The 115343-nt window shown below is 42.5% G+C and carries 95 protein-coding genes, 2 tRNA genes, 2 pseudogenes and 1 other annotated feature (2 of these 100 cut by a window edge); of the genes and pseudogenes, 37 read left to right on the top strand and 62 right to left on the bottom strand.

Going from position 1 to position 115343, the window contains the following annotated elements:
• From H0262_RS07295 to H0262_RS07275, 5 genes are all read left to right on the top strand, one after another.
• Positions 1 to 1207, top strand: the 3' portion of a protein-coding gene (locus H0262_RS07295; RefSeq protein WP_181210270.1) for an FAD-binding oxidoreductase. 47 nt of this gene lie to the left of the window's left edge; the window shows 1207 of its 1254 coding nt (coding positions 48–1254); its start codon lies beyond the left edge, outside the window; it ends in the stop codon at positions 1205 to 1207.
• A 266-nt stretch (positions 1208 to 1473) separates the two neighbouring features.
• Entirely contained in the window at positions 1474 to 2526 is a 1053-nt protein-coding gene (locus H0262_RS07290) for a DUF1852 domain-containing protein (protein ID WP_181210269.1), read from the top strand.
• 54 nt (positions 2527 to 2580) lie between these two features.
• A complete protein-coding gene (locus H0262_RS07285) occupies positions 2581 to 3627 on the top strand; it encodes a methionine synthase (RefSeq protein WP_181210268.1) in 1047 nt (348 codons plus the stop codon).
• 148 nt (positions 3628 to 3775) lie between these two features.
• A complete protein-coding gene (locus H0262_RS07280; RefSeq protein WP_181210361.1) occupies positions 3776 to 4279 on the top strand; it encodes a flavin reductase in 504 nt (167 codons plus the stop codon).
• A gap of 217 nt (positions 4280 to 4496) precedes the next feature.
• Complete coding sequence (locus H0262_RS07275) at positions 4497 to 5321, top strand: sulfite exporter TauE/SafE family protein (protein ID WP_181210267.1); 825 nt, start codon at positions 4497 to 4499, stop codon at positions 5319 to 5321.
• A gap of 132 nt (positions 5322 to 5453) precedes the next feature.
• On the opposite strand, the gene H0262_RS07270 is transcribed toward H0262_RS07275, so the two are convergent.
• The 3 genes from H0262_RS07270 to H0262_RS07260 form a co-directional block, all read right to left on the bottom strand.
• The gene (locus tag H0262_RS07270; RefSeq protein WP_181210266.1) at positions 5454 to 5867 is read right to left on the bottom strand and encodes a PaaI family thioesterase; all 414 of its coding nucleotides are present in this window, start codon (positions 5865 to 5867) and stop codon (positions 5454 to 5456) included.
• Positions 5868 to 6052: 185 nt separating this feature from the next.
• Positions 6053 to 6952, bottom strand: a complete 900-nt coding sequence (locus tag H0262_RS07265) for an SMP-30/gluconolactonase/LRE family protein (protein ID WP_181210265.1) — start codon at positions 6950 to 6952, stop codon at positions 6053 to 6055.
• A gap of 51 nt (positions 6953 to 7003) precedes the next feature.
• Complete coding sequence (locus H0262_RS07260) at positions 7004 to 8167, bottom strand: iron-containing alcohol dehydrogenase (RefSeq protein WP_181210264.1); 1164 nt, start codon at positions 8165 to 8167, stop codon at positions 7004 to 7006.
• Positions 8168 to 8566: 399 nt separating this feature from the next.
• Here H0262_RS07260 and rluF point away from each other — a divergent pair, with 399 nt between their 5' ends.
• Positions 8567 to 9571, top strand: a complete 1005-nt coding sequence (gene rluF / locus H0262_RS07255) for a 23S rRNA pseudouridine(2604) synthase RluF (protein WP_181210263.1) — start codon at positions 8567 to 8569, stop codon at positions 9569 to 9571.
• Between the two features lie 81 nt (positions 9572 to 9652).
• Positions 9653 to 10096 carry an SRPBCC family protein gene (locus H0262_RS07250; RefSeq protein ID WP_181210262.1) on the top strand — a complete coding sequence of 148 codons (444 nt, stop codon included), beginning with the start codon at positions 9653 to 9655 and terminating at the stop codon, positions 10094 to 10096.
• 101 nt (positions 10097 to 10197) lie between these two features.
• On the opposite strand, the gene H0262_RS07245 is transcribed toward H0262_RS07250, so the two are convergent.
• Positions 10198 to 10521, bottom strand: coding sequence for a DUF1244 domain-containing protein (locus H0262_RS07245; protein ID WP_181210261.1), 324 nt, complete (start codon positions 10519 to 10521; stop codon positions 10198 to 10200).
• Positions 10522 to 10703: 182 nt separating this feature from the next.
• Positions 10704 to 11923 (bottom strand): IS3 family transposase gene (locus tag H0262_RS07240; RefSeq protein ID WP_409033822.1). Its coding sequence is split into 2 segments (ribosomal slippage): positions 10704 to 11647 and positions 11647 to 11923, totalling 1221 coding nucleotides; the frame shifts between segments, so codons are not numbered across the junction.
• Positions 11532 to 11648, bottom strand: a sequence feature (AL1L pseudoknot). (Overlaps the previous gene by 117 nt.)
• A gap of 388 nt (positions 11924 to 12311) precedes the next feature.
• Between H0262_RS07240 and H0262_RS07235 the strand changes: the two genes are divergently transcribed.
• The gene (locus H0262_RS07235) at positions 12312 to 15092 is read left to right on the top strand and encodes a LuxR C-terminal-related transcriptional regulator (protein ID WP_181210259.1); all 2781 of its coding nucleotides are present in this window, start codon (positions 12312 to 12314) and stop codon (positions 15090 to 15092) included.
• Between the two features lie 51 nt (positions 15093 to 15143).
• Here the strand turns inward: H0262_RS07235 and H0262_RS07230 are convergent, their stop codons facing one another.
• A complete protein-coding gene (locus H0262_RS07230) occupies positions 15144 to 15887 on the bottom strand; it encodes an SDR family NAD(P)-dependent oxidoreductase (protein WP_181210258.1) in 744 nt (247 codons plus the stop codon).
• Positions 15888 to 16204: 317 nt separating this feature from the next.
• Here H0262_RS07230 and H0262_RS07225 point away from each other — a divergent pair, with 317 nt between their 5' ends.
• The 6 genes and pseudogenes from H0262_RS07225 to H0262_RS07200 form a co-directional block, all read left to right on the top strand.
• Positions 16205 to 16714 carry a 2,4'-dihydroxyacetophenone dioxygenase family protein gene (locus H0262_RS07225; protein WP_181210257.1) on the top strand — a complete coding sequence of 170 codons (510 nt, stop codon included), beginning with the start codon at positions 16205 to 16207 and terminating at the stop codon, positions 16712 to 16714.
• A 186-nt stretch (positions 16715 to 16900) separates the two neighbouring features.
• Complete coding sequence (locus H0262_RS07220; RefSeq protein WP_181210256.1) at positions 16901 to 18529, top strand: long-chain fatty acid--CoA ligase; 1629 nt, start codon at positions 16901 to 16903, stop codon at positions 18527 to 18529.
• 45 nt (positions 18530 to 18574) lie between these two features.
• Positions 18575 to 19444 carry an SDR family NAD(P)-dependent oxidoreductase gene (locus H0262_RS07215; RefSeq protein ID WP_181210255.1) on the top strand — a complete coding sequence of 290 codons (870 nt, stop codon included), beginning with the start codon at positions 18575 to 18577 and terminating at the stop codon, positions 19442 to 19444.
• Positions 19445 to 19595: 151 nt separating this feature from the next.
• Positions 19596 to 20849, top strand: a complete 1254-nt coding sequence (locus H0262_RS07210; protein ID WP_181210254.1) for an anaerobic sulfatase maturase — start codon at positions 19596 to 19598, stop codon at positions 20847 to 20849.
• A gap of 152 nt (positions 20850 to 21001) precedes the next feature.
• Entirely contained in the window at positions 21002 to 22627 is a 1626-nt protein-coding gene (locus tag H0262_RS07205) for an arylsulfatase (RefSeq protein ID WP_201531574.1), read from the top strand.
• Between the two features lie 230 nt (positions 22628 to 22857).
• A pseudogene (locus H0262_RS07200) lies at positions 22858 to 23022 on the top strand (IS1595 family transposase); the annotation flags it as partial.
• Between the two features lie 19 nt (positions 23023 to 23041).
• Here H0262_RS07200 and H0262_RS07195 read toward each other — a convergent pair.
• The 3 genes from H0262_RS07195 to H0262_RS07185 all read right to left on the bottom strand — a co-directional run bounded on the left by H0262_RS07195 (position 23042) and on the right by H0262_RS07185 (position 27726).
• On the bottom strand, positions 23042 to 23743 hold the full coding sequence (locus tag H0262_RS07195; RefSeq protein WP_181210253.1) for a hypothetical protein: 702 nt from the start codon (positions 23741 to 23743) through the stop codon (positions 23042 to 23044).
• Positions 23744 to 24200: 457 nt separating this feature from the next.
• Positions 24201 to 25205 (bottom strand): TerC family protein, encoded by a 1005-nt coding sequence (locus tag H0262_RS07190; RefSeq protein ID WP_181210252.1) that lies wholly within the window; start codon positions 25203 to 25205, stop codon positions 24201 to 24203.
• A gap of 466 nt (positions 25206 to 25671) precedes the next feature.
• A complete protein-coding gene (locus H0262_RS07185; protein ID WP_181210251.1) occupies positions 25672 to 27726 on the bottom strand; it encodes an alkyl/aryl-sulfatase in 2055 nt (684 codons plus the stop codon).
• A 158-nt stretch (positions 27727 to 27884) separates the two neighbouring features.
• Between H0262_RS07185 and H0262_RS07180 the strand changes: the two genes are divergently transcribed.
• A complete protein-coding gene (locus H0262_RS07180; RefSeq protein WP_181210250.1) occupies positions 27885 to 28952 on the top strand; it encodes a helix-turn-helix transcriptional regulator in 1068 nt (355 codons plus the stop codon).
• Between the two features lie 18 nt (positions 28953 to 28970).
• Here the strand turns inward: H0262_RS07180 and H0262_RS07175 are convergent, their stop codons facing one another.
• Positions 28971 to 30329 (bottom strand): hypothetical protein, encoded by a 1359-nt coding sequence (locus H0262_RS07175; protein ID WP_181210249.1) that lies wholly within the window; start codon positions 30327 to 30329, stop codon positions 28971 to 28973.
• 288 nt (positions 30330 to 30617) lie between these two features.
• Here H0262_RS07175 and H0262_RS13140 point away from each other — a divergent pair.
• A pseudogene (locus H0262_RS13140) lies at positions 30618 to 30892 on the top strand (IS3 family transposase); the annotation flags it as partial.
• 210 nt (positions 30893 to 31102) lie between these two features.
• Here the strand turns inward: H0262_RS13140 and H0262_RS07165 are convergent.
• A tRNA-Gly gene (locus tag H0262_RS07165) sits at positions 31103 to 31177 on the bottom strand.
• Positions 31178 to 31429: 252 nt separating this feature from the next.
• Between H0262_RS07165 and H0262_RS07160 the strand changes: the two genes are divergently transcribed.
• From H0262_RS07160 to H0262_RS07150, 3 genes are all read left to right on the top strand, one after another.
• Positions 31430 to 33100: an alpha-keto acid decarboxylase family protein gene (locus tag H0262_RS07160; protein WP_181210247.1), complete on the top strand. Its 1671-nt coding sequence runs from the start codon at positions 31430 to 31432 to the stop codon at positions 33098 to 33100.
• 185 nt (positions 33101 to 33285) lie between these two features.
• Positions 33286 to 33621 (top strand): GlpM family protein, encoded by a 336-nt coding sequence (locus H0262_RS07155; RefSeq protein ID WP_181210246.1) that lies wholly within the window; start codon positions 33286 to 33288, stop codon positions 33619 to 33621.
• Positions 33622 to 33836: 215 nt separating this feature from the next.
• Positions 33837 to 35627: a potassium/proton antiporter gene (locus H0262_RS07150; protein ID WP_181210245.1), complete on the top strand. Its 1791-nt coding sequence runs from the start codon at positions 33837 to 33839 to the stop codon at positions 35625 to 35627.
• Positions 35628 to 35728: 101 nt separating this feature from the next.
• On the opposite strand, the gene H0262_RS07145 is transcribed toward H0262_RS07150, so the two are convergent.
• Complete coding sequence (locus tag H0262_RS07145; RefSeq protein ID WP_181210244.1) at positions 35729 to 36262, bottom strand: DUF2058 domain-containing protein; 534 nt, start codon at positions 36260 to 36262, stop codon at positions 35729 to 35731.
• 186 nt (positions 36263 to 36448) lie between these two features.
• Positions 36449 to 37144, bottom strand: a complete 696-nt coding sequence (locus H0262_RS07140; RefSeq protein ID WP_181210243.1) for a haloacid dehalogenase type II — start codon at positions 37142 to 37144, stop codon at positions 36449 to 36451.
• A 326-nt stretch (positions 37145 to 37470) separates the two neighbouring features.
• Between H0262_RS07140 and H0262_RS07135 the strand changes: the two genes are divergently transcribed.
• Complete coding sequence (locus H0262_RS07135; RefSeq protein ID WP_181210242.1) at positions 37471 to 38079, top strand: TetR/AcrR family transcriptional regulator; 609 nt, start codon at positions 37471 to 37473, stop codon at positions 38077 to 38079.
• Positions 38080 to 38295: 216 nt separating this feature from the next.
• On the opposite strand, the gene H0262_RS07130 is transcribed toward H0262_RS07135, so the two are convergent.
• From H0262_RS07130 to bhcA, 12 genes are all read right to left on the bottom strand, one after another.
• A complete protein-coding gene (locus tag H0262_RS07130) occupies positions 38296 to 38949 on the bottom strand; it encodes a DsbA family protein (RefSeq protein ID WP_181210241.1) in 654 nt (217 codons plus the stop codon).
• A gap of 151 nt (positions 38950 to 39100) precedes the next feature.
• Positions 39101 to 39655: a carboxymuconolactone decarboxylase family protein gene (locus H0262_RS07125; protein ID WP_181210240.1), complete on the bottom strand. Its 555-nt coding sequence runs from the start codon at positions 39653 to 39655 to the stop codon at positions 39101 to 39103.
• Between the two features lie 275 nt (positions 39656 to 39930).
• Positions 39931 to 40749, bottom strand: a complete 819-nt coding sequence (locus H0262_RS07120) for a sterol desaturase family protein (protein ID WP_181210239.1) — start codon at positions 40747 to 40749, stop codon at positions 39931 to 39933.
• Positions 40739 to 41398, bottom strand: coding sequence for a CDP-alcohol phosphatidyltransferase family protein (locus H0262_RS07115; RefSeq protein ID WP_181210238.1), 660 nt, complete (start codon positions 41396 to 41398; stop codon positions 40739 to 40741). The genes H0262_RS07120 and H0262_RS07115 overlap by 11 nt, the downstream gene beginning before the upstream one ends.
• A gap of 137 nt (positions 41399 to 41535) precedes the next feature.
• On the bottom strand, positions 41536 to 42162 hold the full coding sequence (locus tag H0262_RS07110) for an ATP-binding cassette domain-containing protein (RefSeq protein ID WP_181210237.1): 627 nt from the start codon (positions 42160 to 42162) through the stop codon (positions 41536 to 41538).
• A gap of 93 nt (positions 42163 to 42255) precedes the next feature.
• Positions 42256 to 44082 (bottom strand): ABC transporter permease, encoded by a 1827-nt coding sequence (locus tag H0262_RS07105; RefSeq protein WP_220432396.1) that lies wholly within the window; start codon positions 44080 to 44082, stop codon positions 42256 to 42258.
• Positions 44079 to 45386, bottom strand: coding sequence for an ABC transporter substrate-binding protein (locus H0262_RS07100; RefSeq protein WP_181210236.1), 1308 nt, complete (start codon positions 45384 to 45386; stop codon positions 44079 to 44081). Before H0262_RS07100 ends, H0262_RS07105 begins: the two co-directional genes overlap by 4 nt.
• Before the next feature lie 3 nt (positions 45387 to 45389).
• The gene (locus H0262_RS07095) at positions 45390 to 47558 is read right to left on the bottom strand and encodes an FAD-dependent oxidoreductase (RefSeq protein ID WP_181210235.1); all 2169 of its coding nucleotides are present in this window, start codon (positions 47556 to 47558) and stop codon (positions 45390 to 45392) included.
• 345 nt (positions 47559 to 47903) lie between these two features.
• Positions 47904 to 48905: an iminosuccinate reductase BhcD gene (gene bhcD, locus H0262_RS07090; RefSeq protein ID WP_181210234.1), complete on the bottom strand. Its 1002-nt coding sequence runs from the start codon at positions 48903 to 48905 to the stop codon at positions 47904 to 47906.
• A gap of 145 nt (positions 48906 to 49050) precedes the next feature.
• On the bottom strand, positions 49051 to 50205 hold the full coding sequence (gene bhcC, locus H0262_RS07085) for a 3-hydroxy-D-aspartate aldolase BhcC (RefSeq protein ID WP_181210233.1): 1155 nt from the start codon (positions 50203 to 50205) through the stop codon (positions 49051 to 49053).
• Positions 50206 to 50334: 129 nt separating this feature from the next.
• Positions 50335 to 51315, bottom strand: a complete 981-nt coding sequence (gene bhcB, locus H0262_RS07080) for a beta-hydroxyaspartate dehydratase BhcB (protein WP_181210232.1) — start codon at positions 51313 to 51315, stop codon at positions 50335 to 50337.
• Positions 51316 to 51377: 62 nt separating this feature from the next.
• The gene (gene bhcA / locus H0262_RS07075; RefSeq protein ID WP_181210231.1) at positions 51378 to 52553 is read right to left on the bottom strand and encodes an L-aspartate--glyoxylate aminotransferase BhcA; all 1176 of its coding nucleotides are present in this window, start codon (positions 52551 to 52553) and stop codon (positions 51378 to 51380) included.
• Positions 52554 to 53502: 949 nt separating this feature from the next.
• Here bhcA and H0262_RS07070 point away from each other — a divergent pair.
• Positions 53503 to 55185 carry an NAD-dependent malic enzyme gene (locus tag H0262_RS07070; protein ID WP_181210230.1) on the top strand — a complete coding sequence of 561 codons (1683 nt, stop codon included), beginning with the start codon at positions 53503 to 53505 and terminating at the stop codon, positions 55183 to 55185.
• 340 nt (positions 55186 to 55525) lie between these two features.
• Here H0262_RS07070 and ureG read toward each other — a convergent pair whose 3' ends face one another.
• The 11 genes from ureG to urtA form a co-directional block, all read right to left on the bottom strand.
• Positions 55526 to 56179, bottom strand: coding sequence for an urease accessory protein UreG (ureG, locus tag H0262_RS07065; RefSeq protein WP_181210229.1), 654 nt, complete (start codon positions 56177 to 56179; stop codon positions 55526 to 55528).
• Positions 56180 to 56217: 38 nt separating this feature from the next.
• Positions 56218 to 57033, bottom strand: coding sequence for an urease accessory protein UreF (locus H0262_RS07060; protein WP_181210228.1), 816 nt, complete (start codon positions 57031 to 57033; stop codon positions 56218 to 56220).
• A complete protein-coding gene (gene ureE / locus H0262_RS07055) occupies positions 57026 to 57592 on the bottom strand; it encodes an urease accessory protein UreE (RefSeq protein WP_181210227.1) in 567 nt (188 codons plus the stop codon). Before ureE ends, H0262_RS07060 begins: the two co-directional genes overlap by 8 nt.
• 74 nt (positions 57593 to 57666) lie before the next feature.
• Entirely contained in the window at positions 57667 to 59799 is a 2133-nt protein-coding gene (gene ureC, locus H0262_RS07050; RefSeq protein WP_181210226.1) for an urease subunit alpha, read from the bottom strand.
• Between the two features lie 74 nt (positions 59800 to 59873).
• Positions 59874 to 60176 (bottom strand): urease subunit gamma, encoded by a 303-nt coding sequence (gene ureA / locus H0262_RS07045; RefSeq protein WP_010200554.1) that lies wholly within the window; start codon positions 60174 to 60176, stop codon positions 59874 to 59876.
• A gap of 150 nt (positions 60177 to 60326) precedes the next feature.
• Complete coding sequence (locus H0262_RS07040) at positions 60327 to 61316, bottom strand: urease accessory protein UreD (RefSeq protein ID WP_181210225.1); 990 nt, start codon at positions 61314 to 61316, stop codon at positions 60327 to 60329.
• 29 nt (positions 61317 to 61345) lie between these two features.
• Positions 61346 to 62044, bottom strand: coding sequence for an urea ABC transporter ATP-binding subunit UrtE (gene urtE / locus H0262_RS07035; RefSeq protein WP_181210224.1), 699 nt, complete (start codon positions 62042 to 62044; stop codon positions 61346 to 61348).
• Between the two features lie 47 nt (positions 62045 to 62091).
• Positions 62092 to 63063 (bottom strand): urea ABC transporter ATP-binding protein UrtD, encoded by a 972-nt coding sequence (urtD, locus tag H0262_RS07030; RefSeq protein ID WP_181210223.1) that lies wholly within the window; start codon positions 63061 to 63063, stop codon positions 62092 to 62094.
• Positions 63063 to 64133, bottom strand: a complete 1071-nt coding sequence (gene urtC / locus H0262_RS07025; protein WP_181210222.1) for an urea ABC transporter permease subunit UrtC — start codon at positions 64131 to 64133, stop codon at positions 63063 to 63065. The genes urtD and urtC overlap by 1 nt, the downstream gene beginning before the upstream one ends.
• Positions 64134 to 64143: 10 nt before the next feature.
• Positions 64144 to 65943, bottom strand: a complete 1800-nt coding sequence (gene urtB, locus H0262_RS07020; RefSeq protein ID WP_181210221.1) for an urea ABC transporter permease subunit UrtB — start codon at positions 65941 to 65943, stop codon at positions 64144 to 64146.
• 144 nt (positions 65944 to 66087) lie between these two features.
• Positions 66088 to 67398, bottom strand: a complete 1311-nt coding sequence (urtA, locus tag H0262_RS07015) for an urea ABC transporter substrate-binding protein (protein WP_181210358.1) — start codon at positions 67396 to 67398, stop codon at positions 66088 to 66090.
• A gap of 464 nt (positions 67399 to 67862) precedes the next feature.
• Between urtA and H0262_RS07010 the strand changes: the two genes are divergently transcribed.
• Positions 67863 to 68069, top strand: a complete 207-nt coding sequence (locus tag H0262_RS07010; RefSeq protein ID WP_181210220.1) for a transposase — start codon at positions 67863 to 67865, stop codon at positions 68067 to 68069.
• 3 nt (positions 68070 to 68072) lie between these two features.
• Here H0262_RS07010 and H0262_RS07005 read toward each other — a convergent pair.
• The 7 genes from H0262_RS07005 to H0262_RS06975 form a co-directional block, all read right to left on the bottom strand.
• Positions 68073 to 68149 (bottom strand) — tRNA-Ile (locus H0262_RS07005).
• A gap of 82 nt (positions 68150 to 68231) precedes the next feature.
• The gene (locus H0262_RS07000; protein ID WP_259275426.1) at positions 68232 to 69035 is read right to left on the bottom strand and encodes a pteridine reductase; all 804 of its coding nucleotides are present in this window, start codon (positions 69033 to 69035) and stop codon (positions 68232 to 68234) included.
• A gap of 59 nt (positions 69036 to 69094) precedes the next feature.
• On the bottom strand, positions 69095 to 70267 hold the full coding sequence (locus H0262_RS06995; RefSeq protein WP_181210219.1) for a tRNA nucleotidyltransferase: 1173 nt from the start codon (positions 70265 to 70267) through the stop codon (positions 69095 to 69097).
• Between the two features lie 153 nt (positions 70268 to 70420).
• The gene (locus H0262_RS06990) at positions 70421 to 72742 is read right to left on the bottom strand and encodes an NADP-dependent malic enzyme (protein WP_020443216.1); all 2322 of its coding nucleotides are present in this window, start codon (positions 72740 to 72742) and stop codon (positions 70421 to 70423) included.
• Between the two features lie 329 nt (positions 72743 to 73071).
• The gene (locus H0262_RS06985; RefSeq protein ID WP_181210218.1) at positions 73072 to 74532 is read right to left on the bottom strand and encodes a YdiU family protein; all 1461 of its coding nucleotides are present in this window, start codon (positions 74530 to 74532) and stop codon (positions 73072 to 73074) included.
• Between the two features lie 273 nt (positions 74533 to 74805).
• Positions 74806 to 75984 (bottom strand): fatty acid desaturase, encoded by a 1179-nt coding sequence (locus tag H0262_RS06980; RefSeq protein WP_181210356.1) that lies wholly within the window; start codon positions 75982 to 75984, stop codon positions 74806 to 74808.
• Between the two features lie 449 nt (positions 75985 to 76433).
• A complete protein-coding gene (locus H0262_RS06975) occupies positions 76434 to 77162 on the bottom strand; it encodes a glycerophosphodiester phosphodiesterase (RefSeq protein WP_181210217.1) in 729 nt (242 codons plus the stop codon).
• Between the two features lie 396 nt (positions 77163 to 77558).
• Here H0262_RS06975 and H0262_RS06970 point away from each other — a divergent pair, with 396 nt between their 5' ends.
• Positions 77559 to 78536, top strand: coding sequence for a hypothetical protein (locus tag H0262_RS06970; RefSeq protein WP_011513341.1), 978 nt, complete (start codon positions 77559 to 77561; stop codon positions 78534 to 78536).
• Between the two features lie 103 nt (positions 78537 to 78639).
• On the opposite strand, the gene H0262_RS06965 is transcribed toward H0262_RS06970, so the two are convergent.
• On the bottom strand, positions 78640 to 79284 hold the full coding sequence (locus H0262_RS06965) for a cob(I)yrinic acid a,c-diamide adenosyltransferase (protein ID WP_181210216.1): 645 nt from the start codon (positions 79282 to 79284) through the stop codon (positions 78640 to 78642).
• Positions 79285 to 79509: 225 nt separating this feature from the next.
• Here H0262_RS06965 and cysS point away from each other — a divergent pair, with 225 nt between their 5' ends.
• The 5 genes from cysS to pdxH all read left to right on the top strand — a co-directional run bounded on the left by cysS (position 79510) and on the right by pdxH (position 87229).
• A complete protein-coding gene (gene cysS, locus H0262_RS06960; protein ID WP_181210215.1) occupies positions 79510 to 80976 on the top strand; it encodes a cysteine--tRNA ligase in 1467 nt (488 codons plus the stop codon).
• 123 nt (positions 80977 to 81099) lie between these two features.
• Entirely contained in the window at positions 81100 to 83046 is a 1947-nt protein-coding gene (locus H0262_RS06955) for a mechanosensitive ion channel family protein (protein WP_259275425.1), read from the top strand.
• A 400-nt stretch (positions 83047 to 83446) separates the two neighbouring features.
• On the top strand, positions 83447 to 84919 hold the full coding sequence (guaB, locus tag H0262_RS06950) for an IMP dehydrogenase (protein ID WP_011280629.1): 1473 nt from the start codon (positions 83447 to 83449) through the stop codon (positions 84917 to 84919).
• A 245-nt stretch (positions 84920 to 85164) separates the two neighbouring features.
• Positions 85165 to 86532, top strand: a complete 1368-nt coding sequence (gene glmM / locus H0262_RS06945) for a phosphoglucosamine mutase (RefSeq protein ID WP_181210214.1) — start codon at positions 85165 to 85167, stop codon at positions 86530 to 86532.
• A 46-nt stretch (positions 86533 to 86578) separates the two neighbouring features.
• Positions 86579 to 87229 (top strand): pyridoxamine 5'-phosphate oxidase, encoded by a 651-nt coding sequence (gene pdxH, locus H0262_RS06940; protein ID WP_181210213.1) that lies wholly within the window; start codon positions 86579 to 86581, stop codon positions 87227 to 87229.
• Positions 87230 to 87349: 120 nt separating this feature from the next.
• Here the strand turns inward: pdxH and H0262_RS06935 are convergent, their stop codons facing one another.
• The 7 genes from H0262_RS06935 to H0262_RS06905 form a co-directional block, all read right to left on the bottom strand.
• Positions 87350 to 88741 carry an HlyD family secretion protein gene (locus H0262_RS06935; RefSeq protein ID WP_181210212.1) on the bottom strand — a complete coding sequence of 464 codons (1392 nt, stop codon included), beginning with the start codon at positions 88739 to 88741 and terminating at the stop codon, positions 87350 to 87352.
• A gap of 101 nt (positions 88742 to 88842) precedes the next feature.
• Positions 88843 to 90459, bottom strand: coding sequence for an MFS transporter (locus tag H0262_RS06930; RefSeq protein WP_181210211.1), 1617 nt, complete (start codon positions 90457 to 90459; stop codon positions 88843 to 88845).
• A 295-nt stretch (positions 90460 to 90754) separates the two neighbouring features.
• Positions 90755 to 91390, bottom strand: coding sequence for a glutathione S-transferase family protein (locus H0262_RS06925; protein WP_011513349.1), 636 nt, complete (start codon positions 91388 to 91390; stop codon positions 90755 to 90757).
• A 33-nt stretch (positions 91391 to 91423) separates the two neighbouring features.
• Positions 91424 to 92101, bottom strand: coding sequence for a type 1 glutamine amidotransferase domain-containing protein (locus H0262_RS06920; RefSeq protein WP_011513350.1), 678 nt, complete (start codon positions 92099 to 92101; stop codon positions 91424 to 91426).
• A gap of 166 nt (positions 92102 to 92267) precedes the next feature.
• A complete protein-coding gene (locus H0262_RS06915; protein WP_181210210.1) occupies positions 92268 to 93317 on the bottom strand; it encodes an NADP-dependent oxidoreductase in 1050 nt (349 codons plus the stop codon).
• Positions 93318 to 93429: 112 nt separating this feature from the next.
• Positions 93430 to 94650 (bottom strand): iron-containing alcohol dehydrogenase, encoded by a 1221-nt coding sequence (locus H0262_RS06910; protein WP_181210209.1) that lies wholly within the window; start codon positions 94648 to 94650, stop codon positions 93430 to 93432.
• A 350-nt stretch (positions 94651 to 95000) separates the two neighbouring features.
• Positions 95001 to 95639 carry a TetR/AcrR family transcriptional regulator gene (locus tag H0262_RS06905; RefSeq protein ID WP_020443230.1) on the bottom strand — a complete coding sequence of 213 codons (639 nt, stop codon included), beginning with the start codon at positions 95637 to 95639 and terminating at the stop codon, positions 95001 to 95003.
• Between the two features lie 276 nt (positions 95640 to 95915).
• Here H0262_RS06905 and H0262_RS06900 point away from each other — a divergent pair, with 276 nt between their 5' ends.
• Positions 95916 to 97406, top strand: coding sequence for an aldehyde dehydrogenase family protein (locus H0262_RS06900; RefSeq protein ID WP_181210208.1), 1491 nt, complete (start codon positions 95916 to 95918; stop codon positions 97404 to 97406).
• Between the two features lie 92 nt (positions 97407 to 97498).
• Here H0262_RS06900 and H0262_RS06895 read toward each other — a convergent pair whose 3' ends face one another.
• A complete protein-coding gene (locus H0262_RS06895) occupies positions 97499 to 97738 on the bottom strand; it encodes a hypothetical protein (protein WP_011513355.1) in 240 nt (79 codons plus the stop codon).
• Between the two features lie 203 nt (positions 97739 to 97941).
• Between H0262_RS06895 and H0262_RS06890 the strand changes: the two genes are divergently transcribed.
• The 4 genes from H0262_RS06890 (at position 97942) to H0262_RS06875 (ending at position 102577) form a co-directional block, all read left to right on the top strand.
• On the top strand, positions 97942 to 100131 hold the full coding sequence (locus H0262_RS06890) for an ATP-dependent helicase (protein ID WP_181210207.1): 2190 nt from the start codon (positions 97942 to 97944) through the stop codon (positions 100129 to 100131).
• A 237-nt stretch (positions 100132 to 100368) separates the two neighbouring features.
• The gene (locus H0262_RS06885; RefSeq protein WP_181210206.1) at positions 100369 to 101616 is read left to right on the top strand and encodes an FAD-binding oxidoreductase; all 1248 of its coding nucleotides are present in this window, start codon (positions 100369 to 100371) and stop codon (positions 101614 to 101616) included.
• A gap of 42 nt (positions 101617 to 101658) precedes the next feature.
• Positions 101659 to 101997, top strand: coding sequence for a RidA family protein (locus H0262_RS06880; protein ID WP_181210205.1), 339 nt, complete (start codon positions 101659 to 101661; stop codon positions 101995 to 101997).
• A 157-nt stretch (positions 101998 to 102154) separates the two neighbouring features.
• On the top strand, positions 102155 to 102577 hold the full coding sequence (locus H0262_RS06875; RefSeq protein ID WP_181210204.1) for a tetratricopeptide repeat protein: 423 nt from the start codon (positions 102155 to 102157) through the stop codon (positions 102575 to 102577).
• Positions 102578 to 102684: 107 nt separating this feature from the next.
• Here the strand turns inward: H0262_RS06875 and H0262_RS06870 are convergent, their stop codons facing one another.
• Positions 102685 to 103509 (bottom strand): enoyl-CoA hydratase, encoded by an 825-nt coding sequence (locus tag H0262_RS06870; RefSeq protein ID WP_181210203.1) that lies wholly within the window; start codon positions 103507 to 103509, stop codon positions 102685 to 102687.
• Between the two features lie 211 nt (positions 103510 to 103720).
• Entirely contained in the window at positions 103721 to 104221 is a 501-nt protein-coding gene (locus H0262_RS06865) for a lactoylglutathione lyase family protein (RefSeq protein ID WP_181210202.1), read from the bottom strand.
• 92 nt (positions 104222 to 104313) lie between these two features.
• Between H0262_RS06865 and H0262_RS06860 the strand changes: the two genes are divergently transcribed.
• Positions 104314 to 105183, top strand: a complete 870-nt coding sequence (locus H0262_RS06860) for a LysR family transcriptional regulator (RefSeq protein ID WP_181210201.1) — start codon at positions 104314 to 104316, stop codon at positions 105181 to 105183.
• 38 nt (positions 105184 to 105221) lie between these two features.
• Here H0262_RS06860 and H0262_RS06855 read toward each other — a convergent pair whose 3' ends face one another.
• Positions 105222 to 106358 (bottom strand): glycerate kinase, encoded by a 1137-nt coding sequence (locus tag H0262_RS06855; protein ID WP_181210200.1) that lies wholly within the window; start codon positions 106356 to 106358, stop codon positions 105222 to 105224.
• A gap of 20 nt (positions 106359 to 106378) precedes the next feature.
• Positions 106379 to 107737 (bottom strand): GntP family permease, encoded by a 1359-nt coding sequence (locus tag H0262_RS06850; RefSeq protein ID WP_201551474.1) that lies wholly within the window; start codon positions 107735 to 107737, stop codon positions 106379 to 106381.
• 231 nt (positions 107738 to 107968) lie between these two features.
• On the opposite strand from H0262_RS06850, the gene cobT reads away from it, so the two are divergent.
• From cobT to H0262_RS06835, 3 genes are read left to right on the top strand one after another with little or no spacing between them, the layout of a single operon-like run.
• Complete coding sequence (gene cobT / locus H0262_RS06845) at positions 107969 to 109027, top strand: nicotinate-nucleotide--dimethylbenzimidazole phosphoribosyltransferase (RefSeq protein WP_181210198.1); 1059 nt, start codon at positions 107969 to 107971, stop codon at positions 109025 to 109027.
• A complete protein-coding gene (locus H0262_RS06840; RefSeq protein WP_181210197.1) occupies positions 109027 to 109860 on the top strand; it encodes an adenosylcobinamide-GDP ribazoletransferase in 834 nt (277 codons plus the stop codon). Before cobT ends, H0262_RS06840 begins: the two co-directional genes overlap by 1 nt.
• Before the next feature lie 43 nt (positions 109861 to 109903).
• Entirely contained in the window at positions 109904 to 110455 is a 552-nt protein-coding gene (locus H0262_RS06835; RefSeq protein WP_181210196.1) for a histidine phosphatase family protein, read from the top strand.
• Positions 110456 to 110521: 66 nt separating this feature from the next.
• Here the strand turns inward: H0262_RS06835 and H0262_RS06830 are convergent, their stop codons facing one another.
• The 6 genes from H0262_RS06830 to ppsA all read right to left on the bottom strand — a co-directional run.
• Positions 110522 to 110767: a hypothetical protein gene (locus H0262_RS06830; protein ID WP_181210195.1), complete on the bottom strand. Its 246-nt coding sequence runs from the start codon at positions 110765 to 110767 to the stop codon at positions 110522 to 110524.
• Between the two features lie 221 nt (positions 110768 to 110988).
• The gene (gene rplI, locus H0262_RS06825; RefSeq protein WP_011513369.1) at positions 110989 to 111501 is read right to left on the bottom strand and encodes a 50S ribosomal protein L9; all 513 of its coding nucleotides are present in this window, start codon (positions 111499 to 111501) and stop codon (positions 110989 to 110991) included.
• A gap of 20 nt (positions 111502 to 111521) precedes the next feature.
• A complete protein-coding gene (gene rpsR, locus H0262_RS06820; RefSeq protein ID WP_010198808.1) occupies positions 111522 to 111752 on the bottom strand; it encodes a 30S ribosomal protein S18 in 231 nt (76 codons plus the stop codon).
• 16 nt (positions 111753 to 111768) lie between these two features.
• Positions 111769 to 112164, bottom strand: a complete 396-nt coding sequence (gene rpsF, locus H0262_RS06815) for a 30S ribosomal protein S6 (protein WP_011513370.1) — start codon at positions 112162 to 112164, stop codon at positions 111769 to 111771.
• 290 nt (positions 112165 to 112454) lie between these two features.
• On the bottom strand, positions 112455 to 113441 hold the full coding sequence (locus H0262_RS06810; protein ID WP_259275424.1) for an RDD family protein: 987 nt from the start codon (positions 113439 to 113441) through the stop codon (positions 112455 to 112457).
• Between the two features lie 167 nt (positions 113442 to 113608).
• A protein-coding gene (ppsA, locus tag H0262_RS06805) for a phosphoenolpyruvate synthase (RefSeq protein WP_181210194.1) crosses the window boundary here: on the bottom strand, positions 113609 to 115343 show its 3' portion. It continues 650 nt past the right edge of the window; only the last 1735 of its 2385 coding nucleotides appear in the window; the start codon falls outside the window, past its right edge; the stop codon is at positions 113609 to 113611.

Here is a 115343-nt window from a genome sequence, read left to right as displayed (position 1 = left end):
TATTGCTTGGCATCTACAGAAAAATAATGCTCAAGTTCTCTTGCTAGATAAAAAATGCCCAGGAGAAGAAACTTCCTATGGTAATGCCGGTATCATTACAAGAGAGGCGGTAAATACAAAACCGTTCCCTAGAAGTTTTAAAGAAATATCCAGAGTATTGCCCAATAAAAGTGCTGATATTCGATACCGTTGGTCTGCAATATATCGTCTTCAGCGCCCGTTATTACAGTATTGGATTCACTCAAGTCCAAAAAACGTTAAAAAGATCGATGACGAGTGGGCTACGCTCATTCAGCATTGCACAGACGAGCATGAGCCTATGATTAGAGCGTCAGGCGCTGATGAACTGGTCAGTAAAATAGGTTGGATTGAGCTTCATCGTAAATTAAGTAGTTTTGAGAAATCAATTAATAAAGCGGTAAAAGCGGCGGATAAAGGCGTGGAGTATCAGGTTCTATCGCTAGCAGAGCTCCAAGCGCTAGAGTCAAATGTGAACTTTACAGATTATGTCGGTGGTATACACTGGAAAAACTCTTGGCAGATAAAAAATCCCGGCAGTCTTGTGAAAGCATATGCTAAAAATTTTGAAGCAATGGCAGGAGAGATAAAACAATCCACTGTAAAAAATATGATACAGACAGAAGAGGGCTGGCAGGTCATTACCGATAGCGAAACCTATTTATGTCAGAATTTGGTCATTGCTGCCGGTCCTTGGTCAGCTGATCTCATTAAGCCGTTGGGTTATGAAATCCCTCTATTTCCTATGCGTGGTTATCATCAACACTTTAAAAGCACCGACCAAAACGCATTTTCTCACAGCTTGTTTGATGTAGATAAAGGGTTTGTGATGGGCACAATGGATCAAGGCGTGAGAATCACGACTGGCGCTGAAATGGCATTGTTAGATGATCCAAAAGACTTTAATCAGTTAGAGACTGTACTGACTTTTGCAAAAAAAGTGTTGCCGCTTGATGCTGCTGTTGAATCTGAAGCATGGTGTGGGACAAGACCATGCATGCCAGACATGAAGCCAGTTATTGGGCCTGCATCAAAACACGATAATTTATGGTTTGCTTTTGGTCATGCTCATCAAGGTCTGACACTTGGACCGGTGACAGGACGTCTCATTGAAGAGATGATTCATGGTAAGCCATTATTTATTGATGCTCAGCCGTTTAGTAGTAAACGCTTTGATTCGAATCTTTAATAAACATAGATCTTAATAAACGTATCTTTTAACCCCGCTAGACCACATCTTTAACGCCCTTTACAGGCTTAATATTTATTAATTCTGTCGTCAAAACATCCGCTACTCCCTCCTTTTTCTACTATAAAACTAGCAACATGAATTTTACTCATCTTTAATTTAAATAGTATCATTTTTATTCATGTTTTGGTTCGGGTATGATTCATCTCATACACAAATTCGGTTTTATCTCAAATAATGAGATTAGATTAAGGTAGCGGATTATCATGAGTAAACAATTTATATATTCCATCTCGAGCATTCGTTTTGATGAAAATTATCAGCCAGCAGACAGCACGCGTCTGACGACTAACTTTGCGAATTTGGCTCGTGGCGAGAGTCGTCAAGAGAACTTACGCAAAACGCTGACTATGATAAATAATCGTTTTAATGATTTAGCACATTGGGATAATCCGACAGCCGACCGTTATTCTGTTGAAGTTGATATCATTTCTGCAGACTTGGATATTGAAGGCAATGGTTATACCTTCCCAGTCATTGAGACTCTAAAGACAACGATTATTGATCATAAAGAGAACAAGCGTATTGACGGTATGATTGGCAACAGCTTCTCATCCTATGTGCGCGATTATGATTTTAGCATCGTATTGCCAGCCCATTTCGATAACCATCCTGCATCGCCACCATCAGCCGATTTTGGCGATTTGCACGGTAAACTGTTTCAACATTTATTAAATTCAGATGCCTATAAAGCCAATTTTAATAAACAACCGGTGATTTGCCTAAGCGTTTCAAGTAGTAAAACCTATCATCGTACGGGCAATCAGCATCCTGTATTAGGGATTGAATATAGACAAGATGGCTGCGCTTTGAACAAGGGGTCATTGACCGATGAGTACTTTTCCAAAATGGGCTTGACGGTGCGCTATTTTATGCCTGCCAACAGTGCTGCACCTTTAGCATTTTATTTTTCTGGTGACTTGCTGACGGATTACACCGATCTTGAGCTAATCAGTGCGATCAGTACCATGGAAACTTTCCAAAAGATTTATCGACCTGAAATTTACAATGCCAATTCCACCGCCGCTCAAATATATCAACCCAGTTTGAAGTACCAAGATTATTCACTAACGCAAATTATGTATGATCGCGCGGAGCGCAGCCAGATGGCAGTGACGCAAGGTAAATTTACGGAAGACGAGTTCATTAATCCTTACCAAGACATTCTTGAAGAATGGGCGGCAAGCTATGATGTTGCAAGCGAGACTGCTCAAAAAGAATCGGTCAAAGAAAAAGCTGTTAAAAAACAGGCAGCCTAAGCAATCTAACTCTAGCCAAAATATAAAATACGAATGAATAAGAAGATGAATCTCATGACAATATTATTACCGACACAAAAATTATTACCAACATCGACAGCGGGTAGCTTACCAAAACCTTCTTGGCTTGCCGAACCTGAGAAAATCTGGTCACCTTGGGCATTAGAAGGGGAGCAATTGTTTGAAGCCAAACAAGATGCGCTACGTTTAACATTGCAAGAGCAGCGACATGCAGGAATTGATATTGTCAGTGATGGCGAGCAGACCCGTCAGCACTTTGTCACTACCTTTATTGAACATCTTGATGGCGTCGATTTTGAGAAGCGTGAGACTGTTCGCATTCGTGATCGTTATGAGGCAAGTGTGCCGTCAGTCGTTGGGGCGGTGAGCCGTCAAAAGCCTGTTTTTGTTGAAGATGCGAAGTTTTTACGGGCGCAAACCGGTCAGCCAATCAAATGGGCGCTGCCTGGTCCGATGACGATGATTGATACCTTATATGATGGTCATTATAAAAGCCGTGAAAAATTGGCGTGGGAATTTGCTAAAATATTGAATCAAGAAGCCAGAGAATTAGAAGCGGCGGGTGTAGATATCATTCAATTTGATGAGCCTGCTTTTAATGTGTTCTTTGATGACGTCAACGACTGGGGCATCGCTACTTTAGAGCGCGCCATAGAAGGTCTAAAGTGTGATACGGCGGTGCATATATGCTACGGCTACGGCATCAAAGCCAATACCGATTGGAAAAAGACACTGGGTTCAGAGTGGCGTCAATATGAGCAAGCCTTTCCAAAATTGCAGCAGTCTAATATCGATATTGTCTCTTTAGAGTGTCAAAACTCACATGTACCGATGGATTTGATTGAATTGATTCGCGGTAAAAAAGTGATGATTGGTGCCATTGATGTGGCAACCAATAGCATTGAAACGCCTGAAGAGGTTGCTGATACACTACGCAAAGCCCTGCAATTTGTCGATGCGGACAAGCTTTATCCTTCGACCAACTGCGGCATGGCACCGTTGTCGCGCCAAGTTGCCCGCGGTAAATTGAACGCGTTAAGCGCAGGCGCGGCAATCGTGCGTCAAGAGCTAATGGCTTAGGATTTACCGACTAAACTTATGCAAAATTTAGCTTTTATAGGTTGGGTCTTTAACTCCGCCTATAAAAGCTTGTTTAAACTCATGAGTGACCTCAGTTATCAATGTACTTACCGATTTCAAATTTAGGATTGCAGCAATGAGTAAAGATGTGATTGAAGCAACCGACTTTAGAGATGCCATGTCTTTGTTGACGACTGCCGTCAATGTAGTCACCACCAAAGGGCAATCTGGTCTGCATGGATTTACCGCATCGGCGGTATGTAGCGTCACCGATACACCGCCAACCTTGCTGGTCTGTATGAATCAAACGTCTCGCTCACATGCTCATTTTCTTGAAAATAAAACCTTAAGTGTCAATGTGTTGGGCGCACAGCATGAGCCTATATCTAATGCCTTTGCTTCTAAATTATGCTCAGAAGAGCGCTTTGGGCACGGTGCTTGGACGACATTAGCAACAGGCGCTCCTATTTTAGAAGATGCATTGGTCAGTTTTGACTGTGAGATTGAGGATATTCAGCAAGTTGGCACGCACAGTGTATTCATGTGCCGAGTTGTCGCCATCAAACAAGGCTATCAACAAAGCAGTGCTGATGAAAGCTTGGTATATTTTAACCGCGCTTACCATCAAGTAGGTCAGGTAGAAATCGTTTAAGCTGACTTTCTAACATTGATTATCTAATTATTATCTAACTATAGTCAGCTCAATATCAAGAAGATACAGTGAAACTGGAATGAATTTCTTGTAGCCTCTGTCGGCGTAGGTACAGCAAGCTAGAAAAATTCGTACCAGTTTCACCTTGTCAGATAATGTATTCATATTATTCAGCATCGACTATAAAACTATCATTTAACCGAGAAGTAACTATCCTGTGGAACTAATCATTTTTTTAATAATAGGCGCTCTAGCAGGATTTGCTGCGGGGCTTTTTGGTGTGGGCGGCGGCACGATTATCGTACCACTGTTATTTATCGTCTTTACCCAAATGGATTACAGTCCTGACAGTATCATGCATTTGGCGTTAGGTACGTCGCTGGCAACTATTATTGTCACCTCTATCAGCTCGCTCATGGCGCACAATAAAAAGGGCGCCGTCATGTGGCCTGTTTTTAAAAACCTAGCACCCGGTTTAGCGATTGGCTGTTTTTTAGGGGCAGGGATTGCAGGACAGATATCTGGGCTGTATCTTCAGCTTATCGTTGGGGTGTTTTTGCTGTGGGTCGCTTATAAGATGTTTTTCGGTGGTAAAAAGCAGGTCGTTAGTCATGCTGATGATGTCAATGGCGCTAATACGGAACTGCCTTCAAAACCTAAGCAGCTAGCAGCAGGCGGAGTTATTGGTATTGCTTCTGCCATTTTTGGTATTGGCGGCGGCAGCTTAACGGTGCCTTATTTAACTCGTTACGGTGTGGTCATGCAAAAAGCCGTTGGCACATCAGCAGCGTGTGGCTTGCCCATTGCCATCGCTGGAGCGTTAGGCTTTATGTTCTTTGGCATGCAGCAACAAGTTGATGTGCCCAATACCATTGGCTTTGTCCACATTTATGCCTTTTTAGGGATTAGTATCATGAGCTTTTTCACTGCGAAGCTAGGTGCAAAAGTCGCCCATATACTATCACCAGAGCTTTTAAAGAAATGCTTTGCGGTATTATTAACCGTGGTTGGGTGTTATTTCCTTTTTAAAGGGCTGATTTAGGTATTCATAGTCGTTCCTCTAAAAGGCAAAGCTTGCGAACTGAGCTACCCAAAAAGCACATAGTGAAATGCATTATCGTGATCTAAATAACTCAAAGCATGACAATCTAGAAAACAATGTTGAGAAAGTAGCTTAGTCGTGCTTGGGCGGTACAGAATATGTGCCAACAACATGCGCGACCAAGTCGCTAGAGCCTTCTGAGTACAAGGAAACCTCACCTACAATGAGCGTACGCCCTACCTTTAGCAAGGTGCACTCAGCAATGATACGCGCTTCTGCTGATGGTTTACGCAGAAAATTGATGGTAAGGCTCGTTGTTACTGTTAACGCTACAATGCCAATCTTACCAAGTATCGCCACATAGAGTGCAACATCAGCAATGCTCATTAATACAGGGCCAGAGACCGTACCACCAGGACGTAGCTCATCTATACCGATATCATGTGATAAGGTTGAGCGATTATCGCCTACGGCTTCTACTTTGCACTTGGTTTGTGGAAACTCTAATGCCATAAAGGCCGCTATTTCTTCTTTGGTCGCAGACATATATACTCCTATGGTTTAATTATTCTTGTTATTAACTATCTTTTCTTCGCATTCAAGTTCATTGGTTCGATTAACACAACTAGAATCGATAAAATTGGTATCGATTCTAGTTTCTTACTATAAATGGGTAGTAGATAGATATATTTTTGATACTTACTCAATATTTTTAGTGGCGTATTCTTAAACTAAGGCGTACCAGCATGAACAACTTTAACTAGTGTAGATAGCATACGCCCTTTAGTTTCAGCGGTGCGTGATCCTTCATTCCAGTCAGGTGCTGCACACATAAACAATGTTTTGCCATCTTGTCCGCCAAGAGCGACCGCAAAAATGCCGTCAGGTGCCGTATCCACGGTTTCTAGGATTTCGCCCCCTTCTTTAATACGAACAGCACGTTGGTTCAAGGTATCTGCAATCCAAACAGCGCCCTCGCTATCTAAGGCAAGACCATCAGGTAAGATGCTGGCGTTCTCTATACGTACCCCTAAATTTGGCTCGTCTCCTAACTCTCCAAAGTTAGCAAAGTCACGTTTTTCTCCTAAAGTGCCGTCTTTATTAATATCGAACTGTGAGACTTTATTACCAAATAGCTCATTAACGATTAATGTCTTTTCATCCGCAGAAATGACCATGCCATTTGGAAAGGCCAAACCTTCTGCCACAACCTGAGAGGTACCATCAGGTCTCACCAATACAAGACCAGTGTGTTTATGATCAGCACCACCCATTAGATCAAAACCGAAGTTTCCAACATAAGCGTTGCCATTAGGCGCAACGACCATATCGTTAGCATGCCCCTCACAATGCTTCCAGATATCAGCGTGAACAACTAATTCGCCATTGTCCTCTAAACGTAACACTTTACGATCTTTCATAGAGACAATGAGCATACGACCGTCAGGAAGCCAGCCTAAGCCAGATGGCTGCTGTTCTACATGGACAATCTTTTCTGCAACGCCTTCATCATTAACACGATAAACGCCTTTGGTATAAAAATCGACAAACCATAAAGCGTTTTTGTACCAACGCGGTCCTTCTAGGTAATGGAATCCATCAACCACCACGTCTAACTCATATTTTGACATAACTATCTTCCTTGATTTATAGACAAAATTATTTAAGAAATTTGCTGCTTATTAGAGTATTTCTTTGTAGATCATTTTTACTTCCTCTAAAGACATATCCATTGGATTGGTTTCAATGAGACGAGCATAGGTATTAATGACCATATCAGCTAACGCGGGGATATCCTGTGCCGTTATATCTAGCTCATTTAAGCGATATTTTAGACCACTTGTTTTCAAGAAGTCTTTTAGTTGATTAATAAATTGATGGGCAGCCTCTATGTCAGTCATGCCCGAAGTGTCGATAGGCATCACCGCACGAGCGAGTTCTGCATAAAGAGGGGCTGCTACTGGTAAGTTGAAAGTAAATACACTGCACATCACGAGCGCATTAGCATGTCCATGCGGTATATGGAAGTTAATGCTAAGTGGGTAGGAGAGTCCATGTACAGCTGCTACGGAAGCATTGACAAAAGCGATACCAGCTAGCGTTGAACCCAATAACATATCAGCACGAGCATCAATATCATCGCCGTGATGGAGCACTGTATAAAAGTTACTCCATAGCATTTGCAAACCTTTAACAGCCAACGCATCTGAAATGGGGTTCTTTTTGGTGCGACTCGTGTAAGCTTCGATGCAGTGAACCATCGCATCTAGGGCAGTGGCAGCAGTAATATGGCGAGGAAGCTTGAGAGTTAGCGTCGCATCTAAAATCGCGACATCAGGTAGGATTTTAGGCGTGTATATGGCTTTCTTGCTGCCATCCTTTGCTGTGATTACAGATACGAAAGTAGCCTCTGCGCCAGTACCTGCAGTGGTGGGGATCGCAAACAACGGCATTTTTTTAAAACCACTAATATCTGCCTCTAAGAGCTCATTAACCGACTGAAAGTCATTGGGATATAGCGCGACAATTTTCGCAGTATCGATAGGGCTGCCACCTCCTAAACCGATGACCATATTACACTGGTTCGCTCTGGCAAGTTCAATAGCTTCTTCGACGACTTCAATAGGCGGATCAGCAACAACCCTGTCGAAAATAACAACATTAATACCAGCCTGCTCTAAAGACTCTTGTGCGATATCGACGTAGCCTAAATCAGAGATGCCAGTATCTGTAATAATAATGGCAGATGTCGCGTCGTACTGTTTTGCTAAATCCCCTAGCTTCTGGCGCATACTGTCAGCTTCGCTAACAATGTGTCCATTAGTATAAAAATCCATCCCTGTCATTCTATTCTTCCTTGTGTAGATGAGCGATTATTTTTGTGTATTTATAGCCTTTAGATAAATCGCGTGTATAAAGTCTTAGTATTAACTCAATCACGCTACAGTGTATATCTATTAATTGGCACTTTTTGTAAGAATATTTCTTTATTAAAAGCATTAAATTCTATCGAGATATTACTCGCTATTCCTTTAGCTTTTTGAACCTTTGACATCATTAATAAGCTTTATCGAAGCTATCGCAATCTATAGGACTCTGGATATATTTCTAGGTTTCTTCCCATCTCTACTGAAATGGGCACTGAATTTCCTATATAATACGAGCCATCTCGTTATTGATGATCCATTCAATTTAGGCTTTTTTCTGAATAAGAAAGGCTTTTTATTAGGTAAAAACGGTGCTTTATGTTTAACGCTTCCTCGACTCGTTTAAATAAATACATCAGTGAAAGCGGTATTTGCTCCAGGCGAGACGCTGACCGCTTTATTGAACAAGGTAATGTATACCTCAATGGCAAGCGTGCTGCAGTAGGCGCGCAAGTGGTTGCTGGAGATACGGTGAAAGTCAACGGGCAGCTCATTGAGCCGAAAGAAGCTGATGACTTTGTTTTTATTGTCTTGAATAAGCCAGTCGGCATTGTGAGCACCACGGAAAGCTCCGAGAAAAACAACATTGTTGATTTTGTGAGACATAGCGTACGTATTTTCCCGATTGGCCGTTTGGATAAAGACTCTCAGGGCTTAATCTTCTTGACCAGTAATGGCGATCTGGTGAACAAGGTATTGCGTGCTGGTAATAACCATGAAAAAGAGTATCTGGTCACGGTCAATAAGCCGTTAACCGATAGTGTTATCGAGGGTTTGGCGGGCGGTGTGCCCATGCTTGGCAAAATGACGAAAAAATGCCCAGTGACTAAAGTAGCGCCCAACGTATTTAACATTACGCTAGTTCAAGGTCTAAACCGTCAAATTCGCCGCATGTGTGAGCATTTTGGCTATGAAGTCGTCAAGCTTGAGCGTACGCGGATTATGAATGTAAGTCTCAAGGGTACGCCCGTTGGAGACTGGCGAGACCTGACTCCAAAAGAGTTGTCTGTTTTGCTTAAGTCTGTAGAAGATTCTTCTTCGCAAGACAGTAAACCGGCTAAGAAATCTCGTAATGCACCACGAAAAAATCCTCGTACTGATGACTCGTCAAAAGCAAAGTCGTCTTCAAAACCAGCGGATGCGGCAAAGGGAAATAAAAAACACTCCAAGGGTGATGCTAGAAAACCAGCGGGTTCTAAAGGTAGAGATGGGCGTCCTGCTGGTCGTGGTAAGCCGTCAGGGGGTAATGGTAAGTCTGGAGGCAATGGCAAACCTGCTACAAATGGCAAACGCCCTTCAAAAGGTCGTGGTTCTTCGCGATAGTAAGTTTTCACAGTGTGACTGCTTTGTTTATTTCTGAAATGGCAGTAAGCTAAAGAACTTTAGTCTTAACGGGATAATATTATGTTTAAAATAAAAGTAGAACGCATTGTCAAAAAACCAATTGATGAGGTATTTGAAGCACTGAGCGACCATGCCAGTTATGGCTCATTTAAAGCGGTCGGTGTAGCTAAGTTGGTGAATGAAGGTGACGAGGAGCGCAATGGCGTTGGGGCTTTACGTACCATTAAAACGGGACCTGTTAAGTTTTGGGAGCGAATTACGGCATTTGAGCGTCCTACTCATATGCAATACCAGATTGAAAAATCTAAACCTATAAAAATGCAACATGATAAAGGCGTCATTGATTTAAAAGACTTGGGCGATGGCACTACACACGTGACTTGGGTATCTGAGGGTCGATTGACTGTACCATTGCCATTACTCGGTCGCCTATTTGACCGTCAAATGCAGAAACAAGGAACCATAGGGTTTAGTAGCATACTCAAATCTATAGAAAGCCGCTAATCTAGTGGCAATTTTTGGTTTTATCTTGGGTTTTTGTCGTGTTTGTTATGGTTTGCTCTGAGCGTCGCTGACTGAGTTCGAGCAACCTTTGCTACTATTAATCAGTCTTTTCCTTTATCAATCTCGTTCTTAGCTGCTTCAATCTCGTTAAAGCGTGCTAATTGCTCTGGTGTTGCTTTTTGTTGATGCTTCTCTTTCCACTCAGCATAAGGCATACCATAAACAAGCTCGCGCGCATCTTCGTATTCGATTTCAATACCACGCTCTTCACCAGCCGCTTTATACCATTTGGATAAGCAGTTACGGCAAAAGTCGGCAAGGTTCATTAGCTCAATATTTTGTACATCTTTACGCTCGTCTAAATGAGCTAATAAGCGACGAAATGCCGCTGCTTCTAATTCGATGTTTGATTCTAATTTTGCCATAAGGTTTTTCCTAATTGTAATTGAATCGTTTCAAAACTGAGATGATACTAACGATATAAATATTGCGCAACCTGTGTTGATCTATATTAAAAAAGTCTATTAGTAAACTTGGCAAACTCATCATAGTAGAGGTTCACCAATTTAGAACGTCTTAAGCATAATCGAAGGCTGATCTACTTGAGTCAGGCAGCAATGCCTGACAGGATTAAATTATCATAATACCGCTTTTCAAACTCAAAGGGTAACACATATCCAATCGTGCCATGTAAACGGGTTTTATTAAACCAATCCACCCACTCAAGGGTTGCCAGTTCAACATCGTTCACACCAGTCCAGTTCTGCTTTAAATAGTCAATTACCTCAGATTTATAGAGTCCATTGACTGTTTCAGCCAGTGCATTATCGTATGAATCGCCTGTTGTACCAACAGAAGCAATCACGCCAGAGTCCGTCATCTTATCGGTATAGCGAATAGATAAGTACTGAACCCCTCGATCACTATGATGAATCACGTCTTTGGGATTGTTTCTGTCTGCTATTGCTTGATTTAATGCTGCCATTACCATATCAGTGTTCATACGCTTTGATACTTTCCAGCCGACAATAGCGCGAGCAAATACATCGATGATAAAAGCGGTATAGACCCAGCCGCTCAATGTCTTGATATAAGTAAAATCTGCAACCCACAGCTGATTAGGACGATGGGCATTAAAGTTACGATTGACCAAGTCATCAGCACGCTTTTGGTCGTCACGGCTGTTGGTGGTAATCTTACCCTTACCGCGCCAGACACCTTGTAGGCCATGCTGGCTCATTAAACGCTCTACGGTACACCGAGCAACCTTTAACCCGTCAGCTTTCATCTGCTGCCAGACTTTGCGAGCGCCGTAGCGGCACTTGCTATTCTGCCAAATACGTCTAATCTCGCTGAGATAGTAGTCGTCATGCTGACTGCGCAGTGAACGCTTTTCAGGGCAGCACTCTAGGTCTTTAGCACGGTGATAGGTTGACGGGGCAATCGGTAGTACTCTACAAATCAGCTCGATCCCATAACTACCTCTATAGTCATCAATAAACTGAACCATTATCTGGGTGGACGGTCGAGCTCCGCCTGGGCGAAAAAAGCAGCAGCCTTACGTATAATCTCATTGGCTTGCTTGAGTTCTCTATTCTCTCGTTCAAGTTCTTTGATACGCTCTTTGTCACTTTGAGCCTGCACTGAGGCGGGAATAGTTTGGTCTATGTGCTTTTTATGCCAGGATCGCAGTGTCTCAGGCGTACAGCCAATCTTTGACGCTATGGCCTGAATGGCTGACCATGTAGAAGGATAGTCGCTCGACGCTTCAATCAGCATGCGAATGGCGCGTTCTTTAATCTCAGGAGTGTAGGTTTGTCTTTTCATTGTCGTATTCTCTCAGAATGTTGAGTCTCCGACAATACCGGGGCGGTTCACTTTCAGCGTAGCTCAATTTCAGCATAGCTCAGAACGGTAAATTCCTTCTCATAAGCAACTATCGTTTCATACTGCTAAACTAGTCACCAAATTCAAGCGTCGTAATTATTTTATTAGTACACTCATTATACGGCCATATTATCAAATCATACTAAAAATCAGTGCCAATAGCGATTGAAGCCATATTTTAAGTATTTACATACATTATAGCTGTTTGGCACTATCATTTACTTTAGCAATAAATTCTTTTAAAAATGAGACACGGATGCTGATTTTAAAGACGAAAACTAATCGACCACAATTACAGCAGGTTAGATTGCTAAAGCGGTCTAGATTGTTGAATCAGTTATCTAATAAACTTACCAGCCGTTTGGTGTTGATACAAGCGGCGGCAGGGTATGGAAAAACAACTGTGATGGTACAGCTGAGCGAACAGTTAGAAGAAAATAACTGTGCTGTTGGTTGGCTGACCTTGGATAACGATGATAATGATCCTGTACGTTTATATCAGTACTTATGGTCAGTATTAACGCAATTTCCTGATTCACATTCGTTAACCGAAGGTAGGGTAACTAAAAACCATATTCATCATCTGCTTTCTCAGCTTGATACTACAACTACATACACTTTATTTATTGATGAGCTAGAAGCAGTAACCAATCCTACTAGCTTAAACCTAATATGGTGGCTGTATCTTTTTTTACCTACTAATTACCATTTGGTCATTGCCTCACGCATACAGCCAAATTGGCCACTTGCAAAAGAGGAGCTGCAGGGATTGGTGAGGATTGTTAGAGCGAATGAATTAAGACTGTCATTACCGGATACTTACGAATTACAGCAATATTTGCAAAGTAACTTGACACACAATATCGCTCTCACACCTTATATGGCAGCTAATCAGTCATTGTCAGAGCTATCGGTATCTTCAACTAATAATATCACTTTGATTGATGACAAACTCGTCTCTATGCTTATTGAAAAAACTGAAGGCTGGTTAACAGGCATTCAGCTCATCAATTTGTACTGTAAAAATGAAGCAGATCTATACCAACTTGTCCACCAAGTCAGTGGTGCTCAGCGTCAAATAGCTGAGTTTTTAGCGGAGCAAGTGTTTTTACAGTGTGATGAATATATTCAAGATTTTTTACTAAATATTAGTGTGTTAAGAAAAATAAATGCGAGCTTATGCCATGATTTAACAGAGGCAACTGATGCGCAGTTCTTGCTTGAGAACCTGAGTCAACAAGGCCTTTTTATTCAAGCGATAGATGATCAGTATCAGTGGTTTCGTATACATGAATTAATGAGACAGTTTTTACAAACAAGGCTCCAAAACCAAGATAAAAAAAGATATTGGATAGCGCATACTCAAGCAGCTGAATGGCATCAAGAACATAGGATGCCTTTAGAAGCCATTTACCATGCACAAGTTATCGGTGACAATGATTTGGTTTTATCTGCTTTAAAATCGGTTAGTCATGATTTGATACTTGGCGGACGTCTTTACAGCTTTTTGGAGCTAACAAAATCTTTATCTGACATACAATTATGTCAGCATCCAGCTTTACTGTACGATTTGACTTGGGGTTTAGTGCTTTCGCGTCGACATCATGAAGCTGGGCATTATATAAAAGTTCTTGAGCAAGAAAAACTATATCTATCAGACATAGATGCCCACACAGCTATGAGCTACAAAGACAAGCAATTAGGCTTGTCAGCAATGATAGTATTTATTGCTGATGATTTGCCTAAAGCGTATCAACTGGCAAAAACCGGCCTTCAGCAGCTGACTTCAGATGCCTATTTTTTTAGAGCACCGTTAGTAGGTATGTGCGCTTTATATCAGCTTTGTCGCGGAAACATAGAAGAGGCTCGCTCACTAATTCTGCAGTCCAGATTACTCTATATCAAAGGTAATAATCCTTATGGTCTAGCGTATGTAGATAGCATTGATGCGACCTGTGATAGATTGTTAGGCGATGTTCCCTCAGCTATCAAAAAGTTCCAGTGCATAGGTATTAGCCCAGAATACGCTCAGTTAGGTACTAATGACAGTAATCAAGATATGATGCTGGGGGTAGCAAGCAGTTTAAAAGCAGATTTTTACTATGAATTGAATCGTATAGAAGATGCAAAGCAGGCTCTAATAGATTTTGACCATGGTGAAAACATGGCTATTGCAGATATGGTTATTTTAGGGTTTTTAACAGAGCTGAAACTAGGGGTTTTAACGAAAAAAAATAATAAACATTACTATGTGTTAAATGCTAATAGTAAGGCTGATGAGTGGTCGCTTCCACGCTTAATTGAAGATGTGCGGCAGTGGGAAAACGAACAAGCGCTTAAGCAAAAAATGCCTATAGCTTTTGTTACTGATCAGGGTAAAGATTATAATATACAGCCTTCTAACTTAGAGACTGAGAAAAGTCAGCCTCATTTTTTAACTTTGACCGAGTTATTGACGGGGTTAGATTTACTGCCATATCGTACGACTATCTTTTTAGGTAATAGCCAGCAGATAGCAGAAGCAACAGCAAGCCTAAATCAACTTTTAAAGGCCAACTTGCCATTTGTACTGCGTAATGCACGCATCAAATTATTGCTGGCAATGGCTTACCATATTTTAGGTCAGCAGATCGATTCTTATACTGTATTAATAGAGGCACTTAAGCTATTTCGTCTGACACAATCGCATCGTATTATTCTTGATGAACATCCATTGCTCTATTCAATACTTATAGATTTGTTCAGCTATCAGGGGAATGAGATAGTTATACTGCCTGATATCAAAGAATATATTGAATCACTATTAAAAATTAGCGGCTATAAGAGTGAAGAAAAGGAAGATTTGTTACCGGATACCGATCAAGAGAGTACAGGGCTATTGACTCAAAAAAATGATGAGAAGCAAAATAATAAGTTTATCTTATCGGAGCGAGAGGTTGAAATTCTATTATTGGTTGAACAAGGACTAAGTGATGGTCAGATAGCTGATAAGGTTTTTTTATCTATACATACCGTTAAATGGCATTTGCGTAATATTTATCATAAGCTGCAAGTGCGCTCCCGAACTCAAGCAGTAGCGGAAGCGCGCCAACAACAGATTTTAGACTAGGCTAAAAGCTAATAAGCTAATAAGCTAATAAGCTAATAAGCTCCTAATTTATCAGATGGTAGAGTAGCCACCATCAATTGTAATGGTAGTACCATTAATCCAACTTGCGGCTTTGGAAGCTAAGAACAATACCACAGCTGCCACTTCATCTGGATCTCCAAAGCGTGCTAATGGCGTGCGCGCCATGACAAAATCAGTAAATCCTTCCATCTGTTTTAGTGGTTCAATTAAAGGCGTGTCAATCCATCCAGGTACAACGGCATTAACACGCACCTTATCTTTAGCAAGATAAATCGCATGAGATTTAGTAAGCTGATCAATTGCGCCTTTAGATGATGAATATGCAGGAGTCATTCCTGATCCAAAGATGGCGTATAGCGAAGACACATTGATAATCGAGCCATTATCTGACTTAGCTAAGAGCGGCGCGGCACATTCGCTAATATGAAAAACTGCCGTTAGGTTAACATCAATGACTTTTTTGAAGGTTGGTAACTCGTGTTCTGTTGTAGAGCCCATGCCCGCACCATTAAATAGCACGTCTAGTTGATCTAAATTATTGAAAAAATCCGCTATTTTATTCTCATCTGTTACATCCATTTCTACCGTTTCAATATCCAACCCTTTAGGATATTTTGCCTCGGCACTGTTTAATCCTAACGCCAATACTTTAGCGCCTTTTTTTGCAAAGGCAATAGCCACGGATTGTCCAATTCCTGACGTTCCTCCAGTGACAACTGCAACTTTATTATTAAATAAGTCATCCGAAAATGTATTAAGTGCTTGCGTATCCATACAACCTGTCCTTTTTTTGAAACGTAAATGAAAACAACAGAATGATTCTGTTGAGGCATAACCTTTTTCACACCGTTTAAAATTAGCATAACTAGGGAGTCTAAAAGACGGGTTTTATTAAAAAATAAGTGGGTCTCAAAACCATTCTTTTGAGTGGTTGGCAGAATGTCTGTGGTCGATATACTAATAAACATCAGCAAGTGAGCAGTAGATCAGTAGCAAGCGAGTTACAGGTTTACCCCTTACTTTCTTATGACCAGCCAGCATATGAAAGATATTGATGCTGACTTTAACCGTAAATCAAAAGGAATTGTAATATGTCTATCGGCAACCCTCAAGACTATCTATTGACACTCAATATCAATAAAGAAGGCGAAGTGAAAAACGCTTTACCAGGCGTTCATGTGACCCCTTGTTATTTGAATCCTGAAGCTGGCGTATGGGTAATCTATGCTCGTTTTGATGCAGACACCTTATTACCTCGCCATTACCACACAGGAGTGGTGCATTTTTATACCACAGCTGGATCTTGGAATTATCTAGAGTATCCTGACGATGTTCAAACAACAGGCAGCTATTTGTTTGAGCCAGGTGGTTCTACGCACACTTTTAGCAGTAAAGAAGGTACAGAAGGCTTTATGGTGGTAGAAGGCGCTAATATAAACTTCAATGAAGATGGTTCGCTGATGTTTATCATGGATGCAAATTGGATTGAACAAGCCTTACATGCCGTAGCCAAACAAACAGGGCAAACAGTGCCACGTTATATCAAGCCTAATGCTAATAACGACTTCAGTGATAAAGCAACAAATAACCCTAACGTATAATTATCCTATTATCATGAGCAAATGAGACAAGCAGCTCAGCTTGTCTCATCTGACTGTTTAGATATTGCTTTAGCATGACTAACACTTCATACGCTATAAAAATTATATAACGCATACTGCTGATTGCACCTATACGTAGAGTGTACCTAGGGATGCGCACAATAAAATAAATATAAGGATATTCAAATGCTAGGGAAAATGATGTATCAGCCATTGCTAATTAGTAGTTTGATTGAGCATGCAGCTAAATATCATGGTGATACCACTATCTTATCGAAAGAGGTGGATGGACAAATTACGATTAGTGATTGGCTGACGGTTTCAAACAACTCAAAACGTTTAGCGAATGCACTAAAAGGACTGGGCCTAAAACCCTCAGAACGAATTGCAACACTGGCATGGAATAATCGACGTCATCTAGAGGCTTGGTACGCGATTTCAGGTAGTGGCATGATTTGCCATACCATCAATCCTCGTCTATTTCCTGAACAGCTAAGTTACATTATTAATGATGCTAATGACCAAGTACTGTTTTTTGATGTTACCTTCCTACCATTAATTATGGCGATTAAAGAGCAAATTACAGGCATTAAGCATTTTATTTGCTTGGGTAGCCATGATGATAAGGTAGTAGCGCAATTACCTGGCGTATTATTCTTTGATGAGTTGTTAGCAGAGAATTCTCCTGACTTTGAATGGCCACAATTCGATGAGGCGATTGCCAGCTCTTTATGCTACACCTCAGGAACAACAGGTAATCCTAAAGGGATTTTATACACCCATCGCTCCTCGGTGCTTCATGCGATGGCGCTATCTATGGCTGATATCTCAGCCCTATCTGCAAAAGACGTATTGTTACCGGTAGTGCCGATGTTTCATGTCAATGCATGGGGAACTCCTTATGCTGCAGCCTTGATTGGTTGCTCTTTAATACTGCCTGGACCGAATCTTGATGGTGACAGCTTAGTGTCTTTAATCGATGATTATCACGTGACTGTTGCTTTAGGTGTTCCAACGATTTGGCAAAGCCTGTTGACCGCTGCCAAAAAACGAGGAAGCAAGCTTGATAGTATGACCCGTACTATTGTCGGTGGAGCGGCTTGCCCACCATCTGTAATCAAAACTTTTAGAGAAGATTTCAATTGTGACGCGATACATGGTTGGGGGATGACAGAGACCAGTCCGCTTGGCACCATGAACCAAATAAAAGCTAAGCATAAATCGCTAAGTAAAGATGAGATAAATGAGTTGCGTAAATCTCAAGGTCGACCCCCTTACGGCGTTGAGATACGTCTTATGAACACCGATCAGCCTCTTGAAGCGGTAGCTGAAGATGGCGTATCGCAAGGACGCTTACAAATTCGAGGTCACTGGATCATTAACGATTATTACACTCATAACCCTGATGCCATCACTGAAGACGGTTGGTTTGATACTGGGGATATTGCCACCGTTGATGCCGATGGTTATATGAATATTCGCGATCGCTCAAAGGACTTAATTAAATCCGGTGGTGAGTGGATTTCTTCAGTTGAACTTGAAAATATTGCAGCCGCGCATCCACAAATAAAAATGGCGGCTGCGATTGCTGCAACCCATAAGAAGTGGGGCGAGCGTCCAGTGTTGATCGTGGTCAAAGAGCAAGATTCAGCACTCAGTGAGTCACAAGTGATTGATTTTTATGATGACAAAATTGCCAACTGGCAAATACCTGACAAAGTCATCTTTGTAGATAATATTGTACTGAATGGTGCTGGCAAGATGGTGAAAAAAGATTTGCGGGATGAGTATGGAGATGTGCTGTTAAGTTCATAGTACCAAATTAAGTCATATCACATTAAAAAACAAGGAGCGTTAGTCATGATATTCAATAAATCAGACAAGCAGGTTAGATGGATTATTGGTGGAAGTAGTGGCATTGGCTATGAGCTAGCAAAGCGCTACTTGCAAGCCGGCGACAAGGTTTGTATTTTTGCCCATGATCAAATTGATGAAGCGGTTGCAACGCTGAATGAATTCGCAAAAGAGTCTAAAAAAGGCGCGAAACACAATGAAAATAGCGACTCTATAAAGGGCTATGAAGTTGATGTAACAGATACTAAGCAATTAGCAGCGGTGTTCAATGACGCGGAACAAGCTTTTTCTGCACCTGATACTGTTATAAATAGTGCTGGTATCGCCATTGCAAAATCCTTTGAAGAGATGACTGAGGAAGAGTTTAAACGGCAAATAGATATCAATCTAGTCGGTAGCCGTAACGTAGCTTATTGCGCTTTGCCTCATCTAAAAGCCGCGCGCAGTAATAGCAAACAGCGCCCTAAATTGGTACTGATCTCATCGATGGCTGGCTTAGTGGCTTGCTATGGCTATGCGGGTTATTGTGCTTCTAAGTTTGGCATTATTGGCTTGGCTGATGTGTTAAGGATGGAGCTGAGTAAGCCAGAGGGCATCGATATTGCTGTCGTCTGTCCGCCTGAGGTTGAGACGCCTTTAGTATTTGAAGAACGAAAATCTGGATCACCCATTACCACTCAGCTTAAGCAATTAGGGGGTAGTTTACCTATTGAAGTGGCCGTTGATGAGATATTAGCAGGCATCCGCGCTAACGACTTCTTCATTATACCTGGTAAGCAAGCTCGCAAGCTTTATCATCTAACGCGCTTATTGCCAATGACTGTTCGTGGCCAAGTAGATAAAAAGTTGGCAAAAATCCTTAAGAATTCTGCTTAATAGCTTATCTGTCCTAAGAAAATGGTTTAAGTCATCTAAAAGTTAGATCTATTTTTAAAATCGTCATTAGTCAAACAGCCTGTCAAAGGCTGTTTGTAGGATAACTCATACCAAAAAAAGACGGATAGTGACATACAAGGGAGTGTATACCATGGCAAATATCAATCAAAGCCGGATAACGGTGTCTGAAATACTGACCCAGCCTCAGCATCATCTGCCAGATTTACCTCATAATGAGTCTTATCAGTTTCATAGCATGATAAAACCTAGTGGCTCGCAATGTAATATCGACTGCCAATATTGCTTTTATCTGCACAAAGAGCAACTGCTTGAGCAGCCAAAAACGCCTCGCATGTCTGATGATTTATTAGAGCAGCATATTAGACAATATATAGAGGCGCAAACTGGCTCTGAGGTGGTATTTAGCTGGCAAGGTGGCGAGCCGATGCTAATGGGGTTGGACTTTTATCAGCGGGTAGTTGAGCTGCAAGCTAAGTATAAAAAGGCTGATCAAACCATCTATAACGACCTGCAAACCAACGGTATATTAATCGATGAAAAATGGTGCGAGTTTTTAAAGAAACATCAGTTTTTGGTTGGCTTATCGATAGATGGTTCTGCCAAGTTTCATAACGAGTATCGACGTACTAATAATGATAAACCCACCCATCATTTAGTGATGAGGGCAGTGGCCTTATTACGTCAATACGATATCGAATTTAATGCGCTATGTGTAGTCAATGCCTATAACAGTCAACATCCCTTAGAGGTCTATCGGTTCTTACGCGATGACGTGGCACCAAAAATGATCCAATTTAGTGCTTGTGTTGAACCTGTAGATTTCAAAACCTCTGGCCCTAACTATCTAAAAGATCAAGCGACTCAACAGGCTGATAATCAAGTCACGCATTGGTCAGTCACTAGCCAAGGCTGGGGCAATTTTTTAGCCGACATTTGGGATGAGTGGTTGGCATACGACTATGGTGAAGTGTTCGTTGATCAGTTTGAAAATACTGTCTCCCAAATCTTTGGATACGGCGCGCAAAAATGTACCACCGCGCAAATCTGTGGCAAGGCCCTAGCAATTGAGCATAATGGCGATGTTTATTCCTGTGATCATTTTGTCTATCCAGAATTTAAGCTTGGCAATATTAGCGACATTCACGAAGGTGACTTAGCCTTTAGTAAGGAGCAAGAGCAGTTTGCCTTTGCGAAGTATCAACAGCTCACTAAGTATTGTCAGCAGTGTCCTTATTTACAACTATGTTGGGGTGAGTGTCCGAAAAACAGATTTATCAGTAGCCCTGATGGTGAAAAGGGTTTGAACTATTTATGTCAAGGCCTAAAGATTTTTTATCAAAAAGCAGTGTCTGATTATCCGGTATTGAGTGCACGCCTACAATAATAGGCAAAGCAATATTTACTTATAAAAAGGCCAAGATTTAGAGCTAAGGCTAATAGATTAGGGAGGTGTAAACGCCATACAACGCTGTACATTGTCATAGCATTTTTTATATTTAACGCATTTAAATCCCTATTGTGATCAAGGAGGATACCGTGGGTATCAAAAAATCGTCATTATCTTTGGCCGTCAGTTTATTACTACTGTCAGGCATCAGCGTCAGTCACGCTAGTACTGAAACTCCAGTAGCCCCTACCAATACTATTGGCGGAGATCCCTTTTTAAAGGCAGTGGTTGTCTCTGATAGCATGGAGCCTGCCATACCTCATCCTGAACAGGACAAGATAGCAGAACAAAAGCTGCGCGCTCTAAAGCAGAAAACAGGCAAGGCTCCTAACGTCCTTATCTTCTTAGTAGATGATATGGGCTGGGGCGACTTAGGCGTTTATGGCGGCGGTGAGGCAGTAGGCGCACCGACTCCAAATATTGATAAGCTGGCGCAGCAAGGATTGCGTTTTACTTCATTCTATGCCCAGCCTTTTAGCACGCCTTCAAGAGCCGCTATGATGACTGGACGCATGCCAAATCGTACAGGACTGACTAGACCGATACTCACAGGAGAAAAGATTACACAGAACCCATGGGCAGGTGAAAAAACTGCCGCTGGTATTCTAAGCGATTCAGGTTATCAAACCGCCTTGTCAGGAAAATGGCATCTAGGTGAGAGCGATGGCACTTATCCTCATCAAAATGGCTATGATGAATATTATGGCATCCTACCTGTGGTCTCCAACATGACTGAGATGTTAGATGAACGTATCTATCCAAACTTAGTCAACAATCCTGAACTAAATGCGAAATTAAAAGCTATTCAGCCTCCTGAGATTACCAGCGGTGTCGAAGGTGGACCTTTAAAGATAGAGCAAAAGCTTAAAAACTTAGATGACATCAGAGAGCTCGATCAACAGTTCGCTGATTATTCAGATAGTTTTATCCGTCAAAACAAAGATAAGCCTTTTTATTTAGTGCATTCATTCTCACGACTACACAATGACAATTACCCTGCCGAGGGTTATAAAGGTAAAAGCCCCGCCAAGTTCCCGTATAAAGATGGGGTTATAGAGGTCGATGATATCGTCGGTCGCTTAATGAAAACTTTAAAAGATACTGGACAGCTTGAAAATACTCTAGTGTTCTTTACCTCAGATAATGGCGCGAATGAAGACGTCTGGCCAGATTCAGGCTTCCATCCTTGGAAAGGTGGTAAAGGTACCACATGGGAAGGGGGTATACGCGTACCTGGTATTGCTTATTGGCCAGGGATGATAAAACCAGGACGGGTGAGCGATGGAATTATCGATATTTTAGATCTGTTCAATACCTCAGTTGCTGTTGCAGGACAGAGTAATAAGATTCCTAAAGATCGTTATATAGATGGCATTGATCAAACTGGCTTTTTGTTAGCTGATAATGGTGAGTCAAATCGCGAAACGGCATATTTTTATGCCTTCAATCAATTTACAGCGCTGCGCTGGAATGAATACAAAGTTCATTTTAAAGTAATGCAAACCTCAGCGACTAGAAAGAATATCGATCAAACGACGATACAGACTGCCTCTCCAGCACCTTGGGTTTATAATCTGTACATGGATCCAAAAGAGCAACAAGCTAGTCATATTGGCTTTGAGTGGGGTTATCCACGGGTAGTCGGTCTAGCCAAATATCATGCAGGCACTTATAAAAAGTATCCACCTAAAGATATTGGACTTAATGTTCCTTAAGTATAAAGTGTATGTTTTATAGATTAGTATTGAATGTTGATTTAGTTTATTGAAAATCTGAAGTATCTTGATCGCTTCTAGTTGAGTGATTAAGCCCCAATATTTATCATATTAGCTGAGTAAAAATTAAACATAAAAAGGTCACCAATACTCTATTATTTAGAGCGTTGGCGACCTTTTTTACTATTATCCATACTTACTCATAGCGCACATTAACTCATAATATCGATAATGGTATTGAAGAATTTTGGAATCAGTCTAAACGAACACTCAGAAAATATAATGGGTTCGATAAAAAGCACTTCCTTTTATTCTTAAAAGATTGCGAGTTTAGGTTCAACTATGGGTTACCCTCTAATCAGCTCAAAACTTTGAGAAAATGGTGTGATATTTAATCCTTATCTATTAAAGTCCCTACATTTTTTTAGCTGTGAAGTAGTTACCGTTCTCGTTCCAAAACTCTAAATCACCTTTTCCGTTTACAACGAAATACTCATTGAAGCCTTTTTCACCTTCAATTTGAAGTTTTACGCCTTTATCAATTTGGGTAAGTTTGTACTCTTCATCTGAACTCTTCGTATCATACGTTGTCTGCATATAAGCTTTGCCATCTTTTATATAGGCAACCATTCTATAATCTATTCCGTTAGCTACCATCCAACTTCCTAGTATCACGCCTTCTGGAAAAGGTATATTTTTTAATCGTTCATAATCCGCAGCATTCTTTCCCATAATGTGCACTTTAAGATCTGGATCGTAGTCCGTTTTCGCCCAGAAAGCTTGGTCTGTGCCTTCGCCTGCAATACGGTAGCCTATAAAGGTTCGCTCAACTTTTTTATTTGAAAGAGCATATATCTCTTCTGCTATTGTCTTAAGAGTATTCTCATCTGTTCGTGAGGATAACTGCACCTCTACAGTACGCTTGATATTGCCTTTGACCTCATCTTCTGTAATCTTATATGACGGCACGTTAGTAGCAGCGTTATTTGATCCACTAGCATCAGTAACTGTACTTTCTGATGCAACCGCATCAGGAGTATCTACAGCACTATCAGAACAGGCTGTAAGTATTAAGAGAGCTGTCACAGCAGCTACAATCGTTAATTTTTCAAACATGCTTTACCCCGAAAATCACAACAACAGCATTGTAATGCAAAAATGCAACAAAGGTAATTAAAGATACATTACAATAATATAAAGAAATATGCTTATGTATTCTATTTATCTTCATAGTCTTTTCTAGCAATCGCAGCTAACATATCAAGTAGCATTGAATTAATGGCTTATAAGATCCTGCTCATAAACTTTGTGCTATTCTCACTTTGCAAAGCAATATAAGAGGCGGGCAGCTCTTTTGAGACTATAGCCAACTTCTTTTCTGATAGCATTCTTTTGAGAGTATCCCAATCAGCTTGGTTTATAGTGGTTCCTTTATATCGATCTACTTTAAGTGGTCTACTAATAGGTTTAGAGAGTGAAGTAGCTGGTTCCGCTGGGATATACCTCAGGGAACCAGTAATACGTCCAGTACCAACTCAATATTAAGTACTTATCGAGTTATTCCCATATTTACTTATATCTGCGCCTGCGGATTATTTTTAGCATAACGCCATGACATCAATGCAGTAATAACGAGCACTATTGCAATAAAGCCTAAAGACGCTGCAATTGGAACATGATAGACCTCAAGTAGAAGCATTTTTATACCAATAAAGGTCATGATTACACCTAGCCCATATGGTAAGTAGTGCATTGTGGCTGCTGCGCCTGCTAATAGGAAGAACATAGCACGCAGACCTAGAATAGCGAATAAGTTGGCGCTTAATACAATGAATGGGTCGGTGGTAATAGCAAAAATAGCCGGAATAGAATCAACCGCAAAAATAACATCAGAGATTTCAACTAAAATCAACACTACCAACATGGGTGTCGCCCACAATAGACCGTTTTCACGCACTAAAAACTTTTCGCCTCGCATCGTGGGCGTAATGCGCATATGGCGACGTAGCCATTTTAATAGCTTCATTTCTTCAAGGTCGACAGGTTCGTCATGGCCACCTTTTAAAAACTTATAGCCGGTATAAACCAAAAACGCACCAAAGATATAAAGTATCCATGAAAACTCTTGAATTAGCCATGCGCCTGCAAGAATAAAAATAGTGCGTAAAACAATAGCGCCTATCACGCCATATAATAGGATACGACGCTGCAAAGCAGGTGGAACAGCAAACGCGCCAAAAATCATGAGCCAGACGAACACGTTATCAATCGCTAGTGATTTTTCGATTAAATAACCAGTCACAAACTCTAAGGTTTTTTGGTTAGCAACTGCCGTACCCAAATTTGTATTTAAATACCACCATAATCCGCCTGCAAATATTGCAGATACACTGACCCAAGCGATACTCCATAGTGCAGCCAACTTGATAGATACAGGTTGGTGCTCATTTTGTACTGCGTTTACGTCGGAATTCTCTGGGAGATCTTTGTGTTTAAAGCCTAAAAAGTCGATCAATAACATGACTGCGACTATTACAAAAAAAATGGCATATAGCCAAGGTGTGCCGATGGTTTCCACAATATTCCTCAAGTATAGACAACAGGGATCACTATTCTATTTAGTTCCAATTGGTATGTCCTCATACTAGCGACAGAGCCCTAAAAAGAAACTTTAATATACACATTTTACTTATTTTTACCTACATTAATTATGAACCCTGCCGTCAAATCCTTACAAACAAACTTGAGTTATGTTGATCAGGCGGCTTAATAATGTCCGTTGTTTCCATAACAGCGCTTATGGCAAATAAAAATAATGATCCAAAAGCTCACTGCGTATACACAACGAAGTACACTAAAACTATCTCAGGGACTAAAATCGTTGCTATCATTCGCCTACAGCCTAATGTTCAAGTCCTCACTAGGGGACCGCCTATTTTTCCTGTAAGAGTGATTATTGTAAATATGTCGTATATTCTGTTATTAAGCTGGATAAATGAAAAATTAGTCATTATCAGTTTGTTCATTAGTTTGTATAAGGCTTTCTAATCTGGCAATACCACACCAAAAGAGGTTGGTGGCTTCTCAAACAGACTTAGGAATCGCAATAAGTCTATCTTACTGCCATCAATAGTTAACTCATCGGATAACAGTATTTTTTTGATACCCGCTTCACCAATTAGCATATCAATAAATAAAGGATGAGGCAGGCTTAGTGTGGCGTTAACCTCTTGTTTTAATGGTATCTTATTATCTAACAACCTATGATGAAGAACAGCGTTTTCAACCCACAGTAGATAGCTTTCATCTAAATCGGTAAAGTTGATCTTAATGCGCCAGTCTTTATCGGCTGCGTCCTCAGCTTTTAGTCGGACAGACATGGTATCGAAAAAGTTTGATACTGGCGTTTGCAAAAACACATCTTTTAAAGAGGCCATATCAATGCCTGCATTCGGTGTGCCTTGGCGTAATTCTAATGCTGCTGTCAAATAAACATCGCGCCATGGACCGGATTCAGCTTGATACCCTAACTGATCATAGGTGCTGGCTAGCAATTTTCGCGCAGCAGTGTTACTAGGTTCAGCAAATACCAAATGATTTAGTAGCTCAGCACTCCAGCGATAATCGCCTTTATCAAACGCCGTTTGCGACTGTGACAGCATCTTCTCACTACCAACCATGGCAACATAAGCAGTTGCACGTTGCGCATCAGGTAAGGGATCTAAATGGGCGGGATTGGCATCATACCAACCTAAATAGTTCTGATAAACAGCTCGGGCATTGTGCTTAACCGTGCCGTAGTATTCACGATTGGAGAATACTTTAGATAAACTGGGCGGCAACTTGATGTCTTCTGCAATTTCGCCCGGCGTCATGCCTTTATTCATCCGACGTACACTTTGGTCATGAATAAACTTATAAGTATCACGCTGTTGAGTTAAAAAGGTCTGAATTCTCTCTTGACCCCACATAGGCCAATGATGACTAGCAAAATAAATATCGGCATCAGCAAATAAGTTACGTGCCTCTTCAATATAGCTACTCCATTTCAGCGCATCACGAACTTTTGCGCCACGTAAGGTATAGAGGTTATGCATATTACGTGAGACCAACTCTGCACCACCAAAAGCCTTGTACTTTGGTAAATAAAAGGTCAGTTCTGCTGGAGCTTCAGACTCTGGGGTATATTGAAATTCGAAATCTATACCATCTATCTTTAAGTCAGTTGGGGTAGCGCTGACTAACTGCGTCGGCTTAGCAATACTGAATTGGCCAAAGGCTGGACCCTTACCTAAACCCGTATCAACATGACCGAATTCATCACGTGCTAAATCCTTACCGTACATATAAACGGCACGACGGCTCATCGCCGTACCCGCAAGAATATTTTCACTGGTTGCTTCTTCCATGAAGCCACCAGGAGCAATGATTGGAATATTTTTCTTGGCAATCTCTTCCTGACTGACAATGCCTAAAACCCCACCAAAGTGGTCAATGTGACTGTGAGTAAAGATAATAGCACTGATGTTGGTGGTATTCGGATAACGCTTAGCCAAATGCTTCATAGCAAAATCAAAAGCGTAACGGGCGGTTTCTTTTGAGGTCATCGCATCAACGACAATCCAGCCACTATCGGCTTTAATTAGCGTCATGTTAGATAAATCAAAACCACGTAGCTGATAGATGCCAGGTGTAACTTCAAACAGGCCTTGAATGTTATTAAGCTTAGCCTGACGCCACAGGCTAGGATTGACAGTGTCGGGAGCCTCACCTTGAATAAAATCATAGGCGACCATGTCCCAAACATTTTTGGTGGGATCCGTTGCAGAAGGTATCTGTAGATATTTTACACTGGCAATCAGGCCGCGACGCGCATCTTCAAAGTCCTGTTGGTCGGCCAAGTTCAGCTCACTAGCAACCTGACGGTTGAATTCTATCGTGCTGGCAGTTGCCGCACGTTCACCATCACTAACCGCTATTTTTGTCGTTGGTGCATTATTGTTGCAGGCCACCAGTAATAAACTGCTGCATAATAGTAGGAGACGGCTTGAGCTCAATATACTAGTGTGAGCTGTGCTTGAGAAGGTATTACTTACCATTATAAATTCCTTTTTTTGATAAATGACACAGAGGTACATTGACCTCATTAAACTCATCAGTTGATACATGACCAATAGCACTATTCAGTTATCTTTGTTAGATTGACGTTTAGTGGCACAATAAATCAGCCCGACCAAAAATTTTTCAGAGAACCAATATGAAAGACAATCAATTCAGTGTTCATAAAAGTATGGTTCTCTCTAACAGAAAAGCATTGGCTTTATATTTATTTAAAATCAACCGTTTTCACGATATACCTGAAATTATGTTACAAGCCCTTGATTTAGATAAATTCGATGGCGACAGAGTCCCTCTTGAGGTCGTAACCAAAGAGATCAATTTGGCTGCACATACTTTGCAGGAGGATTATTTGGGCTTAAAGGTCATGGATCTGGTCGATATAAAGTCTTTACCTTTATACCAAGGTATAAAACTGTGCATTAATCCTTTATTAAACGCTGATATACAGATTCCATTTATTGTACTTTGCCGTTTGGTTGCTCGATATTTTAAGGTAATTACTGAGTCCATACAGGTATGCTTAATTGAGGAGAGAAACCTCTTACGCTTAGATTTTAAGCCAAGTATGCCAGAGCAGTTTAGTCATCATCAGATTGACGGCGTGATGCTTGCTGTGCATAAAATATTAGCTAGCTTTAGCCCAGTAAAGCCTACAAAATTAACGCTATTCTATCGTCGATCCTCGCATGATATAGAGCTTTATAAAAAACTATTAGGAGTATCTGCCGAACTATTTGGCGCAACGAATAGTTTATATTACACTCTAAAAACCAATTCCCCATCTAACGCCATATTGGTTACCCAGTCTGGAAAAATATTAGAAAACACTTTTTTTATTGGTCCGTTGCACAACATGTTAGATAAAGAGTTTCCTAACTTAAGTTATACAGAACGTTGCCAACATATATTAACCACTATTATGGGATTGAACGAACCTACTCGTGAACAAGTTGCACAAGTATTGAATATGAGCGTCAGTAGCCTGCAGAGGCGTTTACGAGAAGAAGATATGTCGTTTCAACAGATACTATTAGCTACTCGCAAAACAATGGCTGATAAATACTTGCTAGAGCAGCATCTATCAGTCACCGAGGTTGCTTTTTTATTAGGCTATCAATCTAGTAGTCAATTTTTTAAAGCATTTAAGCAGTGGTATGCAATGACCCCGATGGCTTATCAAAAACTCCATCGGAGTGATTCCTAAATCAATAAGCTAAGTCAATTACTGAGGCAATGAGGCATAAGCATCACAACCTAATGCTTCGAACTCTGCTTTGGTAAAATACTGGATAGCTGGCATGAACTCTCCTAACACTTCTGCTTCGTCTCCAGTCACAGAGGTATTTTGAATAGCATTCTCAAAATCAGCAGCGGGCAGCATATGTCTCATCAGTAATAGACCGTCCGTTTTATGATCTTGTCTACCAGGAATAATAGAGAAGCCATCGCCTTTTTCAGACCAAGGTAAAAAGCCTACGCCGCATTCATCAGTGGCGTTAACAGGGCGATCAGAAGGTAAGCTAGTAACCATCGTATAGTAACCATCAGGATTTATATCGACTTGTTCATCGTATAAACAAGCCGTTACTTTTTGAGAGTAATACTCATTTTGGCACATAGACCAATAGCGTAGCTGAGACTCGCTTTCATCGAATATCTCATTACCATTTAATGTTGAGGTTATTTTTGGAATTTTACCGCGTATGACGACAACAGGTTTAATGTCTCTATCTATATAAGTGCCAACGTATTGATTGTCCAAATTAGCGAACCAACCAACTTGTCTTGGTGGATTGCCATCACACTGTCCCAAAAATCCACATCTGAGACTAAACTGAACGCTATAAAGTGCACGCCAGATAGGGTTCTCTTTCGCAGGATTATTTTGGCGAAGCTGAGCGTAAGTTTGTTCGGGAATTACGGGATTCCTCATTGGCTCTTGATCAGATTTAAGGGTGTCGCACACCGCTTGACCTTTTAACACTTCACCATTGCTTAAAGTAAGTTCTGGAGTGGGTAAGCCTACGCCACCAGTAGCATCGTTTCCTTTATCTGGCACGTAAACGCGATACAATAATAGTGATTCACCATTTTCGTGAGTGTAGTCGTATAGAGTATTATCTAGCGGTATTATCGGTGCTTCGCCAGCAGCCAGTTCAATTTGATAACTGCGCTTATCGCCATTACGCTGAGCGCCTTGAATGAACGGATTGGTTGATCCGATATTCGACTTTATTTGCTGGTCTCTCAAGGCGAATGCAGGAGTATCGTCTTGTCGATAACTGTTGAAAGACATATAACGGGCGAAAGGAAATTCGCCACTGAGTTTTAAACTTGATCCTTCAGGCAGACTGTATTTCGCGTGCCAATATGTTGCACCTGAGTCAAGATAGGCGAAGCTAGTATCTGGGTTGTCGATACTATATGGTCCACCCCAGAAACAACCTTTAACATCCTCTTCAGGTAAATTAGGATCTGGAATAATAGTGGTAATAGTTCCATTATCGTCACCACAGGCAGCCAATAATCCCATACTGAAGATCATGGCAGTGGTTAAAGTAAGCTTTGTTAGATTAAGCATAAATACTCCTGTTTATCATTATTACGTCCCTGTTCAGCCTTTTACTGGCTAACATAATAAATTTAACATGAGGGGTATTTATCCAGTAGATGTATTCGGGTCAACTATTATGTTCACTGTGTCAATTCGGGTCATACTACTTATTAATATATAGAAAACTAATTTAGAAGTTCAAAATTTAGATAGTTAATAAACCGCCTCGGGATTGTCGGAGACTCAACATTCTGAGAGAATACGACAACAAAAAGACAAACCTACACTCCTGAGATTAAAGAACGTGCAGTTCGCATGCTGATTGAAGCGTCGAGCGACTATCCCTACACATGGTCAGCCATTCAAGCCATAGCGTCAAAGATTGGCTGTACGCTTGAGACCCTGCGCTTATGGCATAAAAAGCATATCGAGCAAACTATTCCTGCCTCGGTACAAGCTCAAAGCCAAGATCAATGCATAAAGTAGCTTGAACACGAATGCAGAGAGCTCAAGCAAGCCAATGAGATTGTACGTAAGGCTGCTGGGATTGAAGCCCAGGCGGAGCTCGACCGTCTACTCAAGTAATGGTTCAGTTATGTATGTGAGGTTTTAGGGCAGGGCACGGTTTGGGCACCAAATGGGCACCACACCGAAAATGAGCTTTTTAATTGAGTAGCTAAACTTAACTGGATTAGAAAAGATATTTCGAAATATCTTCTACAAGCCTCGAAAATTGGACAAAAAAAAGCCTCACTTCCTATTTAAGGAGTGAGGCTTTTAGTACTTTTTCAAGCCATATTTGGAGCGGGAAAAGAGATTCGAACTCTCGACCCCAACCTTGGCAAGGTTATGCTCTACCACTGAGCTATTCCCGCTAATTATCAATTAACTATCGTCAGTTGATGATGGCGTATTATACGCAGTTTTCTGAGCGTGTCAACAGCTAGTATGAAAAAAAGCAAAAGATAGTAGATTGGCATATTATCGCATCGTCTATCTATGTTATAACAGATTGTTATAATCTATATTCCAAAAGCTTTGCTTTCTATAAATAGGCTGGAATGCAGTTTTATAATTACTTTTATCATATTTATGATTAATAAACATAACACTTAAGGATAAGTAGTATGAGTCAACAATATACCATCGCTGATTATTTGTTTGATCGTGTCGCAGAAGCAGGTGCGTCAGAGGTATTTGGCGTACCTGGTGATTTTAATCTCACGTTTTTAGATAATGTACTTGCCTCAGATAAATTACGCTGGGTAGGTAATACCAATGAGTTAAATGCTGGTTACGCAGCAGATGGCTATGCACGTGAGCGTGGGTTTGCGGCGATGGTGACGACCTTTGGAGTGGGTGAGCTGTCCGCTATCAATGCCACCGCAGGCTCGTTTGCTGAGTATGCGCCAGTGCTTCATATCGTAGGCGCGCCAAGTACAGCATTACAAGATTCAAAGCGTCGCATCCATCACTCACTTGGTGATGGCGTGTTCAATCATTTTATTAAAATGGTAGAACCGGTTACGGTAGCACGGGCGCAAATTACGCCTGAAAATGCTGCCTCAGAGATTGACCGCGTGATTCGCTTGATTCTCAAAAAGCATCGCCCAGGCTATTTATTACTATCACCAGATGTAGCAAAAACGCCAATTTATCCACCGACGACTAAACTTATCGATAGTGAGGAAGATATTACTAGCCAAGCGGCGTTAGCAGACTTTAAACAAGCGCTGATAGAATTTTTACCCAATAAAACCACGACGCTCATGGCAGATTTGATGGTGCATCGTTTGGGTCTGCAAAATCAGCTTAAGGCTTTGATTGCCGATACTGACATTCCTTATACAACGTTATCGTGGGGCAAAACTTTGCTTGATGAAAATAGTGAGCGTTGGGCAGGCACCTATGCAGGCGTGGCATCGCGTCCTGTCGTTAAGGATATGGTCGAAAACTGTGAGTGTTTGATAAAAATTGGTGTGCAATATACTGATACTACTACTGCAGGTTTTAGCCAAGATATTGATGAAAACGTGGTGGTTGACCTGCATTATGAGCGTGCGAGTATCGCAGGCAAAAACTTTGCGCCCATTGCCCTAAAAGATGCTCTAAAAACACTGCATGAGGTAATGACTTCAGATATTAATATTGTACCGAAGCAGTTCTGTGAAGAAGTGAAGCCGCATGAGCAACATGGCAAGGATGATGAGGCTATCCGTCAAGATGATTTGTGGCATATCATTGCCGATGCGCTCGATGATAAAAACTTGGTATTTTCAGAACAAGGTACTGCCTATTTTGGTATCAGTGATGTGCGTCTGCCAGAAGGCGTGACGTCTTATGGTCAGCCGATGTGGGGTTCTATTGGTTATACTTTGCCTGCAAGTTTAGGTGGCGCCATTGCTTCACCGCATAAGCGTAGTATTTTACTCATTGGTGATGGTTCTGCTTTATTAACCATTCAAGAAATTGCGGTAATGATTCAAGAACGTATCAACCCGGTGATTGTACTGATTAACAATGATGGCTATACCGTTGAGCGCGCGATTCATGGTGAAAACCAGTACTATAACGACATTCCTAAATGTGACTGGCAGTTGATGCCAAAAGCGTTTGGTGCCAATGATGATAATAGTCTGCTACTAAAAGCAGAGACAGCAGGCGAGTTAAAAGATGCTCTCAAGCAAGCGGCGGCTGCAAAAGACAAGCTGGTTATGTTGGAAGTCATCGCTGGCAAGCATGATATCCCGCCACTATTAGCCGATATCAGTGCCGCGCTTAAGCCAAAAGCCAATTAAGTCTATTTAATAAGTTTTAATCAAAACAAGCTCGTTGAGTCACTAAACTCAATGGGCTTTTTTGAGGATTTTTTTCGATATCGACCAACTAACTAGAGATACTGCTTATGTCGATTTGCATACTTTAGTATCATGGTAGGTTGGGCTGTATTCGGTCCTTAACACTTAAAAGGACATACCTTATTATGATTTGGCTGAAAATGCTTATTGGCGCTTTAATGGTACTGGCGATTCAATTATTCGCGCAAACCAGATTTTTCTATTTGGCTGCACTTGCCCCACTTTTCCCCACTTTTACGTTGATTAGTCACTTTATTGTAGGGACAGAGCGTAGCCCTGCTGATTTAAAGGTTGCACTAATATTTAGTATGCTCGGCGTCATCCCGCATCTTATTTATACCTGCGTGGTCTTTTTTAGCATCAGCTATGTCAGCTTATATAAAGCACTTTTATTGGGTACCATCGCTTGGACGGTGGCAGCGGCCATTTTAGTGATTACGTGGCAATACATTCATGCTTAGTAGTCACTAAACAAGCAGCTTAAACGATACAAAAGCGCGGTTTATCAACTGAATATATAGGCTAAGGTGACTATTTCTAAAGATAATTTTTATAGATTCCGTTGTAGATGTTATGCTTAAGGACGATTTTATTGTGTTACCTGCAACAAACTCATAACCAGACTATATCGATAACTCCATTCGTCATCACTGATAAATATAGGGCTTAAAAAAAGATGGATACCTTAAATATCCTATACCTTGTAGGGGCATTGTTAATTTTCGCCAGTATCATGGCAAGCACGTTATCAGCACGTTTGGGCGTTCCTTTATTACTGCTGTTTTTAATAGTAGGAATGCTGGCTGGTGAAGAGGGTATCTTAGGTATCGAGTTTTCCCAATATGCTATTGCTAATTTTGTTGGGCAAGCCGCTTTGGCTTGTATCTTGTTAGATGGTGGTCTACGTACCTCTTTTAAGTCCTTTCGCGTTGGTCTTAAGCCTGCCGTTACACTCGCTACTTGGGGTGTCCTCGCTACTGTCATGATACTGGGCGTATTCGTGACTTGGCTACTCGATGTCGATTGGCGTTTTGGTCTATTGATGGCGGCGATCGTTGGTTCAACTGATGCAGCAGCGGTCTTTTCATTGCTGCGTAATGGCGGCGTCAAGCTTAACGATCGTGTACAAGCTACATTGGAGCTAGAGTCAGGCGCCAACGATCCTTTGGCTATTTTATTGGTTACGGGTCTTATCGCTCTAAATGTCGATCCCGCTGGGCAAACAGTACTGGGCTTCTTAGGGTTGCTATTACAGCAGCTTAGCTTCGGTTTGGGCATGGGTTTGTTGTTTGGTTATTTATTGGCAAGACTATTACCCAAAATACACTTGGCAGAAGGTATGTATGCCATTTTGATCATGTCTGCTGGCTTGGCAGTCTTTGCCGCGACCAATCTTATTGGCGGTAGTGGGTTTTTGGCAATTTACCTCACTGGTGTGCTGATTGGCAATCATAAAGTACGCTCAACCGAGCATGTTATGCGGGTGATGGATAGCTTTGCTTGGTTATCACAAGCGGTGCTTTTTGTGGTGCTAGGTTTACTCGTGACGCCATCGAACGTTATCGATGTTTGGTATTATTCAGTGGCGATTGCCGCCTTTATGATTTTGATTGCTCGTCCTATCGCGGTCTATACGAGTGTCAAACCTTTTAAATTCAAAGACAGAGAAATCGGTTTTATCTCTTGGGTTGGCTTACGTGGTGCGGTCCCTATTACCCTTGCGATATTGCCAGTCATGGCAGGGATAGATGGTGCCTTTATGCTATTCGATATTGCCTTTGGTGTGGTGGTCTTGTCTTTGATTTTGCAAGGCACGACCATTCCTATTATGGCAAATTTGTTTAAAGTACGTATTCCGAATAATAAAGACCCAGAAGAAGAACATGAAGTTTGGGTATCTGATAAAGCGAGCATTACCTTATATGAATTTGAAGTAAAGTCTGGTGCATTTGCGATTGACCGTCATCCGATGGGCATCTCTAACCGTGTCAGCCCTGATGAGATTAGTATCTTTGCTTTGGTACGTCGGCAACACATTGTGATGGTTGAAGAAACGACCAAGCTCAAATGTGGGGATAGAGTCTGGTATGCGATGAGAGGTAATCATGCCAGTCAAATTGCCAAGATTTTCAATGATACGACACTCGATCGTAAAGCCATTGATGACTTTTATGGCGATTGGTTATTGTCACCCAGTGTGAAGCTTGGAGATTTGCCTTTTTTTACCGACATCATGGCGTCTGAGTCTCTTGTAGATAAGCTAAAGGCAAAACCTGAAAATACTTCAAAAATTATGTGGGAGCAGACGGTCGCTGAGTATGTCATAGACAATTTGGATATGAAGCCAGTATCAGGCGATATGGTTGCTATCAGTGATGAGTGGTCATTGGTCATCAAAGAAGTGGACGATAAAGGTAGGCTGAGAACGATTGGTTTAAAGCATCAAGAGTTTGCTAAGGCGATTTGATTTTTTGCTATATATAAATATCAGCTAAGATACCTGTGCAAGAAAAAGCCCTATTAATATGATTAATAGGGCTTTTTTAAAAGCATAACTTATAGTAATGACTACCACATCAAATCATCTGGAATCACATAAGCGGCATATGGATCGTCTTCTGCCAGCTCATCTTCTGCAGTATCGTTTGATACCACCATAAAGCCTGTCATCTTTGAATCGATACGATCGGCAAGTGGGCGTGGTAGTAGGGCATAGCTGTCATCTAAGCGAGCAATGACCACGTGACCTGCTACAATTTGATCGTATAGCTTTTGAGTAATAAAAAGTTTTTTAACTTTAGAGTTATCGACAAACTGATAGCTGATATCGCCATTTGTCTCAGTCAGTTGATGCTGCTTAATCATTTGAATGATGTTGGCTTTTAGCATCTTCTCTTCTAAGATGCGCTGCTTTTCTTGATTGAGCTTTTGGTCTTTTTCTAGCTTCTTAGCTTGAGCATCTGCCAAGGCTTTTTTAGCTTCGATATTCGATGCATCGCCAGTGCGCTTAGCGTGTTGCGTCTGTTTGCTTATCTTGTTGGCTTTCTTACTATCAACCAAGCCTGCTTTTAGAAGTTGAGCCTGTAGGGCGTTTTTTGCCATATCTGCATTACCTAAATGAAACTAACTAAGTGAAATGATCTAAATTGTCTTCAGTCATGGTAACAAATTCTGTCAAGAGATGTCATCAAATACGGCAATCCCAAAGTTTTTATTGAAAAATCGTTTGTCAGATAATTGAGTCACATACCTTTTTAGAATAATTGCCGTAGATTCTTGTTCACTCGCTTAAAAGCTTTGATGGTTAATAATGTGTTCAGCGAGGGTGATGAGGTCTGAAGCGATAAAGTCGGGTTTTGGTACATTGGGTGCCGAAAGTAGCGCGTTATAAGGTCGAGTGATAAAAGCCCCTTGGCAGCCAGCAGCTTGAGCACCGATAACATCCCAGAGGTGACAGGCGACAAGACATAGCTCTGAGGTCTCAACGGACAGCTCGCGAGCGACCATCTGATATGTCGCCGGTGCAGGTTTAAATTGGCTGACGTTTGCAACACTAAAATTCCGCTCAAAGAATTCACTCAGTCCTGCTTTTTCAAGCGGTGTCGGAGAAGCGCTAGGTGCTGAGTTGGTCAAAGTCACCAATCTAAATCCTGCATCACGTAGTTTGGTCAAAGCAGGGATAGCATCAGGGTGAGCTGGCATCTGACTCATACGCTGCTTAAATTCCTGTACATCTTCTTCGGTTAGCGTAACGGCATGAATATCTGCGGTCATTTGTAAAGCACCGACGCCAAGCTCGCCAAAAGGTGTGTAGAGACCAGATAAAGTCATGGTTTGCGAATAAAGTACCAATTGCGCGAACCACTCTCTGAGTCTGTTATTATCCCCAAATAAACGCGTGAATAAGGGCGTGAGCGTATCGATATCGAGTAAGGTTTCGTTGACATCGAATACGATAATCGGAGCTGAGTAGATATAGGACATAAAAGTTCCTTTTGCAATCAAAGTAAGCCTTACTATAGCTAATCCACTTTTAAAAGGGTACAGAGCTACTGGGGTTAATTATTCGCAGCCTCTGTCTGCGTAGGCACAGCAAGCAAGAAAAAGTAACCCCAGTAGTACCTTATAACATTTGCATTTCTTTTATTTAGGACCGGCTATAGTGAGGTTTGATAATATAATAAAGACATTCGGCAAACTTACTTTAGCTGGACTTGAGTAATCATTCAAGATAAAATTGAGTAGTCACTCAAATTGTATAACCATGTTTACTTTATTGTCTAAAATCATGGGACAAAAATTGGAATATTATGTCACGTACCACACTATATAATCGTCATGAAGCATTAGAGCGGGCCATACAGCTGTTTTGGCAAAAAGGCTTTCATGCAACCTCTTTAAAGGATATCGAGCAAGCGCTTGATATGCGACCGGGCAGTATTTATGCCGCTTTTGGTAATAAAGATGGATTGTTTCAAGAAGCGCTTGATTACTATGCGCAGGCAGGGCTAAAGGAGCTTGAGCGTACATTAAGCAGCTATGAATCCCCTTTATTAGGATTGGCAGCTTACATGCGTCAGCTTGGCGGTATCCGCGAAAAAAACCTGCCCAGTCGGGCATGTATGTTGGTCAAAAGCTTACTTGAGCTTGGTGCCCGTGAACAGTTAGCGCTAGAGAAAGTTGAAAAATTACTAGCCGGCATGGAGGCGCGTTTTGCCGCATGTTTTGTGGAGGCGCAGCAGCTAGGAGAGTTGGATAACACGCTCGATCCACTAAGATTGGCCCGTCGATTACAAGCCGAGGTTATGGGGCTGCGTGCTTTTGCTCAGCGCGATGTTGACAGTGCAGCGGTTCATGCGCTTGCAGAGGATATGGCGTATTCTATAGAAAGCTTGCGCAATAATGAGTCTGTTGGTTAAAACGATGCCTAGTGGCCAAGCTTAGTTTAAATAGTGAGTCTGCATAAGCGTACGTCCGCTAGTATGATGGTCATGTAAGCTGAAAATCGAACATGAGTATGGATGTTAACGGTCATTTGTATGATAGCAGATGTAAAAAAAGGCTACTTGAAAGATTAAGTAGCCTTTTTAGTTTTAAATTTTGCAGTGTGTTTTTATTATTAATTAGAGATACATCTATTGTGGCATGTCCGCTAATTGCTGCAAAATACTTTTGAAATTCTCAACCCCTTGAGCACCGCTAACCAGATGCTTTTGGTTAAAGATAACAGAAGGTACGCTTTGAATACCTTGCTGCCTCCACTGTTGCTGAGCACGGCGGACGTCTTCAGCAAAGCGCTCGTCTGCTAATACCGCTAGCGCCTCACTACGATCTAAACCAATCTCTGCTACGATATCGGCTAAGACTTCTTTGTTAGAAATATCTCTAGCGTGAGTAAAGTGAGCCGCGAACAAGGCTTGCTTTAAATCATGCGCGTACCCTTGCTGATCGGCCCAGTGCAGTAGTTGATGCATAGCAAAGGTATTATAAGTGCGACTCTCTTCAGTAAAGTTAAACGCAAAGCCTACCTCACGACCAGCCTCAGTCATTCTAGCGCGGCTAGCATCAGATTCTTCTCGACTTGAGCCGTATTTCTTAGCGATATGCTCACGATAGTTTCGTCCTTCGCTTGGTGTATCAGGATTAAGCTCAAACGGATGCCAGTGAATCTCGTGCGGAGTGTTGGTTTGTTTTAATGCCTCGGCTAGTTGACTATAGCCGATAGCGCACCAAGGGCAAACCACGTCCGACACGATATCTATTCGTAATGGTTTTTTTAAATTACTCATAGTGGCTCCTTATTGTATGCTTAGATAAATGGTCTTCTTATATACTGTACTTACTTATATATGATGTTTTCTTATAGGCATTATACAAAAGGCTATCCTAAATAAAATAATCTAGAATAGCCCTTCGTATTTTATAATCAGTCAGCTTTAATTAGACAGCCTTATGCCATTCAAATTTTTGAAAAGGCTTATCGATTGGCGTATTAGCCAGATGGTTGGTGTAGTTACTCATTACTTTCTGTGCTGTTGCTAATACTACTTCTAGCACTTGACGCTTAGTGAATCCTGCGTCCAAAAACGTTTGTACAGAGTCATCATTGACGTTGCCACGATCACGAACCACAGATAGAGTAAAGTCACGTAAAGCTTCTAGTTTTGCAGTTGGTAGTGGCGTCTCGTCACGTAATGCATCAGTGATAGCATCATCGACTTTCATGCTTTTGGCAATACCAGTATGAGCTGGCACACAATAATGACATTCATGCTCGACGTTGATGGTTTGCCATACTACCGTGGTCTCTTCGTCATCAAAGCTGCTGTCTAAGAACAGTTGATGTAGACGTTGGTAGCCTTCAAGCAATCCAGGCGCTTCAGCCATTACGGCATGTAAGTTTGGAACCATACCAAATGCATTGATTGAGACATCAAGTAATGCTGTGCTTTCTGCTGGCGCGCTTTGTTTATCATGTAATGTAAAGTCAGTCATATATAATTCCTATTTGGTATTAGTAACAGTATTAAAATTTTATTCAATCATTTAGGTTGAAAAATAACGATAATATTTGATTAAAGTTAGAACTTATTATCGTAAAGGTATCACCTTCTACTTGATAACTGACACCACTATAAATGATTTTGAGCAATCACTCAAATATAAATTGAATGATTGCTCAAATATTTGTAACGCTGGTTAACCATTAAAGGTTTTGCTAGCAATTAATTGTTCTTATTTACCCGTTTAGTGATGGTTAGATGCTGCATCTATTTTTGATTGGATTGATTTATAGAGGGTTTATTTTTGAAAGGCATGACCAACAACCCCCATAGCGAGGCATTTTGCTTGGCATCGGGATACTCTTTTAAACCAATATCTAATGCTTGATCAGGTTTTGATCCTTGGCTTTTATAACTACCAAAAAGCCAATCCCACCAAGTCACACTAAAGCCATAATTGGAATTGGTCTCACTGGCCCGTTGGCTGTGATGAATTCGGTGTAAGACTTGCGTGACTAGAATCATGCGTAAAGGCTTCTCAATCACTGGTGGCAGACGAATATTGGCATGATTAAACATAGCCAACCCATTTAAGGCAATCTCGAATATAAGTACCACGATAGCAGGGACACCAAGCGCACTAATGACAACGATCTTAAGCAATATGCTTAAGACAATTTCGATAGGATGAAATCTAAGCCCAGTGCTGGCATCGATATGCGCATCAGCGTGATGGACACGGTGCAAGCGCCAGAGAAGCGGCACTCGATGAAATAAACGATGTTGCCAGTAGATAACCATATCAAGCAACAATAAGCTTAAAATAATAGCCACGACATTCGGTATCTCAATTAGATTAAATAAACCGATACCGTTTTTTTGATTATAAATGGCGACCGTTGTCAGCCCAATGGGCACTGCCAAACGGGCAACAAAAGAAGAGGCAAATACTAGCCCAAGGTTGGCAAACCAACGCTTGCTACTCTTAATCGGTGATTGCCGTGCGGGATGCCTATGCTCAATGAGCATCATAATGACCAATATGCTAAAGAAAAAGCCCAAACGCCACCACATCTCATTCGCCATTATTGACCTCCTTAATGGGTTTATGTATATCGGTTTCGAGCCGTTTAAGCGTATGATAACCGCCATATATACGAGTCATAATAGTAACCGCACACGCCGCTGCAAAAATACTTGCTAATACCACAAAGTGCTGTGGCCAAATACAAAAGGCGATAAATAAAACAATGGTTTCAGTACCCTCAGTGAGACCATTTAGATAATAAAAGCTCTTATATTTAAATTGCGGCTTATCTAATTGAAATTTTTCGGCAGCAATCGCAAAGGCCAAGAAGCTAGAGCCAGTGCCAATAAAGGCGGCTAATAACAATGCGCCTGCAATGGCGTTTTGCTCGGGATTAACCAATACAAAGCCGAGTGGCACCGCTGCATAGAATAAAAAATCTAGGGTAATGTCTAGATAGCCGCCAGCACTTGAGCTTTGGCCAGCATAACGTGCCAGTGCACCATCTAATCCATCAAAAACACGGTTCAATATAATAGCAATTAGTGCTGCATGCCACAGCTCAAAAGCAATCAACGGTAACGCCAACATACCAACGAGAAAACCAGCGATAGTCAACTGATCTGCGGTAATACCGCCCTTATAAAATAGCACGACCAATGGCTCTAAAAGAGGCTTGATGATGGGGGTAATAAACTTATCGAGCATATTTTTGCCTTTTGTATCGTCATTCTTCTACAAGCAAGTAATCGCACTTTTTACATTAGTTTCTAAGTCTTATTTGTTTATCAATATTTTTACTTCATCAAAAACCAAGGAGTGCTTATCAGACAAACAATTTCTTATCAAAGGCGAATGATTTTGCCGTTTGCTGCTTCAGCATCGCTATGGTCGTGGGTAACCATGATAGTAGGTAACTTATGCTGACGGATTTGACGGAATACCAATTGCTGGGTTTCCGCTCTAAGCTGACTATCAAGTTTGCTAAAAGGCTCATCCAATAATATCGCTTTAGGTTCGCTTAACAGAGTACGCAGCAGCGCAACACGGGCTTGCTGACCCCCAGATAAGCTATCGGGATGTCGATTTTCCATACCTGCCAAACCGACTTGTTCAAGTGTGTCTGTTATTTGCCCAAAGCGCTGCTTTTTATTGCCTTTAGGCATCGCAAAAGCAATATTGCCTGCAACCGATAAATGCGAGAATAAGAGTGCATCTTGATATAAAACGCCAATATGGCGTAAATGCGCGGGTAGGTGACTGATGTTTTGACCATGTAGCCAAACCTCACCCGTGGCACTCAAGCCGCTCGGCAAGGTGCCAGTCATCCAATTTAACAAACTTGACTTGCCACTACCAGATGGACCCATGATAGTGAGAATGTCACCACCCTCAATCTGCTCATTTAACTGAAGTAGCAAGTGGCCTTCTCGAAAGAGTTGTAGATTTCTTATCTCTAAAGATGATTGCATTAAAGCGCCTTTATGTAGTCAATTAAAAATATGGTCAGTTCAAAATAAGAGAGATGTCAATGAAGCTTAAAAAATTTTTAATGCGCGAACATATTAACGAACGCCACTCTTAAAGAAATACTTTGGTAGCAGCCATGCCACCATAAAGCCAATCAGTGGCAATACCATTTGTATAATGGCATAGACCGCACTGGTGCGGCGGCTAGCGCCATTAGCAAGTGTTACCGCTTCGGTCGTAATGGTAGCAATACGTCCGCCGCCCGTGAGTAACGTTGGCAGATATTGACCAAAGCTCACCGCCAATCCTAGTGCCATTGCGATGAGTAGCGGTGCAAATAACTGCGGTAACTTAACTTGGAAGAATACTCTCATAGGCGGCGCTCCAAGACTGGCTGCTACAGTGGCAAAGCGCTTATCTAACCTTCTATAGCTGCTGGCAAGGGATAAAAATACATAGGGCAGTACAAATAAGAAGTGGGTAAAAGCGACGTTAAAAAATGCCGCTTGGTTATGGACAAGTTGCTGTAACCACACCAAGCCAAATAAGAAAGCAATGCTCGGCACCAGAAGTGGCAGATAAATAATCAAGCTGGTAAAATTCGAGATGGGTTTATTGCTTAACTGCTCTGCCTCTAAGCACAATAAAGTGATGCCAATAGCAAAAAGCGTTGAGACAATGCCAAGAATGAGCGTGTTAAATAATGGCGTGCTTATTTGCATCAAGGCACTTTGAAAGTGTGACAGCACAAGCTGCTCTGGCAAGGCGGCAGGGAAGCGCCAATAGCCAGCTAAAGACCACATCAGCAGACCAATGAGCGATAGGGCTATAAACCCTATGATGAATACCGTGGCGCTTGCAGTAATTTTCTGCCAAATAACATCCTTATACTGGCGTGTTCCATTAATCAGTGCGTTGCTGCATAGCGCTTTGACCATACGCTCACCGCCCAGCCATAATGCAATTAAGCTGCCGGTCACTATAAGCTGTAATATTGCTCCAGCCGAGGCTTTTATACGTAAGTTCAAATCAACATCATTAAACCACTGCATGATAGTGACAGCAAGCGTGGGCGGAGTATTGGGTCCTAAAATTAATGGCATCTCAACACTGGCACTGGCGTAAGCAAGTACTGCCAAAATAGGCAAACGCAAGAAGGGGTACAGTATAGGAAATACTGCTTTAAAAAAGGCAGTGATGGGATAGTAGCCTAAGTTTAGCGCAACTTGATATTGTTGGCGTAGCTTTTTACCAAGCTCAGGCTGTGCGAACACACCAAGTGCCATTAACAATAGAAAAGGCAGCTCTTTAAGTACCAGCCCCAAAATGATACTGATCCCATAAGGGTCATGGGGCAGTATCCCTTGCGGTGCCAGCTCCCAACCACTGAGCCATGGCGATATCATTCGTGCAATCATACCAGAGGGTGCAATCAAAAACCCAACGGCAATCGCCGCTGCGGCATGCGGGATCACTAAAATAGGGCTAAGCAAACGTTCAATACGTGTGAGCCAAGGACTATTAAAAAACGTCGCCAATATCATAATCGCTATGACAAAGGCGAGTAGGGTGCTGAGAAATCCGGTCGCCACACTAAGCGCAACCATTTGCTTAAGCCCCAGTGTTTGACCCAGCGCTTTAAATCCTTGTAGACCAAATGTCGTTGTTTCTAGAGCAGGCACCCAGCCAAACGCTGGCAGGATGACGCTTATCAAACCTCCTAATACAGGAAGAATAAGGAGTATTAATAAAAGACTGGGGCTTAGGGTCACTAAACGCGTAAAAAGGTCGGTTTTATAAGTTGCGGCTATTTGATTGCTTAAATTAGAATGAACAATAGCAGTATGGAGAGTGTCAGTATTCACGCCATCAGCATTGCTGTTATCAGTGTCAGCCTTGTTTTTCTCGATAGGTTTTTTCATTCGCTAACCCCGTAACGCGCTTGCCAACCTTGCATAATGGCGTCGACCCAGCTGGGGTGTGGTTCACTGACGGTTCGTTTAATGGCATCAAAAGGTAGGGCGCTTGCATGCGGTTTATTGGCTTTAAAGAGTGCTTGCTGCTCGGCGCTCAGTGTCGATTGAACCAGCACGGTTTTATCTCCCCAGACAGCTGGATTTTGTTTATGCGCCTGTGCTTCTGGGCTTAATAAAAAGTTTGCCACCAGTTGTGCTGCGGCTGCATGGCTTGCATTATAAGGAATAGCAACGAAGTGAGTATTGCTTAAACTGCCATCTGTCATAGCATAACTGCGAATACTGGGCGGCAAGTCATAGCGCTGAACGGCAGCTGGTATTTCGGATCCTGAAAAGGTAAAAGCCAAGCTGAGCTCTGTATCATCTACCAAGCGGCGCATTTGTGCGCCGCTTTGCAGGAATTGCTCACCTTTTCGCCATAGCATGGGATGCAGCTCATCCAAAAAATCCCACAGCGGATTGAGTATCAAATCTTTGTTTTGTGCATCTACCGGCTGGTTAAGCTCTGCTCTGAGAGTGGTTCCATTCTTGCTATCGCTTTGCTCATGCAGCATGACCAAAGCATACTTCAAAAAACTCATACTCAAAAAATCAGGCGGCTTTGGGTAGCCAAAACGTCCGGGGTTCTGCTGTGCCCACATCCTTAATTGCTGCAAGGTAGCAGGCGGTTTATCTATCGCTAAGTTATCATAATAAAAAGTCAGTGATGCTTGTCCCCATGGCGCTTCCATACCGTCAGTAGGTAAACCAAAATCAAGCGTGACAGAGGGGTTGTTATCAGGATCAGTCAGCGCAAAGTTTGGCAGAGTAGATGCCCAGTCCTTTAACAGTAATTTATTCTCACTCATAGCGGCAAAGTTTGCACCGTTGATCCAAATTAAATCAACGCTACCTTTATCGTTATTGTTGGCAGATTTTTCTGCAAGGACACGACTGACAGCCTCACTGGTGTCGCTTAATTTGACATGAACCAAGTTAATATTATATTTTTTATCGACCGCTTTTGCAGTCCACTGAATATAGGCATTAATTTGTGGATCCCCGCCCCAAGTATGAAAGTAAACGTCTTGATTTTCACCAGCTTGTACTGTCTGCTGCCATTGCAAGGTACTTTTATTATCTATGGCAGTGGGAGTCGAAGCGGTACTTGCAGAGATGCCAACGCAGATACCAAGCACTATGATAAAGGCGCTATAGCGGCTCAGTTTTTTTGGTATCATCAAAGCTGCGGGCAAGCTGAGAGGGTGCATGAATTAACCTCGACGCCAAGTATGATACTTCTCAAGCAACTGTAGCGCTTTTGTAGGCGCATGATTGCGTTTCCATTCCCCAGCTGCATACTTATTGCCTTCTGCCCATGTTGGATAGATATGAATGGTACCCAGTATTTTATTCAGCCCTAGATTGTGTTTCATGGCCAATACAAACTCAGCCATCAGGTCACCGGCATGTTCAGCGACGATGGTCACACCCAATATCTTATCTTTGCCCTTTGGGGTAATGACCTTGATAAAGCCATGATTGGCGCTTTCGGTTACCGCCCGATCTAAGTCTTTAAAGTCATAACGTGTGATTTCAAAGTCGATACCTTTATCAATCGCTTCTTGCTCATTTAAGCCCACTCGTGCTACTTCTGGATCAATAAACGTCGTCCATGGAATCACGCGATAATCTACTTTGAATTTTTTAAGATGACCAAATAAGCCATTAACCGCCGCGTACCATGCTTGATGGGCAGCTACATGAGTAAATTGATAAGGACCTACGATATCACCTGCCGCATAGATATTGGGGTAAAGCGTTTCAAGATACTCATCTGTATTGATGGTGCGCTCAGTGTCGATGCCCAAGGTGTCAAGCCCGTAACCTTCTAGACGCGCACTACGACCGACTGCACAAATCAACTCATCATACTCGATGGCAGTTTCTTGTTGATCATCAGTGCTGCCTTTTGGTGCGACGATAATATGTTTTTTGCCATCACGAGTTTCACAGCGAATTGCTTGCTGTGAGGTCAAGATATTCACGCCACTCTCAGTCAGTGCTTCTTGCGCAAATACAGAAACGTCGACATCCTCTTTTTTCATCAATCTCGTGCCTCTTTCGATTTGAGTCACAGCAGAACCTAAACGAGCAAAGGCTTGTGCCAGCTCACAGCCAATGGGTCCGCCGCCAAGTACGACCAGCTTGCTCGGCGCTTTATCAAGTTTTGCAAATTTATCCCAAAGAGTGTCGCTGGTCACATAACCTGTCTCCTCTAAACCCGGTAGGTCTGGGACAAAGGGACGTGCGCCCGTCGCGATAACGATAGAGCGCGCGGTTAATGTCTGAGTGCCACCATCATTGAGGGCAATCTCAACCGTCCATGGATCAATGAGCTTTGCATAGCCTTTTAATACCTCGACACCCAGTTCCGTATAACGCTCAACACTGTCATTTGGAGCGATATCAGCAATGACTTTATGAATGCGAGACATGATGTTCTTGAATGCAAAATCCGGTTGGCTATTATTGAGTCCGTAACGTTCGCCATGGCGTATCTGCTCAACCACTTTTGCACTTTTTATCAGTGCTTTACTGGGGACGCAGCCATAGTTTAAGCAGTCGCCGCCCATTTCACCTGCCTCAATCAAGGTGACTTTTGCTTTGACGGTCGCAGCAATATAGCTGGTAACAAGCCCGCCAGCACCAGCACCGATCACAATCATATTACGATCGAATTTTTTGGGCTTATGATAGTTTTCATAGACACGGCGTTTCTTTAGTATCGTTAATATGCCTTTCGCTATTAGCGGAAATAACCCTAATAACGCAAATGAAGCCAGCAGATTAAAAGACAAAATGCCAGATAACTGCTCTATTTGTGCCAACTGTGTACCAGCATTCACAAATACAAAGGTACCGGCAAGCATGCCGATTTGGCTGACCCAATAAAAGGTCCGTGCTTTGATAGCAGTCAGACCCATCAATAGGTTGATAAGGAAAAAGGGGAATATCGGCACCAAACGTAGCGTAAATAAGTAAAATCCGCCTTCTTTTTTTACCCCAGCATCGATGGAAGCAAGACGGTCAGGAAAACGCTGTTTAATGGTATCGCGTAACAAATAACGCGAAGTCAAAAAGGCCAATGTAGCACCGATACTGGAGGCAAATGAGGCGACCAATACCCCTTGTACTAAACCAAATAAAGCACCCGCTGCCAAAGTTAAAATAGCGGCACCGGGTAAAGATAATGCGGTAACTAAGATGTAGACTACAAAAAAGCCGCCGATGACTAACCATGGCGACTGTGTTTTATATTGCTCAAACTGATCCATCGAGCCTTTTAAGCCCTCAAGCGTTAATAATTCATTGAGGTCAAAATAAAAAAAGCCAATGACGCCAATCAAGACCGCGAATATCAAAACTATTTTTTTAATCATGGATTATCCAGATAAATAATATAAAACATCATGTAGTAAAGAATCACTTAGCAAAGAATAACGCTGTATTCCTACTATAAGCTAGTTTTTCATATAGTTATGTTATAAATGACAGTTCAAAATTTAGTCATAGATATACGTAAAATATGACATTTATCCATTGTAATCGTTATTGAGCGATTGTTCAAATATAATATTGTGGATGGCTTGAGACAAATTTTAAAGTGATATAGAAGGTAGTGATAGTTGTCCTTTGCTTATATCAGTATTATAAAAAACCGCCAAATACACTCATTATTTGGCGGTTCTAAAATACAATAGCTAATGTCCTAATTACGACGAGAGTTATAAAGAGATATGCTGAGCTTCACCTTTTTCAAGAGCAAGTTTAGCGGCAGCAGAGGCTACTGCTAAATCTTGTAAACCAACACCTGTACCATCAAACAAGGTAATTTCATCCTCTGAGCTGCGACCTGGGTGATCTCCATTAATAACATCACCAAGCGTGGTAATATCACTCTCTTTGATAGCACCAGATTTAATCGCATGCTGGGCTTCACCAAGACTGATTGATTGCGCGATTTCATCCGTAAATACAGTAGCAGCCGCTACTAAGTTGACATCAACTTCTTGCTTACCAACGGTATCGGTACCCATACAGGCGATATGTGTACCGGGTTTGATCCACTCTTTCATCAGTAATGGCTCAAACGCTGAAGTAATGGTAATGATTACATCCGCCTCGCTACATAACTGCTCACGCTCAACGGCTTCAAACGGTACCCCTAATTCTTCAGCGACGGCTTGTAGGTTTTTGAGATGATCTTTATTCTTATTCCAAGCGACCACTTTTTCGAAATTGCGTTGCTCAAGAGCGGCACGCAGCTGAAAAGTAGACTGATGACCGGCGCCGACCATACCAAGTACTTTGCTGTCTTTACGTGCTAGATGGGCGATTGATACGGCCGATGCGGCGGCGGTACGTACGGCAGTTAAATAGTTGCCGCCGACCAGTGCACGCAATTTACCATTATCTGGATTGAATAAGAAAATCGTGGATTGATGATTGGTCAAGCCTTTAGCCGCATTACCTGGCCAGTAGCCACCTGATTTTAGACCTAGTGATTTTCCTGCACGGTCAAAACCTGATTTAAAGCCGTATAACGCATCAGCATAGCCAATGGCTTCGCGGATAACAGGGAAGTTATAGGCGTCCCCTCGTGACATTGACGCAAAAACATTTTCAACGGCGATAAATGCAGAAGGGCGATCAATCACCGATTTGCAAGCGTCTTCTGATACGATCAATAAACCTTCGTCACTATTAACACTATTTGCTTCACTCATTATAAATTCCTTTTTATACTTTTTAATTTGTAATTCTTGAATACTTTAAATGAATAAGGGCTGCTGTAGGCTAAAGCTACAACAGCCCATCTAAACTAAACCGATAAAATCATACTAATTTAGCTTATAGTTCCTAATACAGTGCTTAGTACATTTTACCGCGTGCAGATACTGGCCATACGGTTTCAACTTTACCATTACGCACACCAATATAGAAATCATGAACGTTACAAGTAGGATCACAATGACCAGGTACCAGTTTTAGTTTTTCATTGATTTCCAGTACGCCGTTTGGATCGCTGACTACGCCATGCTCGTCTGAACATTTAACATATTCAACATCGTCACGACCATAGATGAACGGTAGACCACTATCAACTGACTGAGCTTTTAGACCAGCATCAACGATGGCTTTGTCGGTTTTGGCATGGCTCATCACAGAAGTTAGGATAAATAACGCATTTTCCCACTCACCAGCATCAATGCGGTTGCCGTCTTCATCTAGAATACGACCGTAATCGGCATCCATAAACGCGTAAGAGCCACACTGTAATTCGTTGAAAACACCTGAATTACTTTCGAAGTAATAACTACCTGTACCGCCACCCGATACAAATTCTGGTTTTAGCCCGATTTCAGTTAATGCATCGATTGCTTCTTGTACTTGATCGATAGCGATTTGTGTTTTCGCTTTACGATCGCTAAAGCTGTCCATGTGTTGCATCGCACCTTGATAAGCTTGGATACCAGTGAATTTTAGATTTTCAGCGGCATCAATTGCTTTGGCAATCTCAACAACCGCTTCAGTCGTCGTTACACCACAACGCCCAGCACCGCAGTCGATTTCGATATAGCAGTTCAGTTTAGTGCCTGCTTTGGTCGCAGCAGCTGATAGCTCAGCGACGTTATCGACATCATCGACACAAACGGTGATGGTTGCACCCAACTTAGGTAGATTTGCTAAACGCTCAATTTTAGCTGGATTACGGACTTGGTTTGATACCAATACGTCTTTAATGCCACCACGTACGAATACTTCTGCTTCAGAGACCTTTTGACAGCAAACACCAATAGCGCCGCCAAGCTCTTCTTGTAAATTTTGTACGTCAACTGATTTGTGCATTTTACCGTGGCTACGGTGACGCATATTATGGGCTTTAGCATAATCGCCCATTTTTTTGACGTTACGCTCAAGGGCGTCAAGATCCAAGATCAAACAAGGGGTTTGAATGTCAGCTTCGTCCATACCAACAGCGGCGGGTACGTTGTAACCTACTTCTAATTCGGCAGTCATTGTCATTTTAATTCTTCCATGTTATTAGTTAGTGTTATAAAAAGCCGTTTAAACTTGCGCATTACTGGCGCTTAGTTAACGCTCCATTTGTAATCAGTTATTGATACCTAAGTACTGATATTTAGTTACCGATCATTAATTCCAAGGCAACTTGTCGAGATCAACGTTACCACCAGTGATGATGACGCCAACCTTTTTACCGGCAAAAACGTCTTTGTTCTTTAAGATAACAGCAAGCGGCACGGCACAGCTTGGTTCGATGATGATTTTCATATGCGTCCAAGTCAGTTTCATCGCTTCAACGATTTCTTCTTCAGTCGCGGTCAAAATATCAGTCACATAATTGCTAACAAAATGCCAAGTCAAATCTTTAAGCGGCACTTTTAAACCATCGGCAACCGTGTTTGGTGCATCATCAGCGATAATATGACCGGCTTTAAATGAGCGCGCGGCATCATCAGCGTTGACTGGCTCAGCAGCATAAATTTTGACATCTGGTGCTAGGTTCGACAACGTCAAACAAGTACCTGAAATCATACCGCCACCACCAATGGGTGCCACAACCATATCAGGTTTTTCACCAATCTCTTCCATTTGTTCTAAAAACTCACGTGAGCAAGTGGCTTGTCCAGCGATAACGCGTGGATCATTGTACGGATGGACAAAGTCGCCGCCTGTTTCTGCTTGAACTTTGGCAAAGACTTCTTCACGCGATGTGGTTGATGGCTGGCATTCGGTGATGATACCGCCATAGCCACGTACTGCGGCTTTTTTAGCTTCAGGCGCGCTATGCGGCATCACCACATTACATGGTATACCACGCTGGCCCGCTGCATAAGATAAAGATAAGGCATGGTTACCTGAGCTGTGTGTACAAACACCATTTTTGGCATCTTCGTCAGAGAGACCAAACACTGCGTTTGATGCGCCACGTACTTTAAAAGCACCTGCTTTTTGGAAGTTCTCACATTTAAAGAACATCTCACAGCCAGCCAGCTCATTTAAAAAGCGAGAGGTCAGAACAGGGGTGCGATGGATATATGGTTTGATGCGCTCATGCGCTTCTAACATATCATCAAGGGTTGGAATCACTAATCCATTATCATTTGTTATCATAAAAAATAGTCCTTCATCTTTTGTTAACTCTTGTTATTTGATAGCTTGTTATCTAATAAATTTTATTTAGTTGGTGCGCTGTGGCGATAATACTCTTGCGCAGCAGCAACGCCTTGACCCAGTTTAATAGGGTAGCCCAAATCAACCATTGCCATCTCAATCGTTGCAAGCCCTGCTAGTACCATAACTTCAGTTAATGAACCTAGATGACCGATTCTAAATGCTTTACCATTCATCTCGCCCAAACCAATACCAAATGAGATACCATATTTATTAAAAGCATGATCGGTCAGCTTGTTACTGTCAAAGCCTTCAGGAACAAAGATGGCGCTGACGGTATTAGAATAAAGGTCAGGTGTTTTTGCACACAGTTTCATACCCCAAGCGCTAACCGCTTGTCGTACGCCTTCGGCTAGACGGTAATGACGTGCATAGACATTCTCAAGACCTTCGTCAAACAACATCTCAAGACTTTCTCTTAGGCCATAGATGAGATTTAATGGTGGCGTATAAGGGAAGCCGCCGTTGGCATTGGCATTTAACATATCACGAAAAGCAAAATAAGTACGTGGAAGCTTCGCCTCATCCATATGACTCAAAGCTTTTTGACTGACGCCCAATATTGCCATACCCGTTGCGAGCATAAAGCCTTTTTGTGAGCCGGCAACAGCAATGTCTACGCCCCAAGCATCCATCTCAAAAGGGACACAAGCAATTGAGCTAACACCATCTACGAATAATAAAGCAGGGTGGTCACTGCTATCCATGGCTTTGCGAATGGCGCCAATATCACTTAAAACACCTGTTGCTGTTTCGTTATGCGTGACCATGACGGCTTTGATTTCGTGTGCAGTATCTTCGTTCAAAATCGCTTGGAATTTATCAGCAGGTGCGCCTGTCCCCCAATCGCATTCTACAACTTGCACATCAAGTCCGTGGCGCTGACACATATCGATCCAGCGATGCGAGAACATACCATAGCGTGCAATCAGAACTTTATCACCAGGTGACAAGGTATTGCTAATCGCAGCTTCCCAGCCACCTGTGCCGCTAGAGGTAAATAGAATGATTTCGCCATCTTGGGTGCCAAATACTTTTTTACAATCAGCAAGCACCGGTAAGAACGTGTCTGAGAAATCAGGCGCACGGTGATCTTGCGTCGGCACGTTCATTGCGCGACGTAATCTGTCAGGAATATTGGTAGGGCCAGGAATAAAAATTGGGTTTTGTAGCGACATGATTGACATCCTTGTAAGTGCATATAAAGGGGCACGATTGTTGTATAAGCAGGGGTTCATGCGAATTTAATGCAAGAGTCTTCCTGACTCATACAGTTTGGGTTTTGTGTTTTTAAGATTTAAAAAATTAACCATGTCAAAGAAAGGAGTTGCAGGTGATTGGTCACTTTACTACTTACTGCGTTCTTTTTATGGTGTTCTTGCGGTAACGATTTTTACGAAGGATAAAATAAGAGGTTTTGGTTGAAAAAGTGTAGATACTCATCAACTGGTTAAAATATAGCACTAATAGTAAGTTGTAACAAGGTGTTTTTAAATAACCTTTGTGCTAGACTTCTCAAGACTATTACAGTGACTGTTTTGTGTAAATAGCCGACATTAGTCCTATTTATTTTTTATGCTTTGACCGAAATAATTCATGATTGCTATTTCAGTTGTATGATGTCTTCAAGAGCTGCTATAACTTCAGTATAATAGGGATTCTTGCCGACAACTTTGCCTTGATTGGTTATATCAATTGGATAACGTGTGTATCGCTATTCTTGATTACTAAGCCATCGCACTTAAGTTATCTGTTAGATAGCCTCTGCTTTACATTCTGTACTATATCTCTGCAATTTTTTGGTCATGGTAAGCGCCTCTTCCAGTGGTTAGTTTACTAAGTTTATCTTTACAGTTTCTTCAGCATCGCTCAATTTCTAACTTGCTAAAAACAACTTATTCAATTAAGAAAATACAATAAAAAACCCTTCATTATCAATGTTGAGGGTTTACAAAAGACATTGTATTTATTATAGATATCAATTCTTTAAGAATGTCAGCTTGAACGAATTTGAGCAAGCTAGAGCAAAATATAAATTTAAATAATTTCATTTTTTTAATGAATCGATAAAAATATTTAACCCATTAACCTTGTACCACCCCATACTTTTAATAAGAAGATTTTATCATGTTAAACCAACGTCCGTTATATATCCCCTTTGCAGGTCCTGCACTATTAGAAACCCCTTTATTGAATAAGGGCAGTGCTTTTTCATCAGAGGAGCGCGATAGCTTTAATTTAACCGGTCTATTACCTCATAATATTGAGACGATTGAAGAGCAGTCATCACGTGCTTATCTTCAACTACGCTCATTTACCAGTGATATGGATAAGCATATTTATTTGCGTAATATACAAGACACTAATGAGACATTATTTCACCATTTGATTGAGCAGCATATTGAGGAAGTCATGCCGCTCATCTATACCCCTACGGTTGGGCAAGCGTGTGAAAAGTTCTCTCAAATTTATCGCCGTAAACGTGGTTTATTTATCTCTTATCCTGAACGTCATAAAATCGATGACATGTTGCAAAACGCTACCAAACAAAACGTTAAAGTTATCGTGGTCACTGATGGCGAACGTATCTTGGGCTTAGGTGACCAAGGTATTGGCGGTATGGGAATTCCAATTGGTAAATTGGCTTTATACACCGCTTGTGGTGGTATTAGCCCAGCTTATTGCTTACCTATTTTGTTAGATGTCGGTACCAATAATCAGCAGTTGCTTGACGATCCTATGTATATGGGCTGGAGAAATCCACGCATCTCTGGCGATGAGTATAATGAATTTGTAGACTTATTTATTCAGGCTGTTAAGCGTCGTTGGCCCGAGGTGTTATTGCAATTTGAAGATTTTGCACAGGAAAATGCGACCCCATTATTGAATAAATATCGTGATCAGCTCTGTTGCTTTAATGATGATATTCAAGGAACTGCGGCTGTTTCAGTCGGTACATTGATTGCCGCATGTTTAAATAAAAGCCAGAAACTTAGTCAACAAAATATTGCTTTCTTGGGTGCAGGATCTGCAGGCTGCGGTATCGCTGAGCACATTATTCGTCAGATGCAGCGTGAGGGGTTAACAGAAGAGCAAGCTCGCAGACAGGTATTTATGGTTGACCGTTATGGTCTGCTAACAGATAGCATGACAGAGCTACAAAAATTCCAAACACCGTTAGTGCAAAAAGAAACAGATATTGAACATTGGGATAAGAGTCAAAAACTTGGGTTAGCACAAGTGGTTAAACAAGCAAGAATAACTGTCTTGTTTGGCGTAAGCGGACAAAAAGGTCTCTTTACGCAAGAGGTCGTTGAATCTTTATGTGCTAATACTGAACATCCTATTATATTGCCGCTATCAAATCCAACGTCTCGTGTTGAAGCAACGCCGCAAGAAGTGACTAACTGGAGTCGTGGTAAGGCCATTGTTGCAACGGGCAGTCCTTTTCCTAATACCACTTTTGAAGGCCAGTCTTACGAGGTTTCGCAGTGTAATAATAGCTACATATTCCCAGGCATTGGCCTAGGTGTATTAGCAGCACGTGCGACGGGTATCAGCGATAATATGCTGACGGCGGCAAGCCAAGCACTTGCAGATATCTCAGTAGAATATGAAAAAGCGCCAGGTGCCATATTGCCGCCCATTAAATTCATTAGAGAAATCAGTGAAAAAATAGCCTATGCAGTTGCCCTGCAAGCAATTGAAGATAAACTGGCATTACCAGTCACGGCAGAAAACTTAGAACGTCGATTAAAAGCTAACTTCTGGTTACCTAAATACCGCGACTATCGCCGTACTTCTTTCTAACGGTTAGAAAATCCGACTAAAAAGCCGAATGCTACGATTAAAAGTAGCATTCGGCTTTTTTAATGATAACAATGCTAATCCACTAGCCGTTGACGTTTTGCTGATGAAATTTTTACGTATAGTGAATTCAGTATTAAAGCGATACCAGTATTGCATTGGAACATAACGTACCTGTTTTATTTGGAATTGACTATATCATGGTTTGTGAGGTTTTTATGGTCATGATAAATCCTTAATGTGTAAGCTAATCGATATGATCACTGTCTGATAATCTGCTTATCATTCAGTAGTTTGCAGAACCTCTATTTATGCCATAGCATGTGGCATTATAGGCATGGTCTTACGCTATGCTTATCATGCCTTTATCAAGGATAAAGGCAACAATGTCATCAACGCCTTCACCCGTTTTCATGTTGCTAAAGACCACAGGCTTATCGCCGCGCATTTTTTTGGCATCACGTGCCATCACCTCAAGTGACGCGCCTACGAGAGGGGCAAGGTCGGTTTTATTGATGATGAGTAAGTCTGATTTCATGATACCAGGGCCGCCTTTACGAGGGATTTTATCGCCTGCCGAGACATCAATGACATATAGCGTCAAGTCGGATAATTCAGGGCTAAAAGTTGCTGCCAAATTATCACCACCAGACTCGATGATAATAAGCTCAAGACCTGCAAACTGCTGCTGTAATTCGGCGATGGCAGATAGGTTAATCGAGGCATCTTCACGGATGGCAGTATGCGGGCAGCCACCCGTTTCGACACCGCGAATGCGCTCGGCTGGCATGGCCTCATGACGCGTTAAAAATTCAGAGTCTTCTTTGGTATATATATCATTGGTCACCACGGCCATATTGACATCATCACGTAGGCGTTGACACAATCTCAGCGTTAATGCCGTTTTTCCTGAGCCTACAGGGCCACCAATACCTAAGCGTAGTGGCGATAATGTCGTGTCTGAATGTTTGTTTTCGACTTTGGGTGTCAGTGCCATAAATAAATGTCCTCAATAAGTGTTTGGGTTATCAGCGATTAAGAGCGAAATAAGCGGCTGTATTGCCTTTCATGCTGGCAAGACAGGAGCGCTAAATTTGGTAAGTTGGCTGATATTTGTAACTGTTGATAAAGTAGATTTAGCTTTGATATCGTTATGTCAGAGCTATCTGCCATTAACGGCAGCCTTTGAGCGTACAAAAAGCTTTGCTTGACGCTAGCAGCCAGTGGCTGTACTTGTTGGCTTAATAGCTGTTGCAGCTGCCAAATGATTCGCTGTCCTGCCATTTGCCCAAGCGGTACGGTCTTAACCGCAGCCAGCACCATATTTTCGATTTGACCAAAGGCGTAAGTGGTCATGGCTTGTACAGGGTTAAATTGCCAGTGCGAGCTAATATGGGCAAACAGCGGCAAAAACCCATGGGCGAGTAAGCTATCAGGCACATTAAGCTCAAGGACATTATCAAGCCATGCGGATAAAGACAGAGCCAATTGACTTGACTCATAGACGAACTCTTTGGTTTCGCGGCTAGCGTGGTAATCTGCACCTAAAGCATCAGCAAGTGTGACGTCCTCAATCATAAGGGCTTCAATCATGAGCGCTAGTAGCGGTAGCTCATAACGACACAATGCTAGCTCCAGATAATCACTCATAAAATCCATACTACTGCTTTCATCATGAATAAGCCCTGACTCGATAGCAGGTTCTATACCTTGCGAGTAGGTATAACTACCAATAGGTAAGTTGCTTGACGCCAGCATGAGCAAACGTCCGGTCACATCTGCATGATTCAGATCATTTATACCTTGTGCGGTACTGGCAGGATGCTGGGAGTGCGTGGCATGATTAGTCATGAGAGTTGCCGTGGGTGTGTGAATGGTCATGGCCGTGATCGTGATGACTATGATTGTGATTATGATTATGACCATGAGAGTGAGAATGTCCGCCTTGATTGCCTTTATAAGCACCCGTTTCTGGCTCAAACGGCGCTTGTACGGCTTGGATATGTAGGCCAAGTTGATGTAACATCGCTTCTAAAACATGGTCAGGCTCAAAGTAGAGGGCAGTAGGGGTCAGCATTAAAGGCACATGGCGGTTGCCTAAATGGTAAGCGCCTTTCATAAGGTCAAAGTTATTATCTGCAGTCACTTCTATCAAGGCTTGCTTGGCGGCCATAATCTGTATCAAATTGCCTTGATGGTCTGCTAGCACACTGCCATTCTTAATGGTTTCCGTACGTGGCAAATCAACACCAATGGATTTTTGATGCTGGGTTTCTGCTTTAAAACGGCTACGCTGACGGGTGTCGAAATCTAAATATAAAAAGTTTTCTGCCTGTTTTTGCCTATCAATGATCGCCTGTTTTTCAGCGCTAAGGGTTGATGGATCGAGACGTTGCGTATAAATGTTCATAATTATGTTTATAGTCCGTTTAAGTAGATGATTCACAGCTGATGGGGGATTATCAGCACGACAATAAAAAGCAGCTAGAATAAAAAGTAGCGCTGTGCCATTGGCAGATGTTCGGCAGGCTCACATGTCAGCAGCTCACCATCGGCATACACTTCATAGGTCTCAGGATTGACCTCCATCTGAGGACAGTAGCTGTTGAATTTCATGTCTTGTTTGCGTACCTGACGAATGTTGTGTACGGCTTTGATGACCTTTTCTAATTCTAATTGCCTATCAACACCCTTATCAATAGCCGCACTTGACATAAAGGTGATGCAAGTCTGCGCCACTGTCTTGGGGAAGCTACCAAACATGCTGCGATAGTGCACAGGCTGTGGGGTGGATATGGAAGCATTGGGGTCGCCCATAGGTGCCGCTGCAATCAAACCGCCTTTTATAATTAAATCAGGCTTTACACCAAAAAATGCAGGCGACCACAACACTAAATCTGCCCATTTTCCCAACTCAAGTGATCCCACTTCATCACTAATGCCATGGGTAATGGCGGGATTGATGGTGTATTTTGCGAGGTAGCGTTTGATACGAAAGTTGTCGTTGCCGCTATCAGAGTCAGTGGGACTTAGCATGATATTTTTTAATGCTTGCTCAGTTTTAGCCGATTGATCAGGAGCCAGGTGACCACGTTGGGCTTTCATCTTATCAGCCGTTTGCCATGTGCGAATAATGACTTCTCCCACGCGTCCCATCGCTTGCGAATCACTACTCATCATGGAGATGGCGCCCATATCTTGTAAAATATCTTCAGCGGCAATGGTTTCTTTACGAATACGGCTTTCTGCAAAAGCGACATCTTCGGCAATGGCTGGGCTTAAGTGGTGACAAACCATGAGCATGTCGAGATGCTCGTCAATGGTATTGATGGTGAAAGGGCGTGTCGGGTTGGTTGATGAGGGTAAAACATTGGTTTCGCCAATAGCTTTTAAGATATCTGGAGCATGACCACCGCCAGCGCCTTCGGTATGGAAGGTGTGAATACAACGGTCTTTAAACGCGCCTAGATTGCTATCTAAATAGCCGCTTTCATTTAACGTATCAGTATGAATAGCCACTTGCACATCGTATTCTTCAGCCACGCTAAGGCAGTTATCAATGGCTTTGGGCGTGGAGCCCCAGTCTTCATGAAGCTTAAGCCCGATAGCACCCGCTTCAATCTGCTCTACAATGGGGGCAGGTAAACTAACATTGCCTTTACCTAAGAATCCGATATTCATCGGAATAGCATCAGTGGCTTTTAGCATGCTGTGGATATGATAGGCACCAGGCGTACAAGTAGTGGCAAGAGTGCCTTCAGCAGGCCCCGTGCCACCGCCTAACATTGTGGTTACACCAGACATTAGCGCCGTCTCACATTGCTGCGGTGCAATGAAATGAATATGACTATCGATACCGCCAGCAGTCAAGATTTTACCTTCTCCTGCGATAATTTCGGTAGCCGCGCCAATAGGTAACGTCACGTTAGGCTGAATATCAGGGTTGCCAGCTTTACCGATGCCACTGATACGACCCTCTTTGATAGCGATATCTGCCTTATAGATACCGCTGTAGTCCACAATCAGAGCATTGGTAATAATAGTATCGGCAACTTGCTCACCCAGCAGCTGTGACTGACCCATGCCATCGCGGATAACCTTGCCGCCGCCAAATTTAACCTCTTCACCAATGCTAACACTATCAATATCAGGCTGGTGATCAATATGACTGGTCAAATCATACTCAACCTCAAGCCATAAATTTGTATCTGCCAAGCGTACTTTGTCCCCTGTGATAGGGCCAAAATGTTCGGCATAGATACGTCGGTCAATGCGTTTTTTCGAGGTGTTTTGAGAGGTTTTAGGGTCTACAACGCCCATAACTTTGCCAGCAAACCCATAGATATGCTGTCTACCTGAGATGGCAACCAATTCCACTTCGCGCGCTTGTCCCGGCTCAAAGCGCACCGCAGTACCAGATAAGATATTGAGTCGATAGCCAAGCGTCGACTCTCGATCAAAGCTCAGTGCTGCATTGACTTCATAGAAGTGATAATGAGAACCGATTTGAATAGGGCGGTCGCCTGTATTGATTACTGCTATGGTTTGAACGCAGCGACCAGCATTCAAAGCCATATCGCCTGCTTTAATCTTATATTCGCCTACTTTCATCGTCATTTTTATTATCCTTAATCGTCTTACGGCAATGGCTCTAGTTCAATATCGTTGTATACGACTTTATAGCAAGCAAGCTATACGATGGGGTTATGTACCGTCACCAGCTTAGTGCCATCGGGAAAAGTGGCTTCAACTTGGACATCATGTATCATCTCTGCGATGCCTTCCATGACGTCATCGGCAGAGAGATAAGTGGCTCCTTCACTCATCAATTGCGCCACGGTTTTGCCATCACGTGCGCCTTCCATCAGTAACATGCTAATGTAAGCGATAGACTCAGGATAATTGAGTTTTACACCGCGGTTTTTACGACGTTCCGCTACCATACCGGCTGTAAATAGTAAAAGTTTATCTTTCTCTGTAGGATTTAATTGCATAAAGCTTCCTTAATAATTATTGTGCTTTAAAGGCTATTAACCGTTTTTAATCTTCATAAAGTAAATGTGCTAAGTTAAATGTACTAAGTAGAGTCATTCTGGTTTGATTCAGCATTGTTCAGGGATGAGATTAAGTGGGAGCACATGATATTAGGTGTCCCAAATTCTCGGTCGATGAGGCTCAAGCGTGTACCATTTAGACCTGATAAGCTCGCGAATTTGGTAAAAAGCTTCAAAGCAGGCACGCACATCTGCCCCTAAATAACGGCAATTGATACCTTGAAAATTGTGAGTACAGTGAATGGGTAGTGACTGCGTATCAATGAGACTGCGTATCTCGGTGATAGTGGCATCTAAATATTGACCAAGCTTGAGCGGATTATTCTGTAACTCAGGAGCAATGACCTCTGTGCTAGGTATTGCCCAAAAAGAGCCATGCACATGTTGATTGTTCAGTCCTAATGGTGAGGTAAACCAGCGCGTATTTGCTTGCTGGGAGGTGCACTCACTGACCAATAAATCACTCTCACGCCATATCTCTAAGCGGTTGGCATAATGACCATTAGCAAACCTCTCTTGATACGCTTGACGTCCAAATACCGCAATATCCCAAGTCAACAAACTTGCTGTCTTAGCTAAATAAAAGCGGTTATTCGCATTAGAGTTGGAATAATCGTAATAGATGCTTTCTTGGGGTAGCCATTCAAGGACAGCGTGTTCATCGAGGCGGGCGTCGATATGCTGTTCAGCACTGACAACATCATTAAAACAGTCATTAGAAGTGTTGCTGTTTGCCGATTGAGTAACGTTGTTAAATTTTGATGAGTCGCTAGGTCTAGAGTATCGTAACGATTCGCGTTGCCCGTACCATTTACCGGCTCCAGGGGTGGTAATCACCGCATGGCTGTTAGAGTGTAGGTTAAACTCCAATGTTAAGCGGTCATCATCAGCAATGCCAGCAGGAGGATACAATACATAAATATGGCAAATCCCTGCTTGGCTGTTATCAGTACTATCAGGCTCAGGATACAGCGCGCGCTGCACCATTAATGCCCCAGTATGGGCACGATGATACAGCCGAGTTTTTGCAGCAGTAGAGGCGCAGTCGAAATGGAGCTGTAGTGAGGATTGCCAAGTCAAAATTGTATTCCCTTTTATAAAGTGTCCTTTTAGATTGCCACCAACTCTTGAATATTGTTTTTTGCCATGTCACATCCAGCCCCCTGAGCTACCACTTGTCCTCTAGAAAGCACGGTATAGTTATCGGCAAGCTCTTCTGCAAACTCATAAAACTGCTCGACTAAAACAATTGCCATATCGCCTTTATTAGCAAGACTACGAATGACTCTACCAATGTCTTTAATAATGGACGGTTGGATACCTTCAGTCGGCTCATCAAGTACTAGTACTCGAGGCTCTGATGCAAGCGCACGAGCAATAGCAAGTTGCTGCTGCTGACCGCCTGATAGATCACCACCGCGGCGATGCTTCATTTCGTCCAGCACTGGAAATATATCATATAAGTGTTTGGGTACTTTACTTGCTTTACGTTGAGAGAATTTCGCCATGCCAATTAGAATGTTTTCTTCAACGGTCAAAGTAGAAAATATATCACGTCCTTGCGGCACATAAGCGAGTCCTGCGCGTACACGTTGCTCAGGCGTCATCTCACTAATATCCTTACCGTTTAATAAGATTTCACCTGATTTTATTGGTAGGATGCCCATCAAGCATTTAAGCAAGGTGGTTTTACCGACGCCATTACGACCCAGTACCACGCTACATTCTCCTACAGGGGCGGCGAGGGTGACATCACGTAAGATGTGACTGCCACCATAATATTGATTTATGGCATTGATTTCTAACATATAAGCACCTCTATTTTTTTAGGTCTATGTCTAAGTACTACTACCAATTATCGACCTAGATAGGTCTCAATAACGGCCTCATTATTCTGTACTTCACTCAACGTGCCTTCAGCCAAAATAGCGCCATTTGCTAAGACCGTTACTTTTTCACTTATGGCATCAATGAAAGTCATGTCATGCTCAACCACGATTAAAGTATGATTCTCTTTAAGGCGCAGACATAACTCAGCGGTATGTTCGGTTTCGGCATCGGTCATGCCTGCCACAGGCTCATCAAGTAAGATAAGTTTTGGTCTTTGCATCAGTAACATTCCAATCTCTAGCCACTGTTTTTGACCATGAGACAATAATCCTGCTGGCTTGTTAATCAGCTCTTTTAGGCGTATTTGATCAAGCGTTGAGTCAAGGGTATCTTGGATTTCTGTGTCAATACGAGTAAACCAGCTTTTCGATACCCGTTTGTCCTTTGGTGCAGCCAGCATTAAGTTATCAAGTACGGTAAATTTCTCAAATACGGTGGGTTTCTGAAACTTACGGCCAACGCCTGCTTCCGCTATTTCTTCGGTAGATAGTTTGGCTAAATTATGTACTTGACCAAAAAATGCGCTACCTGTGGTCGGGCGCGTTTTACCCGTGATGACATCCATTAACGTGGTTTTACCTGCACCATTAGGACCAATGATGCAGCGCAGTTCGCCTGCCTCAATGTATAAAGATAAATCATTGAGTGCCCGGAATGAGTCAAACCACACGCTAACGTCTTCTAAATACAGCGCAATCCCATGTCTCATATCTGGCCCTGATTTGGGGACAGGATGCGGCAAGCCACCGCTATCTCCATAATCTTCAGTCAGAGTAGTGACTGGTCGGGTAGGCGTGTTTTCTGCGACCGTTATGTGGGGTATATTTTTAGAGTTTTTCATTGGATTATCAATACTAGGATTGTTTTTAACAAGCGCATCGTTAGTAACTTTTTGGGAAGTAGCAACATTAGAAGTAGCAGCATTAGTTATTAACATTATTCTTTTTCCTTTTTAAAACGATCAAGTACGCCAATGATGCCGTTAGGGAGAAATAAAGTAACCACCACAAATAATCCACCTAGGATCAGCAACCAAAACTCAGGGTAGGCGACGGTAAAATAAGTCTTAATCGCATTGATTGCACCTGCGCCTACGATAGCACCAATGAGTGAACCTCTGCCTCCCGCAGCTACCCATACTGCCATCTCGATAGAGTTGACGGGGTTCATCTCGCCCGGATTAATGATGCCCACTTGCGGTACATATAGAGCACCAGCGATACCAGCAATTACTGCAGACAATACCCAAGCAGAAAGCTTGTACCAAAGCGTGCGATAGCCTAAATACTGCAATCGATTTTCACTATCACGAATGGCACCGAGTACGCGCCCATAAGGCTGGCTCATCAGATAGCGTAGTCCAAGATAGGACAGTAGCAGCGCCAAAGCGGTCGTAAAACACAGCACAGCCCTCGTTGAAGAAGCAGTGATGTCATAGCCTAGTAGCGTGGTAAAACCTGTGAAGCCATTGTTACCACCGAAGCCTGTTTCGTTACGGAAGAATAATAAGGCGGCCGCATAGGTCATGGCCTGAGTAATAATCGAAAAATAAACGCCTTTGATCTTGGAGCGAAATGCAAAATAGCCAAAGATAAAAGCGACCAGACCTGGAATTAATACCACTAGAGCCATCGCCCACCAGAAATGTTGAGTGCCTGCCCAATACCACGGCAGCTCGGTCCAACTTAAAAAACGCATAAAGTCTGGCAAGCCCGTGCCAGCAGTTTCACGCGTCAAATACATACCAAAAGCATAACCTCCTAGCGCAAAATAAAGACCATGACCTAAGCTTAGGATGCCGGCATAGCCCCAGACCAAGTCTAAAGCCAGTGCTACCATGGCGAGCGCCATTATTTTACCAATCAAAGTTATCCAGTAAGCAGACAGGTGAAAACTAGAGGTTTCAGGTAGTAAATGGAGCCAAGGCAATATCAACAGCACTAAAAAACACAAACCAATCAAAATGGCATTACGTGGGGAATCAGATAATAATTGAGTCAAACGCATGAGGTTCTCCTTAATCCACAAAACGGCCTTTGAGGGCGAATAAACCTTGTGGACGTTTTTGAATAAACAAAATCACAAGAACCAGTAATACAATCTTAGCCATCACAGCACCAATGCCAATTTCAAGCACCGTACCACTGACACCAAGACCTAAAGATGCCAATACCGCGCCCCATACTTGCCCAACACCGCCAACCACGACGACTAAGAACGCATCAATAATATAAGTCTGACCTAAGTCGGGTCCGACATTGCCTACTTGCGCCAAAGCGCAGCCAGCGAGACCTGCGAGACCTGAGCCAAGTCCAAAAGCCAACATATCGATGCGAGCAGATGAGATACCAACTGCACGAGCCATTTGCCGGTTTTGAGTCACAGCGCGCACAAATAGCCCGAAACGAGTCTTGTTCAGTAAGTACACCAGTAGCATAAGAATAATGATGGTAAAGCCGATAATAGCGATACGGTTGAAGGGAAGTACAAGGCTCGAGGACACTTGATAGGCACCGCTCAACCAGTCGACATTGCTGACTTCGACGTTTTGCGCGCCAAATATCATCCGAACCAACTGCATAAGAATCAGACTGACACCGAAGGTTGCCAGTAAGGTTTCAAGCTCACGACCATAAAGCGGGCGAATAATGATTCGTTCGATAATCATGCCGATAATGGCACTGACTAAGAAAGCGACGGGTATAGCAGCAACCAGATACCATCCAGTCATACTAGGAAAATACGCTTGAAAGAGATTTTGCACCATATAAGTGGCGTAAGCACCAATCATAATGAGCTCACCGTGAGCCATATTGATGACACCCAGTAGTCCAAAAGTAATGGCAAGCCCTAATGCCGCGAGTAGTAAGATACTTGCCGTACTAAGCCCCGTGAACAGATGACCTATCCAAGTACTGATGGTAATGCGATGCTCAATACTATCCTCAGCGTCTAACAGCGCAGATTTGAGTACAGGATCGATATCATCTGCCGCCAATGCTTTTTTGACATCAACTAAGACTTGCGGGCTATCACTATCAGCAAGCACGGTAAGCGCGGCAATTTGCTTGGCGACGTCGCCATCTCTAAAATCAATCCTCGCTTGTAAAGTACTCAACGCCGTTTTGACGTCGTCGTCTTGCTCATTAGTGGCAGCAGTACTTATGAGTGCTGGATCTAGCTGTTCGATATTGTCCGCTAAGATGGCAACTGCCTGCACACGTTGCGTAGGATCGTTTGACTCAAGCTTAACCTTGGCTTGTCCAAACACTAAGGCTGAGCGTAGCGTATTGGTCAAAGTCACTTGCGCCAAGTCGCTAGGCCACTCGGTGGTCAGCTGCTTAGCAGGATAAGTAAATAGCTCATCTTCGCTGTTAAGTAGATAAGTTTGCCCACCATTACCTTGGTATAGCTCATCGTTTTTTATCAGCTCAACTAAAGTATCCAAACTCTCAACTGACCCCGGCCACTGGTTGAGCATGGTTTGGCGCTTGGTGAAGTCAGCAGCAACGAACTGTTCGATAGCGTCCCCTTTACTTATCGCAAGATTAGCAGGCGTAGTCAGAGACTGCTTGTTTTGAGCAAGTAAGGTGTCGTCTTGAGCAAGTAAGGTCTCTTCACTTACAGCATTGGATGTCGCTGCCACAGTATTAGTAGATAGTTTCTCGCCATGGCTGTGGGCTATTGGCGTCTCGTGAGCATGAGCAGCTGATGTGATAGCAATGAGGAGGAGTAAAGATAGTAAGGCGATGATAAAAGTCTTATTAGAATAATTGGCTTGCGCGTCACTTTTATAATAGGAAGGGTAATGTGACATGATGGTTCCTTTTTTGCAGTCAACACTCCTCTAACCTCTACTGAAAACTGTTTTATCAGTAGAGGAGCTAAAGGGTTGCTGGTATTGATACCATTAAGGGGCTAAGGGCTAAGGGCTAAGGATTGCGGTTTAGGTGACAACACCTTATTTAGGAATGTACTGACTCCATGGCTCAGCACGAATGACTTTTGGCGTTTTGCTAATCACATCGAACTGACCATCGGCACGGATTTGACCGATCATGACAGGCTTCCATAAGTGATGGTTTTCCTCATCCATTTTTAATGTATACCCTGATGGCGCGTCAAAAGTCTGACCTCCCATACTAATACGCACTTTATCGACATTAGTGGTACCTGCTTTTTCGACTGCTTGTTTCCACATATTGATACCCACGTAGGTGGCTTCCATAGGATCATTGGTCACGACCTTTTCAGCATTCGGTAGCTTATGATCTAGCGCATATTTCTTATACTTTTTGGTGAAGCCGCTATTGACAGGATTTTTAACCGACATAAAGTAGTTCCATGACGCCAAATGCCCTTGCAATAAGCTAGTATCGATACCGCGAAGCTCTTCTTCTCCTACTGAGAATGCCATGACGGGGATATCAGAGGCTTTGATGCCTTGGTTGGCAAGCTCACGATAGAAGGGTACGTTTGAGTCCCCATTAATGGTAGAGATAACCGCCGTTTTCTTACCCGTCGAGAAGCTTTTAATGTTGCCAACGATAGTCTGATAGTTGCTAAAACCGAAAGGAGTGTACTCTTCCATGATGTCTGTTTCAGCGACCCCTTTAGACTTCAAGAAAGCACGCAGTATCTGGTTAGTAGTCCGAGGATAGACATAGTCTGTCCCAAGTAAGACAAAGCGTTCTGCACTACCGCCCTCTGGGCTCATTAAATATTCAACGGCAGGAATGGCTTGTTGGTTAGGTGCAGCACCAGTGTAGAAAATGTTTTCTGATTGCTCTTGACCTTCGTACTGCACAGGGTAGAACATTAAACCATTTAGTTCTTCAACGACAGGCAGCACGGACTTACGTGATACCGATGTCCAACCACCAAATATGACATCCACTTTGTCTTGAGTTAACAGCTGACGTGCTTTTTCAGCGAATAACGGCCAATCAGAAGCGGGATCTACGACGATTGGCTCTAGCTGCTTACCCAACACACCGCCATTGGCATTAATTTCATCAATGGTCATGAGGGCAGTATCTTTTAATGATGTTTCAGAGATGGCCATCGTCCCAGATAAAGAATGCAAGATACCAACTTTGATGGTGTCACCATCTGCCGCAGGGGTAGTAGCGGTCTCGGCCGTTTCGATTTTTGTGGCTGTAGAATTGGTCTCAGCGCTAGTTTCTGCAGGTTTTTGACAACCTATAAGACTTAAGCTACCTACAACGGCTACTGCTAGTAGAGACAAACGTGATGTGAGTTTTGAGTCGATACGATAGTTTGTACTGATAGGAGTAGCAGTGATAAGCGTTGGCAATAAAGACATATATTTCTCCAAAAAGATAAAGTAGCAGCTTGGTAGGCCGAGTTAACAAACCATTTCTAACTGCTATTAACACTTCAATATTTATGCCATTCCAAAATACACAATAAACGCACCAATATCGGTCTTTTTAGGAGATATTGCACTTTTTTCGCACCATGATGGTTTTTATGATTTTCTATGCACCATAAGTGTCTAGAGTAAGAGGATTAAAACGATTACATTGAAAGCGGTGGGCTGCTAAGTTCAGAAAGCGTAAACAAGGGTGCTTGCAAAGCAAACCCTGATATTAATTAAGCCAATTGAGTACTCATAAAAGCAGTAAGGACTTGCTAGGACATGCCAGCATGTAGTGGCATAATAAATTCGGACAGCTGCTAAGAGGTTATACTAAACAAAAGAAGGAACATAGTATGACCAACAAACGCAATCAATACACCCGAGAATTCAAATTAGAAGCCATCAACTTAGTCGTTGAACACAAACGTAAAATACCTGACGTTGCTGATTCATTGGGGATAGGCAAATCCACCCTCAGAGGTTTATCGCACACTCTAACAAGCCAGCTAAAAACACTAGACAACAAAAAACCCCATAAACATTGCGTTTACGGGGTTTGAATTTGGTGGGCCCAGTAGGACTTGAACCTACGACCAAAGGATTATGAGTCCTCTGCTCTAACCAACTGAGCTATGGGCCCTTTAGACGCACAATGATACCTGATTTTTATATATTTTCAAGTAAAAGTTAGCAGATAGGGCATACTATTTGATGAATTATCACTAATTACCACCAGCCAGCGTCAAACTTCGGCCTCCATCTACAATTATTATCTCACCCGTCACATAACTGGCGTGCGCCAAATAGAGCACGCTATGCGCAATGTCAGCAGGGATGCCTATTCGCTGCATAGGAATGGAGCTTATAATCTTACTTTGCTGCTCGCTATCAATCGCTTGATCGCTATCTGCATCGGGTAAAATATTGACCCCAGGCGCGACCCCATTAACGCGTACATCAGGCGCCATATCCAGTGCTAAAGACTGCACCATCATCCGATGCGCCGCTTTTGCCATATTGTAAACCGTATAATTGGCAAACGGCTTATCATGCGCATGAATATCGAGCAAACTAATAATACAACCTTGTTGTTGTTTAAGATAAGGATATAGCGATTGGCTTAACAACAAAGGCGCTTTGGCATTGGTCAACAGCAGCTCGTCCCATTGGTCATAATTAATACTGCCAAGGGGAGTAGAGTAAAAGCGAGAGGCATTATGTACCAGTACGTCTAGTTGCCCAAATGCCTGCATAATAGTTTGGGTCAGGTGCTTGAGAGTGTCTGCCTGATTTACCACTGCCAAATCCGCGACAATAACCACAGCACTATGAGCGCAAGTATCATTCAGCACGTCTGCTAATGCATGTGCCTCTTGCTCACTATGATGACAATGGATAATGACGCGATAGCCTTGCTTATGAGCCGCACGAACAATTGCAGCACCGATACGCTTAGCGCTACCAGTCACAAGCATAACGGGGGCAGATGCCATCATAGGCTGGGTATTTTTAGATGTTTGAGTCATAATAGAGTTTTAATTAGGATATGGTTTTAAAATTTTAAAGAGTGTTTAATCTTTTTATGTCAGGCTGTTTGCGTTTGTAAATGCTCAATTCTGCATTGACGCAAGGCTTTACCAATCGCTGGACCTTTGAGACTTTGATCAATATCATTCATACCAATACTGTGAAAGCTATTTAATGCCAACATCATCTGACGGTGCTGTATAGATAACTGCAATACTTGGCTTGTGACCAAGAGCTGCGAGAGTTTTTCAGGCTCTTTATGGGCGCTGCAGGCTTGAATAAGATCAATTTTCTCGGCGGCACTGAGTTGGGTTATAACGCTTAATTGGTCAGCTTGTTGTACGAATAAACCAGCAAATTGTGTTTGTACCTTTGGTACTTTAGCCATATTACCTATATCATTAATACTTTTGACCGCTGTTATGGCTTCAGTAGGCTTAGTCTGAAATAACGATGGCTTAAGGCTAACCATTAATAGCGCCCAACGCTGTGATAGATTCAATTGCATCTGACCGGCGAAATATAGCGATGTTTGCACTGTCTCTCGTATCTGATCATCATTCCAAGCCTGATGTAACGGTGCAAAGTACTCTGCAAGGGCACCGATATCAAATAGCTGTTGCCAGTATACCTGAGGGGAGAGCTGCATCATTGCACGGCTCGATTCTTGCCAAATACGCTCGCTACTTAAATGGGTAAGCTCTCCTGAAGCAACCAACTCACACATCAAGACTAACGTGTCATCAGCGATAGTAAAGCCCAAATCGTAATAGCGGCTATAAAAGCGCGCAGTTCTCAGCACCCGTAAAGGGTCTTCGCTAAAGGCACTTGAGACATGGCGCAAGCTCTTACTTTTTATGTCGTCAAGTCCACCATAATAATCAATCACGTCACCACTTATCGGCGTATCGTCGGTTAAGCTAGTAACCTCTATGGCCATGGCATTGACCGTCAAGTCGCGCCGCTGCAAATCGTCTTTTAAACTAACGTCAATACTGGTATGTACGCTAAAGCCCTGATAGCCCAAACCTTGCTTACGCTCAGTTCGTGCGAGGGCATATTCTTCACGGCTCACCGGATGCAAAAATACAGGGAAATCTGCGCCTACTTGCTGAAAACCTGCGTCAAGCATCTCAGTAACTGTTGCCCCAACGACAACGAAGTCTTTATCTTTAATAGGGCGCCCTAATAGCTGATCACGTACTGCACCGCCGACGAGATACACTTGCATAATATTCTCTTTATATTTACTACCAATTAACCTAAATTTTTTCAAAAAAAACCAGCCAATACTTTAAGCATTGGCTGGTTTTAGTATAGCAGACGGTCTCTATAAAAAATGCAAAAGACCGTGTAAATTGCGCACTTTACAGAGCATAATCAATTACTGTTTCTCGTTGTCTAAATCCTGAGCTTCAGTGACCGCAAGTGCCGTCATATTAACCACGCGGCGCGCTGTGGCTGATGGCGTTAGAATATGTACAGGTTTGCTTGCGCCTAACAAAATAGGACCGATAGACGCGCTACCGGTTGCTGTTTTAAGCAGGTTAAAGGCAATGTTCGACGCATCTAACGTTGGCAAGATGAGTAGATTTGCTGAACCTTTAAGATTGCTCGAAGGCAAGTCATTGGCACGGATATGTTCGTCAAGTGCAGCATCACCTTGCATTTCACCGTCAAACTCAAAATCGACATTCATCTCGGTCAGCAGTTGATGTACTTTACGCATTTTGACCGCACTGGCACGATCAGAAGTTCCGAAGTTTGAATGCGACACCAAAGCCACACGTGGGGTAATGCTAAAGCGGCACAATTGCTCAGCTGCCAATACAGTCATCTCAGCCAATTGCTCAGCCGTTGGATCTTCATGGATATAGGTATCAGCAATAAAAATATTACGATCTTGCATGAGCACTGCATTCATCGCGTAAAAATCATTAATGCCTTCTTTTTTATTGATTACTCTGCCGACATATTTTAAATGCAGCTGATAGTGACCGAATGTACCACAAATCATACCATCGGCATCGCCATTTTCAACCAAAAGAGCACCAATTAAAGAGGTCTTGCGGCGCACATCGCGGCGAGCAAGCTCGATACTGACCCCAGTACGTTTGTTTTTCTCGTAGTAGCCTTTCCAGTAATCGTTATAGCGCGGATCATCATCAACATTGACGATAGTAATGTTCACGCCATCTTTCAAGCGTAATGCTAGCTTGGCGATGTTATTTTCGATCACTGAAGGACGACCGACCAAGATTGGATAAGCCAACTGCTCATCGACGACTACTTGTACTGCTAATAGTACGTTGCTGTCTTCGCCTTCACAGTAAACGATACGTTTTGGATCTGCTTTTGCACGAGCAAAAATAGGCTTCATTACAAACGCTGAGTTATAGACAAACTCAGACAGACGCTGACGATAGGCTTTCATATCTGCGATAGGAAGCGTTGCAACGCCTGAATCCATAGCCGCTTTTGCGACTGCAGAGGCGATTTCAATGATTAGGTTTGGCTCAAGTGGTCCTGGGATCAGGTAATCACGACCAAAGCTTGGCGTACTTTCAACGTTTTTGACGTTGCTCATTGGCGTCGCTTCAACATGTGCCATGGCAGCAATGGCGCGTACGCATGCAATTTTCATCTCTTCGTTAACAGTCGTTGCGCCTACATCTAATGCACCGCGGAAGATATAAGGGAAACACAATGCGTTGTTTACTTGGTTTGGATAATCAGAGCGACCGGTTGCCATAATAACGTCTGGACGGACGGCATGGGCGATTTCTGGCATGATCTCAGGCGTTGGGTTAGCAAGCGCAAAGATGATAGGGTCTTTTGCCATACGGCGAACCATGTCTTCTGTCAATGTACCAGGCATAGATAAGCCTAGGAACATGTCGACATCATCCATTAGCTCTTCAATAGTCGTAGCAGTGGTTTCACGAGCGTAGCGTTGTTTGGTTTCATCAAGGTTTTCACGGGTAGTAGAGATAATGCCACGTGAGTCTGATACGTAGATATTGTTTTTATTCACACCAAGGGCGCAAATGATATCCAAGCAAGAAATCGCTGCAGCACCGGCACCAGAACAAATGATTTTAATATCTTCAATTTTTTTGTTCGTGATGATTAATGCATTAAGCATCGCCGCCGCAACAATGATTGACGTGCCATGTTGGTCGTCATGGAATACTGGAATGTTCATACGCTTACGCAATTCGCGCTCGATTTTGAAACACTCTGGTGCTTTGATGTCTTCTAAATTAATCCCACCAAACGTAGGCTCTAAAGAAGCAACAGCCTCAATGAATTTGTCCGGATCATTTTGTGCAATTTCAATATCAAAAACGTCGATACCAGCGAACTTTTTGAATAGAACCCCTTTGCCTTCCATAACAGGCTTTGATGCCAATGGACCGATATTTCCCAAACCTAGCACCGCTGTACCATTGGTAATAACACCAACTAAGTTGCTACGTGCGGTATATTTTGCCGCAAGAGATGGGTCTCTTTGAATCTCAAGACAAGGTACTGCCACACCTGGTGAATAGGCGAGCGCCAGATCACGTTGGTTTGCCAATTGCTTGATAGGAGTAACTGAGATTTTACCAGGGCGAGGGAACTCATGGTAATGTAAGGCAGCTTGTTCAAACTGCTCTTTTTCCGTACTAGGGGTGTCCGTATTCAAAGTGATATCGTCATTCATAATAATTGCCATGGTTAGGATAAATTGGAATAAATTAAATGGTGATAAAAACTAATGCCTAATTCTCAATAACCATTGAATATGATCATGAGTGTACATTGATTGTTAAGGGGTGCTATGCGGCGCTTAAACATCAGCAAAAAACAACAATAGTGCAAAATAGATAGTCTACATTATCGCCAATAATTTGCCTAGCTAAGGACTATGAACTGCGCACACAATATAATAAATTGATATTCATTATTTAGCTAGTTGATAATGCCAAAAAAATGACCCAAATATCAACCCCAAATGCAAAATATTTCAAAATATTACAGAATAAATATATATTAAGACGAACAGCTGATTGGCATTTGCGGTGCATGAGGCGCAGGCGGTAAGGTATCAAGGTCAATGGCGCTATCATGTAGCGTATAAGGGCTAGCAAGCAACTCGAATACTCTATTTAGTTCTTCAAACTGTCCTTGCTCTGCGGCAACGATAACACGCTGAGCCATGCTGTTACGCAATACATAAATAGGATTGCTGGCTTGCATATCCTCAATTGCTTGAGTAATCGATACCTGCTTTACTTGTGCCAGATAACGGATCGACCATGCTTGCCAGACTTGCTGTGCTTCAGGATTCAGCTCGGCCGTCAAGGTTGCAAGCAACTGCTGCTCATAAGGATGAGGTGCGATTAATCCTAATAACGCTCGGAAGCTATTGGTATAGTCGAGTAGATTATCCTCTAGCAGTGTCAACCATTCAAACGCTAAGCTTAAACTCTCACGCTGATGCGGCAACCCAAGCTTGCGACACAGCCCTTGCTGATAATGCTGCATAAAGGTCGCTTCATAAGGTGCTAGACAATCTGCTAACGTCTCGCGCGTCACACCGTCTAGACGCATAAAGTGCGGTAACCAAATATTTAGATTCCAATGACCAATAGCAGGCTGATTTTGATAGGCGTAGCGTCCGCTATGATCAGAGTGATTATTAATCCAAGCAGGGTTAAAGCGTTCCATAAAGCCAAATGGACCAAAATCTAGAGTACTGCCGGTAATAGACAAGTTATCCGTATTCATAACGCCATGCGCAAATCCAATCAGTTGCCAATCAGCTATCATGCGTGCGGTACGCTCAACCACCGCTTGTAAAAATGCTAGAACTGGCTTATCACTCTCACGGCACTCTGGATAATAAGTATCAATCATATAGTCGGTAAATTCGCCAAGTAGGTCAGGCGCAAAGCTGGCAATCCACTCAACATGACCGAAGCGAATATGACTGTCAGCCACACGCATTAAAGCCGCTCCTGCTTCTATTCGTTCGCGGCGCACTTTGGTATCTGATACCACAAATCCCAAGGCATTAGAGGAGGAAATACCAAGCTGAGTGAGCGCATGACCACATAAATACTCACGAATGGTACTGCGTAATACTGCACGCCCATCACCCATGCGTGAGTAGGGCGTCAAGCCTACACCCTTTAGATGTAAATCTTGTAGTTGATTGTTTTTATCGAGTACTTGCGCCATCAATAAGCCGCGACCATCGCCCAATTGCCCCGCCCATTGCCCAAACTGGTGACCGGCATACGCCATTGATAAAGGCTGAAATTCAGCTGGCACATACTGCCCACCAAGTATTTCAACCCAACGATTCATCAAATCTGTATCTTCCGTCCAGCCCAGCTGCTCAGCAACTTGAATATTAAAATGACCGACACGAGGATTGTCTAATGGGTTTGGCAGTTGCTCATGATAAAGACGGGTGTCCAATTGAGCATAGGTATTTTGATAGCGCATAAGAGCCGTTCCAATTTAAAGATAAAAGCTGGGAGAGGAAATTTAAGATATGAATAGAATAAACTCACTATAACATAGCCTTGATATAGCAGCATTGCACTCTGTCCGTCTCTTGTAAATCATGATTAATTATCACATCATTGTTAATCACACTATTATTTATTAATAGACATGATACTTAATACCGCACGAAAAAATCCCCCTATCTTTTACAGATAGAGGGAAGGAGAAACGTCACAATAAAATACTAAATAATCAACCAGTGATCAATGCTTAAGCCGCTTTTGCGCTTTCGCCGATAGAGCGAAATGCTGTTTTTAGGTTGCTGTTATGCGCCAATATTTTTTGTTCAATCTTGGCATAATCTTGCTTTAACTCATCTTCAACTTCATGCAAGCGATCAGCAAACTCGGTCTTTTTCAGCTCAATGGTTTTTGCTTTTAATGCTTGCCATTCTTCAACCGTTTGCGTAAAAGCATCATATTCAAACTTAATACGATCTTGGAAGCTTTTCATCGCATGAGGAATATCAATACCACTTGATGTGACCGTATCGATCTGCTGCTGAGCGGCTTTAAATTGCATTTGTACTTCAGCATGCTTGATAGTGGTGTCGTCAACAGTACGTAGCTCAGTAGTTAAACCCAGCTTCGATAAACCAGCGATGAGCCATTTGGTTGGATCATACTGCCACCATTTTACGCCATTACGATAATCGTATTGGAAGAAGTGATGATAGTTATGATAACCCTCACCCCACGTAAATAGAGCCAAGAAGAAGTTATCACGGGCAGTGTTGGTATCGGTATAAGGACGCGACCCAAACATATGACATAGCGAATTGATAAAGAAGGTAAAGTGATGCGTCAGTACCAGACGTAGCAAACCGACGATGACCAAAGTACCCCAAACATCACCCAATAACCAACCGATCGCGGCGACTGCACCGATGTTCAATGCAGCAACCCATAAACCGTAATATTTATGCTGAATTTGCAGCGTTCTGTCTTTGGTCAGGTCAGGGATATTTTTATAGTCAAACTTACCACTAGGATAATTGCGTAGCATCCAGCCCATATGACTAAAGAAAAAGCCACGTTTCGCTGAGTAAGGGTCTTCTAAGCGATCATCGACATGACGATGATGCGTACGGTGACCAGAAACCCAATCAAACGCTGAACCCTGTACCGCAAAGGTAGAACCTAGCAATAAAAAGTTTTTGACGATTGGATGCGCTTTATAAGCACGATGCGATAGTAAACGGTGATAACCAGCTGTGATACTGATACCCGTCCAAACCATAAACGCACCAAATACGCCCCAAACCGGTGCGCTGACTTGATGGGTGAACAGATACCATGGCGTAATAATTGCTGCAGCAATAGGCGTGGCTACCAGAATAGTCGCTGGAATCCAGTTAATCGGTGCTTTGGTAAACTCAAATTCACGCATATCGATATTGTCTACATCGGTAGGCAGTTCAGTCTGCTCAGAGGCGCTTGCATAGTTGCGTTTGGCAACAGGCATCTCATCGAGTGAGTTTTTTGCTTTATTCTCATCAAAACGTGTTTTAAAACGTGTGACTTGAATGCTGGCATTTTTGACAAGTGTGTCACCAGATTTGATAGCGAAACGTAAGCCTTTAAGCGGTAAGCCAAGTGCTTTTTTTGCAATCATATAATATCCCTAACGGTATTAATTTAAGCGTCTATATTACCTTAAATACTTAGTAAAGTGAACACTTATACACTATAAAAATATTGCTAAATAACAATAACTTGTATGGATTATAGTAGGTGTTATGGCAAATAAGCCGTGACTTATCAGCTATAAGGTAAAAATGTAAGTAAAACAATAAATATGTACATCACAAAAGCGAGTTTAGAAATAGGAGTAATGCGTTAAGGTAATAATAAATAGCTTGGATAATCAGTAATAATCACATCAACTTGCCAGTTTATAAGCTGCTTAATAGTCTCAATATCATTGACCGTCCATGCACTTACAGGTAAGTCATAGCGATGACAATACTGTATGACTTCACGATCCAAAAGCGGATAGTGGATACCTAATTGCTTACAGCCAAGTTGTAAGGCAGTATTGGGAGCCTGTTTCAGTAGTTTAGGCTCTCGAATAAGCAGCCCACGTGGTATATGCCTTATGAAAGTACTGCGTTGTAAATGGGCATGCAGCTCAACATCAAAGCTGGTTAGCACAATCGGTAGGCTAGCAAGGGGGCTATCAATGAGGTCACGCATCAAGGCTTTTACGAGTTTGGCATAATCAGTGCGACTATGAGTTTTAACCTCAAGCTCAATATAAGTATAGATATTTAGAGCAGAAGCAATGTCAAGCAACGTGATAATTGGCTGACCAAACTGATGATGACGCTGTATTTCGCTCACATTTAGCTGGTCTAGACGCGACTGCTGCGCACACATGCGCTCAAGCGTTTCATCATGAAAGACGATGAGCTGTCCATCTCGGCTAAGTTGTACATCGAACTCTATACCTGCCAAACCAGAGCTTTGCAAATTTTGCGCATATTCAAAACCTGATAAGGTATTTTCTAACGCTTCACCGCGCGCGCCGCGATGACCAAGTAGCAAGGTGTTCTTAAGATCTATCATAACCAGTGACCATCTCATATTTTGAGCATTATAATGGAAATATTATATCGTCTGTTATTAACTGCATCCAACGCTATCACGTATCAAAGCGTATTGAATAAAGCATTTATAAAAATTTTATGCTGATAAAACTTTCTGTCATCATCTAAATATTTGTTTAAGTAAATATATATTTGTAGCTTTTTTGCAACTAAAGCTAGATTTCGGACACAATGTTGAACGTTATTTGTATATCAGTAGGCTACATGGATGACCATCTCCTGCAAACACCGTATAATAATGTGGTTTTCAAATCTATCGCAATGCCGGTTTCTGCTAGATTTGAGTTTTATAGTGTAAATGTCAAATACTGTCCGTGAGCGACGGTACGAATCAGTAAATTGGAGCAAAAGAGATATGAGCGTAGCAAATAAAAGTGTGAGCAAATGGTATAAGGTTGCTGGTATCGGCATGGTATGTGGTTTAGCGCTTGCTGGTTGTGATCGCTCAGAAAAAGACGATGCCGAAACGGTAGAAGTGACTGAGCAAGAAACACAGGTTAGTGAAAACGCTGCTGCCACGGCAGTGAGCTGTGATGATCCTATGGTACAAGACCGCCTCAAATCCGCTTTGAAAAATACGCTCAATCAACAAGCCCAAACTTTAGCAGTCAGTTATGCCAACGATGCAGAGATTGGCTTAGGCAGCGGTGTGGTTTCTACTAAAGCAAACGGTATTATCATCGATATACAAAATGCTGCCGTGTTGCAAGCAACCAATGAAAATGGTCTGACAACCTGTCAGGCAAGCGTCAGCATGACTCTGCCAAGTGAAGACTTATATCAAGCCAGCCAAGTGCAAGCCGCTAATAATCAGCCAAGTTTGCAATCGCGCTTAGCCAATGACAATATTCGTATCAATAACAATATGCTCATTGATGATGCTTTTACCTATGTTGTTGGTACGCAAGGTGGTCAAGTACGTACACGTATCGCAGGACAGCCAGCATTATTAACAGTGGTATCAGAAGTGGTCGCCAGCTCAACGCTCCAGTCAGCAATGGAAGAGCAGCGCGCCCAACGTGGCACTCAGCAACCTGAACGCCGCCGTGAACCAGCACAGAATACACAGAGCAATAATAATACTAGCCAGCCAAGAGCGGTAACGCCAGCTGCGCCTGTGCGTCCAGCACAACCTGCTAAGCCACCAGTTGTTAATCAAAACAGCAGTCAAAATACAAAGACGCCAAGTAGCACTCCGTCAGCGCCAACACCTAGCACTACTGCGCCTAGTACAGTAACTCCTACACCTGCTGCTCCAGAAGCACCAAAAGCAACGCCTAAAGATGAAAGCATTGATATGGTCATTATTGAAGATAAAGAAGCAACTTATTAATCTTATTGCTACTAAATATCGATAAGCATCGTTTCAGTATTTCAATAAAAAAACGCCTGCAACATATTTATTGCAGGCGTTTTTTTATGGTTCATTAAATGGCTCAACTATCAGCGAATTTTTGTAATACTTGGCTGTCCCACAAGACTTCAGAGACCTGTTCAGGGTCTGTGCAAAAACGTGCGGCGACAAAGAGCCAATCAGACAAACGGTTGATAAAGCTGACCGCTGTCGGTCGAATGGCTTGAGGCTGCGCTTGTCTTAGTAATACTGCTTGGCGCTCAGCGCGGCGACAAACAGTACGTGCCACATGCAACTGGCTGACCAATAATGAGCCTGTTGGTAAGATAAAGTCTTTTAGCGGTGGTAACGTCGTATTCATCGCATCGATCTGCTGCTCAAGCCAATCAATATGAATCGTATTTACGCCTTCATATTCTGGCATAGCAAGCTCACCACCGATATTAAATAATAAATGTTGAATAATGACTAAAGCTTGGGCAAAGTCGACTTCTTGCTTTGTTTGCAAGCGTTCAGGTAGCTGTTGGCTGTGACTTGAATTATTGGTTTGCGCACTTAACGCTTGAGTAAGCTGCGCACGTACCAAGCCAATGTGCGAGTTGAGCTCGTCAATATCACCCATCACACTAAATAGGATGTCCGCCTTGCTAACGCGGCTGCCATCTGCCATGCCAGTACTACCATCATCGCCAGTACGCGTATAAATTTTGCTTAAACGATTGCCCATATTTTTATCCTTAACTATCAATGTTTTTATCATTACAGAGTCTTACTTGCGCGCTCATTGTAGTATTTTACGAGCATTTTCGCTAAGATAATGGGTTAAGTTTTATATTGATGTTCTCTTTACCCTTGATTTATGCATGATTTGCTTATGTAAGCGCTTTTTTATTGGCTAAGCGTACATGATTGCTAGGCTTGTTTTCTCTTATACTTTTAATTTAAAGGCTTTATGACTATGACCACACCTCTTGCAGACGCGATGTCTCAGCTCGTCATCTATGACTCACTTACTGGACGCAAGCAAGCATTCAAGCCGCTTGCCACGGGCAAAGTTGGCATGTATGTGTGTGGCATGACGGTTTATGATTATTGTCATATCGGTCACGCTCGAGTGATGGTTGGCTTTGATATGGCAGTACGTTGGCTTGCACAATTGGGCTATGATGTAAATTACGTGCGTAATATTACTGATATTGATGACAAAATCATTACTCGTGCTGCCGAAAATGGTGAAGAGATTGGCACATTGACCCAACGTTTTATTACTGCCATGCATGAAGATGCGACAGCACTTGGCTGCTTGTCCCCTGATGCAGAACCGCGTGCGACCGATCATATCGATGAGATGCAGCAGATGATTGAGACGCTGGTTAGTAATGACTATGCCTACGCGGGTGATAATGGTGATGTCTACTATGCAGTCGATAGCTTCGCAGATTATGGCAAATTGTCAAAACGTAACCTTGATGATATGCAGGCAGGATCACGGGTTGAAGTCGAAAACGACAAGCGCAATCCGTTTGACTTTGTGTTATGGAAAGCGGCGAAACCGGATGAGCCGCAATGGGCATCAGCGTGGGGTCAAGGGCGTCCAGGCTGGCATATTGAATGCTCAGCGATGTCGACCAAATGCCTTGGTAATACCTTTGATATCCATGGCGGCGGTCATGATTTGCAGTTCCCGCATCATGAAAATGAGATTGCCCAATCTGAAGCAGCGACCGGCTGTGAATACGCGCGTAACTGGATGCACGTTGGTTTTATCAATGTTGATGGCGAAAAAATGTCTAAATCATTGGGTAACTTTTTTACCATTCGTGATGTCATGGCAAAATACTTACCAGAAACGGTTCGTTTCTTCTTATTGTCGAGTCATTATCGCAGTCAAGTAAACTTCTCTGATAGTGCCTTGGACGAAGCGCATAATAGCCTAAGCAGGTTGTATCAAGCATTAAAAGTTGCTGAACAACAAAAAGGTGAAGTACTTATTATCGATGAAGCCTTGATTCATAATGCCTATGCTAGTGCGGTGGGACAAGACTTTATCAAAGCCATGAATGACGACTTTAATAGCTCAACGGCAATCAGTGTGCTGTTTGGATTGGCGCGTGATATCAATAAAGCGAGTAAAGCACAAGATGTAGAGACTGCATGGCAATTAGCGCAGCACTTAAAAGCTTTGGCGCAAACGCTTAATATTTTACAGCAGCCTGTGCAGCAGTTCTTGCAAGCCGTCATTGGTGAAGCAGCTGAAGATAGTTTAACCGACGAAGCCATTGATGGGCTAATCATCGAGCGTACAGATGCCAAAACCAATAAAGACTTTGCGCGTGCTGATGAGATACGTGTGCAGTTGAAAGATGCTGGTATTGAGCTTGAAGACAGTCGTGCGGGCACCACTTGGCGCCGTGCTTAATGTAAGCATTAGTTTTTTGCGCTTGTTCATTCACAAACAATAATAAATTAAGCCAGCTATCTGCTGGCTTTTTTGTGTCTTCTGCATTAGCTTAATATCATACTTATTAGCAAGAGTTTTTGTATGCAAACTCCTTTTGGATTTCTCAGGATTCACTCTCTACAGTCTCATGCCCAGTTTCTACCGCGACTGCTCTTTATAATTGGCAGCTTATTTATCCTATTAAATATGGCGTGCATTTCTGCTTATGCAGCAAGCAGTACTGAGGACATAGACAATCGAAATATTGAAGAGACAGTTACTACAAAACCAGAAAATTTGGTGGAGTATGCTGCGCAAAGAATCGATAAGTTAAAAGAAGAAGGGGTGACTGTCTCTGCCGTTGCAGCAGAGGTAATTAGCCCGCTAGAAAAAAGGACAGTGCAGCAAGCAGGTGTGCTACAAGGAGATTCTGGTCTCACTGGTGATTACAACGAAAACTACTATGCGTTAGATAAGCTCAATGCAGGTTTGCCGCCCTTGTCTGAGCCGCCGAATCTGTCGACACCCCTTGCCACATTAGAGTTTTTCCAATCGGCAGTCATGAATCAGCAATATGATTTGGCAGCTTATGCACTAAATATGAACTTGATTGATGGTAAGTTGCAGCGTAGTCGGGCGATAGATCTGGCCAAACAACTTGATTTTCTGTTGATTGAAAAAAAGCTCTATGTTTTTGATGAATTGCCAGATCGTCCTGACGGTTTGATTGAGCCACCGCTTGGTAGCACGAACAGTATTCAAGGCATTCCTAGACGCTCTATTCAGCTTGGTTATATCGATTATCGTGAGCGCCGTGTACCCATACATCTAGAGCGTGTGCGCATTGATGATAGTGCGCCTTTTTGGGTATTTTCTGCCCAAACGGTTGGTAATATCGATAACCTCTATGAGCAATATCATCCGGCAAAGTTTGAGCGTTATTTACCGGCGTGGACAAAATTACAGTTATTTAGCATCGCCATCTGGGAGTTTTTAGCATTACTTGTTTTCTTCTCTTTTACCATGGGAGTGGGCTGGTTACTCAGCAAAGGTGCTGGCAAGCTTCTCAATTGGTATGTCAAAGATAAAGCAGGCAATAGGCTGAGTACGCTCCACCATAATAGCGTGGAAGATTTGGTCAATAAGCTGACAGTACCGCTAACCTTTACCATCAGCTTCTCATCGGTATTTACCTTGGTATCGGGCGGCTTTCCTTATCTGGATGCAGTCGCTTCCTCGACACGTCCGATTATTTGGATTGGATTGGTCTTTAGCGCCATGTGGCTCGGTATACGTGTTATCAACTTTTTTGCCAACCGCTATCAAGATATGCAGATTGAAAATCTAGGAGAGGAGCAGTTTGACAAAGTGCGCCGTCGTCGAACTTACGTATCGATATTTCGCCGCGTCTTCGTATTTGTCATGGTGTTGGGCAGTATTTGGATAGGTCTGAGTGAGTTTGCCAACATGGAAGGCTTTGGCAAAACCTTACTGACTTCGGCTGGCATTGCTGGCGTGGTCATTGGTATCGCCGCTCAACCAATACTGGGTAACATCATTGCTGGAGTACAGGTAGCAGTGACACAGCCCGTACGAATTGGCGACAGTGTGATAATGGATGGCAACTTTAGTACCGTTGAAGACCTGCGTTACACTTATGCGGTACTAAAAACATGGGATGAACGTCGATTAATCGTGCCGATGCGCGAATTGATCACCGAAATGGTAGAGAACTGGTCGCATACAGAAGTGCATCAGACCTGTCCTGTGTTCTTATATATCGATTATGGTGCAGATATTGACGCCATTCGGCAGCAGTTTATTTCGGTGGTGAAAGACAATAAGCTTTGGGACAATAAAACTGAGCCTGAAATATTTGTCGTTGAGGTAACTGAAAAGACCATTCAACTGCGCGGCGCTGTTTCAGCGGTAGGCCCTGTAGAAGCATGGACACTGGCCTGTGAGATACGTGAGCAGATGCTTGATTATTTGTACCGTGAACAAAAGCATTATTTACCAGCTGAGCACCTTGTATTGAGACAAAAATAGTCAATGTCTATTGGTTTGGCGCTTAAAAAAATTGAATGTACAGCGTCACTATCGATAGACAGCTTTGGGTAAAACCTATTGACAAATATAGCATGCGATTTGCTTGCTTATTTGTTATAATATGGCGTTATTTTTAAGGGATAATTCAGTTGTTAAGCATTGTATAGTTAGATTTTGGGGCAGGTAAAGGGCGCTGTATTAGCCAGTCTGCTGAGCCAATGATTTAATGAGCAATGATGAATTGATGATGTGCCGAGCGAATGTTTGTATTTAGTATTTGTTCCCCACAGTTTTATTGTTTTCTGATAGGTTTATAACCTTATGATTTTGATAGAATTTTCGTTGATTTTCTTGATGCTGTATTGCCCACCCATCAAAATAACCACTACTAGGGGTCTGTATGTTGCGAATTGTCGATGAAGCCTTAACCTTTGATGACGTTTTATTATTGCCAGCTTATTCAGAAATACTGCCAAAAGCTGCTAATCTAACGACCCGCCTAACAAAAAGTATCACGCTAAATTTACCGCTAATTTCTGCTGCTATGGATACAGTCACTGAGTCTGAGATGGCCATTACCATGGCACAACTTGGTGGTTTAGGTATTTTGCATAAGAGTATGGATATCGATAAGCAGGCAATGCAAGTGCGCCGCGTCAAGAAATTCGAAGCTGGTACTGTGGTTGATCCTATTACTGTGCATCCAGAGATGACCATCGGTGAGTTATTAAGACTGACCCAAGACAATAACATCTCAGGCGTGCCAGTGGTTGAAAAGGGCACTGATAAAGTAGTCGGTATCGTTACTCATCGTGACTGGCGCTTTGAGACCAATCTATCATTGCCTGTTAGCCATATCATGACGCCGAAAGAGCAGCTCGTCACCGTTAAAGAAGGTGAGAGCAACGAAAACATCAAAAGACTGCTACACGAGCACCGTATCGAAAAAGTTATTGTTATTAATGATGATTTCCGTTTGCGTGGTCTGATTACGGTCAATGACTTTGCTAAAGCTGAAAACAATCCCAATGCTTGTAAAGATGAGCAAGGTCGCCTGCGTGTTGGCGCAGCAGTTGGTACGGGCGCTGATACTCAAGCACGCGTTGAAGCTTTGATTGCGGCTGACGTCGATATCATCGTTGTTGATACCGCGCATGGTCACTCAAAAGGCGTTATTGATAAAGTATCTTGGATTAAAAAACATTTCCCGCATGTACAAGTGATTGGCGGCAATATCGCGACAGGTGATGCGGCAAAAGCCTTACGTGATGCTGGTGCAGATGCGGTCAAAGTTGGTATTGGTCCAGGATCTATCTGTACCACACGTATCATCGCTGGTATCGGTGTGCCGCAAATCTCGGCGATTGATAGTGTTGCAAGCGCTTTGCAAGACAGTATTCCATTGATTGCTGATGGTGGTATTCGCTATTCAGGTGATATGGCAAAAGCCATTGCTGCTGGTGCGTCATGCATCATGGTTGGCTCACTTATGGCAGGTACAGAAGAAGCGCCAGGTGAAGTTGAGTTGTTCCAAGGTCGCTATTATAAAGCGTATCGCGGTATGGGTAGCTTGGGCGCGATGTCAGGTCAAAACGGCTCATCAGATCGCTACTTCCAAGATGCCAAAGACGGTGTGGAAAAATTGGTGCCAGAAGGTATCGAAGGTCGTGTACCTTATAAAGGTCCAGTCGCTGGTATCGTCAACCAATTGGTAGGTGGCTTGCGCTCATCTATGGGTTATACCGGCTGTGCCACGATTGAAGATATGCGCAGCAAACCACAGTTCATCAAAGTTACCTCAGCGGGTATGAAAGAATCGCATGTGCATGATGTGCAAATCACCAAAGAAGCACCTAACTATCGAGTCGACTAATTATATCTTTGCCGCTATAGGATGCGATGACTCGCAGCTGTACAGTGTCAAGCGACGTTAAGATACAAACAGCCAACAATGCCTTGTTATTGTTGGCTGTTTTTTTTGTAAAATACAATCATAGATTATTCTAATAATTCATAACTGTTTGTCTTATCAAAACCATTGATGACAGTGAATGATTGAAGCTACTGAGCCTGCTTCCACGTCGAGGCTTTTACTTTTAGACTTAAGGAACAATAATAATGAGCTACTTTGGCACTGATGGTATTCGCGGTAAATTTGGTGAGCTGCCAATTACGCCAGATTTTATCTTAAAGCTCGGCTATGTCACAGGATTGGTGCTGATAGAAAACAATCAAAATTCGCCGCGTAAGCCAAGTGTTGTGATTGGTAAAGACACGCGGTTGTCAGGCTATGTGATCGAAGGCGCACTACAAGCAGGCTTTAACGCCGCTGGCGTCGATGTATATATGTTAGGGCCATTGCCCACACCTGCTATCGCACATTTGACCCGTAGCTTTAATGCCGATGCAGGCGTAGTCATTTCTGCCTCACACAATCCATACTATGATAATGGCATCAAATTTTTCTCAGCCGACGGCAAAAAATTAACTGATGCAATGCAAAATGCTATCAATGATAAGTTGGACGCTATTATGGCGGTCGACGGTAATAACGATGCCGTAATGCCTATTCTTGATCCGGCACAATTGGGCAAAAATAATCGTATCGATGATGCGAAAGGTCGCTATATTGAATTTTGTAAAGGCAGCTTTCCCTATCAATATGACTTAGATCATCTGACTGTGGTCGTCGACTGTGCAAATGGTGCAGGCTATAGCGTGGCGCCTCGTGTCATGCGTGAGCTGGGCGCCAATGTCATCGCCATTAATAATAAGCCTGACGGCATTAATATCAATGCTGATTGTGGCTCAACCCATCCTGAAGGTTTGCAAGAAGCAGTGCTAAAATACGAAGCCGATGTGGGCATTGCCTTAGATGGTGATGGCGACCGTATTGTGATGGTCGATGAAGCCGGCAATTTGGTTGACGGCGATGGTATCTTGTATGTACTTGCTACTCAAGGTCAAACTAAAGCCAAAGGTGTCGTTGGGACATTGATGAGTAACATGGGCTTAGAATTGGCATTAAAAGACGCTGGTATTGAATTTACCCGTGCAAAAGTAGGCGATCGTTATGTGATGCAAGAGCTTGAGGCCAACGGTTGGATATTGGGCGGTGAGCCGTCAGGTCATATCTTGTGCTTGGATAAAAGCCGGACTGGCGACGCTATTATCGCAAGTTTGCAGATACTTGCAGTCATGCAAGCAAGAGGCAAAGCACTAAGTGATTTAACTGAAGGCTTTGAAGTATTACCACAAAAACTGGTCAATGTACGCTTGCCTCAAATGCAAGATCCGTTTGAGCATGAAAAGCTAGTGGTTGCTTTTGATAAAGCTCGTGCTACTTTAGAAGGTCGCGGTCGCTTGCTTATTCGCCAATCGGGTACAGAGCCTATGATTCGAGTCATGGTTGAGTCAGATGATGAGATAGAATGTGATGTAATGGCGAATGATTTGGCAGATAAAATAAAAGCCATATTGGGTTAATAGTCTTTGATATAAACATACTAGAATAGCAAAATAAGGGACAATCATGAGTATGGACTTTAGCGATCAGCGTTTGTCATATGAAAAAGGTCAACTAGACCAACAATCAATACCAGCATCACCGTTTGAGTTGTTAAATGTTTGGATGAATGAAGCAATAGAGGCGCAAGTACAAGAGCCGTATGCGATGAGCTTAGCGACTTGTGGTGAGGATACTAAGCCTAGCGTACGTATTGTTCTATTACGTGAAATTACAGATAAAGGTATCGTTTTTTATACCAATTACGAAAGTGCCAAGGGTCAAGATATCGCTGAAAATCCTAATACAGAAGCGCTGTTTTTTTGGCACAAGCTTGAGCGTCAGATTCGTATCAGCGGCAGTATTGCTAAAATTGATGCTGATAAATCTGCTGCTTACTTTCAAAAACGCCCTCACGATAGCCAAGTAGGCGCGTGGGTTAGCCAACCACAAAGCGGTGAAGTTGCTAATCGCGAAGTGATGGAGCAGACGTTTGAGCAATTGAAAACAGACTATCCAGAAGGCGCAGCCGTACCAACGCCTGAGTTTTGGGGTGGTTACGAGATTACTGTCAATGAGATTGAGTTTTGGCAAGGTCGCGCCAATCGAATGCACGACCGTATTGTCTATCATAAAGAGGCGGATGGTAGCTTTAGTACCAAACGCTTATTGCCTTAAACGTAATCAATAGCGCATGATATGGTCTTAGAAGAAGTTCATGTCTATAAAAAAGCCACTTTACCTGTCATATTCATATGGCAAAAAAAGTGGCTTTTTTTCATTTCTTTTATAGTGGAGCTATTTGGTATCAACATCTACCGACACAGACATACCAGGGCGTAGGCGGGCAAGGTCTGGCTGGTTAGAGTCTAAGTCGATGCGTACCGGAATACGCTGAGCAATTTTAATATAGTTACCTGTCGCAGGATTGGCAGCGCCAGCACTGAATTCACTGCCTGTTGCGGGTGATATATTGCTGACCCGTCCGCTAAATTGTGTGCCACCTAAGGCATCCACATGAATAGTGGCAGCTTCACCAATGGTCATATTTGCCACTTGCGTCTCTTTAAAGTTGGCAATAATCCATACGCCTTTTGGTACGATATACATAAGCTGCGTACCAGCAGTGACATATTGTCCTGTTTTAACGGTCAACTGACTCAGTTGTCCCGATTCAGGAGCACGGATTATGGTGTTGTCCAAATTAATCTGTGCTTGTTTTGCGGCGGCTTCAGCATTTTTGATATTGGCATCTAATGAAGAGCGGCTAGCAGTCGTTTTTTCGCTGCTCTCGACTGCCACTTGTAAATTGGCTTCCGCTTGTTGGACACCAGCTTGTGCTTTTGCTAATTGAGCTTCAGCATGAGCAACATCTGCACTTGATACTGCACCAATGGCAATCAAGCCCTGATAACGGTTAACGTCCTCGCGGGCACTGTCGACACTCACTTTGGCGCTATAAACATCTGCCTCGCGTGCCTGAATCTGTGCTTGGCTGGTGCCAGTATCTTGCGCATTACTAGAGCGATTGGTTAACGCAATATCGATATTCGCCTGCGCTTGTTCGAGCTGCTGCTGAAAAGTACGATCATCTATTTTTACCAATAAGTCACCAGCTACAACATTTGCAAAATCTTCTACCGCTACTTCTGTCACATAACCTGACACTTGCGGACTGATAATGGTGGTTTGTCCTTTAACGAAAGCATTATTGGTTTGCTGCATGGTTGGGGTAAAAGGTGGCAGTTTCCACGCATAGAGAATGAGTGCCACACCAATAACAATCAGCGCAATCAGTAAGGCTAAATTAAAAAATGACTTCTTTTTGGGCGACCAACCTGCTGGCGCAGGAATAGATTCAGTGGGTGGCATCGGTGTATCATCTTTGCCATCGCCTGCCTCAGTGCTGTCTATTTTATTTGTATCAGCGGCGTCTATAGGCTCATTGGTATTCGTAGGTAAGTCATCAGAAGGGTCGGTTTGAATCCGAGTTGCAGGCATAGTCGGTTCAGGTTGAATGGCTGCTATATTGGTATTTGTGTCATTATTGGAAGCCACGTATGACTGTGATGGTGTATCCACAACCACTTGATTTGATGATGATTCACTAGCTTGAGCATTTTCAACAGTTTTAGCTATTTTGTTAGGGGTGCTTGCGTCATCAACGCGGTTCGGTTTGTCTTCGTTCATGACACGCTCCTAAAGGATTTAATAAGCATAATAGATAACGTTACAATAATAATAAGAGAGAATAGGCGCTATAGAATACACAATAGCATTTGCACTATCTGCTATTTTTTGCCCATCATTTCTGCTAACGCGGCAAGCTCTTTACCAAGAGGATTGCGCTTATGATACAAATAATAGAAATACACCATTAATAAATAGATCGCGGTAATCGTAGCGCTCACTGCCATTAAAAAGAATAAATCATCATAAGCGGCAACGGTCGCTTGGCGCTGAATCCCTTGCAGCATTTGGGTCATTTGAGCAGGGTTGCCAGCAGTCATCGAGCTGACCATATCTGCATAGTGCATCTGCGTGCGAATAGTGGTAAAGGCTTGAATACCGGCGGCACCTGCTAAACCGCCAACCGTTTGCGAAATACCAAAAATCACCGAGAAGCTAATAATATAGGCAGGACCATTAGCAATGGCACGAAACATCCCTTCAAATACCATCGGTCCCATAAAGTATACAGCAGCAAACGCAATGATAAACTGGCTAAAATAAAACATGACAGGTGTAGAATTCAGTGACACACCCGTATCTATCCATGCACCAATCGCAATCAATGCCACGGCAAAAATCACCGGTCGACGTAGGTCCATCGCATTGGTCGTAAAAATACTAAGCACCAATGCCAGCGCACTGGCCGCCAAAATAATGGCATAGAACACAATCAGCTGATCATTGCCATAACCGAGGTTAGCCAATAACCCTGCCGCGCCAACGCTTTGCTCCGACAGCAAGATACGCATCACAGCGCCCGTTATCATAAAGGCGATAATCGTCCGGCTGCGCATCCAACGTACTTGTAGCATCGGGTTTTTACGATGGGTTTCAATCCACAGCGCAATAGAAATGGTGACGACGGAAATAATCAGTGGATAACTGAGCCAAGGAGTCGTCCACCATAAAATACGCCCTTGTACCAAAAACACTGCCAATGCTGCAAGACCAGTCGCGAAAAAAACAAAGCTGACAATATCCAGCTTTTCAAAGACTTTTTCCATATTACCGCGTGGCAGCTCAAGAAGGTTAATTAAGCCAAAGCATATCAAAGCTAAGCCAACTTGGAATAAAAACAAGCCTTCAAGTTGACCATCGGCGGCAAGATAAGGCGAGATGATGCGAGATAAAGGCACCCCAAACTGTACCAAGCCAAAGCCCAAAATCAGTCCACTAATACGCCGAGCTGCTGGCATGCCTTGCAAACAATAAAAGATAGACAATACCGTCATGGCACTCGCGACCACGCCGCTAAAGCCACGGGCAATCAGCTCTAAATAATAAGGATCAATGCTAATTCCGGTGGTTGAGCTCAATAGATGACTACTGACTAACCACTGCATACTGGTCGCTGAGAGCAAAAAGAATAGGGTGATTTTGCTAAATAACGACATACCAAACTGTTGGCGAATTTTATAGAGCAGTACCGTGATACAGGCATTGGTCATATTGTAAGCGACTGATATCCAGCCACCCTCAACAGGGGTTAAGCCCATCTCACCTTGAATTTGAGAGAGGTTGGCGACCAACAGACCGTTTTGAAAACTGGCAGTAATACCGATAAAAATACCGATCAGTAAGTAAAATACTTTTCGATAAGTAGGATGATCGGGTGTGGCAGGAGAGCCCAGCATAAACGGCTGTTCATGAGGTTTAAACTGATAGTCGGTACTCATGGGCTATCTATCATCGGTAACGACGGATAATATAAATTCATGGTAACGCTCCCAGTTATCAGGCGGTGTCTGATCAGCGCTAATAAGCGTGGTCGGCGATCATCATACGGTTTTATTCTTAGCGCTTACTCATTTAAAGCGCTATAAAAAATAGGTCACAGAACAATAAAAGCATAAAGATATAAAACTTTAATACTTAATAATGCTGTATAAGAAAAAATAGCCCAAGAAAAGCTTGAGCTATTTTATCATAGTTTTTGATTATCGTTCGCATCTACGCGCTTAACCGTGGGATTTATGTCAGAGTAGTCATATCATAATTTGCTTCCAAACGCATGGCGCGCTGATAGCTATCAAGGCTTGCCAGTTGTAGCGCGTATTCTTTAATATGAGGATAATCCTCTAACGCCTCACGCTTGAGAAGCATAATCAAATCAAACGACAGCATAAAATCTGCACCGCTTAGCTTGTTACCCACGATAAAGGATTTGCCTGCCACCTCGTCATTTAGATAGCTCAGTAGCCTGTGTTTTTCTTGAGCGATATACCCTTTTAAAAATGCATTATCACCAGCACCTGCTTTATTGGTAAATAATTCAAGCAAAAGCGGCAGCATCAGCGAGCTTTCAGCAAAGTTAATCCACTGTAAGTAATGACCATAATCTGCGCTATCGATAGCAGGGCGAAGATTATCAGGTGCAAACCGCTCAATCAACAGCTCAGTAATCGCACCTGACTCTGCATAAAGCTCGCCATCCATCTCAATAACCGGAGACTTACCAAGAGGATGTACCGCTTTTAGGCTATCTGGTGCTAGATGCGTTTTGGCATCACGCTGGTGGCTAATAATTTCATAAGGTTGTCCCAATTCTTCTAAAAGCCATAACGTCCGTAATGAGCGTGATTGATTGAGGTGATGTAAGCGAATCATTTAGTTAGCCTTTTTGCAGTGGATTTGATGCTATTAAGCCTGTATTTTAGCCATTAAACGCTTGGCGGCTTCTTCTGACGACGCCGGATTTTGACCCGTGATCAGCAAACCATCTTCGACCACAAACGATTCCCAATCAGAGCTTTTTTCATAGTTTCCGCCATTGGCTTTTAGCACATCTTCTAATAAGAAAGGCACGACGTCAGTGAGCTGAACCGCTTCTTCTTCGGTATTACTAAAGCCTGTGACCGTTTTGCCTTTGACCAGATACTCGCCATCGATTTTAACGTTTTTGAGCGCGGCAGGAGAATGGCAGACAAAAGCAACTGGCTTATCTTGTTTGATAAACGTCTCAATTAATTCAATCGAGTTTTTATCAACGGCTAAATCCCACATTGGACCATGACCACCAGGATAGAATACTGAATCAAAATCTTCCGCTTTCATATCTGCCAATTTTTTAGTCGTTGCTAAACGTTCTTGGGCTTCAGAATCTTCTTTAAAACGTTTGGTATCTTTGGTTTGAGCATCCGGCGTGTCACTACTTGGGTCAAGTGGTGGTTGACCGCCTGCAGGAGAGGCAATTGTGATATTGACACCGGCATCTAAAAAAGCATAGTAAGGCGCGGCAAATTCTTCTAGCCAAAAACCTGTCTTCTTACCAGTATCGCCCAATTTATCGTGTGAAGTTAGTACCATTAAAATATTCATAATTGTCCCTGTTTATTGTTGAAAGTTATTAACGCTATCAAAAACTAATAACGCTAAAAAACCGACTGCTGACAGTATTCATCTTTTAAGAATGACTTTCAGTAGCTGTCTTAACAAGTTATGTTGTTAACTGGTTATTTTCATGATTTTTTATGTTAGCTATCAGCTATTTAACGTCAGCCACTTTAATCACTGTCTTACCAAAATTCTTACCATCAAGCATATCAAAGAAAGCTTGTGGGGCTTGTGCTAAACCATCAACTTGATGCTCTTTGGTTTTAACAGCACCTGATTCAAGCCATTTGCTCATCGTAGCTAAGAATTCTGGGAAATGATCGCCGTATTCTTCAAAGATAATAAAACCTTTGATGGTTAGACGTTTACTTAGAATATTACCCATCAGGACACCCAAACGGTCTTTACCGTCTGGCAATTCGGTGGCGTTATACTGTGATACCAAGCCACATACTGGAATACGTGCGTGGGCATTTAATAGTGGCAATACGCCATCAAAGACTTTACCACCAACATTTTCATAATAAATGTCGATACCATCTGGGCAGGCGATTGCTAGTTGTTCAGCAAAGTCATCGGCTTTATGATCAAGACAAACATCAAAGCCTAATTCTTCAACCGCGTAAGCACACTTCTCAGCACCGCCAGCAACGCCAACAGTACGTAAGCCTAACTGATTACCGACTTGTCCAACAGTTGCGCCAACAGGACCCGTTGCCGCCGCGACGACTAAGGTTTCGCCTTTTTTTGGTTTACCGATATCAGTCAAACCCATGTAGCCTGTGAAGCCGGGCATACCAAGCACACCCAAGCCATAAGAAGGGTTTGCCATGTTTTTATCGAGCTTTAGTACGCCTTCGCCATCGCTGACGCTATAGTCCTGCCAGCCCGAGTTCGATACTACCAAATCACCGACTGCAAATGTATCGATATTAGACTCGACGACTTGGGCAACCGTTCCACCTAGCATGACATCGCCAATTTCTAATGGGTCAGCGTAGCTTGCGGCATCACTCATACGTCCGCGCATATAAGGGTCAAGCGATAAATATACGGTGCGTAATAGCATCTCGCTTTGGTTGGGTTTTGGAATCTCGCCAGTAGCCAATTCAAAATTATCGGCAGTTGGTGCGCCATGTGGGCGGCTGGCAAGTTTGATTTGACGATTTTGTTGTGGATTTTGTTGTTCATTAAAGCTCATGATAAAGCGCCTTATTTTATTTATTTTTGATTTTAAAGTTACCCGCCACTCTGAAGTGACAGGCTAGTGGTTTCTATAACGACAATATAACTATAGATAATTACTCAGAGAGTTAAGCGTTGCTAGTAATGGCACGCTCTAGAATACGACGTGATACTGCCAAGTCGTTTTTGCCATGCTCACCCAATTTCACCATACCATGCACTTCTAATTGCTTGATAATAGGATCAATGGCAGCAGCATCTAACTCAACATCTGCTAAGCTGACCGGCAGTCCAAGCTCGCGGAAGAAGTTTTCAGTCTGTTTGATAGCCGCTTCAATGATGGCGTCATCATTTAATTCAGTACCATTATCGTCAGCTGTAATATTCCAAACATTACGTGCATATTGAAGCAATTTGTCTTTTTTACTGTCTTTAAGCTCTCGCATGACTGATGGTAATACGATGGTTAGCGTGCGAGCATGGTCAATCGCGTGCAATGAGGTCAACTCATGACCAATCATATGCGTCGTCCAATCTTGCGGTACACCAGTACCGATCAGACCATTTAGCGCCATAGTTGCCGTCCACATGATGTTTTTGCGGGTCTCTAAATTCTCTGGATCAGCTTTTACCGCTGCGCCTTCTTCAATCAGAATCTTTAATAAGCTCTCAGCAAAGGCATCTTGAACTTTCGCATTGACCGGGTAGGTCAGGTACTGTTCCATCACATGAACAAAGGCATCAGCCACACCATTCATTACTTGGCGTTCAGGTAAAGTCATGGTTTTGGTTGGATCTAAAATTGAAAATTTAGGGAAGGCAAGTGGATTACCAAACGGCAGTTTTGCTTGGCGTTCACTATAGTTAATCACGCCGCCTGAATTCATCTCAGAGCCAGTCGCTGGAATAGTTAATACTGCGCCCAAATCAACTGCTGAATCGATATCTCTGCAATAACTGGTGAGCGCATCCCATGCTTTATCTCTCGATACCGTACCGTCTTCTTCAGTCAATGAAGATACCAGTGCGACAAACTTACTGCCGTCAAGTACAGAGCCACCACCAACGGCTAATAAGAAGTCAATATTGTGCTCATTGACCATATCAGCTGCTTTTAGCAAGGTAGTAAATTCTGGATTGGCTTCAATACCACCAAACTCGAATATTTCGCGATTGCCACTGGCAGCTAATGCCGTTTTAACTTCATCTAACGTACCTGTACGCTGTGCTGAACTGCCACCATAGGTAATCAGTACGCGGGCATCTGTTGGTACAAGCTCAGCCAACTTCTCGATTTGACCTTCACCAAAGACGATACGGACGGGATTATAATATTGAAAGTTATTCATAAGATTCCTAATATGTTTTCTGAGTATGAAAAAGAGATTTAAAAACTGAAAATAAAGTCTGCAACTTATTTGCATCTGTCCGCATTATATATTAATTAGACCGGTCGTCTAGTAATTATAGTAAATAGTTACAAAACTATCGTATAGGCATTTCAGCCGATATTAAGTTAATCGAATTATTCAGTTGGACTTTTAATAGTAGTAATTAATATTTTTCCTAAGACAAAATATTAATAAGATATCCTTGTTCAACACTAGTTCATGGTAAGTTAAACAAGGAGGAGTAAGACAGAAAGATAGACAAAACGAGAGCTACAGAATGTAAAGAGATCGTTTATAAAATGAAAAAACTAGCGACCCATAGCGGTAGTGGTCATCAGCCATACTTCTGCTAATGGGGTATCCGTTTGACTAATTTTGGTCACTAAGCTGGCACCAAGCCATGCAAAGTACCAACGTTTTGCCATACTCTCAGCCGCCACGTTAGCAGGATGAGGGACAGAACCGTCCGCCCAGCCGGCTTTGATTTGAGTTGCAAGCCATGTAATCGTTTGCTGATAGCCCGCATATAGGACTTTACGCATTGGTTCCGACATATCTGACACTTCAGCGCTAAGCTTTACTACCAAACATTTCTCATGAGCGCAGCCGCTTTGCTGCGTGTCATACCAGTTTTGGAAATAGTCATACAATTTTTGCTGGGCGCTAACATCTTGTGAACCAATAGTATCAAGGCGCTGCTTATACTGGGTAAAGTAGTGGCTGATAATCGCCTCACCAAAGGCTTCTTTTGACGCAAAATAATGATAAAAAGAGCCTTTCGGCACGCCTGCCGTATCTAATATTTGCTTAATACCAACAGCGGTAAAGCCTTTTTGTGCGATGAGCTTATAGCCCGTCGTTAACAGATGGTCTCTGGTGTTCGATAATGCAATATTAGATAGCGAACTGTCTGGTTGAGTATGTTTTATAGCATTGGGTATAGACATGTGACTTATGTTCTCCTTAGAGAGACTAATTATTTAAGATGGTTTAACAAATTTATAAGTATTAATTGGCAAGTTACGTTTGTTCAACAAACAACAGGTTTAAAAGATTCTAATTTTTATAGCGTTTATGTTAGCATTAGACCAGTCGTCTAGCAAGTTACGTTTGTTATCGTATGCTGCTATTGCTTATTAAACGTGTTACGGAACCTGATAGACGGCCATGATACGTTATAGCCACACTCTAATAATATTATTAAATAAAAAATAGGAACAATTATGTCAACAGAAACTAAAAATACGCAGGTAAATGTTTATACAGATTTTCATTTGCAATATATATCAGGCGAATGGAAAAAGGGTGATGATGATAGTATCAATACCAATACCAATCCGTTTAACGGTGAAACCTTGGTTGAGATTCAACAAGCAACGGATAAACAACTTGATGAAGCTTATCAAGCGGCAAGCGAGGCGCAAAAACAGTGGGCAAAGCAAACTCCGAACGAACGTGCTGCTATCCTTTATAAAGTAGTCAGTATCTTTGATGAGCGTCAAGATGAGATTGTCGATTGGCTAATCAAAGAGTCGGGCAGTACCCGTATTAAGGCGATGGTCGAGTTTAGCAGTGCGCGGGCGATTACCCTTGAAGCCGCAAGCTTTCCCAATCGCGTCCATGGTGAGATTCGCCCGTCGAACACACCGGGTAAAGAGAATTTTATTTATCGTGAACCGATGGGTGTGATTGCCGTGATTAGCCCATGGAACTTCCCCCTACATCTAACCCAGCGCTCTATTGCGCCAGCATTGGCACTAGGGAATGCCGTAGTGTTGAAGCCTGCTAGTGATACACCGATTACCGGTGGGTTGCTGCTTGCGAAAATATTCGAAGAAGCTGGTTTGCCAAAAGGATTATTAAACGTTGTCGTTGGTAGTGGCAGTGAGATAGGCGATGCGATGGTCACCCATCATGTTCCGAGTTTGGTTTCCTTTACCGGTTCGACCTCTGTGGGTAAGCATATCGGTGAGTTGGCAAATGGCGGCGACTATATCAAGCAAGTGGCGTTAGAGCTTGGTGGTAATAGCCCGTTTGTCGTGCTAAAAGACGCTGATATTGAGCAAGCCGTAAAAGCTGCTGCCTTTGGTAAATTCTTGCATCAAGGTCAGATATGTATTGCGATTAACCGTATCATTGTCGAAGATGAGATTTATGACGATTTCGTTACGCGTTTTGTGTCACACGTTAAGACCTTGAATGTTGGCGATCCTAGCAAAATTGATACGGCAGTCGGTCCGATTATCAATGAAAAACAAGTTGAGTTGCTAAAAGAAAAAATCGCTAAAGCGCAAGCTGAAGGCGCAAAAATGCTATTAAGTGGTGAGATAAAAGGTCAAGTGGTGCCACCACACGTCTTTAGCGACGTCACACGTGAGATGGACTTGTCTTGCAACGAAGTATTCGGTCCTTTGGTTGGTATTATTCGTGCCAAAGATGAAGACGATGCGCTGTCGATTGCTAATGACTCTATGTATGGCTTATCGAGTGCAGTGTTTACCCAAGATATGGCAACAGGCTTGCGTTTTGCTCGCGGTATCAAAGCTGGCATGACCCATATTAATGATATCTCGGTCAATGATGAAAGCAACGCGCCATTTGGCGGCGAGAAAAACTCGGGTATCGGACGCTTTAATGGTGAATGGATACTAGAAGAGTTTACTACCTTGCATTGGATTTCAGTGCAGCATACGCCGCGCGATTATCCTTTTTAAGCGTTTATTATTAAAGTTCTAATTTGATGTGTTAATAAAAAAGACTGCCTATAGGGCAGTCTTTTTTGTGCAGTCATAAGAATCTTATTTTCTCATTTAGCATGAAAGCCTAATAACCCTTGTATTTCTTCGATAGTCATATGTCTGATAAGCGCTTGTTCCTCAACGGTTAGGCGATTCGTATGTTCTTTTAACATGCTATAAAGACTGCGTGCAATCTCAGATGTCGTGGCGTAATACATCTGCGGTTCTTCTTTGGTCAGTTTTATCAAAAATTTATCAATTAATTTGCGTTTGTGAGTAGCAGCGTTTTCTTCGGTTTTTTCAGTCATGATATTCTCCTAGGGATAAATCATTTAAGCAGTCGGCTTACTTATAGTCAATGAGTGTATTGAAAGTGGTGAAGCGTCAAGTAGGGTTGAACCTATCTGTAAGCTGCCCTAGATTGTCTTACTTATCTAAGACAGCCCCTAAAACTATTATCTTACTTTATAATGAATGGCACGCTAAACCATATCAAAGGTAATATCCTATAATGACCACGACCATTTTTGCTACCCATCATTATAATTATCCGCAAAATTTTATCGAGATGAAACCCAAGATTGCGCGGCTTGAGCAGGCAATTAAGAAGCTTGAAGCCAATCTGATAAATGCGGATGCTGAGGTATTAGCGCAAAGGCTTAGCAATCATTTAGGGTTGCAAGTAGATTATGCCAGTGAGCTTAATGCCAATCAGCTATTGGCCGCCACGACTATTGAGGGCAAGGTATTGGTGATCGCCGGTGCCGGTTCTGGTAAAACCAAAACTCTGACTTATAGAACCAGTTACTTAATAGAAAACGGCGTGTCGCCAAAAGAGATTTTACTATTAACCTTTACTCGTAAAGCAGCCAACGAAATAAAGAGTCGCGCTAGAGCTTTGCTAGCAAGCACACCATCTTTTGCCCAAAGGTTAAATGAGGATTTGGTAGAAGATAAATTGCCAAAAAATAAAGCCCTGAATGACATTACCAGTGGCACTTTTCACTCTTTTTGTAATATGCTATTGCGTCAATACTCAGGTCTGCTTGGTATTAATCCGAGATTTACCATTCTAGATACAGGCGACAGTGAAGACGCTATCGATTTAATTCATAAGGAAAAAAAGTATCCGACCAAAATAACCAATCAGGCATTTCCGCGCAAAAAAACGTTGCAAAATATCTTTTCAACCTCTAGAAATCGCCGTATTCATATCCGCGATTTAATCGAAAACAGCTATCCTGATATTGCCGTGCATATTCCTGTTATTGAGCAATTGGCCGTTGACTTTCATGAGTACAAGCGTGCCAATCATTTATACGATTTTGATGACATCATTAGCCAAGTGGTGCGTCATTTAAAGACTAATGATACTTTTCGCCAACTGCTACAAAAGCAATATCGTTATGTCATGGTCGATGAATATCAAGATACCAATATCCCGCAAAAAGAGCTGATTGACCTCATTTGTGCGCCTGCATCAGTATCGCTGATGGTTGTTGGTGATGATAATCAAAGCATTTATGCCTTTCGCGGTGCCAATTACGAAAACATTTTACTGTTTGGCGAGGGTTACCCTGAAGCTAAGTTGATTAAACTTGAGCAAAATTATCGTAGTACGCCAGCAGTGCTTGATTATATCAATGCTCTGTCTGCTCAGATCACCTTGGGTTACCAAAAGCAGCTGTACTCTGGGGTTTCTATAGAAGGCGTAAAACCAATATTTCGCCGACTTGGTGATGAAAGCAAAGAAGCAAAGTATATTGCTGATAGAATTATCGAATTAAAATCAGATTATGATTATCAAGACTTTGCGGTATTGTGCCGAACCTCCTTTCAATCCAACTACGTTCAGCTAGAATTCATGGAGCGCAATATCCCGTTTATTGTCGTTGGTGGGATTCGTTTTATTGAAAGACGCCACATTAAAGACGTCTTAGCATTTGTTAAGATACTTTATAACCCGAATGATACCATTGCATGGCACCGTATTTTGACCTTATTTAAAGGCGTGGGGTCGGTGACTGCCACGCGCTTAACCCAAGCAATCAATGCTGACGATAACTCTTTTGAGCCGTTATTAACAACAAAGTTTGCCAAAAAAAGCACGCAACTTGAGCTGCTGTATAAAATGCTAAGTCAAGCCAGTCAAGCAGAGTCGGTCGAAGCCATTATCGAGCTGATTCTAGATTTTTATATGCCCGTTTTAAAAATCAATGAAGACAATTGGCGTGAGCGTAGCGAAGATTTTCGTGTGCTCAAAAATCTAGCGTTAGAGCATGATAGCCTAGATAAATTTTTAGAAAATCTGGCACTTGATCCACCTAATGACTCGGTTGCCACCACAGGTGAGCCTGAAAAAGGGGATGAGAATAGTGACAAAGTGACCATTTCGACCATTCATAGTGCCAAAGGACTTGAATGGTCAGTGGTATTTGTTAATTCATTGGTAGATGGTATGACGCCGCATTACCGCTCACTAAGCGATTTTGAGGAATTAGAAGAGGAGCGTAAGCTGTTTTATGTTGCTTGTAGTCGTGCAAAAAGCAGGCTGTTTCTAACTGCGCCCGATTATTTTTCGAGCTATTCAGGCTATTTTGATAAAGTGTCACGGTTTATCGCTGAAGTACCTGCTGATAAGATAACGGTGCTAACGGTAAAACAGCCTTTAGAAGAGAGTGATGATCCAGTTTGGTGGTGATAAAAAATGCCATAAAAGCAGGAAAATAGCTTAAAAAATGACTTTTGTTTTTCATTAGGTTGTTACTATTCCTATCAAAAATACCTTGCATAAAAACATATAACCAAAAGTGTTTATTCGTAAAAATATTTAACAGATAAGGGTTTAAAAAATCTTTCAATGCGTTACTATGACCACCTTACCCGTTATATTCATCTATTTAACACTCTGTATCAAAGCCATAAAAAGGGATATGTTATGCGTCATGAAGTTATCGTTATCGGTGCAGGTATGGTTGGCACCTCGGTTGCTTGGCATCTACAAAAAAACAATGCTGAAGTTTTGCTTATAGACAAAAAGCTACCGGGCTCAGAGACTTCATACGGCAATGCTGGCTTGATTCAGCGTGAGGCGATTCATACGCATCCGTTTCCGCGCCAGCTGACTGAAATGATACGTGTATTGCCAAACCAAGGTACTGATATCCGCTATCGCATACCAGCTATTCTTCGTTATCATCAGGCGCTGTTGCAATACTGGAAATACTCTACACCTGCTTCAGTTAAAAAAATCGAAGGCGAGTGGCAAACACTGATTGAGCATTGCACAAGCGAACATCAAACCATGATTAGCGCCTCTGGTGCAGATGAGCTGATTACCCGCGATGGTTGGTTGCAATTGCATCGCTCTGAAGACACCTTTAAAGAAGCCATTGCGCTAGCTATCGATGCTCGCAATCAAGGTGTTGAACATAATGTATTGACAGTTGAAGAATTAAGAGTCATGGAGCCTAGCGCCAATTTTGACGAGTTCGTCGGCGCAATTCATTGGTTGAATTCTTGGCAGGTCTCAAACCCAAGCTTTCTGGTTAAAGCCTATGCAAAAAACTTCCAAGAAATGGGCGGGATAATTAAAGAGACTGGCGTTCAAGAAATCGTACAAGAAGATGGCGGCTGGAAGATTGTCACCGATACCGAGACTTTCTATAGTGATAAATTAGTCATCGCAGCAGGACCTTGGTCTAATGATCTCATCAAGCCGCTTGGTTATGACTTGCCATTATTCCCGATGCGTGGCTATCATCAGCATTTTAAAGTCAACGAAAAGAACACCATCCATCATAGTATGTTTGATATGGATAAAGGTTTCGTCATGGGGCCGATGCAGCAAGGTATCCGTATCACCACTGGTGCTGAGATGACCACTATGAATGCGCCAAAGAATTTTGGACAGTTAAAGACCGTGCTTAAACTGGCGCGAAAGATACTGCCATTAGAAGATGCGGTTGAGAGCGAAGCATGGGCAGGATCACGTCCTTGTATGCCAGATATGAAGCCAGTGATAGGTCCTGCGCCTAAGCATGATAAATTGTGGTTTGCCTTTGGTCACAGTCATCAAGGTTTTACATTAGGACCGATGACCGGTCGTCTCGTTGAAGAGATGATTCATGAAAAACCGCTATTGGTCGATATCAAGCCGTTTAGCGCCGAACGTTTTTCTAAGTAACGCACATAGCCTATACATACACATTTATAAGGGTAAAAAGTAATGAAAAAGCTTCATAGTAGTGAACGCATGAGTAAGATTGTGGTACATAACAAAACCGTCTATCTATGTGGTCAAGTGGGTAACGCTGAAGATGATATCAAAGCCCAAACCTTAACTTGCCTAGAGAAGATCGAAAGCTTATTGCAAGAAGTCGGTAGTGACAAATCAAAGCTGCTAATGGCGACTGTCTGGGTGAAAAGCATGTCGGATTTTGCGGCAATGAATGAAGTATGGGATAAGTGGTTCGAAGGCGTACAGCCGCCAGCTCGTGCTTGCGGTGAATCTGCTTTGGCACGTCCTGAGCTGTTGGTTGAGATTACTGCTATCGCTGCTGAGTAAATACCAGTACCTGCTACTTAAAACTGAATAATAATGAGAGGGCGTGATATGACTATCACGCCCTTTTTGATGAGCGACGTATGCAAATAGTCTATAATTAACCTCGTTGACAGTATTGACAGTTATCTGATGAGCAGCAAAAAAAGGTTATAAAAAAATGATTAATAATAAAATTTATCACTCAATTTATGTGTTGGCAGAAAAGCTATTAGAAGCGGACAGTGCCAATGATAAAGAGACATTTGATACGCTGTATGTACAGCTAAAAGACTTGTGCATTGAAAATGAGAAAGGCAATAAGGATCATCCTGAGCAGTGGGAGACATTGGCAGATTTTACGGAAGATTTGGATGAGGCATTAGTTATTTACCAGAAGGCCTTCGATAAAGCAGCAGTGATTCAATCAAAAGAGCATTTATCATCGATAGCCTTTTCAATGGCTGAATTACAGAGCGAGCTTGGACAGACAGAGGCAGCGATTCAAAGCTTACAGAGTGCTAAAATTACTGCCAGTAAGCTCGACGATAAAGCATTCAAAAGTGAGATAGATAAGATGCTTGCAAAATTACTAGCTGAGTAATCTTAATTATTGCCATTTCTTATTTAAAAAACGCCTTTGTTATTTAAAAAAGTGGCGCTGCCAACGCCAACAGAGACATTTTGCATTATAGAATAACTCTATTGTTCTTATCGTCCTGTCCATATGGCAGAACGCTTTTCGATAAAGGCGTCAATCCCTTCACTCACATCATCCGCCATCATATTGCAGCTCATCACCTCGCTGGCATACTCGTAAGCATCTGCCAATTCCATATCCAGTTGCTTATAAAACATGGTTTTGCCAGTTTTAAGAGCGACTGAAGATTGATTAGTAATAGCGTCTATCAGAGACTGTAGCATCTGGTCTAATTGCTCAGCGCTTGCCACACGATTGATCAGTCCCTGCTGTAGTGCAGTGTGGGCATCTATAAATTCACCAGTAATCAGCATCTCAAATGCTTGCTTGCGAGATAGGTTGCGACTGACTGCCACCGCAGGGGTAGAACAGAACAGCCCTACGTTGATACCAGAGGTGGCAAATTTGGCATTGTCTGAGGCAACAGCTAAATCACAGGCTGCGACCAGTTGACAACCAGCAGCGGTAGCGATGCCTTGTACTTTGGCAATGACAACTTGCGGCATTTGATTGATGGTAAGCATCATCTGACTACATTGCTCAAATAAAGCGCGCTGAAATGCTTCATCTGGATTGGCACGCATCTCTTTTAGATTATGACCAGCACAAAATGCCTTGCCATTTGCGGCAATCACTAGCACTTGCACGCTTGAGTCTTTCGCAATACTGTCAAGCTCCGCTTGCATAGCTGTTAGTAGTTCAATCGATAATGTATTAAATTGTTTGGGACTGTTGAGTGTCAATGTCACCACGCTGCCTGAGATTTCTTTGATAACCAGTGGCTCATTAATGTTTGTCGAGGGAGTCACTGATTGAATGGGGTTAGACTGGGTCATTTATCGTCCTTGATAATGGGTATTGAAACTTAGTGTAAAAGTGTAAAAGCTAATGAAATAATAACCCAAATAGTAGCATGCTTAATTGGTTAAGCAATAGGTCAGTGATACTGATATAGCCCATATAAAAATAGCGCCCTTATCATATAAGAGCGCTATTTTTATGTTTTAAAGGCAATCGTTTCAAAGCGTTAATTACTGTTAGCGCCCTTTAGTAAGCGCCTTCACTGTAAATCAGCTCATAGCTATGGCTATATATCTCAACGATATTGCCAAATGGATCTTCCATATAAATCATGCGATAGGGTTTTTCGCCAGGGTAGTAATAACGAGGTTTCTCCATCCGCTTTTTACCCCCTGCGGCAACCATACGTTCGGCTAGCTCTTCCACATTAGGATCTTGAACACAGAAATGGAAGATACCTGTTTTCCAGTATTCAAAGTTATTGTCAGGATTTTCTTGATTTTTGAATTCAAAAATCTCAACGCCAATACGGTCGCCAGTAGATAAATGAGCAATACGAAAACTGCCCCAACCTGCACCAAAGACTTCGGTACACATCTCACCAATAGCACTGTCATCTTCAGTAATTTCAGTCGGCTCCATGATGATGTACCAACCCATCACTTCAGTATAAAATTTGACAGCGGCATCGAGGTCAGGTACTGAAAGACCAATATGTGAAAAGCTTCTTGGATAAACATTATTCATGGTTTGTACTCCTTTTTGATATGGGAGTAGTTTACAAAGTTATGTATATTACGTAAAATTATCATTTATTATAAAGATAAGTATGTACTGTAATGATAAATATCACATGGCTACGTACCTTTTGCACCTTGGTGGAAGTCGGACATTTTACTCAAACGGCTGAGCGTCTATATATGACGCAGTCAGGGGTTAGTCAGCATATACGTAAGCTTGAGAATCAGTTGGATGTTGACTTGCTTATTCGTCAAGGTAAGCAGTTTTCATTAACAGATGCAGGTGAGCATTTGTATCGAGAGGCAGAGGATATCTTGCAGCGCTTATCACGCTTAGAGCAGCGTATCGGTGACGATCCGTATAATGAGGGATTGGTGCGAATCATGTCGCCTGGCAGCGTTGGTTTAAAGCTCTATCCTAAGCTGTTAACATTACAAGACCAGCATCCAAAGCTGGTGATTGATTACCGTTTTGCCCCCAATACAGATATAGAGCAGGCGCTTTCCAAGCATGAGATTGATATAGGTTTTATGACAACTATCTCGGATGATGAGACGGTCAGCTGCAAGCCGGTGGCTCAAGAAGCGCTACTACTGGTGACACCAATCACGATGATGGAGCCTAGCTGGGAAGCACTTACCAAGCTTGGATTTATTGATCATCCTGATGGCGCACATCATGCCAGTTTGCTGTTGAGCGCCAATTATCCTGAATTTGGACACATCAATGACTTTATTAAAAAAGGCTTTTCCAATCAGATAGGTATGATTTTAGAGCCGGTAAGTAGGGGGCTTGGATTTACCGTATTACCAGCGCACGCAGTTGCCGCGTATCCAAACCCGCAGCTGCTTAAATGTCATCAGCTGCCAGTCTCAGTTAGTGAAACCCTGTACTTTGCTGTACGCCGCCAGCAGGTACTGCCAAATAGGATGCAAACCGTCCTCAATGAGGTGAAAAAATGGCTATAACAGCGTCTAATAGAGTATCTTAAGTAGCCGTATAAAGCCTACTTGATACTTTGACCTAGTTTTATTGCCGCAGCAATATTGGTGGCAGTGATTTCAACATTATGATAAGCATTTTCAAAGATATTCTCGATGGACTCTAGCTTTTGGATACTGGGCATGATGACATCAAACTGACTGGTCTGAGCCGATTCTAGTCCATCAACACTGCCACAAATCGCAATCACTGGCGTATGGCGGGCTTTGGCAATGTGGCTAATGCCGCCAGCTACTTTACCCATGGCAGACTGAGCGTCAAGCTTGCCTTCACCAGTAATGACCAAATCTGCATCGGCAATGTGCTGTGATAAGTTGGTAACTTTTGCCACTGTATCAAAACCTGACTTTAACTCAGCTTGGCAAAAGCTCATTAACGCATAGCCAAGACCACCTGCTGCGCCAGCACCCGCTATCTCTTGATAATTCTGATAGCCATGTTGCTCACATACACTTGCAAAATGATTCAATGCTTGGTCCAAATCATTGACTTGCTGTAGGCTAGCGCCTTTTTGAGGACCAAATATTGCACTGGCACCCAATTCGCCACATAAAGGGTTGGTGACATCACAGGCTACTTCAAACACTGTCTGTAACACGCTAGTATGGAAGCTTGTCGCATCTAATCGTTGCAAGTTGGCAAGCGCGCCGCCGCCTTGGGCTAGCATATTGTCATCACTATCATGAAACATCATGCCAAGTGCGGTTAGCATACCAAGTCCTGCATCATTGGTGGCACTACCACCAAGACCGATAATAATACGTTTGACACCTTCCCTTAAAGCATCTGCAATCAGCTCGCCAACGCCATAGCTGCTGGCGATGACTGGATTGCGCTCTGCCACAGTCAAGAGATGTAAACCACAAGCTTGAGCAACTTCGATGACCGCAGTTGCATCAGGCAGTAATAAATATTTTGCGCTAATCGGTCGCATTAAAGGGTCATGGACGCGCACTTCTTTCCAGCGGCCACCTAGCACGTAAGACAATACTGCAGAAGTCCCTTCACCGCCATCTGCCATAGGTAGCAGTTTATAGTCAGCATCTGGAAACACTTGGCTGAAGCCAGATTGAATGGCGCGGCAAACATCCAGTGCTTCTAAGCTTTCTTTAAATGAGTCGGGAGCAATTAAAATTTTCATGAATGTCTCTTTAAATCTCTTTAAATAAATACCAAGGTTAATAACCAAATAAAGATGATACTGGTCACGCCCTGAATACCAGTCGCCATAGAATGGGCTTTATAAGCCTGTGCCACACTCATACGACTAAACTGGCTAACAATCCAAAAAAAGCTGTCATTAGCGTGTGAGATAGTCATTGCGCCTGCACCAATTGCCATCACGCAAAATACGCGACCAAGCTCACTATCAAGACCTATTTGACCCAATAGTGGTGCGACCATCGCAGAGGTGGTCACCAAGGCAACAGTAGTTGAGCCTTGTGCTGTTTTTAATGCGGCAGAAACGATAAATGGCATAAAAATACCAAGCCCCAAGGCAGATAAAGTCGTTCCTAAATAATCGCCAATTGGTGTGACCTTTAGCATAGCGCCAAACGCGCCGCCAGCGCCAGTGATTAAGAGAATAGGCGCTGCGACCACCAAGCCTTGAGAGATACTATCGCTGATTTGCTGTGTTTTTTGTTCAGTATTGATGAGTAAAAATGATAAAAACAAACCAATCAGTAGGGCTGTCAATGGATTGCCAATAAATATCAAGATATCTGTTATGGTGCTTGTACCAAATGGCGTACTAGGTAAGTTAGCAACAGACGACAAGCAAATCAAGACGATAGGCACGATAATAGGTAAAAATGCCATGGTTGCCGACGGTAGCTTACTATAGTCGTCGCGAGTTTTCATGTTTTCTGGCACAGTCGCAGCTGGCGCGTCGAGTGCATCAATATTGTCAGGAGTGGCATTCAGGAAGCGATTGGACCATAACCAACCGGCAAGTACTGCAACAGTTGTCACAACTACACCGACCATGATGACCAAGCCCAAATTTGACTCAAGTCCCAAGTTTCCTGCTGCTGCAATTGGACCGGGTGTCGGTGGTACAAAGGTATGAGTGGCATATAAGCCAGTTGCTAAGGCAATACTCATCGCCACGCTTGATACTTTTAAGCGCTCAGCCAAAGACTCTTTTAACGAGTTTAAAATAATATAGCCTGAATCGCAAAACACTGGTACAGATACCACGGCACCTACGATAGACATCGTCAAAGTAGGGAAGCGTGGTCCCAAGACTTTAATGACTGTCTCTGCCATCACAATGGCGGCACCTGTTTTTTCAAGGATTAAGCCGATAATGGTACCAAATACAATGACCAGACCGATATACCCTAAGATACCGCCAAAGCCATCAGAGATAGTTTTGGCGACCGTATTAAGCGGTACTTGGTAAAACAGTGCGACCAAGAAGGCAGATAATATCAATACTAAAAAAGGATGCCACTTGAGTTTTGCGGTGGCAAAAATAATAAAAAGAATGGTCAGCACCAGCCAAAATACGATCATCACTATCTCTATATAGTTGTTAATGTCTTATGAAAAATTATGAGGCTCATGCAGCGTGCACTTCATAAAGCATCAATAGTCATATGAATTTTTAAAGGGGCATATTCTATAGTAAATCTACGTTGCTAGGAAATCTATTCGGCTCATATTTGATTTTATTCATGGTAAAGCTTGGATACTCTGCTAGTATGTGGGTTTTGTTTGACATGTACCAGATTTAGGATACTTCCTTTGAACATATTTAATGCCCCGATAATTCCCAATATCGAAAATAATGCGCTACGCCAGCAGCTAGAGCAAATCATTGACCAGAAGACCAAACCAATTGGCGCACTTGGACGTTTAGAGACGCTCGCTCTGCAGTTAGGTATGATTCAAGGCACAATTATGCCAAAGATTGAGCAACCTCAAATTCGAGTATTTGCCGCCGATCATGGTTTAACCAAGCATGGCACGTCTGCGTATCCTAGTGCAGTCACTGCACAGATGGTTTATAACTTTTTGCAAGGCGGCGCTGCCATCAATGTCTTAGCACGTCAGCATGATATTGAGCTAAAAGTAGTCGATGCTGGGGTAGACGCGGATTTTGGCAATTCTCCTTTTAAAGACCATCCGCAACTGCTAGATTATAAAATTCGACATGGTAGCCGTGATGCGCTGACAGAAGCTGCGATGACAGAAGTAGAATGTTTAGCTGCGTTAGAAAGCGGTAGGAGCGTGGTTAAGGACATGGTAGGCAATCTATTGATTGTTGGTGAAATGGGCATCGGTAATACGTCAGCGGCAAGTCTATTGCTGGCGAGACTTGGCGACTTGAGCATTGCCGACTGTATCGGTCGTGGCACTGGTCTTGATGATGCAGGATTACAGCACAAGGCGAGCATTTTAACGCAAGTTTTAGAGCGTCACCGTGAAGCGCAAGCGCCGTTCGATGTACTTGCTGCATTAGGCGGGCTTGAGGTTGCTATGATGGCAGGCGCACTGATGCAGGCTGCCAGTGAACGTCGTATTTTGTTAATTGATGGCTTTATCGCCAGTAGTGCTTTGCTTGTCGCCGAGCGCTTAGCACCCGGTGTTGCTCAATATGCTATCTTTTCTCATCACTCAGTTGAACCAGGGCACGCGCATTTATTAAAACTGCTGAATGCTAAGCCATTACTCAATATGGGTATGCGCTTAGGCGAGGGCAGTGGTGCGGCATTAGCGTATCCATTATTGCAATCCGCTTGCGCGCTTATCAATGAGATGGCAAGCTTTAGTGATGCTGGTATCAGTGAGCAAAGCAAGTGATGCAAAGTTCATCCTCAAAGCTGTCTGTATTGCAGCGCCTTCGTTATGAAGCCCGATTGATATTGGTTGCTGTTCAGTTTTTAACGCGTATATCCGTCCCGTCTTTTAGCCATTATGATCCGCAGTGGCTGCACCAAAGCAGCCGTTATTTTCCAGCGGTAGGCTTACTGATAGGTTTGCTTTGTGCTGGCGTGTTTTGGCTTAGCAGTCTCTTATTCATACCGCTAGTTGCGGCAGTGATAAGTACGGCTTTTGGTATCAAGTTAACAGGTGCTTTTCATGAAGATGGACTTGCCGATAGTTGCGATGGGCTAGGTGGCGGACTCACTCGCGAGCGCACTTTAGAGATTATGAAAGACTCACGCTTAGGCACTTATGGCGTATTAGGTTTGGTCTCAGCGCTATTGCTTAAAATCAGCTTACTTACTGCGATGCCAACACCCGTTGCTATCGTTGCACTCATTATTGGGCATACTGCGTCACGTTTATTTTGTATTAGCTTACTGACGCTATTGCCTTATGGCGGAGAGATTGAACATGCCAAAGCCAAACCGATGGCACAGCAGCTGACACCATTACAAGCTATATATAGCAGTGGTTGGCTAATGTTGGCTATTACTTTGGTCGCACTGGTTTTCCCTAATACCATGCAACAGATTGGTATCTGGCAATGGTTATTGGCTTTATTGCTAGGCATAGGCGCGACAGATTATATGCGGCGCTTATTGCGTAGACGTTTAGATGGCTATACGGGTGATGGCTTAGGAGCCACGCAGCAGCTTAGCGAAATTGCTATTTACATTGGACTGGCCGCTTCATTGCCCTTAATTTAAGCCAAAGCGTTAAAAATGATGCTAAGAAAGGATACTCGCACTCATGATTCTGTATATTTGGCGTCATCCAAAACCAGTTACGGCTGGTGGTCTCTGTATTGGACAGACAGATGTAGAGGTCGATAAACGTAAACTAAAACGCCTTGCCAATAAAATACAGCGCTTTGTACGTCTACAACAATTACCAAAAGTGATTTGGGTTAGCCCCTTACAGCGTTCACTAAAGGTCGGGGAAATATTGGCACAGCGCGGTTTTGAGTGTCGAGTCGCACCTGAATTGGCTGAGATTCATTTCGGTGATTGGGATGGTCAGTCTTGGAAACAGATTGAGAAACAACAAATTGATGAATGGTGCAATAATTTTGCCCACTTTGCGCCTGATCATGGTGAAAATTTGCAACAGCTGTTTAATCGAGCGGAGAGCTGGTTGGATAAAATTGCAGTTGAGCAAAAAGATCATCCAGTATTAGCCATCGGTCATGCTGGTTGGATCAATGCCGCTAAGATGATCGCGACTGGTCAAGAGGTACCAAACCTTGCAATTAACTGGCCACACTCTGTAGGATATTTATCCTGTAGTCGTATTGATATTTAACCAAAAAAAATGGTCATTATAATGACCGTTTTTAATATTTAATTATAGTTTAAAAGTGTTGAAATGCTACTGACAGTCATTTGATAGATCATTAATCTTCTCAAAACATGCTCTCTCAGTTTCTGCTATAGCCGAATCAAAGCTCACATAAATGCCTTTGTTATCTAAGGTCGCATACCAATGGTCAGTATTATTATCGGTTAATATCTGGAAGTATTTATTATTAACAATTCTACCAACCTTATAAGTTTTGCCTTCGGTATAAAAGTCATTGCCTTGAGTACATCGTAAAGTGTCATCAGTATTTATCATGGTATCCTAGATTTCATTCATAAAATATATATCGTCAGCATAGTGACTAGTAGGATTAGAATACAACAGACGTTATCAATAGTCTTTTGTCATTGCGTATACAGTGTTTATTGTCTGTATCAGTACTAATACAAATAACGAAGTCCAAATCCAGCACAAAAAAAACCAGCAACCTAAAGTTGCTGGTTTTTTATTGCGACTAAAACTTAGTATGCTAAAGATTACTCTTCAGAATAGTCTTCGTTTTCGTCTGCAGCATTGTCTTCGTCTAAATCTTCGTTGTCGCCATCTTCAGAAAGAATGGTAACTAGAATAGTAGCCGTAACGTCATGATGTAGTTGAATATCAACATTATATTCACCAATTTGACGCAAAGTGCCTTCAGGTAGCTTGATTTCAGCACGGTCAACTTCTAGACCTGAGTTAGTCAATGCTTCAGCGATATCGCGTGTACCGATAGAGCCGAATAGCTTGCCTTCGTCACCTGATTTAGCGCGCATGATAACATTAACGTCAGTTAATGCGTCAGCACGTTCTTGAGCAACCGCTACTTCTTTTGCTTCTTCAGCTTCAAGTTCAGCACGACGTGCTTCGAACTTTTCAATGTTAGCTTTAGTAGCAGGTAGTGCTTTACCCAAAGGGATAAGAAAGTTACGTCCGTAACCTGGTTTTACATCGACAGTTTCACCGAGTTTGCCAAGGTTGACGATACGCTGTAACAAAATAATTTGCATGAGTCATTCCTAGTTAACGGTTAACCCTGATGGTTATCAGTGTATGGAAGTAGCGATAAATAACGAGCTTGCTTGATAGCAGTCGCTAGTTGACGCTGATATTTAGTAGACGTACCGGTAATACGGCTTGGTACGATTTTGCCATTATCACTGATATACTGTTTTAGCAATTCAACATCTTTATAATCGATGTGAGTGATACCTTCAGCAGTGAAACGGCAGAATTTGCGACGGCGATAAAAACGTGCCATGATTATGCTCCTTTAATTAGTCATCACTGTGGTTGTCGTTGTCATCATTACTGTCTGGACGACGAGTAGTAGCTTTGCGTGCGCGTTTTTCATCGGCATTCTTGGCTAACTGCGACTCTTCAGTGACAGCATCATCACGGCGCATAACTAGACTACGAATGATCGCGTCGTTATAACGGAATAATTCTTCAAGTTCAGCTAAAGTCTCGCCGTCAGTTTCAATGTTGAAAAGAACGTAATGAGCTTTGTGAATCTTGTTAATTGGGTAAGCAAGTTGACGACGACCCCAATCTTCTAGACGATGGATAGTGCCGTTGTTGTCTTGAACTAACTTGATATAGCGTTCAACCATGCCGACCACTTGGTCGCTTTGGTCTGGGTGTACAAGTAACACCAGTTCGTAATGTCGCATTATGACTCCTTACGGATTAGTAGCTATTAACCCTATGTTAATAGCAAGGAGATTTATAAGGTAAGCTCAAATCCTACCCATTATTATAAATAATTAACAGAGAATAAGCTTAGTTTATAAAGCGCCATATTATAACAGTAGTCACTGATGAACACAAAGGTTAATCAATGCGCAGCTGTTAATAAAAATTATTAATGGAATACCTTGTTTCTTTATCAATAAAAAAGCAACGCTGATACGTCGCTTTTTATGACAAACATAAGAGATATTGTTAATAATCAAAAATAGGATTATTTTATTTTTGGCTCTTTTATCAATTGACTACTATCTGCTTTAACCACCAAAGTTTTGGCCAATTTGTCGTGCCAACCGATGTTTTCAGGGCTTTTAGACGCCATATAATAATGAATAGCAACAATGACAAAGCCTAAAAAGCTGGTAAAAGAAAACAGTAAATTATAAATGATAAACAGCAAAAAGGTACGCATACCAATAAGCTTTAAAAATGATGGCAGACGATGGGTGGTTTGATCAACCACGCGAATACCCGTAATCATTTTGCCCAGTGATTGACCACGCAAAGTGATAAATAACAATTGCAAGGCAAACAAACCAAAGACCATGACCTGCGAGATCATCAACGTGCTGCTAGGCAAGCTTTCCATCAACGTCACTGAGTACTGATAAGCAGCGTCCATATCCTGAATATTTTGGAACTTGGTATAATCGACATCCATCTTGGTCAATGCCATGACTAGTGGAAAAATAGCTAATAAATACAGTAAAGCATTCAGCGCCGTTGCCAATATCCGTGACATGATAGGAGCCAGTATCACATTACCCACTACTTTATCTTTCGCTGAAGCAGCCTTGGTCGCGTTAGACTTATTTAATGACACATTGCTATTTGGCGTGTGATGACGATTGGTTGTCATATCTGCTTTGGTGTTTTTAGCAGTGTCTTTTGAACGTTCAGGCTTGCCATATAAACGATCCAGCGATACCGATTGTTTGTCTTTATTGGTATCTGCTGCATCGTCTTCTGGGAAGATAGTAACGTTGTTGATGATAGAATCATTAACCTCAGGCATCGCTACATGAGTTAGGCGATAAAAGGCTTGATTATTAGTTAAGTTACCCACGCGCTGCCACTGATCTAAGCCGTCATGCCAGACCAAATCATCTAATAGCACTTCACCAGAGGTGAGCATAATATTGAGCTGATCCAAAGTGTAGGGACCGGCTTGTACGTTATTTCGAGCAAGGAAAATCTGCATAATTGCCTGCATAGTTAGTCATGTCTTAAGTCACTGTTTTAAAAAACTGCTTTTCAGTCACTATTGATCATACATTATATTAGGGTCTATTTGAAAAAATCAAATAGACCCTAGTAATTGTATCTTAAATGACGGTGTGAATTAACGTTGTGACGTAACGTTACAGCTTACTTCGCTTCTTCACCCGCTAAGAAGAACCAAGTATCTAGTACTGAGTCAGGGTTCAATGATACTGAGCTGATGCCTTGCTCCATGAGCCATAAAGCTAGATCTGGATGGTCTGATGGACCTTGACCACAGATACCGACATATTTGTTTTGCTTACGGCAGGCATCAATTGCCATTGACAACAGCTTTTTAACCGCAGGGTCACGCTCATCAAATAGATGTGAGACGATACCTGAGTCACGATCTAGACCTAGAGTCAACTGAGTCAAATCGTTCGAGCCGATTGAGAAACCATCGAAATGCTCTAGGAACTCTTCTGCTAGTAAGCAGTTAGTTGGTAGCTCACACATCATGATGATGCGTAGACCATTTTCGCCACGTTTTAGACCATTTTTCTCAAGCAATTCGATGACCTGTGCTGCTTCGCCAACGGTACGGACGAATGGAATCATAATCTCGACGTTGGTCAAGCCCATCTCATCACGGACGCGTTTAAGCGCTTTACACTCTAGCTCAAAGCAGTCACGGAAGTTATCAGACACATAACGACTCGCACCACGGAAACCAAGCATTGGGTTTTCTTCTGATGGCTCGTATAACTTACCACCAAGCAAGTTAGCGTATTCGTTTGACTTGAAATCTGACATACGAACGATCACTGGCTGATCCATAAAGGCGACAGCGAGCGTTGAGATACCTTCAACCAACTTATCAACATAGAAGTCAACGGGTGAGGCATAACCAGCGATGCGCTCATTGATAGCTTGTGCAATTTCACGTGGCAAGCTGTTCATGTTTAGCAATGCTTTTGGATGCACGCCAATCATACGGTTGATAATGAACTCAAGACGCGCAAGACCAATCCCTTCGTTCGGCATTTGGGTAAATGAGAAGGCACGATCTGGATTACCAACGTTCATCATGACTTTGAAGGCAAGCTCAGGCATAGATTCTACAGAGTTGGTCTGTACTTCAAAATCAATCTGACTTTCATAAATGAAGCCAGTATCACCTTCGGCACAAGAAGCAGTCACATCTTGACCATCAACCAACAGCTCAGTGGCATTACCACAACCAACGATAGCAGGGACGCCTAGCTCACGAGCGATAATCGCTGCGTGACAAGTACGACCACCACGGTTAGTAATGATAGCAGAAGCACGCTTCATGACTGGTTCCCAATCCGGATCCGTCATATCTGATACCAATACATCGCCTTCTTGTACTTTATCCATCTCATTTAGGTTGCTAACGATGCGGACTTTACCTGAACCGATACGTTGACCAATTGAGCGACCTTCACACAATACTTTAGCGTTAGTCGTGTCAATGATATAACGTTCCATGACATTGCTGTCTTGGCGACTCTTAACCGTTTCAGGACGAGCCTGAACGATAAAGATTTCATTGGTGTCACCGTCTTTTGCCCACTCGATATCCATTGCTTGACCATAATGCTTTTCAATGGTCATCGCTTGCTTGGCAAGTGACGTCAGCTCTTCCGTAGACAAAGAGAACTGCATACGATCTTCTTTTTCAACATCAATGACTTTAACTGATTTGGTGGTACTACCTTCATCACCATAAATCATTTTCTTGTGCTTGCTACCTAAGTTGCGACGGATAATCGCAGGTTTGCCGTTGGCAAGTAATTGCTTTGACACATAGAATTCATCAGGGTTTACGGCGCCCTGTACAACCATTTCACCTAGACCATAGCTTGAAGTGATAAAG

The organism is Psychrobacter sp. D2 (assembly GCF_013608135.1).
GTDB lineage: Bacteria > Pseudomonadota > Gammaproteobacteria > Pseudomonadales > Moraxellaceae > Psychrobacter > Psychrobacter cryohalolentis.
Note: the sequence above shows the minus strand (reverse complement) of the source record. Positions and strands in the feature narration are given on the sequence as shown.

What these genes read in the sequence shown, in the direction of transcription:
- H0262_RS07185 (WP_181210251.1), bottom strand. Translation starts at nt 27,726, where the DNA reads ATGGTAAGTAATACCTTCTCAAGCACAGCTCACACTAGTATATTGAGC.
- H0262_RS06885 (WP_181210206.1), top strand. Translation starts at nt 100,369, where the DNA reads ATGCGTCATGAAGTTATCGTTATCGGTGCAGGTATGGTTGGCACCTCG.
- urtB (WP_181210221.1), bottom strand. Translation starts at nt 65,943, where the DNA reads ATGTCACATTACCCTTCCTATTATAAAAGTGACGCGCAAGCCAATTAT.
- H0262_RS06925 (WP_011513349.1), bottom strand. Translation starts at nt 91,390, where the DNA reads ATGATTCGCTTACATCACCTCAATCAATCACGCTCATTACGGACGTTA.
- H0262_RS07070 (WP_181210230.1), top strand. Translation starts at nt 53,503, where the DNA reads ATGTTAAACCAACGTCCGTTATATATCCCCTTTGCAGGTCCTGCACTA.
- bhcB (WP_181210232.1), bottom strand. Translation starts at nt 51,315, where the DNA reads ATGATAACAAATGATAATGGATTAGTGATTCCAACCCTTGATGATATG.
- H0262_RS07210 (WP_181210254.1), top strand. Translation starts at nt 19,596, where the DNA reads ATGGCAAATATCAATCAAAGCCGGATAACGGTGTCTGAAATACTGACC.
- ureC (WP_181210226.1), bottom strand. Translation starts at nt 59,799, where the DNA reads ATGACGATGAAAGTAGGCGAATATAAGATTAAAGCAGGCGATATGGCT.
- ureA (WP_010200554.1), bottom strand. Translation starts at nt 60,176, where the DNA reads ATGCAATTAAATCCTACAGAGAAAGATAAACTTTTACTATTTACAGCC.
- bhcC (WP_181210233.1), bottom strand. Translation starts at nt 50,205, where the DNA reads ATGACAATGACTGCCGAATTAGAAGTAGGTTACAACGTACCCGCCGCT.
- urtC (WP_181210222.1), bottom strand. Translation starts at nt 64,133, where the DNA reads ATGCGTTTGACTCAATTATTATCTGATTCCCCACGTAATGCCATTTTG.
- rpsF (WP_011513370.1), bottom strand. Translation starts at nt 112,164, where the DNA reads ATGCGACATTACGAACTGGTGTTACTTGTACACCCAGACCAAAGCGAC.
- H0262_RS07135 (WP_181210242.1), top strand. Translation starts at nt 37,471, where the DNA reads ATGTCACGTACCACACTATATAATCGTCATGAAGCATTAGAGCGGGCC.
- H0262_RS07130 (WP_181210241.1), bottom strand. Translation starts at nt 38,949, where the DNA reads ATGAGTAATTTAAAAAAACCATTACGAATAGATATCGTGTCGGACGTG.
- H0262_RS07250 (WP_181210262.1), top strand. Translation starts at nt 9,653, where the DNA reads ATGTTTAAAATAAAAGTAGAACGCATTGTCAAAAAACCAATTGATGAG.
- H0262_RS06880 (WP_181210205.1), top strand. Translation starts at nt 101,659, where the DNA reads ATGAAAAAGCTTCATAGTAGTGAACGCATGAGTAAGATTGTGGTACAT.
- H0262_RS07105 (WP_220432396.1), bottom strand. Translation starts at nt 44,082, where the DNA reads ATGAAAAAACCTATCGAGAAAAACAAGGCTGACACTGATAACAGCAAT.
- H0262_RS07285 (WP_181210268.1), top strand. Translation starts at nt 2,581, where the DNA reads ATGACAATATTATTACCGACACAAAAATTATTACCAACATCGACAGCG.
- H0262_RS06970 (WP_011513341.1), top strand. Translation starts at nt 77,559, where the DNA reads ATGAGCGTAGCAAATAAAAGTGTGAGCAAATGGTATAAGGTTGCTGGT.
- H0262_RS07120 (WP_181210239.1), bottom strand. Translation starts at nt 40,749, where the DNA reads ATGGCGAATGAGATGTGGTGGCGTTTGGGCTTTTTCTTTAGCATATTG.
- H0262_RS07155 (WP_181210246.1), top strand. Translation starts at nt 33,286, where the DNA reads ATGATTTGGCTGAAAATGCTTATTGGCGCTTTAATGGTACTGGCGATT.
- H0262_RS06865 (WP_181210202.1), bottom strand. Translation starts at nt 104,221, where the DNA reads ATGAATAATGTTTATCCAAGAAGCTTTTCACATATTGGTCTTTCAGTA.
- H0262_RS07150 (WP_181210245.1), top strand. Translation starts at nt 33,837, where the DNA reads ATGGATACCTTAAATATCCTATACCTTGTAGGGGCATTGTTAATTTTC.
- H0262_RS06870 (WP_181210203.1), bottom strand. Translation starts at nt 103,509, where the DNA reads ATGACCCAGTCTAACCCCATTCAATCAGTGACTCCCTCGACAAACATT.
- H0262_RS06840 (WP_181210197.1), top strand. Translation starts at nt 109,027, where the DNA reads ATGCAAAGTTCATCCTCAAAGCTGTCTGTATTGCAGCGCCTTCGTTAT.
- H0262_RS06975 (WP_181210217.1), bottom strand. Translation starts at nt 77,162, where the DNA reads ATGATAGATCTTAAGAACACCTTGCTACTTGGTCATCGCGGCGCGCGC.
- H0262_RS07260 (WP_181210264.1), bottom strand. Translation starts at nt 8,167, where the DNA reads ATGACAGGGATGGATTTTTATACTAATGGACACATTGTTAGCGAAGCT.
- H0262_RS07180 (WP_181210250.1), top strand. Translation starts at nt 27,885, where the DNA reads ATGAAAGACAATCAATTCAGTGTTCATAAAAGTATGGTTCTCTCTAAC.
- H0262_RS06995 (WP_181210219.1), bottom strand. Translation starts at nt 70,267, where the DNA reads ATGCAAGTGTATCTCGTCGGCGGTGCAGTACGTGATCAGCTATTAGGG.
- H0262_RS06875 (WP_181210204.1), top strand. Translation starts at nt 102,155, where the DNA reads ATGATTAATAATAAAATTTATCACTCAATTTATGTGTTGGCAGAAAAG.
- ureG (WP_181210229.1), bottom strand. Translation starts at nt 56,179, where the DNA reads ATGGCACTGACACCCAAAGTCGAAAACAAACATTCAGACACGACATTA.
- H0262_RS07225 (WP_181210257.1), top strand. Translation starts at nt 16,205, where the DNA reads ATGTCTATCGGCAACCCTCAAGACTATCTATTGACACTCAATATCAAT.
- urtE (WP_181210224.1), bottom strand. Translation starts at nt 62,044, where the DNA reads ATGTTAGAAATCAATGCCATAAATCAATATTATGGTGGCAGTCACATC.
- H0262_RS06935 (WP_181210212.1), bottom strand. Translation starts at nt 88,741, where the DNA reads ATGAACGAAGACAAACCGAACCGCGTTGATGACGCAAGCACCCCTAAC.
- rplI (WP_011513369.1), bottom strand. Translation starts at nt 111,501, where the DNA reads ATGCAAATTATTTTGTTACAGCGTATCGTCAACCTTGGCAAACTCGGT.
- H0262_RS06920 (WP_011513350.1), bottom strand. Translation starts at nt 92,101, where the DNA reads ATGAATATTTTAATGGTACTAACTTCACACGATAAATTGGGCGATACT.
- guaB (WP_011280629.1), top strand. Translation starts at nt 83,447, where the DNA reads ATGTTGCGAATTGTCGATGAAGCCTTAACCTTTGATGACGTTTTATTA.
- H0262_RS07145 (WP_181210244.1), bottom strand. Translation starts at nt 36,262, where the DNA reads ATGGCAAAAAACGCCCTACAGGCTCAACTTCTAAAAGCAGGCTTGGTT.
- H0262_RS06980 (WP_181210356.1), bottom strand. Translation starts at nt 75,984, where the DNA reads ATGCGTGAATTTGAGTTTACCAAAGCACCGATTAACTGGATTCCAGCG.
- H0262_RS07095 (WP_181210235.1), bottom strand. Translation starts at nt 47,558, where the DNA reads ATGATTAAAAAAATAGTTTTGATATTCGCGGTCTTGATTGGCGTCATT.
- H0262_RS06955 (WP_259275425.1), top strand. Translation starts at nt 81,100, where the DNA reads ATGCAAACTCCTTTTGGATTTCTCAGGATTCACTCTCTACAGTCTCAT.
- H0262_RS06855 (WP_181210200.1), bottom strand. Translation starts at nt 106,358, where the DNA reads ATGAAAATTTTAATTGCTCCCGACTCATTTAAAGAAAGCTTAGAAGCA.
- H0262_RS07290 (WP_181210269.1), top strand. Translation starts at nt 1,474, where the DNA reads ATGAGTAAACAATTTATATATTCCATCTCGAGCATTCGTTTTGATGAA.
- H0262_RS07100 (WP_181210236.1), bottom strand. Translation starts at nt 45,386, where the DNA reads ATGCACCCTCTCAGCTTGCCCGCAGCTTTGATGATACCAAAAAAACTG.
- cysS (WP_181210215.1), top strand. Translation starts at nt 79,510, where the DNA reads ATGACTATGACCACACCTCTTGCAGACGCGATGTCTCAGCTCGTCATC.
- H0262_RS07160 (WP_181210247.1), top strand. Translation starts at nt 31,430, where the DNA reads ATGAGTCAACAATATACCATCGCTGATTATTTGTTTGATCGTGTCGCA.
- H0262_RS07245 (WP_181210261.1), bottom strand. Translation starts at nt 10,521, where the DNA reads ATGGCAAAATTAGAATCAAACATCGAATTAGAAGCAGCGGCATTTCGT.
- H0262_RS06930 (WP_181210211.1), bottom strand. Translation starts at nt 90,459, where the DNA reads ATGAGTACCGACTATCAGTTTAAACCTCATGAACAGCCGTTTATGCTG.
- H0262_RS06985 (WP_181210218.1), bottom strand. Translation starts at nt 74,532, where the DNA reads ATGCGCTATCAAAATACCTATGCTCAATTGGACACCCGTCTTTATCAT.
- H0262_RS07140 (WP_181210243.1), bottom strand. Translation starts at nt 37,144, where the DNA reads ATGTCCTATATCTACTCAGCTCCGATTATCGTATTCGATGTCAACGAA.
- H0262_RS07060 (WP_181210228.1), bottom strand. Translation starts at nt 57,033, where the DNA reads ATGACTAATCATGCCACGCACTCCCAGCATCCTGCCAGTACCGCACAA.
- bhcA (WP_181210231.1), bottom strand. Translation starts at nt 52,553, where the DNA reads ATGTCGCTACAAAACCCAATTTTTATTCCTGGCCCTACCAATATTCCT.
- H0262_RS06990 (WP_020443216.1), bottom strand. Translation starts at nt 72,742, where the DNA reads ATGAATGACGATATCACTTTGAATACGGACACCCCTAGTACGGAAAAA.
- H0262_RS06910 (WP_181210209.1), bottom strand. Translation starts at nt 94,650, where the DNA reads ATGAATAACTTTCAATATTATAATCCCGTCCGTATCGTCTTTGGTGAA.
- H0262_RS07115 (WP_181210238.1), bottom strand. Translation starts at nt 41,398, where the DNA reads ATGCTCGATAAGTTTATTACCCCCATCATCAAGCCTCTTTTAGAGCCA.
- H0262_RS06890 (WP_181210207.1), top strand. Translation starts at nt 97,942, where the DNA reads ATGACCACGACCATTTTTGCTACCCATCATTATAATTATCCGCAAAAT.
- H0262_RS06850 (WP_201551474.1), bottom strand. Translation starts at nt 107,737, where the DNA reads ATGATCGTATTTTGGCTGGTGCTGACCATTCTTTTTATTATTTTTGCC.
- H0262_RS07000 (WP_259275426.1), bottom strand. Translation starts at nt 69,035, where the DNA reads ATGACTCAAACATCTAAAAATACCCAGCCTATGATGGCATCTGCCCCC.
- H0262_RS07110 (WP_181210237.1), bottom strand. Translation starts at nt 42,162, where the DNA reads ATGCAATCATCTTTAGAGATAAGAAATCTACAACTCTTTCGAGAAGGC.
- H0262_RS07220 (WP_181210256.1), top strand. Translation starts at nt 16,901, where the DNA reads ATGCTAGGGAAAATGATGTATCAGCCATTGCTAATTAGTAGTTTGATT.
- urtD (WP_181210223.1), bottom strand. Translation starts at nt 63,063, where the DNA reads ATGTTAATAACTAATGCTGCTACTTCTAATGTTGCTACTTCCCAAAAA.
- H0262_RS07270 (WP_181210266.1), bottom strand. Translation starts at nt 5,867, where the DNA reads ATGTCTGCGACCAAAGAAGAAATAGCGGCCTTTATGGCATTAGAGTTT.
- H0262_RS06905 (WP_020443230.1), bottom strand. Translation starts at nt 95,639, where the DNA reads ATGTCTATACCCAATGCTATAAAACATACTCAACCAGACAGTTCGCTA.
- H0262_RS07175 (WP_181210249.1), bottom strand. Translation starts at nt 30,329, where the DNA reads ATGCTTAATCTAACAAAGCTTACTTTAACCACTGCCATGATCTTCAGT.
- bhcD (WP_181210234.1), bottom strand. Translation starts at nt 48,905, where the DNA reads ATGAGTGAAGCAAATAGTGTTAATAGTGACGAAGGTTTATTGATCGTA.
- H0262_RS06860 (WP_181210201.1), top strand. Translation starts at nt 104,314, where the DNA reads ATGATAAATATCACATGGCTACGTACCTTTTGCACCTTGGTGGAAGTC.
- H0262_RS06965 (WP_181210216.1), bottom strand. Translation starts at nt 79,284, where the DNA reads ATGGGCAATCGTTTAAGCAAAATTTATACGCGTACTGGCGATGATGGT.
- H0262_RS06900 (WP_181210208.1), top strand. Translation starts at nt 95,916, where the DNA reads ATGTCAACAGAAACTAAAAATACGCAGGTAAATGTTTATACAGATTTT.
- H0262_RS07215 (WP_181210255.1), top strand. Translation starts at nt 18,575, where the DNA reads ATGATATTCAATAAATCAGACAAGCAGGTTAGATGGATTATTGGTGGA.
- H0262_RS07230 (WP_181210258.1), bottom strand. Translation starts at nt 15,887, where the DNA reads ATGGATACGCAAGCACTTAATACATTTTCGGATGACTTATTTAATAAT.
- H0262_RS07265 (WP_181210265.1), bottom strand. Translation starts at nt 6,952, where the DNA reads ATGTCAAAATATGAGTTAGACGTGGTGGTTGATGGATTCCATTACCTA.
- pdxH (WP_181210213.1), top strand. Translation starts at nt 86,579, where the DNA reads ATGAGTATGGACTTTAGCGATCAGCGTTTGTCATATGAAAAAGGTCAA.
- rluF (WP_181210263.1), top strand. Translation starts at nt 8,567, where the DNA reads ATGTTTAACGCTTCCTCGACTCGTTTAAATAAATACATCAGTGAAAGC.
- H0262_RS07010 (WP_181210220.1), top strand. Translation starts at nt 67,863, where the DNA reads ATGACCAACAAACGCAATCAATACACCCGAGAATTCAAATTAGAAGCC.
- H0262_RS06835 (WP_181210196.1), top strand. Translation starts at nt 109,904, where the DNA reads ATGATTCTGTATATTTGGCGTCATCCAAAACCAGTTACGGCTGGTGGT.
- H0262_RS07125 (WP_181210240.1), bottom strand. Translation starts at nt 39,655, where the DNA reads ATGACTGACTTTACATTACATGATAAACAAAGCGCGCCAGCAGAAAGC.
- H0262_RS07195 (WP_181210253.1), bottom strand. Translation starts at nt 23,743, where the DNA reads ATGTTTGAAAAATTAACGATTGTAGCTGCTGTGACAGCTCTCTTAATA.
- H0262_RS06830 (WP_181210195.1), bottom strand. Translation starts at nt 110,767, where the DNA reads ATGATAAATACTGATGACACTTTACGATGTACTCAAGGCAATGACTTT.
- H0262_RS06895 (WP_011513355.1), bottom strand. Translation starts at nt 97,738, where the DNA reads ATGACTGAAAAAACCGAAGAAAACGCTGCTACTCACAAACGCAAATTA.
- glmM (WP_181210214.1), top strand. Translation starts at nt 85,165, where the DNA reads ATGAGCTACTTTGGCACTGATGGTATTCGCGGTAAATTTGGTGAGCTG.
- rpsR (WP_010198808.1), bottom strand. Translation starts at nt 111,752, where the DNA reads ATGGCACGTTTTTATCGCCGTCGCAAATTCTGCCGTTTCACTGCTGAA.
- H0262_RS06915 (WP_181210210.1), bottom strand. Translation starts at nt 93,317, where the DNA reads ATGAGCTTTAATGAACAACAAAATCCACAACAAAATCGTCAAATCAAA.
- H0262_RS06810 (WP_259275424.1), bottom strand. Translation starts at nt 113,441, where the DNA reads ATGCAGATTTTCCTTGCTCGAAATAACGTACAAGCCGGTCCCTACACT.
- ureE (WP_181210227.1), bottom strand. Translation starts at nt 57,592, where the DNA reads ATGAACATTTATACGCAACGTCTCGATCCATCAACCCTTAGCGCTGAA.